The following is a 113,589-nucleotide window of genomic DNA, read 5'->3' as shown; positions in this document are numbered from 1 at the left end:
CGCCTCGACACCCGTTGCCCAGCGCAACGAAGCTTCGAACGAACGGTCGACCTCGTTGGGGCCGTCGAAGTCCGACCGCCCCTCGGCGGTCACGGGGTCCAGCCCGATCGTGGCTTGGACGGCCTGCAGCCAGTAGCTGGCCGCGTCGAAGAAGATGCCGCCGCCGAGCTCCGGCCGGTCGCGATAGCCATCTGGCGGTGGTACTGCGAATCTCACCTGTGTGGTGGCCTTGAGTAACGCGCCATAGTTTTCGTCTTGGATGAAGTCGTGAACCAGTTGCTGCCACGGGTGATCCGCGGTCGCGACGGCCTCGAAGATCTTCACATCCGCGGCGGCGAAGGCGAGTTCGGCGACCTCGTCCGCGGTCAGGCACAGCGGCTTCTCGACGATCACGTGCTTGCCGGCGACCGCGGCGCGGACCGCCCAGCGGTGGTGGGCGGAGTTGTGCAGGGAGATGTAGACGGCGTCGATCGCCGGATCGGCCAGCAGCGCCGAGTAGCTCTCGTGCACGACCGGGATCTCGTGTCTGTTGGCGTACTCCTTGGCGCGGACGGGATCGCTCGCGGCGACAGCTCTGATGCGGGCGCCCTGCTGGAGCAGGGTGCGTTCGGCGATTCCGGTGGCTCCGATCAAGCCGATCTCAAGCGGCATCGGTCATCCCTCGCGATCTCGAGCCGGGTTCAGGCGGCATCGGTCATCCCTCGTGGTGTCAGGCCGGCCGAGATCATCTCGGTCAGCAGGCGTTGCCGCCAGCGGTGGATCTCACCGGCGGCGCAGAAGATGGCGACGTGCACGCGTCCGCCGGGTGCCGCCAGGGTGCTCCCGTTGAGCACCGTGACGCCCGGCCGCGCGCCGCCGTCGTACCGGATGTTGCCGAAGGCATGGAGTAGGTCTTCGACGGTCTGGCCGGGGGCGAGATTGAGTTCGACCTGCCAGAGGTGGCCGGTGAGGCCGTGTTCCCCTGCCTGCCGATCGAGGCGGATCGCCAGCAGGCCAAGCGACTGCCTTGCGTTGATCTCGAGGACGGGGATCACGGTGCCGTCGTCGAGCAGCATCGAGTCGATGCCGACCGGGCCCCAATAGCCTGCCTCGGTGAGGGCCGGTACGACCTCGGCCACTGCTTCGGCGTACCAGCCCTGGTCGATGAGTGACTGGGTGGCGGGGCTGGAACCGAAGTGGCGGAAGCCGCGATTCGTCATCTGCTGGATGCCGAGGAACTCCCAGCTGCCGTCCTGGTCGAGGTGGAGGTGGCCGGAGAAGTCGTCCTGCTTGCGGAACTTCTCCTGCACGACGAGCTCGACTCGCCGGCCGTTGTCGACCTGCTTGCGGAGTACGCGCTCGATCGCCTTGAGGACGCCGGGGGAGGGGACTTCGAGGAGCGCGCGGCCGGAGACGCCGTACGGATCCTTGATTAAAGCCTTGAACTTAAGCGTGATCACAACCTCGACCAGCTCGTCGACGCTCCGGACGAGCCGCCCGGCGCCGGGCAAGCCGAGCCGCCGCACCAACTCGTTGGACCAAGTCTTGGAGTTGACCCGGGCAACCACGTCCGGCGCCGGAAGCGATTGCTCTGCCAACGTCCAGGTCTCCGGCAGTACGGCATACGGCACGATCCGGGCGCCGCGGATCCGGTTCATGATCGCCTGGTCGGCCAGCACATGCCGTTCGATCGGCCCGGACCCAGGATCCCCGAGGGCGAGATGCTCGAACGCCTGGGACGAAGATGCTGGGGTCGAAGGTGTCGCTGTCGAATCTGCCCGGGTCGAGGGCGTCAGTATCGAAGGTGTCGCTGTCGAATGTGCCGGGGCGAGGTTGTCCGCGACGCGGCCGCCGAAGGCGGTGGCCAGTCCGTCGAGGACGGCTGCCGCCATCGGCCGGCGGGTGATCAGCAGGTCTCCCGGATCGCAGAAACCGGCGAGCAGTTCGTCCATCGCGTCGACGGCGGGATCGCTCCCGCCGCCCAGCGCGGGCAGGACGGCGAGGTCTGCCGGACGCCACCAGGACTCGGCATCAAACGTCCCCAACCGCACAACCCGCCCCCGGCCGCCCCCACCCGCGCTGCCACGCGCGTTTGCGCCCGCGCCTGTGCTCACGCCCTCGCCGAGTTGGTGTCGGGCGGGTTCGGCTTCGGCTGGTCTGTTCATGCTTTTGGTCATTGCACCGGGGCCGCCAGGCGGGCGACGAAGGTGCTGAACTGGCGGACCGAGCGCAGGTCGTCGAGTTGGAGGTTGGGGTAGTCCAATTCCAGGTCGAACTCGTCCTCGATCGCCAGCAGGAAGGTGATGGTCTGCAGGGAGTCGAGGCCGTACTGCTCGACCAGGTCCGCCTCCGGACCGATCGCCTCGGCGGTGACGCCGTTGTCCAGCACCTTGGCCAGGACTCGCTTGACGCGTTCTTCGATCTCCACCTCAGACTCCGTTCAGGTAAAGGAGGATGCACTTCGAGCAGACCGGCATCATTCCGTTCTCGGACATGATCCGGCGGACCTCCTTGAAGGACTGGCTCTGCCACAACTCACCGACCGGTTGGTCGTACAGGTTGCCGACCACGAACTCCGGGAAGAACTTGCAGGAGCTGACCGCGCCGTCGGCGTGCACCTCCATCCGGTTCGACACCGCGAGGCACTTGCTGCGGTGCTGGGCCGGCCGCGACGTACCGAGGATGAAGTCGTCGACCTCGTCGTCCTCGAGCTGCGGCTGGTAGCGCAGCCGGACGTTCCACGCCCGGGAGGCGAGCCGGGTCATCGACTCCTTCAGCGCGGGGAGTTCCTCGGCCGGAAGCTGGTAGGTGTAGCTGTGCCACGTCGGCTTCTTGGTGTCCGTGCTCGGCTTCAGCCAGGCGAAGGACTTCTCGTACAGCCGGTCCATCGACTCGGCGACCTCAGGGCTGATGTACCAGGGGAACTGGAAGTAGACGGTGTTCACGCCGAGCTCTTCGGCCCATTCCATGAACTCGTACATCTTGTGCACGGTGACGTGGCTGACCATGCAGGACAGCGACAGCTCGCCGTTCCACTCGCCCTTGCGCTTGAGATCCAGCATCAGCTGGATGTTCTCCATCGTGCGCTTGAACGTGCCGCGGCCGCGCAACGCCTCGTGGTCCTCGCCGAGACCGTCCAGGCTGACCAGCAGGTTCAGGTTCTCGCCGATCTTCAGCAGGTCGTCGAGCTTGCGCTTGAAGAGCAGGCCGTTGGTGCACATGTTCACGGTTCGCGGATACTTCACGAGTAAGTCCGCGACCTGGTCGAACTTGGTGTGCATCAAGGGTTCGCCGCCCCAGAGGAAGAGCTTGGAGCGGACCGGCGCCGTAGTACGCAGGACGTCCTCGACCACCGAGAGGTCGAGCTCGGTCTTCTGCTTCTGGGCGCTGAAGTCGCGGAAGAAGCCTTGTTCGTTCCATTGGTAGCAGTGCGTGCAGCGCAGGTTGCAGCGGTACGTCAGTTGCAGGCTGACCTCCTGCGGCAACGGCGCGGCATAGCTCGGGTCCAGCAGCAGGTTCTTGCGGGCCTTGGACCGCATGGACACGGTGTGCTTGATGTCCGCGAATTCCTTGGTGTTCAGGGTTCGCGTCGTAGTGGGGCGCATACGATCTCCCTCGGGCTTGGCTGGTCCTAGATCTGGTTGGCGCTGCCGATCGACAGCACGCTGGCTCCGGCGATCACACCTCCTGTCGCGAGGACGAGGACGAGTCCGGTGGACGTTCCGAGCTGACCACCCAGTACGCCGGCCGCGAGGCCGCCCGTGATCGCACCGAGCGGAACCGTGGATGACGTGACGGTGCGGGCGGTCGCGTGCACGGTGCTCTGAAGGGCGACCGGGGTCACGTCTTGGCGGACGCTGGTGGTGAGCACGTTCCAGACCGGCGACCAGATCGACGCGCAGATCCGGATCACGACCAGGACGATGACGGGCGCGAACAACAGGCAGAGTGGGATCGCCAGCCAGAACGCGCCTTCCAGGCCGGTCAGGAGCAGGGTCCGGTGGAGGCCGAGCTTGGCAACCAAACGGTTGGCCGCAAACGCGCCGAGTAAGCCGCCGATCGAGCCGGCGGCGATCAGCAGACCGCCTTGCAGGCTGGACAGTCCGAGCACCCGGTAGGCGAACAGCAGCAGGACCGCGTCGACCATCCCGGTCCCGAAACTGCGGACGGCCGCACCGATGACCAAGGGTTTCAACACCGGATGATCCAAGACGAAGCGCAACCCGCCAACGATCCGCCGGACCATCGGCTCAGGGGAAGCGGCGAGGGCGGGCCGGACATTGTTGTGGTCGCCTTGGGCGGTTCCGGCGAGGGACGGCGGGGCGAGCGGGGGCGGCTCGATTGTTCGGATGCGGGTCCTGGCGAAGGCTGATGCCAGGAAGGGGAGGGCGCTGAGGAGCAGGCCGTAGTACGGGCCGGTGGTTTTCAGGGCCAGGCCGGCTAGGGCGGGGCCGATGAGTTTGGAGAGGCTGTCGGAGCTTTGGAGGTTGGCGTTGGCGGCTACCAGGCCGCCTGGTGGGACTACGACCGGGAGGTAGGACTGGCCGGCGATGTCGACGAAGACGGTGGCGATGCCGGCTGCGGCTACGACGATCAGGAGTTGGGGGATGGTGACCCAGCCGCCCAGGGCGGCCAGGGGGACGGTGGCGAAGACGGCGAAGCGCATCAGTTCGCCGGTGATCATCACCTTGCGGCGGGGGATGTGGACGAGCGCGGCGCCGGCCACCAGGCCAAGGGTCGGGTAGGCCAGCCAGCCGATCGCCGAGAGCACACCGACCTCGGCGCTGCTCGCGTTCAGGGTCAGGATGGCGATACTCGGCACGGCGAAACCGGTCAGCCGGTCGCCGACGAAACTCGCCGTCTGGCTCCGCCAGTACCAGTTGAAGTCCGTTCTGGGCAGAGCTGTTCCCACGGATGTACGCACCGCACCTCCGACTCCCCAGCGCCGATGTGTGCCTTGCAAACCCGCTTAGTTCAAGCTCTGAAATAAGCGGCTCGGCACAACCTAACCGGGTAAGTCGCGAGTCTCAAGCCCTCCGTCACATCCCGATCGCACACGGTCGCGAAGTCATACAACCCTTCACCTTCTGCGAAGCAGGGATGAGATGCAGTTGCGAAGCAGGGATCAGATGCAGTTGGGGCCAGAGATCGGGTGCTGCTGCGGATCAGAGATCTTCGGGTGATCCGATCGGCTTCTTGCGCTCCTGCTGCAGCTGGATCTCGATCTGCGATTCAGCCGCCGTCGGCAACCACATCTGCTCGAACGGACCCATCATCGAGGCGCCGATCCCGCGCCGGCGCGACCGTGCCGCGGCCCACGCGAGCAGCCCGAGAAAGCCGAACACCACGGCCAGGCTGACGAGCAGGATCCAGATACCGTCCATCGATCGCACCTCCACCAGAAGGACGACGGTAGGCAGGCGTTTGTTCCCCGGCCTAGACCGGTTTGGGTGCCGGCCTGTTCATCAAGGCAGACAGCCCGGCCGTATAGCCCTCCGGTGTCACGTCCCCGAGCAGCAGTCGTTGCAGCACGAATCCGGGGATCATCCCGAAGAGCACCTGGGCGATCAGCTCGGGATCGGCGTCCGGATCGACCGTGCCGTCCGCCTGTGCCCGTCGGGCGACAGCGGCGAAGTGTGACCGCAGCATCCGGTACTTCGAAGAGGCCGTCGCCATGATGGCGTCGTTGTGCAGCGCCTCGGCCCAGGCCTGGATGGCGACCCGGGTCAGGTCGTCGTGTGGCAGGTCGGCGATCTGGAGGATGTGGTCCAGGGTCGCCCGGAGGGCCGCTGCCGGCGTGAGCGGCGCCTCGGTCGCCAAGATGCCCTCGAAGAGCTCGTCGATCGTGCTCAGTGCGTCGTCCGCGATCGCGGCGACGATCTCGTCCTTGCTCCTGAAGTAGCCGTAGACCGCGCCGGCCGACAGGCCGGCCTCGCGGATCACGTCCGCCATCGTCGTCTTGTGGAAGCCCTGTTCGATGACGCACTTGCGCGCGGCCAGGATGATCTCGCGGCGGCGGTTCGCGCGATGTTCCTCGGTGACCTTGGGCATACCGCAGAACATAAAACGAATGCCCGTTCTTGACAACTTCGGCCTCCTGGCGTCAGGCTCGGAGTCGATAAAGAACGATCATTCGGTTTTCTGTCGCGAGGAGCTGACCAGAGATGTCCACGGACCAAGCCGCTGCCGAGGAGCGCCGCCGTCCCCCGGTCGCGGTCGTCGTCGTTCTGCTGACCGCAGTACTGACCGTCCTGCTGATCGCGTTCGCCTGGCCGGCCGCGCGCTCGGCGCCGCGTGACGTCCCGCTCGCCGTCGCCGGCCCGGCCCAGGCGGTTGCGCAGGTGCAGAGCAGTCTCGAGAAGGCGATGCCCGGTGGGTTCGAGATCACCGCGGTCTCCGACCGGGCCGCGGCGGTCAAGGCGATCGAGGACCGGGACGTGTACGGCGCGATCGTGCTCGACCCGCAGGCGCCCGAGGTCCTGACCGCCTCGGCAGGCGGCCCGGCGGTCTCGCAGATCCTGACTCAACTGTCGGGCAAACTCGCGGCCGAGAACCCAGGTGCGCAGGTGAAGGTGACGGACGTGGTTCCGCTGCCGGCGGACGACCCGCGAGGTGCAGGCTTGGCCGGGGGTGCATTGCCGCTGGTCCTCGGCGGCATCCTCGCCGCTGCCCTGCTGACCCAGTTGGTGAAGGGCGGCGCCCGCCGGATGGCCGGTGCGATCACGTTCGCGGTGACCGGTGCGCTGGCGCTTGCCGCGGTCCTGCAGTTCTGGTTCGGCTCGCTGGAGGGCAACTACTTCGCCAATGCGAGCGTGATCGGGCTGTCGATCGCTGCGATCTCCCTGACCCTGCTGGGGCTGGAGTGGTTGCTCGGAACCGTCGGCCTCGGTCTGGGGTCGGCCGTGATGATGCTGCTCGGCAACCCGCTGTCCGGGATGACCAGCGCGCCGGAGATGCTGCCAAGCGGCTGGGGCGCGCTCGGCCAACTGCTGCCGCCCGGAGCGGCCGGTACTGCGCTGCGCTCGGTCAGCTTCTTCGACGGCGCGGGCGCCGGCCGGCCCTTCCTGGTGCTGGGTTGCTGGATCGCGCTGGGGGTCGTGCTCTGTGGGCTGGGCGCGATGCGGAGTCGCGGCCGGAGCGTCGTACAGGCTCGTCCGGAGGCGTCGCCGGTTACCGTTTGACAGATGACGGCGCGGTGACCGGATCGTTACGACCCGGTCACCGCGCAACGGCGTCACGGCGAGGACAACGTTGTCTCTCAACCATTGACTTCACTGGTCTGGGACTCCTACGGTCACGGAAAGCCCAGGGGGTTTGAGCGGTGGTACCGGGATGACAACGATTGCCCGAAGGTGGACGTGATGGCCATGAAGAACGGTTTCAAGACTGCAGGTGTGCTTGCCGTCGGCGCGCTCTTGCTGGGGGTGTCGGCCTGTAGCCAGGGCTCGACCACCAAAACGCCGGACGCCGGCTCCGGCCAGAGCGCCGGCCCGGCGAACATCAAGATCGCCTACCAGCAGTGGGGCCCCGGCACGGTGATGAAGAACTTCCTCACCGGTGCGAAGGCCGAGTACGAGGCGGCCAACCCCGGCTCGAAGGTCGAGATCCTCCCCATCGTGGCGAGTGAGAACGACTACTACACGAAGCTCCAGTTGATGATGCGCTCGCCGAACACGGCGCCGGACATCGTCTACGAGGACACCTTCCTGATCAACTCCGACATCACCGCGGGGTACCTCAAGCCGCTCGACGACTACATCAAGGGCTGGGCGGACTGGAATCAGTTCGAGGAGACCGCCAAGGGTGCAGCGAAGGGCCAGGACGGCAAGACGTACGGCATTCCGGACGGCACGGACACCCGCGCACTCTGGTACAACAAGACGCTCTTCAAGCAGGCCGGACTGCCGGAGGACTGGCAGCCGAAGACCTGGGACGACGTCCTGACCACCGCGCGGACGCTGAAGCAGAAGCTCCCCGGTGTGACCCCGCTGAACGTCTACTCGGGCAAGCCGATGGGTGAAGCCTCGGCCATGCAGGGTTTCGAGATGCTGCTCTACGGCACCAAGGACCCGCTGTACAACTTCGACCAGCAGAAGTGGGTCGTCGGCAGCCAGGGCTTCAAGGACTCGCTGAACTTCATCAAGACCATCTTCACCGAGGGCCTGGCCCCGTCGCCGAAGCAGGCGCTCGACCCGAACATGGGCAGCAAGGTCGGCACCGAACTGCTCCCGGGCAACAAGCTGGCGATCGCGCTGGACGGTTCGTGGGTCTACAGCAACTGGCTGAAGACCGGCGCGAAGCCGTGGCCGCAGTGGACCGATGTGATGGGCCAGGCCGCGATGCCGACCCAGGACGGCAGCGGTAAGGGCAAGGTCAGCCTCTCCGGTGGCTGGACCTGGGCCATCCCGGCCAAGTCGAAGGCGCCGGACGCGGCCTGGAAGTTCATCCAGTCGCTGCAGACGCAGAAGAATGCGACCAAGTACGCCACCGACGGTGCGCAGATCGCGGTCCGCAAGGACGTCGCCTCCGACGCCGGCTACAAGTCCTCGTCGAAGAGCACCCAGTTCTTCACCGACCTGGTCTCGGTCACCGTCTACCGCCCGGCGCTGCCGGAGTACCCGAAGGTCTCGAACGAGATCATCACCGCGATGGAGGCCGTGATGACCGGCCAGTCGTCGCCCGAGGAAGCTGCAAAGAACTACGACGAGGCGGTCGAAGGCATTGTCGGCAAGGACAAGACGACTGCCGGCAACTAAGCGCAGTGTCTGACTCATAGGCTTCGAAAGGGATTCCCCTGTGACGACATCTGCTCCCGCCGTGCCCGCTCCGACCGGCAGCAAGCCTGCCGGCCGGAGCGGGCCGCCGCGCGGCGCCAAGGCCGTGAAGATGTTGCCGTTGGCACCGGCCATCGGGCTGATGCTGGTCTTCCTGGCCGGCCCGATCCTGTACTGCGTCTACGCCGCGTTCACCAACATGGCGTTGACCGGTACCGGGGCCGCGAACGTGAAGTTCATCGGTCTGGACAACTTCCGCAAGGCCTTCGGCAGCCACGCCTTCACCAACTCCATCTGGCTGACCCTGGTGTTCACGCTGATCTCCGCGATCATCGGCCAGAACACCCTCGGCCTCGGGCTGGCGCTGCTGATGCGCCGGTCCACCAAGATCGTCCGTAGCTTCGTCGGTACCGCCGTGATCGGCGCGTGGGTGCTGCCCGAAGTGGTCGCGGCCTACCTGCTCAGCGCGTTCTTCAACACCGACGGCACGCTGAACGTGATCCTGCACAGGGTCGGGCTGCCCGGCCAGGACTGGTTGTACGCGGCACCGATCATCGCCGTGTCGATCGCGAACATCTGGCGTGGTACGGCGTTCTCGATGCTGGTCTACTCAGCGGCGCTGAGCGAAGTACCGAAGGAGATCGAGGAGTCGGCCGAGATGGACGGCGCCTCGGGTCTCAAGCGGCTGATCTTCGTCACGCTGCCGATGATCAGCCGGGCGATCATGACCAACCTGATGCTGATCACGCTGCAGACGCTGAGCGTCTTCGGCCTGATCTTCGCCATGACGCGGGGTGGTCCCGGTACGAAGAGCCAGACCCTGCCGCTGTACATGTACGAACAGGCATTCAGCTTCTCGCAGATCGGTTACGGCACCGCGATCGCACTGGTGATGCTGGCGATCGGCGCGGTCTTCTCGCTGATCTACCTACGTGGACTGAATGCGGAGGCAGCATGATCGCCCGGGATCGGGTCAGCAAGCTGACTGCGAACCTCGTCCTGCTCGGCCTCGGCGTGCTGTTCATCCTGCCGTTGCTCTGGGTGCTGTTCGCCTCGGTCAACCGGACGGCGGGGCTGCGGGTCGAGCTGCCGACCAGCCCGACCTTCGACAACTTCAAGGCGGTGCTGAACGTCACCACGACGTACCGGCCGGTCCTGAACGGGCTGGTGCTGTGCGGTGGGTCGGCGCTGCTGACGATGGTCTGCTCGGTGCTGGCGGCCTATCCGCTGTCCCGCTTCAAGACCAAGTTCAACCGGCCGTTCCTGCTGACCGTGCTGTTCTGTACCGGGCTGCCGATCACCGCGGTGATGGTGCCGGTCTACGGGCTGTTCGTGCAGCTCAACCTGATCGACACGCTCGGCGGCACGATCATGTTCATGGCGACCTCGTCGCTGCCGTTCGCGATCTGGCTGACCAAGACGTTCATGGACGGCGTGCCGATCTCCCTGGAGGAAGCGGCCTGGGTGGACGGCGCGAGCAACATGCAGGCGCTCCGCCGGATCGTCCTGCCGCTGATGTGGCCGGGGATCGCGGTGGTCGGGATCTTCACCTTCATCGGCATGTGGGGAAACTTCTTCGTCCCCTTCATGCTGCTGCTGTCACCTGAACGCCTGCCGGCCTCGGTGAGCATCTTCACCTTCTTCGGCCAGTACGGCGAACCGAACTACGGCCAGCTGGCGGCGTACTCGCTCATCTACACCATGCCCGTCCTCCTGCTCTACCTACTCCTGAGCAGGAAACTGGGCGGCGCCTTCGCCCTCGGCGGCGCTATCAAGGGCTAGCCGGTACCAGCCAACGACTCGCAGATCTCCCACGCCGCCTGGCGGAGGAGGTCTGCGCTGTCGTTGTCCAGGCCCTTGATCGGGATGGAGATGCCGGCGGGGTCTTCGTGGAGGAGGGTGATCATGAAGACGCAGGCGGTCAGGTAGGAGCCGGCGAGAGCTGGGTGGGAGTCGTCGGGGGCGTGCAGTGGTGGCGTCGGGTGGGTCGCTTGGAAGTGTTGCCAGATCAGGCCGGCGGGGATGAGGGTCGCGCCGAGCTCTGCCGCGATGGTGGCGTAGGCCGTGGTGAGTGGTTCCTGCGGCTGGTTCTTGCGGGACCAGGTCATGTACAGGGCGGTCTCGGCGCCGGCGGCAGAGATCGCGGTGTGGAAGTCGCGGATGTTCTCGTGCATGCGGGTCGGGTTCTTGGCCGGGAGGGTGCTCTGTTCCTGGAGTACCACGGTGTCGTAGTTGCCCGTGGCAATCTCGGTGAGGGCATTTCCAGCGTTCAGGTGCTGGCGCAGGGAGGCGCCGCCGGCGGAGATCAGTCGGTGCTCGACGGTGATGCCGCGCTCGGCGGCCAGACTCGCGATCAGCCCGGGCAGGTTGTTCCGGGCCGTGAAGCTGTTACCGATGAACAGGATCCGCATTGGTTCAGGGTGCCACGTAGGGTGGCTCTATGCCGCTGAACTATCCGCTTGCTGAGCAGACGTTGGACAACGGTCTGCGGGTCGTTGTCAGTTCTGACCGGAACGTGCCGATCGTGTCGGTGAACCTCTGGTATGACGTGGGGTCGCGGCATGAGCCGCCGGGGCTGACCGGGTTCGCGCACCTGTTCGAGCACCTGATGTTCCAGGGGTCGCGCAACGTGGAGTCGGGGCAGCACTTCTCGCTGCTGGAGAGCGTCGGGGCGAGTCTCAACGCGAGCACCTTCTTCGACCGGACGAACTACTTCGAGTCGCTGCCCAGCGGCGGTCTCGACCTCGCGCTCTGGCTCGAGGCGGACCGGATGGGCTACCTGCTCGACTCGGTCAACCAGGAGAACCTCGACAACCAGCGCGACGTGGTGAAGGAGGAGAAGCGGCAGAGCTACGACAACCGGCCGTACGGCGACTCGTACGAGCGGCTCGTCCGGCTGCTGTTCCCCGAGGGCCACCCGTACGCGCACATGACGATCGGCTCGATGGCCGACCTGGACGCGGCCGCGGTCGAGGACGTGCACGCCTTCTTCCGCAAGTACTACGGCCCGAACAACGCCGTCCTGACCATCGTCGGCGACGTCTCCGAGGAGGACGCGTTCGACGCGGCCAAGCGGTACTTCGGGCACCTGCAGGCGATCCCGACGCCGCCGCCCGCACCGGACGGCACGGTCGGCCCGCTCGACGGCGTGTTCCGCGACGATGTCGTCGACGACGTCCCGTCCGACCTGATCACGATGATGTTCCGGCTGCCGGTCGACGGTACGCCGGAGCTCGACGCCGCGGCGCTCGCGCTCGACGTACTGGCCGGTGGACAGAGCGGCCGGCTCAACCGGCGACTCGTCCGGGACGAGCAGATCGCGCAGTCGGTCTCGGGTGGCGCGCTGCCGCTGATCGGTGGCGTCTCGTTCGGCACGCTGACCGGGATCGCCTCCGAGAGCGTCGACCTGCAGCAGGTCGAGGACGCGCTCGTCGAGGAGATCGAGAAGCTCGCCAAGGACGGCGTCACCGCCGATGAGCTAGCGACCGTGCAGGCGCAGGCCGAGCGGGACTGGCTGGAGCAGCTCGCCACCTGTGGCGGCCGGGCCGACGAGATCTCGCACAACGCGCTGCTGTTCGGCGACCCGAACCGGATCAACACCAGGATCGACGAGATCCGCGCGGTGACGGCCGACGAGGTCCAGGCGGCGGCCAGCAAGTGGGTTCGCGCCGGTTCTCGCGCACAGATCACGTACCGGCGCCAGAAAGACGCCGAGGACCAGCAGACGAGCGGCCCAGCCGCCGACGCAGCAGACGCAGCAGGGGAGCAGGAATGAGCAGCCAGGCCTTGACCACACCGCCGGCAGTAGCACCGCCGCGGCCGTGGCGCTTCCCGGTCGCAACCAGTACTACGACCCGCTCCGGTACTCCGGTGCACGTGTTCGACCGCCCGGGGCAGTACGTCGCCACCGTGCGGGTGACCGTCGCCATGCCGCTGGCCATCGAGCCACGCGAGCTGGAGGGCGTCGCGACGATCATGTCGCGCACGCTCGACGAGGGCACCGAGCTCAAGTCGGCCAACGAGTTCGCCGCGGCGCTGGAGCGGCACGGCGCGGCGTACGGGGTGGATGTCAGCTCGGACGCGCTGCACGTCGAGATCTCGGTCCCGACCTCGCAGCTGGCGCCGGCCGTCAAGCTGCTGGCCGAGGCGATCACCCGGCCGGCCTTCAACCAGGCCGACGTCGGGCGGCACGTGACGATCCGGCTCGGCGAGATCAACCAGGAGCGCGCGAACGCGGGCTACCGTGCGCGCGAGGCGTTCGCGGCGAACCTGTTCGGTCCGTCGACGCGCAGGTCCCGCCCGACCGCCGGTACGCCGGACACGATCCGGCCGCTGACGAACGTCCAGGTGGCCGAGTTCTACCACGCGAACATCGGGCCGGCGCGGGCCGAGATCCTGTTCGCGGGTGACGCCACCGGGGTCGACGTGGCCGCGGTGATCGACGACGCGTTCGGCGACTGGACCGCCGACGCGGGTACTGCGATCGAGACGCCCGAGCCGCTCTACATCGCCGGTGACAAGCTGGTGCTTGTGGACCGGCCCGGCTCAGTTCAGAGCCAGTTGCTGATCGGCTGCCCGGGCCCGGACCGTCGTGAGGACATCTGGGGTGCGGCCGCGGTCGCCAACCACGTCGTCGGCGGCACCATCACCTCCCGCGTCGACACGGTGCTGCGCGAGGAGAAGGGCTACACCTACGGCACCCGTACCAGCTTCACCGCGCCGCGCAAGGGCGGCACCTTCAGCCTGGGCGGCGCCGTCCGTACCGAGGTGACCGGTGCGGCGATCGGTGACGCGCTGAAGATCCTGCTGGAGGCTCGCGACGGACTGACCGCGCGCGAGGTGCAGGAGGCACAGGACAGCCTGATCCGTACTGCGCCGCTGCGCTACGAGCAGGCCGACTCGGTCGCGCAGCAGGTCGGCAGCAACATCGCCGCCGGCGTACCGCTCGACTTCGCCGACACCTACCTCGCCCAGATCGCCGCGACCACCGCCGAGTCGGCGACCGAGGCCTACCGCCGGTACGTCGGAGCCAACGGGTTGCTGGTCGTTGTCGTCGGGGAGGCGAAGGAAGTCCGCTCCCAGCTCACCGGGCTGAAGATCGGCGACATCACCGAACTGAGCTGACCTCGCTGCCAGGGCAGGGGCTGAAACCGTTGCCCTGGCGGCGAATTTCGGCCTCGCGATCCCTCGTCGCCGGGTCTCCGCGCCGAGCTGATCCGGTCAGGTCAGTCGCTTGCTTGGCGATCCTGACAACGTCGGCCTCTCGCCGAACCCCGCCGGACCCGGTTAGCGTGTGCCGGGTCAGTCACTTCAGGGAGGGGATCCGCTCGTGAGAGACGTCCGCAGATCGTTGTATGCGGCCACTGGTGCCATGGCGCTACTGGCCGGTGCACTGGCAGTTCCGGCCACCGCCGGCGCCGGTACGACCGCGGTTGCCGGGGGCACCACGGAGTACTTGGTGCTGCTGGAGGCCGGGGCCAACCACGCCCAGGCGCTCGCCGCGGTACAGGCGGCCGGGGGGTCGCTGGTCAAGGAGAACACGAACCTGGGCACGATGACGGTGCAGGCCGCCGCGACCGGGTTCGTCAACAGGGTGGCCGCGTCGCCGGCCATCGAGGGCGCGGCGCACAGCCGGCCGATCGGTCAGTTGCCGCAGGCAAGGCCGAGCCTGGTCGAGCAGGAGCACCTGGGTGCCGTTGCCAAGGGCAAGAGCGTGGCGGGCAAGAAGGCGGCCAAGAACAAGACCGCCGACCCGCTCGACGCGCAGCTGTGGGGTCTGAAGATGATCCGCGCGGATCTGTCGCACGCCAAGCACCCCGGCAAGAAGGCCGTCAAGGTCGGCATCCTGGACTCCGGGATCGACGCCCGCAACCCCGACCTCGCGCCGAACTTCGACTGGAAGCTGTCCCGCAACTTCGTCACGGACATTCCGGAGATCGACGGCCCGTGTGAGTTCGCTGGTTGTGTCGACCCGGTCGGCTGGGATGACAGTGGGCACGGCACGCACGTGGCCGGCACCGTCGGTGCCGCGCTCAACGGCGTCGGTGTCTCCGGTGTCGCGCCGGGCGTGAGCCTGGTGGAGATCCGCGGTGGCCAGGACGGTGGCTTCCTCTTCCTCGGGCCGGTGGTGGATGCTCTCACCTACGCCGGTGACGTCGGGCTGGACGTGGTCAACATGTCCTTCTACGTCGACCCGTGGCTCTACAACTGCACGGCCAACCCGGCCGACAGCCCGGAGGCGCAGGCTGAGCAGCGCGTCATCATCAACACGATGTCCCGGGCGCTCAACTACGCGCACAAGAAGGGCGTGACGCTGGTCGGATCGCTCGGCAACAACCACGAGGACCTCGGCAAGCCGCGCACCGACATCTCCAGCCCGGACTTCGGCGACGTCGCGCCGTACCCGCGGCCGATCGACAACGCGACCTGCATCGACCTGCCGGTCGAGGGCCCGCACGTGATCGGCGTCTCCGCGCTCGGCCCGTCGAGCAAGAAGGCGGACTACTCCAACTACGGCACCGAGCAGATCGACGTGGCGGCACCGGGTGGCTGGTTCCGTGACGGCTTCGGTACGCCGCAGTACCGGACGAACGAGAACCTGATTCTGTCGACGTACCCCATCAACGTCCTGCAGGCCGATGGCCTGGTCGACGCCGCGGGTGCGATCACCGAGGCCGGCGTGGCCGGCGGAGTACAGAAGCAGTGCCCGGCAGGGGTCACGGACATCACCAAGTGTGGTTACTACAACTGGCTGCAGGGGACGTCGATGGCGTCACCGCACGTGACCGGGGTGGCCGCGCTGATCGTCAGCGAGTACGGCAAGAAGGGGTCGCACAACTCGTTCGGGCTGGCGCCGGACAAGGTGCGCAAGGTCCTGCTGGACAGCGCGCAGCAGCGTGTCTGCCCGACGCCTCGCCTGCAGACGTACGTGAACGAGGGTCGTTCCACCGAGTTCGACGCGCTCTGTGAGGGGCCGCGAAGCTTCAACGGGTTCTACGGCAAGGGCATCGTCGATGCCTACGCGGCGGTCACCCGGTACTGAACAGGTAGCTGAACAAACTGCGGGCCCGGCACATCGTGTGCCGGGCCCGCGGTTGTTCTGGAGCTTCTACCTGGGGACGATCAGGCAGGTGGTGCCGTGGTCACCCCGGGACCAGCCGTCCTCGGCCGGGTGCAGGAAGAAGACGACCGACGGCTTGTCGGCCTGCTGGTTCAAGGCATTGAACCGATCGGTGCAGCCCTTCTCCGCAGCAGCCTGTACCGCCGCGAGGCCGGGCCAGTTGCCGGCCGGGAGGTCGAAGACGGCGAACACCTTGCCACCGTTGGGCTGGTCGCACGGCTGGACCTTGATGTCCTTGACCTCCCCCGCCTGCAGGCTGGTCACGCAGTCGCCGACCCGGAGCTTGTCCGGGCGGGTGTTGACCGTCGTGGTCACCTGACCGGAGGCGTCCCGGGCGGGCTCGCCGGCATTGTTGGCGGCAAGGATGTAGACGACCAACCACAGCGCGGACAACACCAGACCGGCGATGGCCAGGCCTCTGCCGCGCTGATTCTGCTTGGGGATCTGGACGAGCGCGATGATGGACAAGACGACGCTGACCGGGACGATCGAGATCAGGCCGAAGATGAACCCGAGCACGGCGAGAACGCTCACCTTGCCCTTCGGCGGCAACTGGTTCCCACCCGGATAGGGATAGAAACCCTGCCCGGGCGGCGGCGGATAACCGCCCTGCCCAGGCGGTGGGTACGCACCCTGGCCAGGCGGCGGGTAACCACCCTGGCCAGGCGGTGGGTAGTGGCCGGGCGGCGGCGGGTAGCCGCCTTGCGGGGGAGCTCCACCGGCCGGTGGGTACCCCGGTGGTACGCCTTGGCCGGGCGCGGGCGGGGGATACCCGCCTTGTCCGGCGGGCGGGTATCCGGGCGCAGGCTGGCCCGGGCCCGGATAGCCGCCGCCGGCGGGCGGCGGCTGTTCCGGGTTCTGGTCGGGGGGTGTCGGCTCCATGGACGGAATGTAGACCCGGCCAGGAGCAAACGACCGTAGGTCAGCCCGAGATGTAGTTGGAAAGTTGCTCGCGCTCGAACTCGAGCTCGCCGATCCGGGTCTTGACGACGTCGCCGATGCTGACGATGCCGGTCAGTGCGCCGTCGACGACGACCGGGACGTGCCTGATCCGGCGGTCCGTCATCAGCCGCATCAGGTTGTCGACGAGGTCGTCGGGTCCGCAGGTGTGCACCTGCTCGGTCATGATCGCGCTGACCCGGACCTCGCCCGCGTCCGGCGTACCGTTCAGCAGCCGGACGACGTCGCGTTCGGAGACGATACCGGCCAGCGTGCTGCCGTCCGCGCTGACGACGAGCGCGCCGACGTTGTGCTCGGCCAGTAGCGCCAGGAGCTCGGTGACGGTGGCTTCTGGGGAGATGGTGACGACCTGGTTGCTGCCTTTACCGCGCAGTACGTCGTTGATCTTCACGGAGCCTCCTGGTGGTGGAGAAGAGTCCAATACCCAAAGGTAGCGAATGAAACCAGTGAACGGCAGGTCTGGCAGAATGCGGATGGTGACCGTAGCCTGTCCCGCCCGCTGCCGCCGCGGCTCCTCCTCGTCACGTCCGGTGACGGATTGAGCTGGCGCGAGGACCTCGCAGTACTGCGGCACCGCGACGTCCGGATCTTCGTCAGCGCCCGCTTCGTCTCGGTGCTGGGCTCCTCGATCGCCCCGATCGCGCTCGTTTTCGCGGTCCTGGACGTCTCCGACGCCGCGAGTGCCGTCGGCATCGTGGTGGCCGCCCGGAGCATCCCGAACGTCGTCTTCCTGCTGATCGGCGGCGTCATCTCCGACCGGCTGCCGCGCAAGCTGGTGATCATCGTCGCGAACACGGTCAGTGGCCTGACCCAGGCGCTCGCGGCGGTACTGGTGCTGTCCGGCCACGCGGAGATCTGGCAACTGGCCGCGATCGAGGCGGTGAACGGCATCGCCTCGGCGTTCGTGCTGCCGGCCATGGTCGGCATCCTGCCGTCGATCCTGGACCGCGACGAGTTGCCGCAGGCCAATGCGGTGTCCGGGTTCGCCCGGTCGATCGCGATGATCGGGGGCGGTGCCGTGGCCGGTGTGATCGTCGGCTTCGCCGGGCCCGGGATCGGGCTGGCCGTCGACGCGGTGACCTTCCTCCTGGGCGCGTTCCTGCTCACCCTGCTGAGGCTGCCGCCGATCGAGCGCTCGACCACGTCGGTGCTGCACGACCTGCGGGTGGGCTGGACCGAGTTCGCCTCCCGGCAGTGGGTCTGGACCGTGGTGGCGGCGTTCATGCTGCTCAACCTGATCTTCTCCGCGTGCTACCAGATCCTCGGCCCGGTGATCGCCGACGACACCTTCGGGCGGATCGGCTGGGGATTGGTGAGCGCGAGCTTCGGCGGCGGGCTGATCGTCGGCGGCATCGTGATGATCCGGCTCAAGCCGCGGTACCCGGTCCGGATCGGGATGTTCGGCATGTTGTCGATCGTGCCGATGTACCTGTGCCTCGCGCTGGCGCCGTACACGGCCGCGGTCGCCGGGGTCGCGTTCGTGGTCGGGATCGGGTTCGAGCTGTTCGGGATCGGCTGGGAGACCGCGCTCGGGCAGCACATCCCACTCGACAAGCTGTCGCGGGTCTCGTCGTACGACATGCTCGGGTCGTTCATCGCCGGGCCGATCGGCCAGCTGGCGGTCGGCTACCTGGCCGCCGTGACGAGTGTGAAGCTGGTCGAGCTGTACGGCGCCGGCGTGCACCTGGTGATCGTGGCGCTCACGTTGCTGGTGCCGTCGGTCTGGCGGCTGCAACGCGTCCAGACCGACTCGGTCAAGGCTTGACGGCCAGCGCGGTGGCGATCAGCCGGGACCAGTCGCTGAGGTCGTCGACGGGCTTGTCCGGGCGCCACTCGATCGACGCCACGATGCCCGGCTCGAGCACGGTCAGCCCGTCGCCGAACAGCCCGAGGATCTCCTCGTTGGTCCGCCACCGGCCGCGGCCGAGCGAGCCTTGCAGCACCGCTTGCATCTCGGCGCTGCGCGGGTCGTTCTCGCTGCGGAAGTGGCTGATGAAGAAGTAGCTGCCGGACGGCACCCGGTCGTACCAGAACTGCACGATGGCGGCCGGGTCCTCGTCGTCGTTGAGGTGGTGCAGCACCGCGCTGAGGATGACCGCGACGGGTTTGCCGAAGTCGATCATCGCCCTGGTCTCGGGGCTGTCGTAGATCGACTTGGGATCGCGCAGATCGGCCTGGAAGACCGCGGTGTTCTCGTTCTCGGCGAGCAGCGCGCGGCCGTGCGCGAGCACCACCGGGTCGTTGTCGACGTAGACGACCTTGGTCTCCGGCGCGTGCCGCTGGGCGACCTGGTGCACGTTGTCCGCCGTCGGCAATCCGCTGCCGAGGTCGAGGAACTGCCGCACCTTGGTGGTCCGGACGATCTCCCGGACCGCCCGGATCAGCGCGCCACGGTTGTCGAAGGCAATCGCCTGCGACCCCGGCAGGCCGGTGATGAACTTGTCCCCGAGGGCCCGGTCGACGGCGAAGTTGTCCTTGCCGCCGAGCAGGTAGTCGTAGGTCCGGGCGATACTCGGCTTGGTCGTGTCGACGCCGGGAATCACGACGCCCTCGCCGCCCTTGCCGCCTACTTCACCCATCGCAGCCTGCCCTTCCGGTACGCCTGGTCCGAACGCCACTACTTTAGGCGATCACCGGTACCACCGCCCGCTCCGGCTTGGCTGATCGCCGCTCGCTGAAGCGCGTGCGAGCTAGGCGAGGCGGCGGAGTACTTCGTCGTGGAGGCGGCCGTTGGTGGCTACGGCGTTGGGGCCGGTGGGGCCGGGAGTGCCGTCGACGGAGGTGAACTTGCCGCCGGCCTCGTCGACGATGATGGCCAGCGCGGCCATGTCGTACAGGTTGAGTTCGGGCTCGGCCGCGATGTCGACAGCGCCTTCGGCGACCAGCATGTACGACCAGAAGTCGCCGTACGCGCGGGTGCGCCAGGTCGACTCCATCAGGTCGGCGAACTGGTCCTTCTTGCCGAGCTTCTCCCAGCCCTTCAGCGAGGAGTACGACAACGAGGCGTCCTCGATCGTGGCGACGTCGCTGACCCGGCACGGCTGGGCGGACATCAGCGCGCGACCGGTCCACGCGCCGTCGCCGTACGACGCCCACCAGCGGCGGCCGAGAGCGGGCGCGGAGACGACGCCGACGACGACCTGGTCCTCGATCATCAGGCTGATCAGGGTGGCCCAGACGGGGACGCCGCGGATGTAGTTCTTGGTGCCGTCGATCGGGTCGACCACCCAGCGGCGCACGCCCCAGCCGGTGGTGCCCTCCTCCTCGCCGACGAACGCGTCCCGCGGCCGGGCCCGGGACAGCGTCTTGCGCATCACGTCCTCGACCTTGCGGTCGGACTCGCTCACCGGGGTGAGATCCGGCTTGGTCGCGACGTGCAGGTCGAGCGCCTTGTAGCGGTCCATCGTGGTGGAGTCGGCGTCATCCGCCAGGATGTGGGCGAGCCGCAAGTCGTCGGTGTGCGAGGGCATGACCGGAAGGCTAGCCTGCCGCCTGACCACTCAACAGGTGCGCCCGTACCGCGGGCTGGGCTGGGCCGGGCCGAAGGTTGCGAGTCGGTCTCGGCTCGGGTTGAACCATCCGGGGTGATTGAACGTGACACTAGTGTTCAGAAGACAACGACTGCTGGAGGCGTCATGTTCGAGCGCTTCGGGGATCTTCCGCTTCACGTCCTGGTGATCCACCTGACGGTACTGCTGCTGCCGGTCGCCGCGCTGACCGCGATCGTCTACGCGCTGGTGCCCAAGTGGCGCTGGCTGCTGCGCTGGCCGACGCTGCTGCTCGGGATCGGGTCGCTCGTCTGCGCGTTCGTGGCCAAGGAGAGCGGTGAGGCGTTCGTTGCCGCGGTCCCGCAACTGCAGCCACTGGTCAAGGTCCACCAGGACCGGGGCGACGTGCTGTTCTGGATCGTGCTGATCTTCGCGCTGGCCGCCGTGGCGGCCTTCCTGCTGCTCGCCGGGCCGTCCGCGCTGGCCAGCGGAAAGGGCGCCAAGGCAACCAAGAGCCGCCCGCTGGAGCTGCTGACCAGCGCGGCGATCGTGGTCATCGGCGTCCTGGTCATCATCCAGACCATCCGCACCGGCGACGCCGGCGCCAAGGCGGTCTGGGACGGCCAGCTCCCGCCCAAGTAGCTCGCACGCCGAACCCCGGGACGCGTCCCGGACCGCCATCACACACCAACTCTGCTCACGCACGCTGTGCTCCGCCTGGAGACGCTCGGTTCAGCGGCTCCGGAGGAGGTTGGTGTGTGGTGGCGGTCCGGCTAGGTGGTCTCCAGGTCGCGGCCTTCGCGGCTCGCCAGGAGGCGGCGGAAGGAGGCGACCCGTTCGGGGTCGATGCGGCCCGCCTCGACCGCCTCGTCGAGGGCGCAGTTGGGCTCGGTCTCGGAGTGCGTGCAGCCGCGCGGGCAGTCGCGCGTCTCCTCGGCCAGGTCGCCGAACGCGTGGATCAGCTGATCCGGCTGCACGTGCGCCAGCCCGAACGACCGGATCCCAGGCGTGTCCACGATCCAGCCGCCGTCGGGCAGCCGGAGCAGCAGCGCGCTCGTCGACGTGTGCCGCCCGCGACCGGTGTTGTCGTTCACCACGCCGATCGCGCGGTTGGTACCGGGCACGAGAGCGTTGACCAGCGTCGACTTGCCGACGCCCGAGTGGCCGACCATCATGCTCGTCCGGTCGCGCAACTGCTCGGCCAGCTCGCTGAGATCGCCGTTGTGCTGGGTGGCGACGGACTCGACGCCGAGCGGCCGGTAGATCGAGAGCAGCGGATCGGGGTCGGCCAGGTCGGTCTTGGTCAGGCAGAGCAGCGGTCGCATGCCCGCGTCGTACGCCGCGACCAGGAAGCGGTCGATCAGTCTCGTCCGCGGCTCCGGATTGGCCACCGAGACGACGATGACGAGCTGGTCGGCGTTGGCGACCAGCGGCCGCTCGACCGGGTCGTCGTCATCGGCGGAGCGGCGCAGCAGCGTCTTGCGGGGGAGCACCTCGACGATCCGGGCCAGCGTGTCCTTGTCGCCGGTGGCGTCGCCGTCGAGCTTGACCAGGTCGCCGACGATGACGCCCTTGCGGCCGAGCTGGCGCGCCTTCATCGCCGTCACCACGCGATCCGATTCGCCCACCCAGCAGGTGTAGCGGCCGCGGTCGCGGGTGATCACGAAGCCGATGACGGCGTTGTCGTACGTCGGCCGGTCCTTGGTCCGCGGCCGGGTGTGGCGCTTGGGACGGTCGTACTTGGCTTCCTCGTCGTACTTCGACATCAGCTCACCAGCGCCGACCAGAGTTGCGGAAACTCGGGCAGGGTTTTGGCCGTCGTTGCGATGTTCTCGATCTCCAGACCGGCCACGGCAAGGCCTAGTACGGCGGCGGCATGCGCCATCCGGTGATCGTGGTAGGTGCCGAAAAGCCCACCATGCAAGGGTTTCGGGCGAATCTCCAGCCCGTCGGGGGTCTGGTTGACGTCGCCGCCGAGCGCGTTGAGCTCGGTCTCGAGCGCGGCCAGCCGGTCCGTCTCGTGGTTGCGAAGGTGTGCGATGCCGCGCAGGTACGACGGTCCGTCGGCGAGCGCGGCGACAGCGGCGAGCACCGGCGACAGCTCGCCCACCTCGCTCAGGTCGAGGTCGACGCCCTGGATCCGGCCGGCGCCGCGGACGGTCAGCTCGCCATCGGTGAGCGTGACCTCGGCGCCGAAGCGGGTGAAGATGTCGGGGAGCTGGCCGCCGGGCTGGGTGGTGTGAGCCGGCCAGCCGGTCACGGTCACCTCGCCACCGGTGACGATCGCGGCGGCCAGGAACGGCGCCGCGTTGGACAGGTCGGGCTCGATCGCGGTGTCGAGGGCGCGGATGGGGCCGGGAGCAACGATCCAGCGATTGGGTTGGCTGTCGTCGACCTGGACACCACGCTCGCGCAGCATCGCGACGGACATGTCGAGATGCGGCTGCGACGGTACGGGTTTGCCGTCATGCAGGATATCGACGCCCTCGTCGTACCGGGCTCCGGCCAGCAGCAGGGCCGAGACGAACTGGCTCGACCCGGACGCGTCCAGAGTCACCTTGCCGCCGCGGACCGCGCCGGTGCCGCTCACGGCGTACGGCATGCGGCCGGTGCCGTGGTCCTCGATCTGTACGCCGAGGGCACGCAGTGCGCCGAGGATGACGTCCATCGGGCGCTCGCGGGCGTACAGGTCGCCGTCGAACGCGATCTCGCCGTCGGCCAGCGCGGCCACCGGCGGAACGAAGCGCATCACGGTGCCGGCCAGCCCGCAGTCGACGCTCGCCGGGCCTTTGAGCGAGCCCGGGGAGACGGTGACTAGGCCGTCCTGCTCGGTGATGGCGACGCCGAGGGAGACGAGAGCGGTACGCATCAGCCCGGTGTCGCGGGCAATGAGCAACCCCGACAGCGTGGACGGACCGTCGGCGATCGCGGCGAGCACGAGCGCCCGGTTGCTGATCGACTTCGACCCGGGAACGGTCACCCGCCCACTCACCGCACCCTCAGCCAACGGTGCCGGCCAGCGCTGCTGCCCTTCCATCCCGTTCCCAGCCATCTCACTCCCAGCTCTACGGATGATTCCGCCCCGAGCCTAGTGCCCCGAGTCCGAAGATCCCGAAGTGACGATCCGGGCTGCGCCGGGCGGTCAGCCGAAGGGGAGTTCGGCTCTTGCCAGGCTTGCTGCGTGTTTTGCCTCGCGTTTGGCGGTTCGGGCGAACTGCTTCGTCTCCCGCTTGGCGAGCCTCGCGCCGCGCTTGGTCTCGCGTTTGGCTGCCTTGGCGCCGTGGCTGGCCCGCCAGGCGACGCCGGGCTTGCCCTCGGTGTCGACCGCGGCGAGCAGCAGGCCGCCCATGATGCCCAGGTTCTTCATGAACTGGACCTTCTGAGCTGCCTTGGCAGCCTTGTCGGTCTCCTGCCAGAACGAGTGCCCGGCCAGCGTCGTCGGCACCAGCGATCCGGCCAGCAGTACGGCGCCGAGCCGCCGTCCCTTGCCGGTCGCGAGCGCAAGCCCACCGAGCAGTTGGGCAGCGCCGTTGAGGCGGACGAGGTTCGCAGTACTCTCCGGGATCCGGTCGCCGAGTTGCTGTGGCGCCACTTTCTGGATCAGCGGGATGAAGCGATCGGCGACCGGCTGAGCCTTCGCTACGTGCGGCTCGGGGTCCCGGATCGCTTTCAGGCCCTGGACGACGAAAATGGTGGACAGCAACGGCCTGGCCAGTGCGCGCACGACAGTCATGACTCCTTCTTACCTGGTCGGACAATCCTGGTGAGGCACCAGGTGCCCCGCGCGTCTTGTACCCACTCTTGAATCAGGCGGCGGCGATAGCAGGTCAGGGGCTCAGATCGGGCCGCCGTCCGTGGTCAGCGGGTAGTGGCAGGCGACGGCGTGGGGTCCGTCCCGCAGGACCAGGCCCGGCTCCTCGCGGGCACACAGGTCCGTGGCCAGGGGACAGCGGGTGCGGAAACGGCAGCCGCTGGGCGGGTCGATAGCCGAGGCGATCTCGCCCACGAGCCCCGCCTCCGGCGTCTCGTTCCGCCGGCCCGGGTCGGGGACAGGGACGGAGGCGATCAGGCCCGCGGTGTAGGGATGCCGGGGCGCTGCGTAGACCTCGGCGCTGGGACCCAGCTCGACCAGCTTGCCCAGGTACATCACGCCGATGCGGTCCGACATGTACCTGAGCAGGGACAGGTCGTGCGAGATGACCACGTAGGTGAGGGAGTAGGCCGCCTGCAGGGAACGCATCAGGTTGAGGATCTGCGCCTGGATGGAGACGTCGAGCGCGGAGACCGGTTCGTCGGCGACGACCACCTTCGGTCGCAGAACGAGGGCGCGGGCCATCGCGATCCGCTGCCGCTGACCGCCGGAGAACTCGTAGGCACGTCGCGTGGCCGCGGTCCGCGGTAGACCGACGGCGTCGATCAGCTCCATCACCTTTGCCCGCCGTTCGCTGCGGCTGCCGATGTGCTGGGCGGCCAGCGGCTCGGCGATCAGGTCGGCGACGTTCATCCGCGGGTCGAGGGCGGCCGCGGAGTCCTGGAACATCAGCTGCAGGTCGCCGCCGCGCCTGCGTTGGGCCGAGGGGGTGAGGCGGCTGATGTCGCGGCCGTCGAACAGTACTGCGCCGCTGGTGGGCGTCTCGAGACCGACGAGCATCCGGCCGACCGTCGTCTTGCCCGATCCTGACTCGCCGACAATGCCGAGCGTTTCGCCCTCGATCACGTCGAGGCTGACGTTCGAGACCGCGTGCAGCACCCGGCGCGGCTTGAACGGTGCCGGGTTCTTGATCCGGTACTGCTTCTCGATCGAGTCGAGCGTCACCAGGGTCCGTCCCGTACCGCCGCGCGGGCCGAGGTCCAGTTCGGTGTAGAGATGCTCCTCCTCGGCGTCGCTGATGTCGGTCGGCCGCGGGTGGAAGCACGAGTGGGTGTGGCCGGGGGCCACTTCTACCGACGAGGGGTTCTCGGTTCGGCAGTCCTGGCCGGCGAAACGACAGCGAGGTGCGAAGCGGCACATCGGTGGCAGGTCGATCAACTGCGGAGGAAGACCGGGGATCGAGGCCAGCGCACGACTGGCATCCAGCTCCATGGTCGGCATCGACTCGAACAGCGCCTGCGTGTACCGGTGGCTCGGCGCGGCGAACAGCTCGGCCGTCGGTGCCTCCTCGACGATGCGACCGCCGTACATGACCGCCACCTTGTCGGCGTGACCGGCGATCACGCCCAGGTCATGGGTGACCAGGATGATGCCCATCCCCAGGCGAGCCTTCAGGTCGTCCAGCAGTTCGAGGATCTGGGCCTGGATCGAGACGTCGAGTGCGGTGGTCGGCTCATCCGCGATCAGCAACCGCGGTTCGCACAGCAGCGCGATGGCGATCATCGCGCGCTGCCGCATACCGCCTGACAGCTGGTGCGGATAGTCCCGGAGGCGCTCTTTCGGCCGCGGCATCCGGACCAGCGAGAGGACTTCCTCGGCGCGGCGGTTGGCCTCGGCGACGGACGTACCCGGTCGGTGGATGCGGTACGCCTCACGCAGCTGGCTGCCGATCGTCCGGGTCGGATTCAGCGACGTCATCGGATCCTGGAAGACGGCGGCGATGTCGTTGCCGCGCAGCTTCCGGAGCTCGGCCGGGGTCATCGCCGTCAGCTCGTGCCCGTCGAACTCGATGGAGCCGCCGACGACGGACCCGCCGGGCGGCAGCAACTGCAGCACCGACATCCCGGTCATCGTCTTGCCTGATCCTGACTCGCCCACGAGGCCGACGGTTTCGCCGGCCCGCACGGAGAAGGTGACGCCGTCGACCGGCCGCACCACGCCGTTCGGAGTGCGGATCTCGACCTGCAGGTCGCGAATGCTCAGCACCGTCTCGCCGTACTGCGTACTCGGCGCCGCGATGGCAGGGGAAGTGGTGCTCATGTCGTCTCCTCGGAGGCCAAGGTGGTAACGATGGTCGGGCCGGGAGCGGTCCTGGGCAGGCTGGTCCGGAGCCCGCCGAGAGCCCGGAATCTCGTCCACCCCCGTCCGCTCGAGTCGATCAGTGTCATCACCCAGTCGCCGGCGAAGTTGGCGACCAGGATGGTGAGGGTGATCGCGATCCCGGAGAAGGTGGACAGCCACCAGGCCGTCGACAGACTCGTCGCGCCGGCCGCCAGATCGCTGCCCCAGTCAGGGTTCGGCAGTTGCACCCCGAGGCCGAGGAAGCTCAGCGTGGTCGCCGTCAGGACGGCCCAGCCGACGGCGCTGCTTGCCATCACGACCACCTCGGTGACCAGGTTGGGCAACAGGTGCCGGACGGCGGTCCGCGGGCCGGTGGAGCCGAACATCCTGGCGGCCTGGACGTACTCGATCGAGCGCAGCCTCCGGACCGACGCCTCCACGATCCGGGCGAACCCGGGCGTGTAGGCGACGCCCAGCGCGAGAATGATGCTCTTCACCCCGGCGCCGAGGGTGGCGATCAGGATGAGCGCGATCAGCAGCACCGGAAGGGCGAGCAGCACGTCGACGATCCGCATCACGACGAGGCTGACGGTCCGTGGTGCCATCCCGCCGACCAGGCCGATCGCGACACCGGCGAGCATCGCGAGCAGGACGCCGCCCAGGCTGGCTGCCAGCACCGGCCGGGCGCCGTAGATCACCCGGCTGAAGATGTCGCGGCCGAGCTGGTCGGTGCCGAAGAGGTGAGGGCCGCCCGGCGGGGCCATCGGGCTGTCACCGTTGTCCAGTGGGCTGGTGTGTGCGAACAGCCCGGGATGGACGAGCAGCACCAGGAAGGCAAGCAGGATGATCACCATCAGCACCGATGTCACGATCCGGCCGTAGCGGCTCCGGGCGATCATGCCGAGGCCATGTTCAGCTGGGTGCGGGGGTCGATCGCCCCGACGACGAGGTCGACGACCAGGTTGATGACGATGTAGCTGAGGCCGATCAGCACGATCGCTCCTTGGACGACGGGGATGTTCTTCGTGGTGATCGACGTGGCCAGGAAGCTGCCCACCCCGGCGCGACCGAAGATCACCTCGGTCACGGCGGCTCCGGTGAGGATGTTGCCGAACTGCAGGCCGATCATCGTGACGGCCGGTGTCGAGGAGTTCCGGAAGACGTGCGCCAGCAGGACGCGCAGTTCCGAACACCCCCGGCCCCGGGCCGACTTCACGTAGTCACTGCGGTACTCCTCGATCACCCGCCCGCGGATCAGCCGGGTGAGGATCGCGGCGTAACCCCAGCCGAGCGAGATGGCAGGCAGGATCAGACCGCTGGCGGTGCCGTTGTCGATCGCCGGCAGCCAGTTGAGGTGGAAGGCGAAGCCGAGGACGAGTAGCAGGGCCAGGAAGAAGTACGGGATCGCGACGCCGACGAAGGAGACGAAGCGGGCGATCGTGTCCAGCCACGAGTTGGGCCGGACCCCGGCCACGAGCCCGAGCGGTACGCCGACCAGGACGGCCACGAGCATCGCCGTACCGGTCAGGGCGAGCGTGCTCGGTGCGCGGGAGACGAGCTCGTAACCGACCGAGTTGTGGGTGACGTAGGACGTTCCCAGGTCGCCGTGCAGCAGTTGCCCGAAGAAGTCCAGGTACTGCTGCCACAGCGGCTGGGTCAGACCGAGCTGGTTGCGGAGCTCATCGATCTGCTCCGGGGTCGCGTTCGAGCCGAACAGCATGGCCTGCGCCGGATCACCCGGGACCAGGTGGATCAGCAGGAACGCGACGATCGTGACGCCGACGATCACGGGGATCGAGGCGAGCAGACGGCGGAGGACAAAGGTCATGGACAATTTTGTAGCCCGCCATTGTCACATCCAGATTTCCCCTCTCGGTGTACACCGGCTTACAGACCTGTTTCAGCCGGATCACGGCCAGCCGGGTGGCCGCCGGTTTGGCGGATTTCTTCAGCGGCCTCCCCGCGACGGCCGATAAATTCAGTACACCGGGTCGAGGCCGGCCGGATGCTCGAGGGTGTCCTCCCAGATGTTGATCGGGACGACCCCGATGGCGCGCCCGTGGTGGTCCAGCAATCGCCCCATCCGCTTCACCGTCCGCAGCACGACGAGCCGGTCGACGATGCGGACCTGGGGGAGCCGGTTCGCGATCGCCAGCTCCAGTCGATGCACCTCCTCGACGGTGTGCAGCCAGGCACAGAGCAACATGCTCGGCGCGGACGACACCGTGGTGCACAGTCGCACCTGGCGGATCTGCGAGATCGTCCGAGCCGTCGCCGGCAGCCCGTCGACGGGCGCGTCGGCCCACAGGTAGACCTGCACCGGTGAGCCCGAGAGCTCGGCTGCCACGTCGGTGCGGGGGACGAGCATGCCGCCGCCCAGCAGCTTGCCGACATGCCGCCGCACGGTGGTCGGGCTGAGGTCCGCGTCTGCCGCGAGTTCGGCGTACGAGGCTCGTCCGTTGACCGTCAGCAGACCGGCCAGCCGCTGCACGTCCGGAGTCATGATGACGGCCTCGTCGGGCCGGACCGGCTCAGGTTTGGAGCGCAGCCGCTCCAGCACCCGGAGGGTGTCGTCGGGAAGGTCCATCAGGCGCCACGCGGATCCCTCCGTGTAGATCTTGGTGGCGATCCGCGCTCTGGTCCTGAGCACGCTCTCCATGCTGCCCAGGTGGTCCAGCAGATAGTGCGACAGCGTGATCAGGTTCGCGGCGGCGATGGTGAGCAGGATGTCCGCGGTGCCGGTGGTGATCTCCACCGTCAGGACGATCTCGTGCCTGGCCAGCTCGGCCGCCACTTCCTTGCGTTTGCCCGGCTGGCAGTCGACCTCGACGTACGCGACGCACTGCTCGGTGTTGCGGCTCATGCCCGGAGCCGCGGTCACCCAGGCGACGCCGGTCGCGCTGATGCGTTCCCAGCGGCGCGCGGCCGTGACGCCGCTGACTCCGAGGGCCTCGCCGATCTCGGTCCACGGCGCCCGCGGGCCGACCTGGAGGGCTCCGATGAGCTCCCGGTCGTCACTGGTGAGATTGGTGGATTCCTTCATAAAGCGGCCTGTTCTGAATGAAATCAAGCACGAAACCAACATGTAACAGATGTGATCTTAGCTTGAGGGCAACTCCAGCGAGCAAGGGAAAATGCATGACGATCAGCGGCACACTTCGTTCGGACGTCGCGGAGCTGGGCCCGGAGATGACTGAACTCCGGCACCGGCTGCACCGCGGTCCGGAGATCGGGCTGCAGCTGCCCAGGACCCAGGAGACGCTGCTAGGGGCGCTCGGGGACCTCGGGCTGGAGATCACCCTCGGCAAGAGCGTCACTTCCATCACCGGGGTACTCCGCGGCGGTCGCAGTACCGGCACCGCCGTACTGCTTCGCGCCGATATGGACGCGTTGCCGGTGCAGGAGCGCAGCGGCGAGCCGTTCAGCAGCGAGATCGCCGGTGCGATGCATGCCTGCGGTCATGACCTGCACATGGCGATGCTCGTCGGCGCCGCGCGGCTGCTCGCCGAGCGGCGAAACGAGCTCGCCGGCGACATCGTCTTCATGTTCCAGCCCGGCGAAGAGGGCTTCGACGGTGCCGGTGCCATGATCAAGGAGGGCGTGCTGACCGCTGCCGGCCCTCAGGCGAGTGCCGCCTACGGCATGCACGTCCGCTCGGGCAAGACGCCGAACGGTGTCTTCACCACCCGCGGTAACACGATGATGTCGTCGAGCAGCAAGCTGAAGGTGACGGTCCAGGGCCGGGGCGGCCACGGCTCGTCGCCACACCTCGGCCGTGACCCGATCTCGGCGGCCGCCGAGATGATCACCTCACTGCAGACGATGGTGACCCGGCGGTTCGACATCTTCGACCCGGTCGTGATCACGGTCGGCGCTGTCGCCGCCGGCAGCGCCAGCAACGTCATTCCGGACACCGCTGACTTCCAGGCCACCGTCCGGACCTTCTCCGCCGCGAACGGTGAAGCGGTCGGTCCGCTCGCGACGGCGGTCTGCCAGGGCATCGCCCTGGCGCATGGGCTGGAGGTCGAGGTGGAGTACATCCGGGAGTACCCGGCGACCGTCAACGACCCCTTCCACGCGGGGTTCGTCGCGGACGTGGTGTCCGACGTGTTTGGCCAGGACCAGTTCCTGCCGATGGAGTTCCCCGAGTCGGGCTCGGAGGACTTCTCCCGCGTACTGCAGGCCGTCCCGGGCAGCTACCTGATGCTCGGCGCCTCGGTGGCGGACGATTTCGCGAACGCGCCCAGCAACCACAGCCCGCTGGCGCGGTTCGACGATCAAGTGATGACTCGGGGCGCACTGCTCCATGCCGAGCTGGCCATCCGGTCACTCGAGCGACTGGGGGCGCAGACAGAAGAACCAGAAAGCAGAAGGAGTCCATCGTGAGCCTCGAACCCACCATTTCACCCGCCTTACGCTCGGAGCTTTACAGCCGCCGGAGCCTGCTGAAAGCCGGCGCGGCCGGCCTGCTCGCGCTCGGCGGCGGCTCGGTGCTCGCGGCCTGCTCGGACAACGCGTCCGGCTCGGGCGCAGGTAGCAAGACGAGCACCTTGACGGTCGGGGTCTACCAGGAGCCGGACTCGCTCGACCCCGGGGCCACCGGCCTGGCGATGGTCGCGATGATGATCACGCACATCTACGACCCGTTGTTCTGGTGGCTGCCGGACGCCTCGGGCAAGAACGTGATGCACCCGGGACTGGCCAAGAGCTACGAGGTGTCGAAGGACGCCACGACGTACACGTTCAAGCTGCGCGACGACGTCGACTTCCACGACGGCACGCACTTCGACGCGAACGCGGTCAAGGCGACGTTCGACCACATCGTCGACCCGGCGACCAAGTCCCGCTCGGCCAAGGGCGGGCTCGGCCCGTACCAGGAAACCGTGGTCGTCGACCAGTACACGGCGAAGGTGGTCTTCTCCCAGCCCAACGCGGCCTTCGAACACGAGATGACCAACATCACCTACGGGATGCAGTCACCCGCGGCGCTGACGAAGTACGGCACCGACATCGCCGCCCACCCGACCGGCACGGGTCCGTTCAAGTTCGTGGACTACGTCAACCAGGACCATGTCGGCCTGGCGAAGAACCCTGCCTACAAGTGGGGTCCGGCCCCCTTCGGTCCGGCCGGTCCGGCCAAGCTGGAGAAACTGAGCTTCAAGATCCTGCTTGACACCAACGCCCGCTACAACGCGTTGCGCGGTGGGCAGGTGCAGATGGCGATGAGCCTCGACCCCGACACGATCGCGACCGTCAAGAAGACGGCGCAGTTCAAGCACTACGACATGCCGTCGACCGGGCATCCGTACGGCTACCCGATCAACGTCGACAAGGGCCCGACGAACGACCTCAGGGTCCGCCAGGCCATCCTCTACGCGGTCGACCAGAAGAAGCTCAACGAGAGCGTACTGCGGGGCGCCTTCACGCCGGCCTACAACATCCTCACCCCCAGCACCCCTGGCTACGTCAAGGCCAACGACACCATGTACGCGTACAACCCGGCCAAGGCGAAGAGCCTGCTGGACGAGGCCGGCTGGATCGCCGGCCCGGACGGCACCCGGAGCAAGGGTGGCCAGAAGCTCACCCTGGACATCCTGATCCAGAGCGCGAACGGGTTCGACCTGCCCACGCAGTACGTCGTGAACGCGCTCAAGGAGGTCGGCTTCAGCTCGACCACCAAGTCGCAGCCGTTCACCACGGCGGCCGCGTCGTACAACCAGGGCGTGCAGAACCTGTCGGCGATCTTCTACTACGACGTCGACCCGTACCTGCTCAACAACCTGGCCACCAGCGGCCAGGTCAAGTCCGGCTTCAACTGGGCCCACTACAAGAACCCGGAGATCGACGCAGCCATCCCCAAGGCGAACTCGATCGTCGACGGCACCGCGCGGACCGCTGCCTACGAGAAGATCACCACCACGCTGATGGACGACGCGATCTTCCTGCCGCTGTGGAACGTCAGCGGCGTGTACTCCGGCGCCGCCAACCTCGCCGACGTGCACTTCGGCCCGACCGGGTACTCCTACTACCACGCGGCGTCGTTCCAGTGATCGAAGTCGGCGGCAAGCAGGTTCTGACCGAGCTCGATGAGCTGGTCGATCCGGCCCGGGCCGCGCTGGTGATCATCGACATGCAGCGGGATTTCGTCGAGCCGGGGTTCGCGTTCGACCGGCAGGGCGTGGACCTGTCGATGTATCCCGCGGTACGTCCCCGGATCGCCGCGTTGCTGGCTGCGGCTCGTACCGCCGGAGTCCTGGTCGTCCATGTACAGATGACGACCTTGCCCGGTGGAATGAGCGAGTCGCCCGCACAGCTACGGTTCAATTTGCGCCTGCGGAGGCAGGACAGCATCACCAGTGGGCGGTTCCGCTTCACCGAGCAGGGCGATGCCGGGCGTGAGTTCGTCGACGAGCTCGTGCCGCGCGATGGCGAGCTCGTCGTACCCAAGTGGCGCTCGAGCGGCTTCTGGGGCACGAGCCTCGATCTGCTGTTGCGAAGCAACGGCATCGAGACGGTCGTCGTCAGCGGCTGCACGACGGAAGGCTGTGTCGAGTCGACTGCCCGCGACGCACTGTTCAACGACTACTACGTGGTGATCGTCGAGGACTGTGTCGCCAGCGACGACCGCGCCCAGCACGAGGCGTCGCTGCTGCTGATGCGGCACCGCTTCGAGGTCGCGTGCTCGACCGACGTCATCCCCGAATGGGAAGTTGCTGTACGCAATAGAAAGGTGAGTGCGTGAGCTCCGATCTGATCCTGAGGAACGGCATCGCCTTGATGGGCGAGGAACTCCGCGAGAAGCCGTTCGGTTCGCTGGTGGTGCGACAGGGCGTCATCACGGAGGTGACAGCCGAGCAGGTGCCTGCTGACGGCACCCCCGAGGTGGAGCTGCGCGGCGCGTTCGTGCTGCCGGGGCTGATCGACTGCCATGTCCACTTCGACCTGGCCGCTCACGCGGCGCCGTTCCTGCACTGGGACCGCGCGCCGTTCGTGCGCTCGATCACCTGCTTCCACAATGGCCTGCTGGCCTTGCGGGCAGGGATCACCTCGGTGCGCGATCTCGGCTCGGTCGACCGGATGACGCTGGACTACGCCGGGCAGGTGAACTCGGGTGAGCTGCTGGGGCCGCGCGTCGTCGCGGCGGGCCGGCCGATCACGATGACCGGCGGGCACTGTGCGGACTACGGACGGATCGCCAACGGCGCCGACGACGTGCGGCTGGCCGTCCGCGAACAGCTCGCGGCGGGGGCCGGCGTGGTGAAGCTGATGGCGACCGGCGGGATCTCGTCGCCCGGTAACCCGGGACTGCCACAGCTCGGGATCTCCGAGCTCGCGGCCGGGATCGAGGAAGCTCACAAGGCAGGCGTCCTGGTCGCCGCCCACGCCCACGCGCCGCAGGGCATCACCAACGCGATCGCGGCCGGCGTCGACACGATCGAGCACGCCGCCTTCGCGGAAGACGACAACTACAAGCAGATGATCGATGCGGGTGTGACGCTGGTACCGACGGTCACCGCGCTGAACCCGATCGCACCTGGCCTCGGCATCCCGGCGGCGACTGTCGAGAAGAGCTTGAAGGCGCGGGAGACCTACCGGGCCAACACGGCCAAGGCGATCGCCGCGGGGGTGCGGATCGCGGCAGGCACGGATGCGGGCACTGCCTTCAACCCGATCGGCGGCCTGCTCGACGAGCTGATGATGTACGTCGACCGCGGCATGACCGCAACCGAGGCGCTGCGGGCGGCCACGGTCACCGCCGGGACCTTGGTACGGCGAGCCGGCGAGGACGCCCCGGTCGGCGTACTGGCCGTCGGAGCGCGCGCCGATCTGCTGGTGGCCGAGCGCGATCCGCGAAAGGGCCTCGAGGTACTTCGTCGCCCGGTCGGCGTCGTGGTCGGAGGCCGGTCGGTCGACCTCGGCTGGGTCGAGCGCACGCTGGCCGAAGTCACTCCGGTGCTGGTGGAGCCCCCGGCGTGACCGGCAGCATTGACGCAGTACAAGGGCTTGGACGGGATCGATGAGGGAGGACTGCAGATGATCTTCGACATGCACATGCACATCGAGGAGAGCACGGCGCTCGGCTGGCAGATGTCCGCGGCGGACTGTATCCGCGCGATGGACGAGGCAGGTGTCGAACGGTCGGCGGTGATGACGCTGACGGACCTGCCGGGCCTGAACCCCCAGGGCCTCGAGCTGATCGCCGAGGCGTGCGAGCACTACCCCGACCGGCTCTACGGCTTCCTCCGGTTGAACCCGGCGCACCTGGAAACCTCGAAGCAACTGCTGAAACAGGCCATCACCGAGCTCGGCTTCAAAGGACTCAAGCTGCACCCGGTATCGACCCTGCAGCACCCAGGTGGGGTGGCGACCATCGAGCTGATCCGGCTGGCCGGTGAACTCGGCGTGCCGACGCTGTTCCACTGTGGCGACGAGCCACTGAGTACTCCGCTGTCGATCGCCCAGGCCGCGGCCGCGTGTCCCGACGCGACCATCATCCTCGGCCATATGGGCGGCTACTTCCACGTCGACGAGGCGCTCGACGTCGCCGAGCGGTTCCCGAACATCATCCTGGAGACCTCTGCGATGCCCTACCCGGACAAGATCCGGACCGCGGTCGAGCGGGTCGGCGCCGAGCGCGTCGTCTTCGGCAGCGATGGTCCGGTGAGCTCGCCCAACCTGGAGAAGCAGAAGGTGGTCATCGCCGGGCTCGGCGAGGAAGCGGCCGGCCTGGTGCTGGGCGGCAACGCCGAGACGCTGCTGGGGCTGGCGGCATGACGAACATCGATGGGCTGCTGTTCCTCGGAGTCTCTCACTTCGGCTATCAACTCGACGCCGCGGACGCGCTGACAGGGATGGACGCGGTCGGCACGGACGTCGCCATCGCGGCACCCATGCATCCGCACCGCAGCGGCTTCACCGCAGCCAACGACGCGCTCGCCGAAGCCGCGAGCAAGTCGGACGGCCGGCTGATCCCGCTCTGCCGGGTCGATCCCTGGGAGGGCGAGGCCGCGATCGCCGAGCTGCGGCGCGCGGTGGGCGAGGGGGCGCGAGGCCTCTTCCTGCATCCTTCGGAGGAGCGCTTCCGGATCAACGACGACGTTCTCGTCCGGCCGATCGTCGAGTGCGCAGCCGAGCTGGCCGTACCGGTGATGGTTGCCGCCGGCTACCACCTGTTCGCCGAACCGTTGCAGCTGGGAGCGGCGGCGGAGTGGACCCCGGACAACACGTTCGTGCTGACCAACGGTGGTCAGTTCAACATCTCCGGGATGTCCCAGTTCGATGCGCAGCTGGCGTTGGGTAACGCCAACGTTCACGTGCACACCAGCGGCATGTACCGCGAGGACTTCCTGGAGGGCGTGGTGGCGAAATTCGGGCCGGAGCGGCTGCTGTTCGCTACCGCCGCACCACTGTTCACGATGGAGTACGAACGCCTGCGGGTCGAGCTGGCGCATTTCACCGACGCGGAGGCCGAGCTCATCCTCGGCGGCAACACAGCCCGCATCTTCGGCGTCGGCTCCGGCGTCGGCTCCGGTGTCGGCTCTAGCGAGGTGATCGTGTGACCACGGAACCAGTCCGGACCACCGGCGTACCGATCGCCTCGTTGGACGGCATGACCGCCCTGGTGACCGGAGCCGCCAGCGGGATCGGCGCCGCCATCGCCCTCGCGTACGCCGAAGCCGGCGCGCGGCTGTGTCTCGTCGACCGCACCGGTGGACCGGCGCTGGACACAGTGCGGAAGCGGTGCGCCGAATTCGTCAGTGAGGTGGTGACCGTGCAGGCCGACGTGTCCAGCGAGTCTGACGTCGAGCGGATGTTCGGTGAGGCGCGCGATGCTTTGGGCGCCGTGGATGTCGTGGTGAACAACGCGGGCATCCTCACCGAGTCGCCCGTGCTGGAGATGCCGACGGCGATGTTCGACGAGATGATCTCGGTCAACCTGCGTAGCGTCTTCCTCTGCTCGCGGGCCGCGCTGCCGCCGATGCTCGAAGCGGGCTTCGGCCGCATCATCAACATCGCGTCGCAGGTCGGTCAGCGCGGTGGGGCCGGGCTGGCCCACTATGCCGCCGCCAAGGCCGGTGTTATCGGTTTCACGCGTTCCCTGGCACGTGAGGTCGGTGGCACCGGAATCACCGCCAACTGCATCGCACCCGGACCGATCAACACCCCGCTCGGTGGCGCGCTGTCGGACGAGTGGACGCGGACCCTGATGGCCGAGCTGCCGTTGAAGCGATCGGGCGAGCCCTTCGAGGTCGCCCCGACGGCCGTGCTGCTGGCCAGCGAACCCGGCGGCAACCTCTACACCGGTCAGACCCTCGGCCCGAACAGCGGACACGTGATGCTGTGAAGGTTCTGCTCGTTACAGGAGCGGCCAGCGGCATCGGCCGGGCGACCGCTCTCCGCGCAGCAGCGGCCGGCTACGCGGTCGCGGTCGGCACGTTCAAAGGCGATCCGTACGACGTCGAGCCGGTGGTGGACGAGATCATCGCCGCCGGATGCCGAGCCATCTCGGTGCAGGCCGACGTCCGCAGTACCGAGGAGATGTCTGCCGCTGTGCAGGCGACGGTGGCGGAGTTCGGTCGGCTGGATGCGGTAGTGGCCAATGCCGGCGTGCTGAAGTTGGCGCCGCTCGAAGTTCTGACGGACGAGGACTGGTACCGCATTCTCGATATCGATCTGACCGGTGTGATGCGGACGGTCCGGGCCGCGGTTCGCGCGCTTCCAGCCGATGGAGCTGTAGTGGTTGTGTCCAGCATCGCCGGGGCGGCAGTCGGGTGGTCCGGCCATACGCCGTACACGTCCGCCAAGGCCGGTCTGATCGGGTTTGTCCGGAGCGCGGCGCTCGAGCTGGGGCCGCGCAGGGTCCGGATCAACGCGGTGCTGCCTGGCGTGATCGAATCGCCACAGTCCCTGGACCCGGTGAACTCGGGCGGTCCGGGCGGCCTCGAGCGCTCGGCTCCGACGATTCCTCTTGGCCGGGTCGGTCAGCCGGCCGATGTCGCCGACGCGATCCTCTTCCTGCTCTCCGACTCGGCCCGCTACGTGACCGGCCAGGCCTTGACTGTCGACGGCGGTCTGACAGCCGCCTGGCCGACCTGAAGCGGTGACAACAGGTCAGAGGCTCAGATCGCGCAGCCGTCAGGCCCGCAGGCGGCGTCGTCGGTGGTACCGGGAGTGGTGATCAGGGTCACGGCCGGCTTGTCGGCGGCCGCCCGCCGGATCGCCTCCTCGAAGACCTCGACCGGCTGGGCGCCGCTCACGCCGTACTTCTGGTCGATCACGAAGAAGGGCACCCCGTTCGCGCCGTACGCGAGCGCCTGGGCCTGGTCGGCCGCGACGTCATCCGCGTACGTCGTACCGGCGAGCACCTCGGTCACCTGGTCCTCCGGCAGGCCGGTCTCGACCGCCAGTCTGGTCAGGGTCGCGTGGTCGCCGACCGGGAGTCCATCGGTGAAATAAGCCTTGAGATAACGCTCCTTGAGCCGGTCCTGGGTGTCAGCCGGTACTTGGCCGGCCTCGGCGAGCTCGAGCGCGAGGTGCAGGACGCGATGCGCGTCCAGGGTGTTCGCCGATTTGGCGTCCTCGAGGTGGAACTCCAGCCCGGCCGCCGCCGCGCTCGTTGTCACGTGCGCGTTCGCCTGCTCGCCCCACTCGCGGCCCCGGCCGTACTTCTCACCGAGCCGCAGGGCCAGGTCGCGCGGGTCGTCGTTCGTGGACGACGGGTCGAGCTGGAAGCTGTGCCAGACGATCTCGGCCGGTTCGCCGGTCGCGGTCAGGGCCTGCTCCAGATGCCGCTTGCCGATGTAGCAGAACGGGCAGACGACGTCGGACCAGATATCAATACGCATAAAGATGAAGAACTGTCAGTGACGCCGCTGTATTCCCAAGAACGCGCAGCCCCGAGGTTCCGGGACTGCGCGTCTTGGGCTGGAGGATGGTCAGTTGGTGGTGGCGGCCTTCTCGATCAGCTTGGTGACCGGGGTCGGCTCGGAGATCATCACCAGGTGTGAGGCGCCCTGGACCTTGACGATCTTGGCTCCGGCGCGCTGCGCCATCCACAGCTCACCGGCCGGGGCGATCGCACGGTCCTTGGTCGGCACGATCGCGTACTTCGGCAGATCGGCCGGCGCCGAGGTGGCGATCGTCTCGGTGAAGGCCGCGGCCGCGATCGGGCGCTGGGAGGCGCCGAGCAGCGACTGCTCGCGGTACGGCAGGTCGTCGGCGAAGACGGTCCGGAACGACTCGGGCTTCATCGCCAGGTCGACGCCACCGGCGTACGAGATGACGTTGGTGGTGTCGGGGCCGATCTCGCTGCCCGGGAACTTGGCGTTGAGCGCGCCGACCGTCTCACCGGCCTGCGGGATGAAGGCTGCGACGTACACGAGCGCCTTGATGTCCGGGGTGGAGGCGAGCTCGGTGATGATCGCGCCGCCGTAGGAGTGGCCGACCAGGACCTTCGGGCCGGGGATGCCGGCCAGTACGCCGGTCAGGTAGCTGGAGTCGCTGCCGGGGCCGCGCAGCGGGTTGGCCGGGACGACGACCTTGTAGCCGTCGTGCTGCAGCTTCTTGGTGACCTCGTTCCAGCTGCCGCCGTCGGCGAAGGCGCCGTGGACGAGGACGATGGTCGGCTTGGGCTGACTGGGGTGCTTGTCGGTGGTGGCAGTTGCGGCGGTGGCTCCGGTGGCCAGCAGGGCGGCGCTGGCGGCGATGACGAGGACGCGGCGAAGGGGATTCATTGCTCTATCTCCTGGTTGTTTTAAGGCTTGGTTTCAGGCTTGCGGACAAGGGGTGGTTCAGAGGTTGGTTCGAGGCTTGGTTCGAAGCGATGTTCGAGGCTTGGTTCGAGGCCTTGTTCGAGGTGATGTTCGAGGCTTGGTTCAGAGCGCGGAGGCGATGAAGTCGGCGACGGCCTTCGGCTGGGAGACCGAGACGGCATGCGAGGCGTCGACCTCGATCGTGGTGCCGCCGGCCCGCTTCGCCATCGAGCGTTCGCCGTCGGGGTGGATGGCCTGGTCGCCGGTCGCGATCAGGAAGTGGGTCGGCAGGCGCTTCCAGCTCGCGGTGCCGGCCGGCTCACCGAACGCGGCGGCGGCGACTGGGCGCTGCGAGCGGGCCATTACGGCGGCCGGGGCGTCCGGTACGTCGGCGGCGAACAGCTTGTGGAAGGAGTCGGTGGCGATGGTCAGCCAGACCTCGTCGCCGCCGTCGGTGGTCGGCAGGACGTGCGGGGCCAGGCCGGAACCGAAGTCGGTGGCCGGGAAGCTCTCGTTCAGGCCGCCCAGGGTCTCGCCCTCGTCCGGCGCGAAGGCCGCGATGTAGACCAGGCCGGTGACGTTGTCGGCCTCGTTGGCGGCGGCGGTGATCACGGCGCCGCCGTACGAGTGGCCGACCAGGACGACCGGGCCGTCGATCTCGCGGACCTGGGCGGCGAGCCGGCTGCCGTCGCGGGCGGCGCCGCTCAGCTCGTTGGCCGGGGCCAGGGTGGGGATGCCGCGGGCGGTGAGGTCGGCGACGACCTCGTTCCAGCTGGACGCGTCGGCGAACGCGCCGTGGACCAGGACGACGGTGGTGGCTTTCTCGCTCATCTTTTGTTCCTCGTTCTCTTCCGGTGGGATTTCCAGCACCGCAATAGAACCTCGCGGGGATGAACCCGCGAATCGACCGAACAGCGGAAGTCGAGTGAGTGCCTGGCCGGGGTCAGCTCAGCCGGTGCACCCAAATCTCATGCGTTTGGGGGAGAGGTGAACCGTTCGAGCACCAGCCGGGTCAGTTGCACCCGCGAATTCACCCCGAGCTTGCCGAAAGCCGCCCGCAGGTGGGTACCGACCGTGCTGGCCGACAAGACCAGCTCATCGGCCGCCGACCGGTTCGTATGCCCCTCAGCCACCAGCAACGCCACCCGCCGCTCCATCGGCGTCAACGCCTCCCACCCCGACACCGGCCGGGTCTGCACCGCAGCCCATCTGCGCCGCCGTACCCCTGCGGCTTGAAGCACAGCCTGAACCTTCGCTGCCGGCGCGGTTGCCCCCAGCTCGGTGAATCGCTGGAGCGCACGCTCCAGCGCGGCCACCCCCACAGCTCGCTCCCCGTGCGCCAACTCAGCCCTACCGAACAGCTCCTCGGCCATAGCCGGCAGCAAACCCCGGGGCGATCCCTGCAGCCCATCTACAACCTCCGCCAGCCGCGCCCGCGACGCTGCCGCGCCGGTATCGCCGTGCTCGCCGTCGTCGCCGGAGGGGGATGGTGGGGTGGTGGCTTTGGGGTTGGGGGGTGTGGGGTAGTGGGTGAGGGTGATCCACTCTGCTACGAGTGTGGCGGTGGATTGGAAGGTGAGGGTGGGGGTGGCTGTTGCTTGGGCTGCTAGGAGGTCTGCTGCTTGGGTGGCGATCTTTGGGTCTGGGGTGGCTGTGGCTGCCTGGATGAGGAGGGCGTGGCGCTCGGGGTAGTCGAGAGGGGTGTCCAGGAGACGGGCGGCTGCTGAGGTGTCGCCGTCGGCCAGTGCGAGCAGGGCGTGGATCTGGGTGTCGGCGGCTGCTTGGCCGCGAGCCTCGGAGAGGCGGCCCTGGAGGAGAGCTACCAGGGCGAGTACCTGGCGGGCGATGGGCTCTGAGGAGACGTCGTGGACTTCGCCGCTCCACCGGATGCAGGTGTGGGCTGCGTCGGCGGCACCGGAGAGGTTGCCGGTGGCAAGTTCCAGTTGCGCGCGTAGTGCGGACAGCTGCGGCGCCAGCCAGGAGTCGCTGGCGCCGAGGAGTTCCTTCAGGCGGTCGAGCGCGCGCACGAGGTCGTCGGCCTGTGCCTGGCAGAAGAGCTCGGCGATCTCGATGTGGATCGCCGGGTGGCTCCCGACCTGCTCACCGGCGGCCACTCGCGCCTGGCGATAGAGGTCGCGCGCATCGGCGTACCGGCCGGCCCGCTGTGCTTGCTCGGCGGCGGCCAGGTGCTGGATCCCGGCCGCGACCGGGTCGCTGGACTCGAACGGTTCCTCGAGCCGGGCGAGCACCCGATAGGACCTGAGTCGCTCCGCCAGTGGCGCCGACGCCCCCGGTACTTCGAGTTCGCTCTGACCCAGTCGACCAGTAGCCCAGCGATGCGGGAGCAGTCGGAGCATGAGCGACGCCCGCAGGTCGGGCGATACCGGTCCGCTGTAGAGCGCCGTACCGCCCAGCAGGTCGGCAGCGAACGCCTCGGCCTCCGCGAACTGCCTGGTGATGAGCAGGATCGCCACTACGTCATCGCCGACCTCTAGCCGGAACTCGTCGTCGACCAGCGTCAGCTCGAACGTCTGCCGGATCACGTTGAGCGCAGTGATCGACATAGTGGCCAGCAGCTCCTGGGCCGCCTTCCGGAGGGTGTTGATGGCTCCGACGTCACCAGTAGCGGCCGTGGCCAGGATGTGCGGTGCAGCGGCCGACGCACCCTGCCCACTGGCCAGCAGCTGATCCGCTATAGCCCTGTGGAGCGCCCGCTGCGCCGATGGCGGTACCTCGGCGAGTACTGCGGCCCGCAGCAGCTCATGCCGGAAGCCGAGCGTAGAACGCCCATCAGCCAGCAACCCAGCGCGGATAGCCTCCTCCAGCGGCCCGGACAGCTTGGCGATCGGCTCGCCCATCAGGACGGCGACATCCTCCAGCTGGAACTCACTACCGAAGACAGCCGCAGTACGCAGCAGCGCCTGGCACAGCTCCGTAGTACTGCTGACTCGCCGCCGCACCCCTTCCACCAGCCCGTCCGGCAGGTCCGCAAGGTAGAGCCCGGCCACCAGCTGCTCAGCCAGGAACGGAACCCCCTGTACTCCGCCCAGCCGCACAGTCAGCGACGGATCAACAGGAGTGCCGAGTCGGTCAGCCGCCAACTCCAGGACGGCCTCAGTGCTCAGTGGAGCCAGCTGGATCGCATGGACCGGTACCTGGCCTCGTACAGCGTCAATGAGCTGGTCGAACAACGCACCTGGCGCAGGGCGGGTCGCGAGCAACCACATCACCTTCGCCCGGCTCAGTCTCGCGATGACGATCCGGAGTACGAAGTTGGTCAGTGGGTCGGCCCACTGGGCGTCGTCGAGGACGACCAAGGCCGGTGCGCCGTCCAGCCGACGGCCGATCAGGTCCGCGAGCCGCTCACCCAGCCATAGCGGCTGCCCGTTGAGTGCGGCGAGCTCCAGGAAGTGGTCAGTGCTGATCAGCGGCTCAGTCCCGGTCCGGAGTGCAGGAGCCAATGAAGCGAGTGGGCTGAGCTCATCTGTCTGGTGAGCCGCTGCCTGCGCGACGAGCAGCCCACGGCGCTCCGCCTGCTCCACGAGGCCCCGCACGAGCGCCGACTTGCCGATACCCGGCTCACCCGTCACCACGGTCAGTGAGGCCTTGCCACTCTCCGCCGCGCGCATTGCCTCCAGCAGTTGGCCCAGCTCAGCTGAGCGTCCCCGCAGCGGTCCCATGCGCAATTTCTACCACTGCGGACCAGCTACCCAGGCGTACTGCGGCCAGCTACCCAGGCGTACTGCGGCCAGCTACCCGCGTACTAGCGGTTAGCTACACCGCCGTACTGCGAGCAGAGCGTAGGCGCGGGCGCAGTGGAGGACCTCGGCGAGCAACACGTGCTCGTCGGTCGCGTGGGCATAGCGGACGTCGCCTGGACCGTACTGCAGCGTGGGGATGCCCGCAGCGGCGTACTGGCGCAGGTCAGAGCCATACGGCCCACCCTTCACCTCCGGTACTTCGGTAGCTCCCGCGGCCGTTGCTGCCTGCAACATGTCGTCGAGCAGCGGGTCGCCCTCCGGTAGCAGCCCGGACGTGAACACCCCGCCGGGCCAGCTGACCTTGACCGGGTGGTCGCGCAACCACTCGTCGCCCGAGCAGGCTGAAGCGATCGCCTGCTCGAACGCCTGCCGAGCCTCGGCCACCGGCTCGCCCAGCCGTACGCCATACCGGCCCTCGGCGATGAGCAGGTCGGGGACGGTACTGGCCCAGTCGCCGGCCTGGATCGTGCCGACCGAGAGCGGGTTGGCGAGGTCGAGGTGCTTGAGCAGCGGGTGCGGGTCGCGGTTGCGCTCGATCTCCAGCGCGACGAGCGACTGCTGGATCACGGCGAACTTCTCGATCGCACTGACGCCGCGAGTACGGGTCGAGCCGTGCGTCGCGAGACCGGGGATCTCCAGGCGGAAGGTGAGCGATCCCGCGTTCGCCGGGATGACGCCGCCGGCGGTCGGCTCGGCGATCACGCAGGCCTCGCCGGTGTGGCCGCGCTTGAGCGTCCCGAACGCGCCCAGCCCGCCGTCCTCCTCGCCGACCACGGTGTGCACGGCGAGTGGCTTGGTCAACGTGATGCCGGTGGCGGCGATCGCGGCTACGGCGCCGATGATCGCCGCCAGACCGCCCTTCATGTCGCAGGTCCCGCGACCCCACATGATGCCGTCGCCGACGCGCGCCGAGAACGGGTTGCCGCCCGGCCAGAGCGCGATGTCGCCGACGGGCACGACATCCACGTGTCCGTTGAAGATTAGCCCCGGTGTGCCGCCGCTCTGGAGCACACCAACGCAGCCCCACGCCTCTTCCCGGTCGACCTCCATTCCGGGGAAGTCGGAGTCTGCGGTGATCGACGGCAGATCCAGCTGCCAGTGATCGACCGCCATCCCGAGCTCACCGAGACGCTCCGCGCACCAGGTCTGGATCTCGCTCTCGGCCGAGGTCCCGTCGACGCTGGGTATCCGTACCAGGGTCTGCAGATCGGTGACGATCTGCTGGTCGTCGACCGCCGCCAGGACGGCTTGCTCGATCTCGGAGGTCATCCTTCGGTCTCCCGATATTTCGGCCGGCGGCGCGGGCCGAAGTCGCCGGGGCCAGGCCCGGCTGAACCATACACACGTGTACAGGCCTTCGGTACCACCGATCACCCGTCAACCGAACTACCCGATCGGTGGGCGAACTGCACCCGATCAGCCGACAGGAACGCACCGTGACCACTGTCACTCTTCGTGATGTCGGTCCGGCCCTGGATCGGAGCGAAATCGCACTTCGGATCCCCTCACGGGGAGAGGAGAACCACAATGCGTAACAAGAAGAAGATCCTCGTCGCGGCCGCCGCGGTAGTCGTCATCGGCGCCGGCTCGGCCTTCGCCTACTGGAGCACCGGCGGGTCCGGCTCCGGCACGGGTAGCACCTCCGCCGGCGCGAGCGACCTCACCGTCGAGCAGACGACCGTGTTCAATGCCTTCTACCCGGGCGGCGCGGCGCAGGTCATCAACGGCAAGGTCACGAACAACGCCGCCAGCAGCGCGTACGTCAACACCGTCACGGCGAGCATCTCGAGCGTGACCCAGGCGGTGGGCGCTGGTGGCACCTGCGACGCCAGCGACTACACGCTGGTCCCGTCGACCACGCCCGTGGCGAGCGACATCGCCCCAGGCGGATTCCATACCTTCACCGGCGCGACGTTGAAGTTCAACAACAAGACCACCAACCAGGACGGCTGCAAGGGCGCGACGGTCAACCTCGCCTACGTCAGCAACTAGTTCGACCCACGCGTTCACGGGACCGGGCGTGGAGGGATCGCCCGGTCCCGTGAACGCGGCAGCACGTCGTCCTCCCACGTGTCATGGCAACCGAAAGGAGTAGGTGCAGATGTCGCCCAGGCGAGTGTTTTCCGCCGTTCGGTCTGCCAATGCCGCCACGAAACTCTTGCTCGCCGGGCTGTTGTTGCTGCTGAGCGCGGCCGGTATGGCGTACGCGGCGCAGCCCGCCAAGCCCGGTATCACCCTCGGGATCTCACCCGCCAGCCAGTCCATCACGCGCGGCAAGGCCGCCACGTACACCGTGGCGATCACCTCGACCGGCGGGTTCACCGGCAAGGTGACACTGACCGCGAGCGGCTTGCCCAGCGGAGCGTCGGCGGCCTTCAGTTCGTCTTCGGTCACGCTGACCCCGGGCGGTACAGGCACGTCGACACTGACCGTCAACACCACGTCGAGTACGCCGATCGCGTCGAGAACGATCACGGTCAAGGGCGTCAGCGGCACGGTGAACGGTACGGTTTCCGCTGGCCTGACGGTGAATCTGCCCTTATCGAGCTCCTTGACGATGAGTACGACGCCGGCTTCCGTGACGATGGCGGCGGGCTCTACCGCCGTGTACAGCGTGCAGCTGGCCCGCACCAACTTCCCCGGCGCAGTCACGTTCGCAGTACTGGGAGGCCTTCCCTCCGGGGCGACGGCTACCTTCACGCCGAACCCGGCAGCCGGGAACACCTCCACACTGCAGATCAGCACACCCGCCACCGCGGGCAACGGCAGCTTCACCTTGTTTCTCGTGAGCTACGGCAAGAACCTGAGTGGCAGCACGCAGTTCGCGTACTCGAGTGTCAATCTTGTCGTCACCGCGAGTGGCAAGCCCTTCACCATTTCAGGGAATCTCTCCGACGCTCTGGCGCCTGGCATCTCCCGTCCGCTGAACCTCACGCTGACGAACCCGAACAAGAAGCCGCTGTCGGTCACCAACCTGACGGTGACAGTGCAGACGGTGACCCGGACGGCGTACGCGATCGCCCACAACCAGCCGTGTACAGCGGCCGACTACCCGGTCGTGCAATACAGCGGCACTTATCCGCTGACAGTGCCGGCCAACGGCAGTACTTCGTTGGCCAGCCTTGGCGTCAGCACGTCCGCCCGGCCGAAGGTGTCGATGCTCAACACTGCGCTGAACCAGGACGGCTGCAAGGGCGCCACCCTCAAGCTTGCCTACTCCGGCTCAGGTCAGGGGAGCTGAACTCATGATCCGCAGACGCTTGCTTCTCCTGCTCGGTGTCATCGTCGCTCTGCTGACGGCGACTGGAGTGGCCCTCGCCTTCTGGACCACCTCCGGCACCGGTACAGGCAGCGCGATGACAGGCACGCTGGCCTCGCCGACCAACGCTGCTGGCGTAGCAACACCCGGTAGCGGAACAGTGGCCGTCAGCTGGACCGCTTCGGCCGAGGCGACCGGGTACTACGTCACCCGGATCCGCAATAGCGACAGCTCGTCAGCTGCTGCGTGCGGTACGTCTTCCGCGCTCACTGCGGCCGGTACGTCGTGTAGCGACCTCGCTGTGGCGGACGGGCTCTACCACTACACAGTCACCGCCGTACTCGCCAGCTGGACGGCTACCAGCGCCTCGAGCGCGAACGTCACCGTCAACAGCACCAGGCCCGCCGTCACGGTCAACCAGACAGCGGGCCAGGCCGATCCGACCAAGAACGCGCCGATCAACTTCACCGCCGTCTTCGACACCGTCGTCACTGACTTCACCAGCGCCGACGTCACCGTCGCACCCGGTACTGCGACAGCGGTCGTCACCGGCAGCGGTACGACGTACAACATCGCAGTCAGCGGGATGACCGTTACCGGCACCGTGAGCGCGTCGATCGCAGCGAACACCGCGCACAACGCAGCAGGCGCAGGCAATACCGCCTCCACCAGCACCGACAACACAGTCACGTACGACGTAACCGCGCCAACAGCCGCCGCGCCGGGTGCCACTGCCGCCGTCACCTTCGGCACCACCCCACTCTTCGTCAACAACGAGGTAGTAACCCTCACAGACGCGGCGACCGACACCGGCACAGGTGTCGCCTCCGTCAGCTACTACTACTGCACCGGAGCCACCGGCACCTGTACCAGCGCGACCTGGACCGGCATCGGGACTTCCACGGTCTCAGCGACCAACTTCCCGGTCTCCACCTCCGCGCTCGCGGCAGACGGCCCTTACCGAGTCGTCGCAGTAGCCACCGACGCTGCCGGCAACACCACCACAAGCGCAGCCACCGCCATCACCGTGGACATCACCCCACCAACCGTCACCCGCCCGACCGTGAACGGACACTCCTGATGACCACCTTCAGAACTCCGGGGCACTGGCTGACTTGGCTGATCGCCGCCCTCGTCACATCGCTGGTTGGAATCACCATCGGCATCGCCAACGGCACCGCCGCCTTCGCCGCCGACAATGTCAGCGGTGTCACCTTCGCGGGGTCGACGCTTGTAGGCAAGGCACCAGCTAGCTGGACCGTCGGATTCACGACCAGCAACGGGAATGGCGCGCTCGCTGCAGGCGGGACCATCACCGCCAAGTTTGATTCGGCCTTCACCGTCACCGGCGGCCTGAGCGTAGCGCTGAGTTCCGCCTTCGGCGGCTGCTCGGCGACGACGGCGAGCGGGTCTTCTTCAGGTGCGGTCACGATAGTTCTGGCGGGCGCTCCATGTGGACTGGCGAAGAGCACCTCCGCAACGCTGACGATCGCAGGGATCATCAATCCAACCCCGGGCCCCTACGCGAACACCACCTTCAGCGTTGCCACGTCCAGCGACGCTCCCGCCATCTCGCCGTCCGCGGGGGTGACCATAGTCGCGAGTACAGCCACGAAGTTGGCGTTCACCCAGCAGCCGGTGGGCGCGAGTCCCGGTATTGCGTTCACTACCCAGCCAAAGGTCACCGTGCAAGATGCCTTCGGTAACACCGTCACCACTGACAGCTCGGTGGTGACCCTGTCCATCACCTCAGGCACACCGAGCACCGGCGGCCCAGGGGTCTTCACCTGCGGTACGCCTACCAGGTCCGCTGGGGTGACTACCTTCTCCGGATGCCAGATCAGCACCTCTGGCATTGCATACAAGCTGCATGCCGTCGACGGGACCTTGGCCGCGGCAGACAGTGCGGCGTTCGACGTCACTGGGCTCGCCAGCGAGCTTGTCTATGTTCAGGGGCCGTCGTCTGTGGCTGCTGGTGCGGCTATTTCGCCGGCGATCACGGTTCAACTCCAGGACTCGATTGGTAACGCCGTTGCTACTTCGGGGGTCAGCGTCACGCTCGCCGTGTCTGCCGGAGTGATTGACGGCGGGGCTTCGGCGACGACCGACGGTGCGGGGCGGGCCACCTTCAGTAGTGTTGTCATCAATACCGCCGCGGTGGGGCTCACCATGACGGCGTCTGCGAGCGGGCTGACGGCTGCGCCGGCGTCGGCAGCCTTCAACGTGACCGTTGCCGTGAGCAACGGGGCTGCGCTTACCGACACTGTGAACGACGGCAGCGGGTCTGGTGTGAAGACGGTTTCGTATTACTACTGCGCGGGCTACATCGGCAGCTGCACGAGCGCTAACTGGACGCCGATCGGTTCCTCGATCACAGCAGCAGGGAACTATCCCGTGACCTGGAGCGGTCAGCCCACCACCAACGGCGCGTACCGGCTGGTGGTTGTCGGTACCGACAATGTGAACAACATCAGCCAGGCGAGTGCCTCGATCCCCGTCACAGTGACCAACTAGCTGTTCCTCCGCCGCGAGGAGGAACAGCTAGTCGGCTGCTATGGCGTCAAGCGGTGCAGGTCGCGGGGGAACAAGGTGACCTCGCGGACGTTCTCGGCGCCCGTCAGCCTTGCCACGAACCGTTCCAGCCCGATCGCGAAACCGCCGTGCGGCGGCATCCCGTGCTTGAACGTCTGCAGATACGACCTGTACGCCGGTGCGTCTGCCGACTCGCCACGGGCCTCGAGCGCCGCCACGTAGTCGCTGTAGCGGTGCAGTCGCTGGCCGCCCGTGACGAGCTCAACCCCCTTGAAAAGAAGGTCGAACGAGTTGGACCAGCGCGGGTCCGACGGCTGCGGATGCGTGTAGAACGGCCGCTTCCGCATCGGGTACCCCTCGACCGCGACGAACTCGCTGCCGTGTTCACGCAACGCCCACTCGCCGATCGCACGCTCGTCGGCGGGCGCGAGGTCGGGCTCGTCCGGGTTCGCGCCGGCCAGCTTCAGCGCCTCGCTGAAGTGCAGGACGGGAACCTCCGCGGGGATCCCGGGCAACTCGACGCCGAGCCGTGCGAGCGCAGTACCGGCTCTTTCGCCGACTGCTTCGAGCATGTCGGCGATGACGTTGCGCAGGAGGGCGAGGACGTCGCGGTGGTCCTGGATGAAGCCCAGCTCGGCGTCAAGCGAGACGTACTCGGCCAGGTGCCGGACCGTGTCGTGCGGCTCGGCGCGGAAGACCGGGCCGACCTCGTAGACGCGCTCGAAGACGCCGACCATCGTCTGCTTGTAGAACTGCGGCGACTGGGCCAGGTACGCCGGGCCGCCGAAGTAGTCCAGGGCGAAGACGTTCGCGCCGGACTCGGTCGCCGTACCGACGATCTTCGGGGTCTGGATCTCGGTGAACCCCTGCCCGTCGAGCGAGCTGCGATACCCGTGCAACGCCGCCGCCGCGACCTCCCAGCCGGCCTTCACCGCCGGGTGCCTGAGCGCGATCGGGGCGTTGTCCAGTACTACCGGGAGCCCGGCGCCGACCGTCGGTCGCCACAACTCGATCGGCGGCGTCTGAGCCGGCTCGGTCAGCGGCTCGATGACGGGGTCGACGAGCTCGGCGCCACCGGGTGCCTGCGGGTTGGCGGCGACCGTACCGGTCACCTGGACGACGGTCTCCTCACCTAGTTCGTCCAGCTGGGCTTGGGTTTCGGGCGCCTTGACGACGATCTGGCTCAGGCCGGAGCGGTCCCGCAGGACGAGGAAACTGACGGCCGCCAGCCGTCGTCTTCGATGGACCCAGCCGGCCACCGTGACGGTCTGGCCTACTGCCGAGGGGATCTCTTGGTTGAGAATGCGCATCGCTGTACTTCACCTCCGTTGGTCATCTCGAACCCCGGAGGTGTGGGCGAAGGGGATCTCGCGGTGCCACCACACCTTCACCGGATCGCTTGGCGGCGACCCGGCCTCTTGCGTCTCATCCGCTCAGGAGTGTCTTCACGACCGCCCCCTGCATCGCCTTCCCAGCTACCGGCGACTCTCTCTTGCAAGGGATGAAGGCCGCTACTCGGTTCCATCACCACGAACGTCTCCAGCGTAGTTCGCCGATAGAGCAGCTTGCAAAACCATTTCCGGTACTACGTTCGCTCCGCCCCCCGCCCCCCGCCGGCCGGCTGACGGTTCGGCGCGGGTGGATCCGGGGTGCTGACGGAAGGTGACTCTGGATCGCGTCGCCGGGCTGCGTAATGGTCCTAGTCGCGGCGATGCGTATCAAGAGCGCTCCGCGTCCCTTCGGGATCGAAACAAGTTTCGACTCTTGACACGCACCACCACGACCAGGGAAAGGCGCAGCTATCCCGGAGCCGCTGACAAGACTGACCACGATGAATGGATCACCGCCATCCCAAGGCCAGCCACCATCCGCCCCCTACCGCAAGGCCGACACCATCCGGGGCCGGGATCGCTAGGCAAGCCGTCATCCGGGGCCGGGATCCGCGACGCCAGCCCGGCCCGGCTCGGTGTCGCGGGCTAGGTGGAAACTTTTCGTCGCTATCTGCAAGTTTCTTACCACCCAGACGCCACCACCATGAGCAAGGATCCGGGGAGGCAAATACCCCCTGAATCGGGGTACAACCCACCCCGGATGTGGACAGAACCCTCCCCAAACCTTAACCACTGTCAGCTCAAGCTCGCCGCCCGCCGATAGCGGGCTTTCGTACCGCTGGCGTGATGCTGCACGCCAGCCGTACAAAAACCCGCTAGCCGACAATACCGTTGCTATCAGCAACTAAATTCACGCCCGGCGCCCCCCGAATCCCCTCGTGCCCTAGAAACCGGCTGGCCGGGCCGACAGCTCCCCGTGAACCGGTCGACTTTGCCCCGGGACTCGACCGACCCAACCCCAATGTGGCCCCTGGCTCAGACCGCGAACCACACCAGCCTTGGGACAGCGCCCCGCGCCCACACCGACCCCTCAGGCCGAGCGACCGCATCTGCGGTGCCTTGGGCGACGGCCGGGCTGCGCTGTCGTACTGGGGTTAGCGTTTGCCCTTGCCTGGGGGGATGGTGACTGCGTCGGTGTCGTGGCGGCCGGGGGTGGTTGCTGTGACCGTGATGGTGTTGGCGGCGCCGGTGCCGGGCCAGGCGGACCACTCGGTGTTGAGGGGGCGCTGGTAGTTCTGGGTTGTGCAGGTTGCCCGGCGTACGTCGGTCGAGCGGGAGCAGGTCCAGCCACGGTCGAAGTAGGAGAGGAGGACGATGTTGCGCCCCCAGGAGATCTCCAGGGTGACTCGGCCGCTGGTGCCGCCGATGGTCAGGAAGCGGTTGTAGACGAAGGGGTTGGGGTCGTGCTGCGGGTCCGGGGTGACGATCCGGAGCAGCGACTCGTCCAGCTGCGGGCCCGGGAGCGTCTCGGCGTCCGTGTCGTACAGCAGGCCGGCCGTTGCCGACACCGTGTACGTCCGTGCGGCGGATCCACCCACCGGTACTGCGAATTTGCCGTACAGCGGAGCAGGTCGCGCCGGGTTGGTCGCGGTGCACTTGTGGGCGGACGGCGTGCACTTCCAGCCGGCCGGGCTCCCGGCGATCGGCCAGGACAGCGCGGAGCCGTACTGGATCTTCACTGTGACGCTGGTCCGGCTGCCGGGTGCGATCACGATCGTGCGGAAGTACGCCTCGGGATCGGCCTTGCCCACCACGAGCTTCAGCAGGCTCTCGTCGAGGCGTGGCTGCGGCACGGGCGGCGGGGCGTCCAGGGTCGCGGAGTCGTCGTCGTACAGGCGGCCGCTCTTCGCTGACACGGTGAACGTGCGCTGCGCGGCGGTACCACCGGTCGGCTCGGTGAATGCCACGGGCAACGTCGCCGGCGCAGCAGGGTTGGTGGCGGTGCAGGTGCCGCTCGCCTTGACGCACGTCCAGCCGGCCGGGTTGCCGCTCACTGGCCATTGCAGCGCCGAGCCGTACTTGATCCCGATCACGACCGGCTTCGTGTTCTGCGCCGGCACCTTGATCGTGATCAGCCACTTCGCGCTCGCCGACTCGATCGCGACGCCGTTAGCCGCCGACACGGTCTCGCCTGGCGCCCGCCCACCCGATGCCCCGCCGCCTTGCGGGGCGCTGATGGTCACCAAACCCTCGTCGAAGATCGGGGTGGTCGGCTCCGGCGGCGTGGGCACCGGGCTGGTGGGTGCCGTGGTCGGCGCGGTGGTCGGAGCCGTCGTCGGCTGAGTGGGCTCAGCGGGGTCGGTCGGATCGGGTTTGGTCGGTGGGACCACCGGGGGCTTCACCGACGGCGGTTTGACGCTCGGCGGCTTGACCGGAGGCGGCTGCACCGGGGGCTGGGTCGGCTGCTGCACCGGCGGCTTGCTGATGGCTGCCGGGGGAGTGTCGTTGCCGGTGAGCGCCATCGCGGCGAGCACCGCGGCGACCGCGACCACCACGACGGTGCCCGCGCCGACCGCGGTACGGGTGCTGTTCTCCGTGACCTTCTGCCAACCGGTGGCCAGGAAGCCGGCAATACCGACCTTGACCCCGGAGGCGGCGGCCAGGTAGCCCAGGCCCGCAGTACCGAGCAGTGCAGGTGCGAGCAGCGCCGGTAGTGCGCTGTTGACCTCGACGAGCTCCAGGTAGACCGCCGTGCACTTGGCACAGTCGTCCAGGTGCTCGCGGACGTTCTTGTTCTCCCGCTTGGTGAGGCCGCCGCGCACGTAGGCGCCCAGACGCTCGGTGGTCCAGCGGCAGCGGTCACCGGCGACGTCTGCCAGGTGCTGCTGGAGATAGGCCTGCCGTAGGCCTTCGCGGGCCCGGTAGGCGAGTGCGGAGACGCCGTTGGCAGTCAGGCCGAGCAGTGGGGCGATAGTGGCGGGCTTCTCGCCCTCCACCTCGGTGTGCCAGAGCACGGCCTGCCAGCGCTCGGGCAGCGAGGCGAAGGCCTTGGCGGCCGCGCCACTCTCGAACCCGGTCACGGTCGGGTCGTCGAAACCTTGCGGCTCCCGCTCGTACGCCGCGATGTCGTCGGTGGTCTGGACTTTGCGGCCCGAGCGGATCCGGTCGACGTGCACGCGCCGGACGGTGGTCAGCAGATACGCGCGGAAGGAGATGTCCGGGCCGCCGCCGTTGCGCAGCGCGTCGAGCACCTTGGCGAAGGCGTCGCTGGCCAGGTCGTCGGCGTCGTTGGCCGGTACCAGCTGGCGGGCCATCCGCTCGGCGGCCTGGTGATGGCGGGCGAAAAGCTCGCCGTACGCCTCGAGGTCGCCGGTGCGTACGCGCGAGATCAGCTCCGCGTCGCTCGGCCCTTCCGGCGTCTCCATCCGTACTCCCCCTGGGTTTGTCACGACATCGTCACCGGCTGTCACTTGGTTGCCGGGATCAAGGCTCCCATGAGGGACGGATCGGCGCACCTATTCATGACGACGGGGACAGCTGTGAGGTTACGCGAAAAAAGATCCTGAAATCCGCGTCATGAACCAGCTCCGGCGGTGTCTCACCTCCAGTACGACGCTTCCGGCCACCCGGTCGGGAGACGAAGGGGCCACCCGAGGAGGGGACATGTCGCTGTTCGCGGATATCCGCCGACGGCTCGACCTACGTCCCAGCCGGTCCCTGAACCTGGCGGGGTCGCTCGCCCGGGATCGGCCGGAAGCGTCGTCAACGGGGCAACCGTGCGGAAGGAGGGAGCCGCACGGCACGGCTGGCATCGACCGCAGCGCTTATCTCGCAATTGCTGAAGCTCTGCAAGACGGTGCCGATGTTGTGCCCGCGAGTGACGAGGTCGGACGCCGATTGGCCGAAGACGGAGTCTCGTTGCTCGAGGCACTGGATGGGCTGGGTGCGCTGTACCGCGCGATCGCCGGGGGCGAGCCGGCTTTCGACGCGGTGCGCGCACTCAGTTCCAGCTGGGCCGAGGCGTCACTCATCTATCTGCACTCGCTGTCGTGCGAGGACCCGCTGACCGGGCTGTCCAGCCTGGCGCACCTGCGGTCCCGGCTCGGCGAGATCTACCGGGAGGCCGAACTCCGTGGAACATCCGTACCGGCGACCCACGCACTGGTCGTGGTCGAGCCGCTCTACCCGGCCGGGATCACGCCCGTCGAGCGCGAACTCCGCCTCATCGACGTCGCGGAATGCCTCCGGATCGTGTTCGCGGGCGGTGACGTACTGGGCCGCCTCGGCGCACGCCGCGCGGCGGCGCTCGTCGACCGCGACCCGAACCTGCCGGACCAGGTCGAGACGGTACGAGCCCTGATCACCCAATGGCGCCTCGACACCGACGAGCCACAACTGGCCCGCGTCTGGATCGAAGGCCTCCCCGCGGCCGAGCAATGGGCCGGCCGCGTCCTGGACGAACTGGCAAGACCCGCGTAGGACTTGCGCCCGGCCGCCTACAGGGGGACGACCGGACGCAGCAAACCGGTGGCGGATCGCCTATCACGGGGTAGGCGATCCGTCGCCGCTGTCCTTTGCAGCAAGTGGCAATTCGCTATCTCTGCCGGCTCCTTTGCTGGAAGGCTCCGTGACGCATGAGTCCGTCCATCACGCGTCAGGAGAAGCTGAATGCAGGGTTGGTTAGGTAGAAGAATCACAGTGCTGGCAGCCACCGGAGTAGCGCTGGCCGCAGCGACTGTTCCGTTGTCCGCGGGTGCGGCCTCAACTGCACCGACCGGACCGCTGGCCGCCGAGATGGCGCAGTTGCTGAAGTTGCAGCCCGGCGGCATCCAGGTCAGCGACAATGCCCTGGCCTGGGAGAAGACCGGCACCGTCGTCGTCTGGCCGAGCCCGGGCGAATCCGTCGCCCCTGCCGGCCTGGGAAACAACGTGCGGGCCGACGCCGCCCGGCGCGCGGGCGTCGCGGCAGAGTCCAGCCGCAGCATCCAAGCCGTCCACGGCTGCCCGTCCGGCATCACCGTCAAGGACTACTACTGCTTCTACACCGACTCCAACTGGGGCGGTCGAAGGCTTCAGTTCACCGGTGCCACTGTGAGGGGCAATGCGGGCAACTGGGGATTCGACAACCAGACGTCGAGCTGGGTGAACACTGATACCGACGTCACGGTCTACGCCTATGACTCACCTGACTCCCACCTGTGGACCGAGCCCGAAAAATCCGTCAACTCGCTGGTCAGTAGTGGATCCAACGACCGGATGTCGCAGTGGCAGACGCAGTAAGTCAGCTCCGCGGGAAATACAGCCGATAACTGACGACCGACGGGACGCGGACCTCTAGCTGACCGGCGTCCTCGGTCAGAACGTCTTCACCGGCCAGCAAGGTCGCTGTCGTAGGGCTGAACATCAGGAGTTGGCGTTGAGGGAGGCCGGTCAGGGTGCTGTCTACTGCGAAGCACTCGGCCGGCCTTCCTGCGCGGTCCGTGAGTTGGCCGAGGGCGATGACGTCTGGGCGGGCGGCGAGCAGTTGGAGCAGGGCGGCGCGGACTTCGGGGCTGGGTTGGGTCTCGCGGTAGAGGTCCTCGATCGCGATCATCAGTTCGCCGGTGCCGAGCTTGTCGATCGGGTGGCCGGCTTTCAGGGCGGCCAGGAGCGGCGCGGCTTGGGACGGTAGCGGCAGGTTCGGGAACATCGGGGTGTAGCCGCCTGGCTGCCAGGTCTCATCGCGGACTGTCTTACCCTGCTTGCCTCGCGAGCCGTCGGCCTTCCAGGCTGATTCGTACTCGGCGCTGGGGTAGTACGGCTTACCGAGCTGCGTCGAGATGTGCCCGGAGCGATCCGCGTTCCAGCTGAGTTCGGTGATCTCCGGTACGACCGCCGAGTGGACCGTCTTGCCGTCGACACGGGTGGACAGGGACCACGACTCGGTGCGGACGACATGCGGACCGGAGCCGTCACCGGCCAGCGAGCGGTCCTTCTGAGCCGCGTCGGCGAGGCGGGACAGCGCGGGGCCGGCCGGTTGTCCAGCCCCGAGGACGTTGCCGAGCATCGGCGGTGTCGCGGCCATCGCCGGTGTCTTCGCGCCGAACGGATCGCTGACCATGAGACCGATGGCGCCGGCGGTCACGGCCGCGACGGTCACCAGGACGGCTCGGCGGCCTACCGATCGGTGACTGGGTGGTACGGCGACGGTCGGTTCGTCCAGGATCCGCGCGAGGTCGTCGTCCGCACGCTGGTCCAGCGGGCCGTCCGGCAGCCCGGCGGCGGGATCGGCGTGGCGAAGTACGGCGAGGTTGTCCTTCAAGGTCATCGTTCGTCTCCCTGGACGCTTCTGAGGGCCGGTAGCACCGGGCGGCGGGCGGTTCGCGAGCCGCGGGCGGTGAGGGCGCTGTCGAGCCTGCGGCGGGCGCGGTGGAGGCGCACGGATGCCGTGGCCGCCGAGCAGTCGAGCGCCGTACCGAGGTCTTTGCCGTTGAGGCCTTCCCAGGCGTGCAGCATCAGGACCTGGCGGTCGGGCTCGCTGAGCGTGTGGAGCGCCTGCAGCACCTCGTCGAGGACGGATGACCACTCCGCCTGCTCGGCGAGATCGGTTTGGTGAGCAGTCATGGAGTAGCCGCCGAGGGTGCGGTAGGCCTCTGCGGCGTGCTCGTCCCGGCGGCGATCGTTGGCGATGACATTGCCGGCGACCTTGTACAACCACGGCAGCGCGCGCCCGGGCGGCAGCGTGCCGCGCCGGCGCCAGGCGATGGTGAAGGTCTCCGCGACGACGTCACGCGCGCGCTCCTGGTCGGGTGTGCGCCGGACGGCGAACCGCAACAGGGACCAGTAGTGGTCCCGGTAGAGGTCCTCGAACGCCGTTCGGTCGACCTCGGTCATCTGCTCCACACCTTCATATGTCTCGACCGGCGATTCGCTTACACCCCAGAGTTCACCATCTTCACGGGCCTGGCCGGCAGTACCGGAATCTGTCGGCGTCGGTGGCTAGGGTGAGTCCTATGTGTGGGAGATACGCATCGAGCCGTGACCCTGCCGATCTCGTGGTCGAGTTCGAGATCGACGCGGGGAATGTGAAGGAGTCCGTGCAGGGGTTGCCGGACAACTACAACGTGGCGCCCACCGATGAGGTGATTGCCGTGGTCGAGCGGAAGAACCGGGAAGTGCCGGATGAGGTGGTCCGGAAGCTGACGACGGTGAAGTGGGGGCTGGTGCCGTCGTGGGCCAAGGACACTTCGATCGGTAGCCGGTTGATCAATGCCCGGATGGAGACCGTGGCGGAGAAGCCTGCGTTCAAGAAGGCGTTCGCCGTCCGCCGCTGCATCTTGCCGGCCGACGGGTACTACGAGTGGTACACGGCCGAGGAGAAGGTCAACGGCAAGGCGGTCAAGCAGCCGTACTTCATCCGGCCGGCCGATGGCGGCGTGCTGGCGATGGCGGGGCTGTACGAGATCTGGCGCAACAAAGCAGTCGCCGATCCGGACAAGGACGAGGCCTGGCTCTGGACCTGCACGGTCCTCACCACCACGGCCACCGACGACCTCGGCCGCATCCACGACCGGATGCCGCTGCTGGTCGAGCCCGACCGGTACGACGCGTGGCTCAACCCGTTGTCCTCGGATCCCGACGAGCTGCTGGAGCTCCTCGTGCCCGCAGCCCCCGGCCGCTTGGAGGCCTACGCCGTCTCCAAAGCCGTCAGCTCCGTCAAGAACAACGGCCCCCACCTGGTCGACCCCCTCCCGCCAGACGGCACCGACCCGATCGACAAGCCGGAGGAGCCAGAGGAGATCACCCTCTTCTGACCACCAGCTTCCCGGACGGACGGCGACCCCGCAGTACGGACCCAGTACGGACCCGCAGTACGAGCTGGCGCGTGGCGGGTGCTGGGAATGACAGGATGGGGGTGTGACCGATGAACGGATTGTGGCTACTCCGCATGGTGAGGCTCGGATCGTGGCGCATCGGGCTCGGCGGCCGGTGGCGACGCTGGCGCTCGGTCACGGGGCCGGCGGGGGAATCGAGGCCGGGGATCTGGCCGCGCTGGCCGCTCGGTTGCCCAAGCAGGACATGAACGTGTTCTTGATCGAGCAGCCCTGGCGGCGGGCCGGGAAGAAGCTGGCGCCGGCGCCGAAGGTGCTCGACGAGGCCTGGATCGCGATCATCGGGCAGCTGCGGATCCGTACGCCCCTGGTGCTCGGGGGACGCAGTGCGGGCGCGCGCGTCGCCTGCCGCACGGCGGCCGGGCTGGGCGCGTCCGGAGTACTGGCGCTGTCTTTCCCGCTGCATCCGCCGGGCAAGCCCGACAAGTCGCGGGTCGACGAGTTGCAGAGCTCGCGGCTGCCGACGTTCGTAGTACAGGGGGAGCGGGACCCGTTCGGTACGCCGGAGGAGTTCCCGCCGCTGACCGAGATGGCCGTGGTGCCCGACGGCGACCACTCGTTCAAGGTCCCCAAGCGCGCCGAGCTCACCCAGGACGAGAGTTTCGACCTGCTGGTCGAAGCTGTGTTCGAATGGGTGACCCGGGAGATCTCCGGCTGAAGTTCGCTCGGAGGGCCGGGAATGACCCGGTCCAGGGCCTTGTTGTGAGGAGTATGACGGCGACGAGTCTGGCTCCTGCGCGGAAGACTGTGAAGACCCCGGTATTCTCGATCACGATGCCGACTCCCACGACCACCGAGACACCCGAGCAGCGGACCGAGCGCTTCGAGCGCGAGGCGCTGCCTTTCCTCGACCAGATGTACGCGGCCGCGATGCGGATGACGCGTAACCCGGCCGACGCCGAAGACCTGGTTCAGGACACCTTCGCGAAGGCGTACAGCTCCTTCCACCAGTTCACGCCCGGTACCAACCTGAAGGCGTGGCTGTACCGGATCCTGACGAACACCTTCATCAACGGTTACCGCAAGCGGCAGCGTCAGCCCACACAGTCGCCGACCGAGGAGATCGAGGACTGGCAGCTGACCGCTGCCGAGTCGCACACTCCCGGTGGACTGAAGTCGGCCGAGGCGGTGGCGCTGGAGCACCTGCCCGACTCCGACGTGAAGTCCGCCCTGCAGTCGATCCCGGAGGATTTCCGGCTCGCCGTGTATCTGGCCGACGTCGAGGGGTTTGCCTACAAGGAGATCGCCGACATCATGGGGACGCCGGTCGGAACCGTGATGTCGCGGTTGCACCGTGGCCGGCGCCAGCTGCGCGAGCTGCTGGCCGACTACGCCCGGGAGCGGGGCCTGATCCCCGCGTCAGACGATGCGCCGGCGGACGGTTCCGTGGCGGCGGCCGAGGAGAAGAAATCATGAGCTGCGGCGAGGACCACGACGTGGACTGCAGCGAGATCCTGGAACGGGTCTACGTGTTCATCGACAATGAACTCGAAGGCGCGAGCACCGAGGAGATCCAGCAGCACCTGGAAGAGTGCGCACCGTGCCTCGACCAGTACGACATCGAGCGCTGCGTGAAGAAGCTCGTCCACCGCTCCTGCGGCGACGACCACGCGCCCGACGCGCTCCGTCAGAAGATCCTGCTGAGGCTGACCCAGATCAGGATCGAGACGACGACCACCACGATCGTGGAGTAACTCCCCGAGGCCCGGCCGGACAGGTGTCCACTGGGCCTCGCTCCATTTCTGGGCCCGCTCAGGCCTTCAGATGGTGCTCGGCGAGCAGTTCCAGCGCCGCAGCCTGGTCGTTGGGGAAGACCGCGTGCAAGACGGTGACGGCCTGCCGCCAGGCAACTGCGGCGGCGGCGACGTCACCGGTCGAGGCCCGGATCTTGCCCAGCTCGATCAGCAGTTGTCCTTCGCGCTGCTGATTGCCGTAGGCACGGGCCAACTGGAGCCCGGCCTCGGCCCGCTCGGCGGCCGCCGGATGGTCGCCGAGGGCCAGATAGTTGGTCGCCAGGCCCAGCAGGGACTCGGCCTGGGCATTGCCGTCCTCGAGTCGGGCGAAGATGTCGAAGCTCTTGAGTAGCGTGTCGGTCGCCGCTGCGTGGAGTCCCGCCTCCAGGTAGGCCTGGCCGACGATCTGGTGGCGCCTGGCCAGGGAGCGAAGGTTGCCGGACTTCTCCGCCAGCAGCAGGCTGAGGTCGAACGACTCCCGGGCCAGGTCGTGGTCGCGTCGCCGGCTGTGCAGCCGGCCCAGGGCCAGGTGGCTGATCCCGACGACGCTGTGGTCGCTGATCTTCAGGCTGATGGCCAGTGCTTCCTGCGCGAACGCGAGTGCGTCCTCCGGCTGGCCCATCAGCTCCAGGGTGTAGCTCAGCGACGTACAGCAGCGGGCCTGGCCGGCCAGATCCGGGATCGCCTGGAACATCGTCAGACTCGCGCGGAAGTGGGCGATCGAAGGGGTCAGATCACCCCGCTCCACATCGGGAATCCCGAGGTCGTGCTCGAGCCAGGCGGTGAGCCGGTGGTAGCCGAGGTCGCCGGCGATCGCCCGGCCGATCCGGCCGATCGTCCGCATCTCGGTCCACCGGGACCTGGCCTCGGCATAGCCGAACAGCGCGAGCGCGAGCTCAGGGACGTAACCCCGCAGGACGGCCGACTCGCTCGCCTGCTGGACGAGACCGAGGATGTTGGCCCGCTCCCGGTCGAGCCAGATCAACGCGGCCGGCGTATCAGCCAGCTCCGGCAGCGGGCGGGCAGCAGGGCTGGCCAGGCGGAGCCTGCGGCTGTCGGGATGAGTGAGTTGCTGAGTACGCCAGGCCACTCCGGTGTAGTGCTGCACCACGCGGCCCAATGCGTCGCCCCGGGCACCTTCGGACAGAGTCTGCTCGGCCCGCTCGCGGGCAAAGGTGCGGATCAGGTCGTGCATCTTGTACCGGCCGGGCAACGCCGACGAGAGCAGGTTGAGGTCGACCAGGCGCTCCAGGATCTGCTCGGCCGCGTTCTCGGAGACGTCGAGCAGATGTGCGGCGGTGAGCGCGCTCAGATCCGATCCGTCGGGCAGACCGACCAGCGGCAGCGCGGCGGCGGCCTGACGATCGAGCTTCTGGTTGCTGTTGGCAAGGAACTCCGCGGTACCGGCGATGTTCGCGCGGACCCCCGACTCGCCGGTGCCGAACTCGTCCAGCCGGCGGTGCTCGTCGTGCAGCTGCGTCATCATGTGCTCGATCGGCCAGCTCGGCCGGGCCGCGAGCCGGGCACCGATCAGCCGGACCGCCAACGGCAGCCGGCCGGTCAGCTGGGCGATGGACCGGGCCGCGTCCTGCTCGGCGGCGACCCGGTCGCGACCGGCGATCTTGGCCAGCAGCTCGACCGAATCGTCCTCGGACAACGGCGCCAGCGCGATCTGCCGGAAGCCCGGCAAGGTGGTCAGAGCCCGCCGGCTCGTCGCGATCACGGCCGAACCGGGGACCCCCGGCAGCAACGGCAGCACCTGGGCCGCGCCGTTGGCGTTGTCGAGCACGATCAGTACGCGCTGGCCGGCCAGCCGCGACCGGTAGAGGCCGGCCAGCTCATTGATGCCCAAGGGCACCGTCCGGTCGTCGTCGAGGCCGAGCGAACGGATCAGTTGACTGAGCGCCTCGGCGGGGTCGAGCGGAGTACCGGGGCCGTAGCCGCGCAGGTCGAGGTACAGCTGGCCATCAGGGAAGTCATCGCCGACGAGGTGGGCGACATGCACCGCCAGGGCGGTCTTGCCGACACCGCCCATCCCGGTCACCGCGGCCAGCTGGACCGTCTCCGGCAGCTGCTCGGCCGGCCGGAAGACCTTCACCAGGTCGGCCACCTCGGCAGCACGTCCAGCGAAGTCCGACAGCGTGGGCGGAAGCTGCCGAGGCAGAACACGAACCGGCTCCGGCCGTGGCGGGGCAGTCTCGGCGGCCGGCCGCCGCTGGATCTTGGCAGCGTGCAGCAACTGTTCGGCGGCGTCGGCCCCGAGCTCAAGAGCCCCAGCCAACGCCTCAATCGTGTCAACCCGGGGCCGCCGCCGCGTCCCCCGCTCCAACAGACTGATGGCCTGCTCACTCAACCCAGCCTTCTCAGCCAGCCCCGCCTGAGTAAGCCCAGCCTCAACCCGGTATTTCCGCAACAACGCCGCCAAGCTGGCCATGATCAGCCCGCTGACCCACTCTTCGGAACAGCCAGCTGCTCTCGGCGAAGGTCCTCGGCCGCGGCGGTGACACCTTCTGCTTCGAAGATCTCGATCGCCTGCAACCGGGTCGTGCGGGCGGCAGCGGGCTTGGCGGTCGCGTCCTGGATAGCGGCCAGGCTGGCGAGCAATTGAGCCCGGCGGTAGTTGTCGCTGTCGTTGTGGAGCTCGACCAGCCGCAGGCCTTCCCGTACGTTCCGCTCCGCCTCAGGGTAGTTACCGCGGGCGAGTTCGACCTGGCCGAGATGCTGACGTGCCTCGGCCGAGCCGACCGGATCGTCGATGCGGGCGTAGATGCCAAGCGCAGCGTTGAGATGATCGATACCGGACTCGTAGGAGCCTGCTGCCAGATAGCTGACAGCTGCGAGCCTGTGACGGCGTGCCAGCAAACGGTCGCTGTCGGCTAGCTCGAGACTGGCCTGGAAAGAGGCCGACGCCTCAACCGTGCGCCCGACTCGGTTGTAGAGGACTCCGAGCACCAGTTGGCTGGTGCCGAGTGCGCCGAGTTCGCCCGCTTCTCGAGCCAGTTTCAGGCCGCGCTCACCCCACTCGATTGCTTCGTCAAGGTGATCGAGGCGCTCGCAGACGTGGCTCAACGACGAGAAGCAACGTGCCAGCCCAGCGAGGTGCTGGGCGTCCTCGAAATGGCTCAGCGCGCGCAGCAACCGAGCGTATCCCTGCTCCAGATGCGCAAGTTCGATCTCCGGGATCGCGCGATCGTGCTCCAACCAGCCCCATGTCACCAAGTCGTCTTCCGGGCGGCCCGAGGCCAGCGCGAGATCCAGGACGGTGCGCATCCGCTGGAAGTATGCACGGATCTCGAGATAGCCGAACAGTCCAAGCGCAAGAGATGGGCCATATCGGCGCGCCAACCCCGGTACCGTCGAAGCCATTTTGTAGAGGGCAATGATCGAGTCGTACTCGGCATCGAACCAGGCTGGCCCCTCGGTCAGATCGGCGAAGACCGGCACGCCGGTGAGGTCGAGCTCGTCGATTGGTTGCCGCGGGCTCCAAGGATGGGTGACTCGTTGTGCCTGCCAGGCGGCCGCGACGTAGAACTTCAGACCTCGCTCGATGGCTGAGGTGCGCTCGATGTCGCGCTCGTCGGACGAGAGGCGCTCCTGGGCATAGGCCCGCAACAGGTCATGCATCTGATAGCGCAGCGGGCCGATCGAATCGAGCAGATGCAGATCGACGAGGCGTTCGAGAAGTCCCTCCGTGGTCCCTACCTCTTGCTCCAGCAACCGGGCGACCAACTGCACCGAGATCTCCGGACCACCCGCGAGGCTCAACAGATCGAACGCGGTGGCGGCAGCACGATCCTCCGCGCGGGGACTGGCGGTGAGCTCGTTCAGCGAGGAGGCGAAGGTCGCCCGGACGCCGGAGTGGTCGAGCCCGAGCTCGTCCAGGCTCCGTCGCTCGTCCTGCAACTGGTCGACGACATGCTGGAGCAGCCATTGGGGGCGCATGGTCAACCGCGCGCCGATCAGCCGCAACGCGAGGGGCAGACCACCGGCGAGCTCGGACAGCTCCCGGGCGGCGGCCTCTTCGGAGTTCACCCGCTGCTCGCTGGCGACACTGGCCAGCAATCGCAAGGACTCAGAAGAGGTGAATGTCGCCAGCCGGACAATCAGGCTTCCCGGCAATGTCGCCAGGAACCGTCTGCTCGTGATGATCGTGGCTGACCCGCTGCTACCGGGCAGCAGCGGAGTCACCTGATCCACGGAACTGGCGTCATCGAGCAGGATCAGCATCCGCCGCCCGGCCATCCGGGATCGGTACAGCCTTGCCATCTCGTCTGCATCGTCCGGAATCGCCTCCTGCCGCACACCGAGTGAGCGGAGCAGCTGTCCCAGTGCCTCGGCACCGGTCAGCGCGGCGCCCGGATCGTGCCCGCGGAGGGAGACATAGAGCTGACCATCGGGGAAACGGTCTGCACTGAGATGGCCGGCGTGAACGGCGAGTGCAGTCTTTCCAACGCCGCCCATCCCGGTGATGACAAGGGCGACACTCGCGCTCCCGGAACGGCCAAGTGCCTTGAGCACCTTGTCCAATTCGTCTTCTCGGGCAGTGAAGTCGGCAACGGTCTGGGGGAGTTCCCACGGGATCGGCAGAGAGCGGATCGCAGGCTGTAGGGGGGATGGTGCCCGGACCGAGGCGAGGAGCTCTTGTTCGGCGTCGTCGTTGAGCTTCAGGGCCGTGCTGAGTGCATGGATCGTCTCGGGGCGGGGGCGACGCCTGGTGCCGCGCTCCAGCAGGCTGACTGCCTGCTCGCTGAGTCCTGCGAGTTCTGCCAGGGCGGCCTGAGTATGGCCGGCTGCAAGCCGGTGGCTGCGCAGCAGTTCGCTGAACGCCACAGCCATGCCAACCACCTCCCCGTCGCCGACCCCACGAACGTTAGCGAACCGCCCGCTCGCTAACTGTAGGGAAGATCGCCGACAGTGTGCCCATGGTTATCCACAGTTGAGATCGCCGTGGCCGCTGATCGGAAGGTATTGCCACCGTTCATAACAATCGGTACAGGTTTGGTGACAAAAGCATTCCGGTCGAATAGCGGGGAGTGTTCATGGTGGAACACTGAGTATACGAAACCAGTGTGACCATTGGTCTTGTTGTGACATGTGACCAAACTGCAAAGACCCCGGTTTTCACCGGGGTCCTCGCTGTCCGTAGTCGCCTGACTCAGGCGTTGGGACGCTTGCCGTGGTTGGCGGCCTTCTTCTTACGTGCGCGACGCTTGCGGCCGGTCTTGCCCATTTGAAAGCCTCCTTGTAACAACTGCAAAGAGTCACAGTCTCTCATACCATGTCGGTGCGCTCGCCACAGTGCAGCGGGTCACGGTCTGGCTTACAGTGTTTCGGCGCAGTCCTGAAGAGCAAAATTATGTCTAGTCAGCGATGTGCTGTCTGCCCCCCTGTGCCTGTCAGCCGACAGGCGCAAGACCGCGACCGCTGATCGGAGGTGACCTATCATGAGTGGCGACTTCTGGGACTGGTGAACCAACGCTCAGAGCAGAGGCAGGGGGTCGGGTCATGAGACGACACGCGCTGCGCGCGTTCGTCTCGGTCGCGACGATCCTGGCCTTGTTGGTCCTCGGCCTCGCCTTCTGGCATGTCGAGAGCTTCTGGACACTACTGGCGCTGTGTTTCCTCATGCTCGTCGGAGGATTGCTGCGGTTCTCCGTCGGGCCGACTTACCTGGCGTCATTGGACTCGGTGGTCCTGATGACGGTCTACGTGATCGCTGGGCCATGGGCTGCGGTGATCGCGGCAGCAGTGGCGTACCTTCCTCAAGTTCGCCGCCGGATGCCCCTGATTCGGCGGATCTTCAACGGCACTCAGCGTATTTTCGCGGCGGCCGCGGGCGGTGTTGCCTACACTCTCGCGGCAGGCCCGGTCGGCGACAGCGCCCTGGATCACGAGGCGCGAGCGATCCTCGCGACGATGGCGGCGACCGTCGCCCAGTACGTGGCCAACGCCGCCCTGGTCTGCCTGGTGATCTGGATCGAGGGCAAGGCCAGCCCGCTGGCGTTCCTCCGGCAGGTGGTCATCCCGACCTTCCTGCCGATGGCCGGATACGGCTTCCTCGGTCTGCTGCTCGCTGTGGTCTGGCTGGGGGGTCTTGGCCCGGTGGCGGGCTTACTGGTCCTCGGCCCACTTCTGGTCGCCCGCTGGGCGTTGTCGCAGTACGAGGTGGAGAAGACTGCCCAGGCGGCGACCATGCGCGCGTTCATCCAGGTCATCGAGACGAAGGACCTCTACACCCGTGGTCACTCCGAGCGGGTCAGTGAAGGTGTGGGCATGCTCGGCCGGTTCCTGCGGCTGAGCGAGGACCGGCAGAGTGCCCTGGAGCACGCCGGCCTACTGCACGACGTCGGCAAGGTCGGCGTCCCGACCAGCATCATCCAGAAGCCGGGGCGCCTGGACGACTCCGAGATGGACGCGATCCGGCTCCACCCCGCGCGGGGCGTCGAGTTGATCGGCAACATCCCGTTCCTGGAGGAAGTGAAGTCGGCGGTCCTGCATCACCACGAGAAGTACGACGGCACCGGCTATCCGGCCGGCCTGAGTGGAACGAACATCCCGTACTTCGCCCGGATCATCGGCATCGTCGACGCCTTCGACTGCCTGACCTCGACCCGGTCGTACCGGCCGGCCCGTAGCGTTCCCGAGACGCTGGCGATCCTCGAGCAGGACCGGTACTCGCACTTCGACCCACAGCTGGTCGACGCCTTCGTGAAGGTGATCGCCACGGAGGGCTGGAAGGCCGCGGAGGCAGAGCAGTTGCCACCGGATGCCAGCGTTCAGGCCAGCATCGACCACGACGACCTCAGCCTCGGCAGCAGCGGCGGCGCCTCGGGCTCAGCCGCGGGACCGTCCTGATGGCACCGGCGGACAGCGACAGCATGGAGCTTCGCAAGCTCGGCAGCGGTGTCGTCATCGTGCTGGCCGGGGTGGGACTAGGCGGCGCCGCGTTTGTGATGGTCGCCCGCCACGGCGTCACCGAATGGCCCTTCGTGCTGGCCTTCGGGTTCTTGATCGCGATCGGCGAGATGGTGCAGTTCAAGGTCGATCGCAGTCGCAACCGGGCTCCGATCGCCACCAGTGCAGCGCTCGGTTACGCGATGCTGCGGGGACCTTCGGTCGGCCCGTCACCCGAGGTCGCGCAGATCATCGCGGTGACTTTCATAGCCACCATGGCGGGCGTCGCCCCGCGAGCGATCGCAGGACTGCGCTGGGATCTGGTGGTGTCCTGCCGCAGGGTCCTCTCGGTGGCCTGTGCGGCGGTGGTCTTCAACGCGGTGATCCCCGCCGACCTGTCCTGGAACGGCTCCTGGCGGCACGCGCTGCCGTTGACCCTGGCGATGCTGCTCGGCGTCCTGACCGCCGGTGTCGTTGACGCTCTGGTCGGCGCTGGGCAGACGACCGAGAACGACAACAAACCGTTCCCCGCCTCCTTGCGCGACGAGCTCAAGGTGATGGGGCAGATCGGGATGGCAATGGCGCTTGGTGGTGTCCTCCTTGCTGCCGGGACCTCGTTGCTGGGGTTGTGGGCGCCGCCGTTGGTGGTGGTGCCGTTGTTGTTGACTCAGTTTGCGTTTCGGCGGTTCGCGTCGGCTCAGAGGACGTACAGGACGACTGTTCGGTCGATGGCTCGGAGTACGGAGATCGCGGGGTTCAGCAGTCCGGGGCAGAATGCGCGGACCGCGAGTCTGGCGGTGGCGATCGGGAATGATCTTGGGTTGACACCCGCCCGGATGGAGGCGCTCGAGTATGCCGCCTTGTTGTCCGGGGTCGGGCAGTTGGCGTTGGCGGATCCGAGTCCGGGTGGGGCCTCGTTGCTGCGGAGCCGGGAGGAGCGGCAGCAGGCGGCGGAGATCGGCGCCTCGATCATCGAGCGGTCCGGGGTGCTCGATCACGTCGCGGAGATCGTCCGGCACTCCAACGACCCGTACCGGCGCGGGCGGGCGAACAACTCCGACATCCCGGTCGAGAGCGGGATCGTCAACGTGGCGCTGGCCTACGAGCAACTCGTCGGGGAGGGCAACGGCCAGACGCCCGGCAAGGCGATGGAGAACATCGGCCTGGGCATCGGCGCCGAGTACGACCCGGTCGTCGTGGAGTCACTTCGCCGGGTGGTCGGCCGGGGGTTTCGCTTCTAGGTCTGACCAGCTCGGCGGCCGGTTGACCGGGATGTGGCCGGTGCCTCCCATTCCGGCGTACAGGAGCAGGCCGGCGCCGGCGGCGATCAGGACGTCGCCAGGGCTGACAGCCTGACCGAGGCCGGGCAGAGCGACCGGTACTACGTCCCCGAGCCAGGGCAGCCGGGTGGAGGCGTTGACGAGCTCGTGGCGCGGGTCCTCGGCGAAGCCTTCGATACCGGCCTGGGCGAGTGTTGCCAGCGAGACGGGCATTGCGCCGTTCAGGGCGACCACCACGGCGTTGCAGGCGAACCCGGCGGCCAGCAGGGCCACCCCGGGTCGCCGGAGGTTGAGGCGGAGGAAGACGCCGATACAGGCCGCTGAGCCGATCAGGCCGACGGGATAGGCGATACCGCCGGTGAGAGAGCCCAGGACCTGCCCTGTGGCCGCTGCGGCGAGCCAGTGCAGGCCGGAGAGCGTGTTGTCGGCCAGTTCCGTCAGGTGCCCGCCTGTCAGCAGTGCCGCCCCCGCGGCGAGCAGCATGACGAGCAGAACCAGCAACATCCTGGTGATTCTGCCCGCCATGGCCCGTCAAATCGGCGTATCCGACTCCTTAGCGTGTCGGAGTCACCACTTTCTGTACTGCGTACTACGCCTTGGCAGGTGCCACGCCACCCTCGCCGAGCGGATCCGGCAGGTCCTTCACGCCAGGGTCGCCCGCGTCTGCGAGGTAATCGGTCGGGTGGGTGGAGTCGACCCCCTCGGCCACCTTGAACGCCCGCAGGACGAGGGTGAGGACGACCGTGACGATCAGGTTGATCGCGACCGCGGTGAGCCCGATGTAGACCTGCTTCTCGGTGAACGGGAGGTTCGCCAGCGAACCACCGAAGTGCTTCTTGGTCGCCGGGTTGATCACGTTGTACGCCGAGATCGTGCCGAACACCATCGCCACCGCCCAGCCGGTCAGCAGCGCCCAGCGGTGGAACCAGCGGGTGAACAGGCCGACCACGATCGCCGGGAAGGTCTGCAGGATCCAGATCCCGCCGAGCAGTTGCAGGTTGAGCGAGATGGTCTTGTCCATCCCCAGCACGAAGATCAGCGCGCCGAACTTCACCAGCAGCGAGGCGAGCTTGGAGACCTTGGCCTCCTGGGCCGGGGTGGCGTCCTTCTTCAGGAAGTCGCGGTAGATGTTGCGGGTGAACAGGTTCGCCGCCGCGATCGACATGATCGCCGCCGGTACCAGCGCACCGACCGCGATCGCCGCGAAGGCGATGCCGGCGAACCAGGCCGGGAATTCCTGGTCGAACAGCCGGGGAATCGCCAGTTGCGGGTTCGCCAGTCCGTCCAGGCCGTTGATGTTGACCTTCGCGGTGATCGCCATGAATCCGAGCAGCGCGAGCAATCCGAGCAGCAGCGAATAGGCCGGCAGGATCGCCGCGTTCCGGCGGACCACGTTCCTGTTCTTGGTCGACAGAACGGCCGTCACGGAATGCGGGTACATGAACAGGGCCATCGCCGAACCGAGCGCCAGGGTCCAATACGCGGAGTACCCGGCTTCGCCCGGGATGAATGCGCCGGTCGGCTTTCCGGTGGTCGGGTTGGGGGTCGCCATTTTCGCCTTGGCGGCGTCGAAGATGGTGTCCCAGCCGCCGAGCACGTGCGGCAGGTAGAAGATCGCGACGCCGATCACCAGGTAGATCAGGCCGTCCTTGACGAACGCGATCATGGCCGGCGCGCGCAGACCCGACGAGTAGGTGTAGGCCGCGAGCACGGCGAACGCGATCAGCAGCGGCAGGTCCTTGGCCAGCGTGTTGCTGCCGCCGAGGCCCATCGTCTCGAAGACCGCCTGCATGCCGACCAGCTGCAGCGCGATGTACGGCATCGTCGCCAGGATGCCGGTGACCGCCACCGCGAGCGACAGGCCGCGACTGCCGTAGCGGCCGCCGACGAAGTCCGCCGGGGTCACGTAGCCGTTGCGATGCGCGACCGACCACAGGCGGGACATGAAGATGAAGATGATCGGGTAAACGACAATCGTGTACGGCACCGCGAAGAAGCCGCTGACCGCGCCGGTCGCATACATCGCGGCCGGGACGGCGACGAAGGTGTACGCCGTGTAGAGGTCGCCGCCGAGCAGGAACCAGGTGATGAAGGTGCCGAAGCCACGGCCGCCCAGACCCCACTCGTCCAGGCTGTCCAGCTCGCCGGTCCGGCGCCAGCGCGCGGCCATGAAGCCCATCACGGTGACCGCGACGAAGATGACGACGACGATGGTCAGCTGGACCCAGTTGACCTCGGTGTTCACCGGTTGCCCTCCTTCTTGCTGGACCCGGCGTCGAGGCCGGCCGCGGCCCGTCGTCTGCGCTCCTCGCGCATCACCAGCTGGTACGAGATGCTCACCGTGATCGCCGAGACGAAGACCCAGAGCAGCTGGTACCAGTAGAAGAACGGGAATCCCCACAGCCGGGGTTCGTCCTTGGCGTAAGTGGAGACTAGAAGCGGTACGACCACGCTGACCGCCAGCAATATGCCGGCGATCCAGTACGCGGGTCTGACCGCGGCAAGCTTGGACACAGCAACCTCCTCGGGACACAGGCGCGCGGTGAAGGTTACCGCTCGCTGACGCACAGCGACTAGACCTTCAGGGCGGGTTATGGATACGGATGCGGCTTGGAACCTCCGGCGGGTCTTGTTGTCCGTGTTGTTCCTGGTGATCGTTGCCCTGCCGCTGTATCCCGAGCTGTACGGTCTGGACGAAGTCACGCCGTTCACGCAGCTGGTCGCGTTCCGGCCGCAGTTCCTCGTCCTCGTCCTCGTACTGGGCCTGGCGATGCTGCTGCGCTGGAACTGGCGGATCGCGGCCGGGCTGGTGATCCTGCTGGCACTGACCGGCGGCGCGTTGCTGGCCCCGCGCAACCTGTCCGGCCCGACCCCGCCGCCGGCCGGCAGCCGGGCGCTGACCGTGATGGTGGCCAACGTGCTGGGCGGGGGAGCCGACGCCGGCGAGGTGGCGAAGCTGATCAACGCGTACCGGCCGGACATCGTGTCGTTGCCCGAGGCCCGGGTCGACGTACGGCAGGAGATCGAGGACCACCTCAACGGCCTGAACTACTACGGCTACACCCAGCAGGCCAACGCGGAGGTCGAGAGCGCCACCAGCGTGCTGGTCGCGGAGAGCCTCGGCAACGTCCAGTTCGACTCGGAGAAGCTGGACACCGGCAAGGTCAGCTCAGAACAACCCGGTACTTCGAAGCCCGGCGCCGGTGAGCCCGGAGCCCAGACGATCGGCCCGGTCCAGCAGACCACGACCCAGTTCGGCCACATCATCATCACGGGCGGCAACCTCGGCAAACTCCGCCTGATCGCCTACCACGGCTACCCGCCGCTGCCGGGAGACGTGACGATCTGGAAGCAGGACCTGCAGGTGGTCAAGGACTGGTGCTCCGCAGGTTCGATGACCGTCGTGGCGGGCGACTTCAACGCCACCACCGACCATGCCGACTTCCGCTCCGCCCTCGGCAAGAACTGCAAGAGCGTGGGCCCGTCGGTGGGTGAGGGCTTCCAGGGCACTTGGCCGGCCAATCGCCCAGCCCTCTTTCGCACCCAGATCGACCAAGTGGTCATCTCCGACGACATCGTGCCAGGCAAATTCAAGACCTACGACCTCGAAGGCTCCGACCACCGAGCCGTAATCACAACCATCGCCGTACCGAAGAGCTAAACCCCACGCAGCCACCTTGTGCTCGACCTGAGCATTCAGCCGCTGCCGAAACACTCAGGTGGTGCACAAGGTCGCCCTATCGGCGTGGGAGCTGGCGACGCGGACGGCGGAGCAGGCGTGGGGAGTGCCTAGCTGCTGGAGGCAGCCGGCCGGTAGATGTAGGGCTGGGAGCCTCGGACTGCTTCCGTCAGCAACAACAGCATGTCGGCGCGGGCTTCGATCGGGCGGCCGAACAGGTCGTCGTCGCCTGGGATCGGGAAGCCCTTGACGCCGATCGCCAATTGGCTGAGCAGGACGTGCAGGACGCCGCGGGCGTTGAAGACGTTCGGGGTCGGCCACTCGGGCAGCGTCTCGTGCATCAGTGGTTGCTGGGCCGCGGTCGCCGCTACCGGCTTCAGCCAGCGCTCCAGCTCGTCGCTGGTCAGCATGTTGCGGTGCAGGATCGTCATCACCGCGTGGGCGACCCGGTCATGCTCCTCGTGCACCCACCGGTACTGCGTCTCCTTCACGATCCGGTCGGCCAGTACGTCGAGCAGTGCGCGCAGTACGCCGGCATCGCAGTGCCGCGACCGGGCCAGTGCGCCGATCGCGTCGGCGCCGTGCGCAACGGCATGGGCCCAGCCGCAGTCGGCGACGTACCCGCGCAGGTCGCGTTCGCGCAGCAGCCAGGTGGCCAGCCGGTCGCCCCAGCGCATCACCACCTCGTCGTGGACGAGGAACTCGGCGTTGTCGCGGTGGATCACCTCCGCGAGCGTCAGCGCGGTGAAGGAACGCCGGAACACCGAGTCGGTGCCGTCCTCGCCGAGCCCGTAGGCGAGCCCGGCGCAGAGACCGTCACCGAAACCGGGCAGCAGATCGTCGTACACCCCGCGCTCGAGCCAGGTCGCCAGCGTCGGGTAGGCCAGCGCGTCCCGCACCTGCGGGTTGGTACTTGCCAGACCGCGGACGAGCTCCTCGGTGAGGTCGGTCAGCGCACGGTCGCGGGGTACCGCGTAGTCCGCGGCCATCACGTCCTGCCAGTACGTCGACTCCACCAATGCATCCTTTCACTTGAACCTGCTCAATCAACACCCATCCACCGCCTCCTGTCGAGCCTCCCCAGGCCGGACAGCGGCAACCACCCCGTACCCAGCTAGGCTCGGGCCCGTGCCGTCCTTGACCGATGTGGCGCGGAACCACACGACGCTGGACCAGGCGGACCTGGACCGGCTGCAGTTGCTGGTGTCCGACTGGCAGATGCTCGCCGACCTGTCCTTCGCGGACCTGGTGCTCTGGCTGCCCGACACCGAGGGGCTCGGCTTCTGGGCCGGTGCCCAGATGCGGCCGACCACCGGCCCGACGGCGTACCTGGACGACATCGTCGGCAGTTTCGTCCCGCGCGACCGCCGCCCGCTGCTCGACCAGGCCTACGACTCCGGCCGGATCTGCCGCGAGGGCGACCCCGAGTGGCGCGACGACGTACCCGTCCGGGTCGAGACCATCCCGGTACGCCGGGGCGCGCGGGTGATCGCCGTGATCGCCCGCAACACCAACCTCTTGGGCGTCCGGACGCCGAGCCGGCTGGAGATCGCCTACCTGCAGAGCGCGACCGACCTGGCCCGGATGATCACCGACGGCATCTTCCCGTACGGCGGGGAGCGGCTGCTCTCCACGACGCCACGGGTCGGAGACGGGTGTATCCGGGTCGATCGTCACGGCATGGTGACGTTCGCGAGCCCGAACGCGTTGTCCGCGTACCGCCGGCTGGGACTCGTCACGGATCTGGTCGGCAGCCGGCTGAAGGACATCACCGCCGAGCTGATCCACAGCGGCCGGAAGGTGGACGACCTGCTCGCGTCGGTGCTCACCGGCCGGGCCGCCAAGGAGATCGAGATCGAGAACTCCGACGCGACGCTGTTCCTGCGGGCGATCCCGCTGCGCGCCGACGGCGAGCACGTGGGCGCGCTGATCCTGCTCCGCGACGTGACGGAGCTGCGGAGCCGGGAGCGGGAGCTGGTCACCAAGGAGGCGACCATCCGGGAGATTCATCATCGCGTCAAGAACAACTTGCAGACCGTCGCCGCGTTACTGCGGATGCAGGGAAGGCGCATCACTGTGCCGGAAGCGCAGGCTGCGCTGGCCGAAGCTGTCCGCAGAGTGGGATCGATCGCGATCGTCCACGAGACGCTGTCAGAGTCCATCGACGAGCACGTCGACTTCGACGACGTCGCCGACCGGGTGGCCGCGATGGTCGCCGACGTGTCGACGGTCTCCACCGAGGTGACGATCAGGCGGACCGGCAGTTTCGGCGTCCTGGACTCCGAGGTCGCGACGCCGCTGGCGATGGTACTGACCGAGCTGATGCAGAACTCCGTCGAGCACGCGTTCAGTTCGCGGTCGACAGAGCCTGACTGGGTCGGTGGGGTGGGGGAGGAATCAGCTACAGCCACCGGCAGCATCGAACTGGCCGCCCTACGGTCGGTGGGGCGGCTGCGTGTGGTGGTCACCGATGACGGCAAGGGGCTTCCGGCGAACTTCGACTCCGAGACGTCCGGCAACCTGGGGCTGTCGATCGTCCGCACGCTGGTGATCGGGGAACTCGACGGAGTGCTCGAATTCCACCCACGCACCGACGGCCCGGGCACCACGGTCGTCCTCGACTTTCCGGTCAAGGAGTAGGTCGTTATCTCTGAACAGCCGTGGGTCCTAGTCCACAGTTCTTCAGGTACAACGCGCTTTTTCCGCAGTACTACCAGGGAAATCGACTGCGTAGAATTCGAAAGGCCCCGCGGATCCCGCGGGGCCTGCGTCGAAAATCGTGTCAGGCGGTGCGGATGCGAGCGCGGGCGTTGCGGCGCTTCAGAGCGCGTCGCTCGTCCTCACTCAGACCGCCCCAGACACCGTGGTCCTGGCCGGCTTCCAGTGCCCAGGACAGGCACTGCTCTCGCACGTCGCAACGACGGCACACCTGCTTGGCCTCCTCGATCTGCATGATCGCGGGCCCGGTGTTACCGATGGGGAAAAATAGTTCCGGGTCCTCATCGAGGCAAATGGCCCGGTGGCGCCAATCCATGGCGGATCCCATCTCTCTCAGTAGTTTGTGACGCTGACGGCCTGGTCTGTGCCCAAGTCAGCGACCCTGTACTCGCACGGGGGTGGTGCGGAGCGTTGTGAACGTTTTCACGAACGACTCCATGTTCCCAATCTAGAGTGATCGAAACAAGGGTTCTGGAGTTGTCGATCCGATCACAACACTCTCTTAACACTACGAACCGGTGCACAACGGTTTACCTCGTCCGGAAACCGGACGGGGGAACCTTGGTGCGATCACCCGTTCACTGCAAGTAACCGATCAAACAGCCCTGGGGTTACGCAAAACCTTGATCCCTGTGGGGCTGAGGTTCTGGCCACCCTTGAGCCCCCGGGGGAAGAGGGGTGTCGTCCCGGATGCTCTCCAGCCGGACTCTTACTGCGCCGAGTCCAGCACTACGCTGGAGCACGTGCCGACTGAAACCACGCCGTCCACCGCCCCGCGCCCGCTCAAGCTAGCCGCGGCCGTGGTCGCAACGGAAGGGCTTGTGCTCGCCGTTCTGGGAATTGTCGAAGCAATAACGATCGACGCCGACCGGCTGGTTCTCGGTGTGACGACCGCCGGCTTCCTGCTTCTGTACGGCGCGGCGCTGGTTTTCGTGGCCCGCGGGCTCTACCGGACGGCCACCTGGAGCCGGGGCCCGGCCGTGTTCGCCCAGCTCATCCAGCTGGGCGTCGCGTGGAGCTTCTGGGGTGGCAGCACCAGCGTCGTCTCGGTGCTGCTCGCGCTCGCGGCGGTAGGCGTCCTGGTCGCCGTCTTCCAGAAGGCGTCGATGGCCGCCCTCCTCGACGACCCGACGAACGACAACCCCGTCCTCTAGTACTGCACCTGTTGGCCGTGACGGGCCGGCGCCAAAGCCGGCTAGGTAACTCTCCTCGGCCCAGCGACTGCCGGTCGCCGGAAGCCCGGGCCAACTTTGTGCACCACCCGAGCGAATCTCCCGCCTCAGAACGCTCACGCCGTGCACAAGGTGGCCGTCTGGGATGGAGGGGGCGGCTGCAGCGGGTGGGCGGTGGGTCCGGGAGGGGTGGGTGGCGGGTTTCCTAGGGGGTACGTCGTATGAGGGGGTGCGGCTGCTCCTGGCGGCCGGACGCTCCCCCCAACCGGCTTGGGTCAGCTGGGGAGGGTTGTCGTCGGACCTGGGGCGGACTTTCGCCCAGTACAGGGGTAAAGCCACCTCAACCGGGGCGACGGGGTTACCAGCCAGCCGCGCGAGCTACTCCTTGAGCAGGCCCGCCCGGAGTTCGGTGAGGGTGCGGGCCAGCAGCCGGGAGACGTGCATCTGGGAGATGCCGATCTCGTCGGCGATCTGCGACTGGGTCATCCCACGGAAGAACCGGAGCGTCAGGATCCGCTTCTCGCGGGTGTCCAGCTGGGCCAGGAGCGGTTTGAGCGACTCGCGGTACTCGACGCTCTCCAGCGCCTCGTCCTCGCCGCCGAGGCCGTCCAGGACCGTCGTGGCGTCAGCCTCGTTCTGATCCGGCGCGTCCAGGGACAGCGTGTTGTAGGCGTTCGCGGACTCCAGGCCCTCGATGATCAGGTCGGCCGGCAGTCCCAGCCGCTCGGACAGCTCCCCGACCGTCGGGGCGCGACCCTGCTCCTGGGTCAGCTCGGCGGTGGCCGCGGTCAGCGAGAGCCGCAGCTCCTGGAGCCGGCGGGGCACCCGGATCGCCCAGCCCTTGTCCCGGAAGTACCGCTTGATCTCGCCGAGGATCGTCGGCGTCGCGTAGGTCGAGAACTCCACCCCGCGCTCGACGTCGAACCGGTCGACCGCCTTGATCAGGCCGATCGTGGCCACCTGGACCAGGTCGTCATACGGCTCACCGCGGTTGCGGAAGCGCCGGGCCAGGTGCTCCACCAGCGGCATGTGCAGCGAGACCAGGCCGTCACGCGCCGAGGTGTGCGCGGCCTCGCCGGGGCTCGAGGCGCCCATCGCGGCGAAGAAGGTGGCGGTCCGGGTGCGTAGGTCGGGTTCCTGGGGTTCGCTGCCCAGGATTCGATCCTCGGTCACGCCTTCTCCGACGCGGTCGACGAGGCCGACACCGTGATGGTCAGCCGCCCGTCGATGGTCTCGGCCGCGGCGGACTCCACCAGTGCGGTCAGTACGGTCCAGCCGAACGAGGTGGTGTCCGGCATCCAGCCGTTCGGCACGGTGGCCGTCGTGCTGACCGTCAGTTGCGGCGGGGCGATCTCGAAGACCAGGTCCAGGACGCCGTCGGAGGCCTGCGGGAGCAGCAGGGCGCACGCCTCGTCCACCGCGATCCGCAGATCGTCGATCGCGTCCACGGTGAAGTCGTTGCGCGCCGCCAGGTTGCCGACCACCGACCGGGGGACGGCGATGTAGGCGCTGTCCGCGGGAATGCTGAGGCGAACCTCGGCGGGTCGTCCATTGCTGCTCACAGTGCTTTGCCTCCCAGGCAGGCTGAACCGATGGGCACCCGACCCACCGCGTACATCTTCCACTCTGTAGCCCGGGTCTGCACCCCGAACGGCACCCGGCGTCCGGTACTTCGGCCGCCGGGTGCCCGGTACTACGCCCTACGGGTGCTCGTGCTCCGACCGCAGCCGGCTCAGGAAGGCCTTCGTGCGCTGGTGCTGTGGATTGCCGATCACCTCGGCGGGGGAGCCGGCCTCGACCACCACCCCGTCGTCCATGAACACGACCGTGTCGGCGACCTCGCGGGCGAACGACATCTCGTGCGTCACCACGATCATCGTCATCCCGTCGTTCGCGAGCTCGCGCATCACGGTCAGCACCTCGCCGACCAGCTCCGGGTCGAGCGCCGAGGTCGGCTCGTCGAACAGCATCAGCTTGGGCTGCATCGCCAGCGCCCGGGCGATCGCGACCCGTTGCTGCTGACCACCCGACAACTGCGCCGGGTACGCCGCGGAGCGGTCGGCGAGCCCGACCCGCTCGAGCAACTCCGCCGCCCGGGCGCGGGCCGCCTTCTTCGACTCGCCCTTGACCTGGACCGGCGCCTCGGCGACGTTCTCGATCGCCGTCATGTGCGGGAACAGGTTGAACCGCTGGAAGACCATCCCGATCTCGCGCCGCTGGGCCGCGATCTGCTGGTTCTTCAGCCGGTACAGCTTGCCGTCGCGCTCGGCGTACCCCATCAGGTCGCCGTCGACCCAGATCCGGCCGCCGTCGATCGTCTCGAGCTGGTTGATACAGCGCAGGAAGGTGGTCTTGCCCGAGCCGGACGGGCCGAGCAGGCAGACCACCCGCCCCTCGCCGACATCGAGGTCGATGCCCTTCAGGACCTCGTTGTTATGAAAGGACTTGGTCACGTTGACCGCGTGGACCAGAGCTTCGGTCATCAGGCGCCTCCCGCCCCGGCCGGCCGGGCTGCCCGCGGGGCCTTGGTCCCGAACCCCTTGCCGAAGTGCCGCTCGAGGAAGTACTGCCCGACCATCAGCACGCTGGTGGCGGCCAGGTAGTACAGCGTCGCGGCGACGGCGACCGGGAATGTCTTGTAGTAAAGGCTTCCGATCGACTGCAGCTGGTAGAACAGCTCGGTCGTGACCGGTACTGCGATCAGCAGTGAAGTGTCCTTGAGCATGGCGATCGTCTCGTTGCCGGTCGGCGGCACGATCACCCGCATCGCCTGCGGCAGCACGACCCGGCGCATCGCCTTGCCGCGGCTCATCCCGAGCGCCTCGGCCGCCTCCAGCTGACCCTTGTCGACGCTCATGATGCCGGCCCGGGCGATCTCGGCCATGTAGGCAGCCTCGGACAGCCCGAGGCCCAGGACGCCGGCCACGACGCCGGTGAAGACCTGGTTGGCGTCCAGCGTCAGGAACCGCCAGTCACCCGACATCCCCAGCCACTCGATGATCTTCCAGTCGAACGGGAAGCCGAACGACAGCCCGTCCTGGAACAGGATGCCGAGCGTCGCCATCGTGAACAGCAAGATGTACCGCGGCACGCTGCGGAAGAACCAGGTGAACAGCCAGGCGACCCCGGACAGGATCGGGTTGTCCGACAGCCGCATGACGGCCAGCACCACGCCGCCGCCGACGCCGACCACCATGCTCAGGACGGTGACCAGCAAAGTGCCCTTGACCAGGCCCTCGATCACGGGCGACTGGTTCATCGCCTGGAAGACGAAGTCCCAGTCGAACTCCTTGTTCGTCACCACGAGGTGCACGAACATCGCGAGCAGCACGGCCAGGACGGCGATGGCGACCCAGCGGCCGGGATGCCGGACCGCGACGGCCTCGATCGCGCCCGGCCGGTCCGCTGCCTCGATGGCGGGTGGTTCGGCCGGACGCGAGTCGTCGGTACCGGACGTCATCTCAGGGGTTCACGGCGAAGTCGGTGATGGCGCCCGACTCGTTGCCCCAGGTGCTCAGGGCTGCCTTGTAGGTGCCGTCGGCATCGATCGCCTTGAGGGCCTTGGCCAGTGCGGCCGCGAAATCGGTCTGGGCCTTCGGTACGACGTAACCGTAGGGCGCGGCGTCGTAGATCTCGCCGAGCGCCTCGATCTTGCCCGCCGACTGCTTGGCGGCGTACAGCACGACGGGGGAGTCGGCCAGCATCGCGTCGGCCTTGCCGGTGGCGACGTCGGCAGTGGCGGCGTCCTGCTTCTCGCGGATGACGAGTTTGATCGCCGGCTTGCCGGCCGTCTTGCACGCCGCCTGCTTGACCGGGAGGTCGTCCTCGAGCTGGGTGGTGCCCTTCTGGACGGCGATCGTCTTGCCGCACGCGTCGGCCGGGTCGACCTTCTTCGGGTTGCCCGCGGCGGTGGCCCACTGGGTGCCGGCGCTGAAGTAGCTGACCATGTTGACCTGCGCCTTGCGCTTGTCGTTGATCGTGAACGACGAGATCCCCAGGTCGTACTTGCCGCTCTGCACGCCGGTGATGATGGTGTCGAAGCCGGCCGGCTGCCAGTCGACGGTGACGCCGAACTTCTTGGCGACGGCGCCGAACACGTCGACGTCCATACCGGCGACGGTCTTGCCGCCCTGGAGGAACTCGTTCGGCGGGTAGGTCGCGTCCACGCCGACGGTGATCTTGCCGGCCGTCTTGATCTTGGCCGGCAGCGCCGCGGCCAGCTCCGGGTCGGCGGATCCGCCGGTGGTCGGCTGACTGGACGACGTACCGGTCGACGGCGAGGTGGTACTCCCCGACAGGCTGTCCGAACCGCATCCGCTCGCGGACAGAACCAGGACCCCGCACACGGCAAGGGTCGTACGCAGTGCTGACATCTCTAGGCCCTCCAAGGCTGCTTTTTCCGCATCTTGGCACAGCCCCCGACTTTCTGCGCACTGACCCGGACCGAATGGAGACCTGATCGTAGTGATGAGCACAGACACCTGTGCGCGGTCGCCACGTAGTGTCGGCGACCGCGCACAGGTAGTGATCCTTTAGGTTGCTTGGGGCAACGGTCAGCTCGGCTCGACGTGGGTGGGGTCGAGCACCCGGCGCAGGAAGGTGCGGGTGCGCTCCTGCTGCGGGTTGCCGATCACCTCGGCCGGCGGGCCCTGCTCGACGATCACGCCGCCGTCCATGAAGACCACCCGGTCGGCGACCTCGCGGGCGAAGGCCATCTCATGGGTGACGACGAGCATCGTCATCCCGTCCAGGGCGAGCTTGCGCATCACCGTCAGGACATCGCCGACGAGCTCGGGGTCGAGCGCCGAGGTGGGCTCGTCGAACAGCATCAGCGCCGGATCCATCGAGAGCGCCCGGGCGATCGCGACTCGTTGTTGCTGGCCACCCGACAGTTGCATCGGGTAGGCGTCGACCTTGTCGTTCAGGCCGACGCGGTCCAGGTTGTCCCGCGCGATCTGCTCGGCCGTGGCCGCGTTGCGCCGCAGTACCGTCGTCTGCGCCACTGTGCAGTTGGTCAGGACGGACAGGTGCGGGAACAGGTTGAACTGCTGGAACACCATCCCGATCCGGGCCCGGGCGGCGTCCAGGTGGCAGTCCGGGTCGGTGATGTCCTCACCGCTGACGAGCACCTGACCCTGCTCCGGTACCTCGAGCAGGTTGACGCAGCGCAGCAGCGTCGACTTGCCCGAACCGGACGGGCCGATCACGCAGACGACCTCGCCCTCCTCGACGGTGAAGTCGATACCGCGCAGCACGTGGTTGCTGCCGAACGACTTGTGCAGGTTCTTGATTTCGACCAGTGCGCTCATCAGTTCGCCCTCGCAGCCTTGGCCTCCAGCCAGCGGACCAGCAGGCCCAGTGGCAGGGTGATGATCAGATAGCAGAAGCCCGCGGTGACCAGCGGCGTCAGGTTCGACGCCGTGTTGGCCAGGTCGCGGCCGAAGCCGGTCAGCTCGTAGTCGGCCGCCGTGGTGCCGATGATGAAGACCAGCGACGAGTCCTTGACCAGCAGGATCAGGTCGTTGCCCAGCGGCGGCAGGACGATCCGGAACGCCTGCGGCAGGACGATCTTGCGGGTCGCCAGGCCCGACGGCATCCCGAGCGAACGAGCGGCCTCGACCTGGCCCCGCGGTACGGCCTGGATCCCGGCCCGGATCACCTCGGCCATGTAGGCCGCGGCGACGATGCCGAGTGCCAGCCAGACCGTGCCGTACGGGTCGAACGGGATGACCAGGTTCTCGAACGCGAGCGGCAGCAGGCTGAACGCGACGAACACGATGATCGCCGGCAGACCGCGGAAGAACTCGATGTAGGCGGTGGCCAGCCAGCGGTACGGCGCCACCTGGCTGAGCCGCATCAGGGCCAGCAGGGTCCCGCCGAGCAGGCCGATCACGAACGCGCCGGCCGTGTACTCGAGCGTCTTCACGAAGGCGCCGGGCAGTCCGGAGGTGAACGACTGCTCGATGAACTTCGGGCTGAAGAAGACGTCGACGATCTGGCCCCAGTCGGCCGTGAAGGCCGCGACCACGACGATGACGATCAGGACGGCGTACTGGATCCCGCGGGACCGCCTGGCTCGCCGGCGCGGACTCAGGCCCCGGCGCGGCTCAGGAACGGTGTCGGTGTCGGTGTCGGTGGAGGTCACTTCTTCGGCTCAACCCCGAACCACTTCTTGAAGATCTCGTTGTAGCTGCCGTCGGTCTTGGCCTTGGCGAGCAGTTCGTTGAACTTCGCGATCAGCTTGGTGCCGCTGGGGTCGTCCTTCTTGGCCGCGAAGCCGTACTGCTCGCCGGTGTTGAACTCGGCGGTCACCTCGGTGTCCGGGTTGTCCTTGACGAAGGAGAAGAGCGCGCCGTTGTCGTTGACCCCGGCGTCGACCCGGCCGGACTTCACGTTGTTGGTCTGCAGCGCGAGGTCGTTGAACACGACCACCTCGAAGCCGATCGTCTTGGAGGCGGCGGTGACGTAGTCCTTGCCGGTGGTGTCGGCCTGGACGCCGACCTTCTTGCCCTTCAGGTCCTCGAGCGTCTTGTACGGGGCGCCCTTCTTGACCAGCAGGACCTGGGTGGCGTCCATGTAGGGGTCGGTGATCCCGATCGCGGCCTTGCGGGAGGCGTTGATGGTCATCGCGCCCATGCCCATGTCGCACTTCTTGGCCTGGTACGCGGCGCCGGAGGTGACCTGGGCCCACTCGATGCTGACCACTTCCTGCTCCAGGCCGAGGTCCTTGGCGACCAGGTCGAGCAGATCGACGTCGAAGCCGATCACCTTGGTGCCGTCCTTGTACTCGAACGGCTTGTAGGACAGGTGCGTGCAGACGGTCAGCTTGCCGGGCTGGACCAGCGTGATGCCGGCCGCCTTGGCCTTGTCTTCGCTGCCGCCGCCACCGCCGGAGTCGTCGCCACCGCAGGCGGCCAGGGACAGTGCGAGTACCGCGGCCGAGGTGGCTGCCACCAGGCGGCGGCGCGTGCGGAGAGTGGGGACGATATTCATCGCGAGTACTCCTCGTGCCGGTTGTCGAAGCCGGCCCGGACGATCCCCGGACCGGATCTTCAGAATCCTGGCACAGCAGGCAGTCACCTGAGGGGTGCTCGGCACCGACGAGACTCGATCGTCACCGGACGGTTCTGGTGTGGGGTCCCTCACAGATAGGACCAGTGACTCGTGTGGTTTACTCGTAACGACGGGTGACCCCCTGGCAACGGCGCCGTTCGACGCACCCTCATCGAACGCCCAAACCGCACATTCTGCCTACTTCTGCCTGTACTTCCGAAGTGAAGGGTCCCTTTCATGGTCGCCGAACCATTCCCGTCCGTTGCCGCTGTGCCCGCCGCCGATCCGTACGCCGGTGACCCGGTCTTCGAGCTGCACCTCGGCGGCAAGATCGAGGTGACCTCCTCGGTCCACGTGAGCAACGCCGACGAACTGTCCCGCGCCTACACCCCCGGCGTCGCCCGGGTCTGTACCGCCATCGCGGAGGACCCGTCGCTGGTCCGCAAGTACACCTGGAAGTCCAACGTGGTCGCGGTCGTCACCGACGGCACCGCGGTGCTCGGACTCGGCAACATCGGGCCGGCCGCGTCGTTGCCGGTGATGGAGGGCAAGGCCCTGCTGTTCAAGGAGTTCGGCGGCGTCGACTCGGTGCCGATCGCGCTCGACTGCACCGACGTGGACGAGTTCGTCGAGACGGTTGTCCGGCTGGCACCGACCTTCGGTGGCATCAACCTGGAGGACATCTCCGCCCCGCGCTGCTTCGAGATCGAGCGCCGGCTGAAGGAACGCCTCGACATCCCCGTCTTCCACGACGACCAGCACGGTACGGCGGTCGTCGTACTGGCCGCGTTGCGCAACGCGCTGCGGCTGACGGGCAAGTCTATGGAGGACATCCGCGTGGTGATCTCCGGTGCGGGTGCCGCCGGGGTCGCGTGTGCGCGGATCCTGCTGCAGGCGGGCGTCGGCGACCTGGCCGTCGTGGACAGCAAGGGTGTTCTGCACGAGGATCGCGCCGACCTGAACCCGGTCAAGCTCTCGCTCGCCAAGGACACCAACACTGGCGGGATCTCCGGCCGGCTGGTCGATGCACTCGACGGCGCGGACGTCTTCCTGGGCGTCTCGGGCGGCACGGTGCCCGAGGAGGCCATCGCGCGGATGGCCCCGGGCGCGATCATCTTCGCCCTCGCCAACCCGAACCCCGAGGTCCACCCCGACATCGCCCACCGCCACGCCGCGGTGGTCGCAACGGGTCGCTCGGACTTCCCCAACCAGATCAACAACGTGCTGGCCTTCCCCGGCATCTTCCGGGGCGCCTTCGACGTCAACGCCAGCCGGATCACCGAAGGCATGAAACTGGCCGCCGCCGAAGCACTGGCCAACCTGATCCCCGAGGACGAGTTGCGCGCGGACTACGTCATCCCGTCGCCATTCGACCCCCGAGTGGCCCCCGCAGTAGCCGCCGCTGTCGCCGATGCGGCCCAGCGCGACGGTGTCGCCCGAGGCTGACCGGCCCGCCCCTCGGCGCCGGTCGAGCGCGCCGAGGGACGGATCGGGTGCGGAGGCCTGGTCAGCAGTTCTCGGTGATCTGGTTGGACTCCCGGAACCAGGGATCCCCGCCGGCGGTCCGCCCGGAGATGTAGGTGCGATACGTATAGGTGCCGGTTCCGCTGCAGTTGTAGTAGAGCCGCTTGAGCTCACCCGGCTGGAGGTAGCCGGTCCAAGAGCTCAGGTCGCTCCAACCGAACCATCGGTGCCACTGCAGGGTGACGGTCACGTAGTACACGCCACCGCTGCAGTTGAAGAGGCCGGCAACGCCTCGGATCTCGTTGCCGAACCGGGAGGTGGTGGCCCCGGCGTTGTCCGGTACGCAAGCCATCGGCCCGATTGCGGAGTTCTCGATCACTGCGGCCCTTGGGGTGGCCGGCTCGACGGTGGCGGCCTGAGCCGGCACCGTCAGGGTTGCCAGTGCGATGGCGGCTGCGGCGATGAGCTTGCCGCGTCGCCAGTGAATGAATTTCGGCATCCTGGTCTCCTCAGCTGTTCGATCGTGGTCCAGGCTCCTGGTACTTCGTGGTCGACCCGATCGAGTGTGCGACAGAGTCGCGGTAGAAAGCTTTCTATTCGAGACTGCTCTAAGTGGTGGACCGACGACTGCCTGAGGTGAGGGACATGCTTGCTGCTTACGCTGCCAGGTTTGCTGCCGACGATCCGATCTCCGCGTTGGAGGTGGGGGAGCGGCCGGAGCCGGTGCCGGCTGACGGGTGGGTGACCGTTGACGTCAAGGCGACTGCGCTCAACCATCACGACCTGTGGTCGTTGAAGGGGGTCGGGCTGCCGGAAGCCAACCTGCCGATGATTCTGGGGTGTGACGCGGCGGGGATCGACCCGGACGGCAATGAGGTCGTCGTGCATGCGGTCATCTCGGATCCGGAGTGGAAGGGCGACGAGACGCTCGACCCCAAGCGGTCGCTGCTGAGTGAGCGCTACCAGGGCACCTTGGCCGAGAAGATCGCGGTACCGGCGCGCAACGTCGTACCGAAGCCTGCTGGGTTGAGTTTCGAAGAGGCGGCTTGTCTGCCGACCGCGTGGCTGACGGCGTACCGGATGTTGTTCACGCAGTCCGACCTGAAGCCGGGCGACACCGTGCTGGTCCAGGGGGCGGGCGGTGGGGTCGCGTCATCGCTGATCACGCTCGCGCGGGCTGCCGGTCTTCGGGTCTGGGCGACCAGTCGCGATGAGGGCAAGCGGGCCAAGGCGGTCGAGATCGGGGCGCATGAGGCATTCGAGTCCGGGGCGCGGTTGCCTGAGCGGGTGGATGCGGTGATGGAGACCGTCGGGCAGGCGACCTGGTCGCACTCGATGAAGTCGCTCAAGCAGGGCGGCACGCTGGTGATCTCCGGCGCGACCAGCGGGCAGGCGCCGAAGTCGGCCGAGCTCAACCGGATCTTCTTCCTGCAGCTGCGCGTGCAGGGCTCGACGATGGGCACCCGGACTGAGCTGGCCGAGCTGGTGCAGTTCATGGCGAACGCCGGGATCCGGCCGCACATCGACAGCACCTTCGCGCTCGCCGACGCGCGCGAGGGGTTCGCGAAGCTGAATGCGGGTGACGTCTTCGGCAAGATCGTCTTCACTGTCTGAGTGGAGATCGAGATTCGCCGCGCTTCGGTCGCGGACGCGGAGGCCGGCGCCTGGTGTCACCTGACGTGCTGGCAGGAGGCGTACGCCGGAATCGTCGACCCGGAGCGGCTGGCCGAGAAGACGAACGACATCGGCCTGCGGATCGAGCGCTGGACGAGCGCGCTCGAGTCCGGCGTACTGCGCTGGATCGCGATCAACCCGGATCCGTCGGCTGCGGTCCGGGACCGGGTGGTCGGGTACTCCTCGCCCGGGCCGGCTCGCGATGAGGATGCGCCCACGCCGCTGGAGCTGTACGCGATCTACGTGCGCGAGAAGTGGTGGGGGAGCGGGCTCGGGTACCGGCTGCTGGACATGGCGATCGGTCGGGAAGCGGCCAGCCTGTGGCTGCTGGCGGACAACGAACGAGCGAAGGCCTTCTATCGCCGCCAGGGCTTCACCGAGGACGGCTCGCGGGTCGACGAGCCGTACTTCGGCGTACCGGAGATCAGGATGGTCCGTCCCGCTCAGTGACCCCGGGGTTGCCTCGCTTCGATACACGATCTATGTTACATAGAGAGTGTTGTATCAAGCGGGAGGTGCTCCATGCACGGCACGGACGAGACCGCACGGCGACTGCTCGACTCTTCGGCCCGGCTGTCCCGCGATCCGGAGACGGAGATCGACTGGGAGGCCCCGCTCGGCGACGGCTACGGCCTGAGCCCGGAGTGGAGCACGCTTTATGGCACTGCTTATTGGGAAGAGCTGAACGAAGCCCAGCGGCGGGAGCTGACCCGGCACGAGGCGGCGTCGGTCGCCTCCACCGGGATCTGGTTCGAGCTCATCCTTCAGCAGTTGATCCTCCGTGATGTTTATAGCCTGAATCCGGCCAGTGCGGAGTTCCAGTGGTCGCTGACCGAGATCGCCGACGAGTGCCGGCACTCGATCATGTTCGCCCGGCTGACGGGTCGGCTGGTCGACGTGGAGTACCGGCCGCGGGCGCTCGCCCGGGAGCTCGGGCGAGCGTTCAAGACGTTGGCCAGGGGCGAGACCGCGTACGCCGCGATCCTGGTCGCCGAGGAGGTGCTCGATGTGATGCAGCGCGACTGGATGCGTGATCGGCGGGTCGCCCCGATGGTCCGGACGGTGAACCACATCCACGTCGTCGAGGAGTCCCGGCACATGGTGTTCGCCCGGGAGGAGACGAGGCAACGGCTGGTCGGTGCCGGCGGTGCCCGCCGCTGGACGAGCGCCTTGCTGATCGCGGTGGTCGCCGACGTGATCCTGACCAGCATGGTGACTCGCGCCGTCTATGCGAACGCGGGACTCGACGCGGACCGCGCTGTCCGCGAGGCACGGGCCAATGAGCATCACCGCGCGTTGCTCCGGTCCAGCTGCGCCAACCTGATGGACTTCCTCGGCGAGGTGGGGCTGCTCACTCCGGCGGCGACGCGGGTGTATCGGCGTACCGGGCTGCGCTGATGACCTACGTGATCGCCGGGGACTGCTGCTCGGACGCGAGTTGCGTCGCGGTCTGCCCGATGAACAGCATCCATCCGTCGCCTGGTGCGGGTGGTTTCGGTACTACGGACGGTCTGTTCATCGATCCGCGGACCTGCATCGACTGTGGCGCGTGCGCCGATGTCTGCCCGGTCGACGCGGCCAAACCCGCCGACCAGGCGACGCCGGTCGAGGTGGAACTGAATCGCTCGTACTTCGCTGAGCGGCCGGCGCTGAATGCGCTCGATCTGGACACCTGGGAGGCACCGACCTTCCTACCCTGGACCGGCGGGCCTCGGCGGGTCGCGGTCGTCGGGGCCGGGCCGGCGGGGATGTACGCGGCGCGCGAGTTGCTGCTTCGCAGTACGGCTGAGGTGACTGTGTACGACCGGCTGCCGGTGGTGGGTGGGCTGGCGCGCTTCGGGGTGGCGCCGGATCATCCGATGACCAAGCAGATCGTCGAGACCTTCACCCGGGTCCTCGAGCATCCCCGGGTCCAGTGGCGACCGGGCACCGAGGCGGTCGTGGAGGAGCTGGAGAATCGGTACGACGCGGTGGTACACGCGGTCGGGTCGTACCAGAGCCGGCGACTCGGGATTCCCGGGGAAGACGGTGCCGGCAGTTGCTCGGCCGCCGACATGGTTGCCTGGTACAACGGCCGCCCAGGCGTCACCAGCTTGCCGGTGGCGTTGACCGGCCCGCGCGCGGTGATCGTCGGCAACGGCAACGTGGCCCTCGACCTGGCCCGCCTTCTAATCAGCGACGACCGCCGCCTGGCCGGTCTCGATCTCCCACCGGTAGTCCGCGCCGCCCTGCAAGACAGCGGAATCACCGAAGTAGTAATCCTCGGCCGCCGCGGCCCCGAGTCGGCGGCGTACTCCGCCTCGGCACTCCGCGACCTCCTCGCCCTCGACGGAGTCGAGGTGGTCGTCGACGAGAACACCCTCGACCACAGTCCGGCGCTCCGCGCCGAACCGCGGTCGAGGGAGGGGCAAGGCACTGGGGTCTCGCAGTCGGTTGAGGAGCGTGGGGCTGAGGAGTTGCTGCGTGGGGTTTGCCGGGGGCGGGTGGAGTTGGGGGCTTTGCCGCGGCCGGGGCGGCGGATTGTTTTGTGCTTCAGCACGACGCCTGTCGCGTGGGATGCGGCGGCCGGGCTTACCACCGACCGTGGGGTCGTCCCGGCGGGCAACCTCTTCGCGGCGATCGGGTTTGTGGGGCAGGCCGTGCCTGGGTTGCCGTTCGATGAGCGGCGGGGGATCGTGCCGAACGATCGTGGGGCGGTGATCGGGCGGCCCGGGCATTACGTGACCGGGTGGATCAAGCGCGGGGCGCAGGGTGGCATCGGGGCCAACAGGGCTTGTGCTGAGGAGACCGTGCGGAGCTTGCTCGCAGCGGCGCCGAGCCCGGTGCTGACAGCGGCACGGATGTGACATAGACCCGGCCTGACGTTTCATCCCTGAAACATTGCCGTCGCACCGGGGCAACGAGGCTGGCGCACGCTGGTCGTACCGCGGGAAACCCCCACGGGTTCGATCCGCCCGATCGATGAATGCGAGCAGGAGTGCCCATGAGGCCGACCTTGACGGTGATCGCCGACCCCGCCGACCGCTGGATGATGCGTGCTGCGTGCATCGGCCAGGCGCCGGCGTACGACGAGACCGCGAGCGCCTGGGAGCAGCGCAAGGCGCAGGCGATCTGCTTGACCTCGTGCCCGGTGGTCGAAGAGTGCCGTGAGTGGGCCCGCCGGACCAAGTTCACCGGTACCGCCGCCGGCGAGAAGTTCCTCTCAGGTCGCCGCCGCGGCCGCCCCGGCCCGCAGGAGCGCCGCCGCCCGACCCCAATGGTCGAGGAGCAGCAGGCCAGCTGACCAACTCGCTTACGTCCGAAGAAGCGGAGGGACGTCCTCGACACTTCTTCGGACGTTAGCTTCAGACTCCGATCAGTTCCCGTTCCGCTGCAACCTTCGGGGTGCGGCGGAACGGTGACGTCAGGGTGGCTACGACGTACTGGCGGTTGTAGATGATCGCTGCGATCGCCAGCACCAGGTAGATGCTCGAGAGCACATAGCGGCCAGTCTGACCCGGTACTGCGAACTGCACCGCGAACAACCCGAGTAGCGTCCAAGCAGCCCACCGCGGGAAGCGCAGGCTCAGCAGGACGGCCAGGCCCAGCACCGTCTGGGTCGCGGTCAGCAGGAACTCCTCGACCTGCCGCCCGTCCAGCTGCAGCGCCGCAGGGCCGCCACCGATGCCGTAGGCGATCGGGAGGCTACCGATCAGCAGCGTCCACTGGTTCACCTTCGCGGAGATGAGCAGGCCTAGAGCGGCTGCCCCCTTGCCGCGCCAGGCGAACAGGATCGCCACGATGAACTCCGGCGCCTCGGACGCCAGCGGAGCCAACCACTGCACGAGCAGGAACTGGTCGATGCCCAGCGCGCGTCCACCCTCGACCAGTGAGTTCGCGAACGGCTCTGCCGACAGCAGGATCACCCCGGCCGACACCACGAACATCGAGATCACCGTGGTCCGCCGCTGCACCTTGCCGAGCCCGCCGATTCGGGCGGCCGGGCCGACCAGGTCCGGCTCGTCGTTGTGGTCGGCCGCAGCCGCGCGCCAGAGGTAGTACGCGAAGAAGGCCAGTAGGGCGATGCCGAGGAGCAGGTGGATCTGCCCGGTCAGCGGGATGATGAAGGCGACGATGCTGGCAACGGCCAGGAAGCCCAGCTCGCGGCGGTAGCCCGATTCGAGCACCAGAGCCTTGACCGTCCGGCCGCTGCGCTTGCTGGCGACGTACAGGCTGATCAGCACGACGCTCGACCAGCCGAGGCCGAGCAGTAGCCGGTTGGAGCCGGTCATGTTCGCGGCCGCGTAGGCGACGTACTCCGGCTTGCTGCCGGCCGTGTGGGCGAAGTACAGATCCACCGCGTACTCCGGGAGGACCGCGATGACCGCGAGCAGTGCGATCGCCAGGCCGCCCGAGATGTCGACCTCGGCCGCTTCGGCCGCCCAGGCCAGCACGAACGACGCGGCGACTACGGCGAGGCCGAAGACGACGATGGCCAGCGGGGGCGCCGGATGCACTCCGGAGGCCCGCAGTACGAGGGCCGGAACAGCCACGAGAAGCAGCAGCAGGACGGGGCGAATCGCTCTGATCACCTGATCAAGGGTGCCACCATTTCGATACTTGCGCAATTGCGCAAGTATGAGACCGTACTCACCCACGGCCTGCCGCGTTCCAAGGGACCTTCCGAGCGGTCACAATGACTGCGCAATGACAACACCCCCGGAACCGACGCGAGCCCAACTCGACTCCGCCGCCAGCACGTTCGCGATGCTCTCGGCGCCCGTCAGGCTGCACCTGGTCTCACTGGCGGCGCAGGGGGAGTACGACGTCGGCACGCTGGCCGAGCGCGTGGGTGTGAGCATCGCCACCGCCAGCCAGCACCTCGGCAAGCTCCGGCTGGCCGGCATCATCACGGCCCGGCGGGAGGGCCGCCGGCACATCTACACCGTCGACGACCCGCACGTCCTGAACATGGTCGACCAGATCTTCGAGCACATCGCCCCCGACGGATCCCTCGCCCCCGACCCGCCCCTGCGCCGCCGCCCGCCTCATACGGACTAGCCGGTTCAGCATCTCCTGCTCACCTGGGCAACCCGGGCCGGGCCTTAAGGGCACAGCGCGATGGCCGCCGGGTCAGGTTCGGCCCGAGTAGGTGCTTCGGGCACCTAAGTTGAGCGTGGCTGAGCCAGCTCGTGAGGATCTGGCTGTTCGTCCGATCGGGGCAGCCGACCAGGGGAGGGCTCATCTCATGAAAAAAGCACGGCTGGCGGGAATCGTGGCCGCGGTAGGGCTGATCGGTGCGGGAACGGCTGCTTACGCGGCCGTTCCGGACGAGGGTGGCGAGATCCACGGCTGCTACAACAAGGGCGGCCTGCTGCAGGACAAGGGCAACCTGCGGGTGTCGGACGACGGGCGCTGCCGGTCCAACGAGCTCCCGGTGACCTGGAGTCAGACGGGTCCGCAAGGCCCGGTGGGACCTGTCGGGCCGGTTGGGCCTGTTGGGGCGACAGGCGCCACGGGTGAGACCGGTGCTCAGGGCCCGGCCGGCCAGACTGGCCCGCAAGGCGCCCAGGGAGCGAAGGGTGACGATGGTTTCAGCGGCGCCTACCAGGCCGGTGGGACCGTTGAGCTCCACAATCACACGGAGACGAAGGTGGCTTCGGTCTATCTGCCGGCCGGCTCGTACGCGCTGTTCGGCAAGGCGGAGCTGCAGAACTTGGACGGCGACAACCAGAACGGGTACTGCAAGCTGAGCACGGGCGACGTGACCCCGGTGCGGCTCGGCTGGAGCATCACCTCTCCCCGGATCCCGGTCAGTGTTCAGGATGTGCTCACCCTGAACGAGCCGGGCACTGCCACGCTGTACTGCTCGACCTACGACGGCTGGGCGAGGTACGGCAAGCTCACGGCCCTCAAGGTCGGCGACGTCTTCACCCAGTGAGGTGATGCGAGGGCCGTCGTTCAGGCGGCGGCCCCTGCATCCTGTGCTGTCTCAGGAGGTACTGCGCTCGGCCGCGATGCGCTCAGGGTCGGTCAGGTTCGCTTCCAGCGCCCGTGATGTGGCGTAGGTAGCGTTCTGGGGTGTCGAGGTAGGCGCGCCAGCTCTGGACGAGTTCCAGGTCGTTCCAGGACGACTCGCGGATGCCCCAGTCGCCGACTTCGAGGATCGTGGCGCCGGGAAGGGCCGCGATGACGGGGGAGTGGGTGGCGCAAAGGACCTGGGAGCCGGACTTCGCCAGCTGGTCGAGTACGCCGACGACGGCGAGGCTGGACGAGAACGACAGGGCGGACTCGGGTTCGTCCAGGCAGTAGAAGCCGCGGCGGTTGAAGCGGTCACCGATCAGGCTGAGAAAGCTCTCGCCGTGGCTCATTCGGTGGAACGGCAGGTCCTCGGGGCCGCTGGGCCGCGGGTTGTCCTCCAAGTACGTGTAGAAGCCGTGCATTGTCTCCGCGCGCAGGAAGAAGCCAGCGCGTGGGGCGCCGGCTCCCCGGGTCAGCTGGAGATCGTCGGACAGCGATGACTCGGTCGCCCGGGTGGTCAGCCGAGCCCCGGTGGAGCCGCCCTCGGGTGAAAGACCGAACGCGACGGCGATCGCCTCGACCAGGGTGGACTTGCCCGCGCCGTTCTCGCCGACCAGGAAGGTCACGCCAGGGCCCAGGTCGAGCCCGTCCGTCAGCAGTTGCCGCACCGCCGGGATCGTGTGCGGCCAGGCCCGCGAAACGCTGATGCCCTCCGCCGCGGCAACCCGTCGTACGGGGTGATTGGCGAAGGGCATCTGCCCAAACTAAATCAAAAGGGGTCTAGTCGTCCTCGTCGTCCAGCCTGGCGAGCCAGGTGGCGAAGCGTTCGATCGGGGTCTCGAAGTCGGGGTTCAGGTCGACGAACTCGCGCAGCCGCTCGGCGACCCAGGCCAACGGGACTTCTTCCTCGCCCCGCCGGCCCTCGAGCTCCTCGATCCCTCTGTCGGTGAAGTACACGTCAGCTGAAGGCCTGCTTCATCAGCGTCGCGTTCTCGGCGACGTGCACGCTGTGCGAGCCGACCGACGTGGCGGACATGGCCGGCCGCGACACCCGGTAGAACGGCTTGCCGCCCAGGTGCTCGGTCAGGTTCAGTGCCATGAACGGCCACGGGCCCTGGTTCGCCGGCTCGTCCTGCACCCAGCGGATCTCCTGCAGGTTCGGGTACTTCGCCAGCTCGGCCTTGATCTCCTCGGCCGGGAGGGGATAGAGCTGCTCGATCCGCAGTACGGCGGTGCTGATCTTGTCCGGCTCGGCCTTCTTGCGCTCGGCGAGCAGGTCGTAGATGATCCGGCCCGAGGACAGGATCACCCGCTCGACGGTGGCCGGGTTCTGCTCGGCCTCGGGGTCGTTCACGACCGGGCGGAACGTACCGCTGGTCAGCTCCTCCGGCTGCGAGACCGCTGCCTTCAACCGGAGCAACTGCTTCGGCGTGAAGACGATCAGCGGGTTGTGCTCCTCCTGCAGCGTGTGCCGCCGCAGCAGGTGGAAGTACGACGCCGGCGTCGACGGCTGGGCCACCGTCATCGCGTTCTCGGCGCACAGTGCCATGAAGCGCTCGATCCGGGCGGACGAGTGGTCCGGGCCCTGACCCTCGTAACCGTGCGGCAGCAGCAGCACGACACCCGACTTCTGGCCCCACTTCGCCTCACCGGCCGAGATGTACTCGTCGATGATCGACTGGGCGCCGTTCACGAAGTCGCCGAACTGCGCCTCCCAGAGCACCAGCGCGTCCGGCCGGGCCACGGAGTACCCGTACTCGAAGCCGAGCGCGGCGTACTCGCTGAGCAGTGAGTCGTAGACGTAGAAGTTCGCCTGCTTCTCGTCCAGGTTCTGCAGTGGGACGTAGTCCTGGCCGTTCACCCGGTCGATGATCGCGGCGAACCGCTGGACGAACGTGCCCCGCCGGCTGTCCTGGCCCGCGAGCCGGACCGGGCGACCGGCCAGCAGCAGCGAACCGAAGGCGGTGATCTCCGCCGAGGCCCAGTCGACCGGGCCCTGCGTGATCGCGGCGGCCCGGCGCTGCAGCTGCGGCATCACCTTCGGGTGCGCGGTGAAGCCCTCCGGCAGCGTCGTGTACGCGTCGGCGATCTTCTTCAGCACCTCCGGCGTCGTCGCAGTCGCGTCCGGGCCTTCCGGCTTGTCCGGGTAGACCGGGACGGTCACGTACGGCGCCGGGGTGTCCGGCTGGCTCTTCGCCTCCCGTACTTCGATGAACACCCGCTCGAGCCGCTGCTGGAAGTCGCGCATCGCCTGCTCGGCCTCTTCGACCGTGATGTCGCCACGGCCGATCAGGGCCTCGGTGTACAGCTTGCGGACGGACCGCTTCTGCTCGATCAGGTCGTACATCAGCGGCTGGGTGAAGCTCGGGTCGTCGCCCTCGTTGTGACCGCGGCGGCGGTAGCAGACCAGGTCGATGACGACGTCCTTGTTGAACGCCTGGCGGTACTCGAAGGCCAGGTCCGCGACCCGGATGCAGGCCTCGGGGTCGTCGCCGTTCACGTGGAAGATCGGCGCCTGGACCATCCGCGCGACGTCGGTGCAGTACATCGACGAGCGCGACGAGGCCGGCGAGGTGGTGAAACCGACCTGGTTGTTGACGATCACGTGGATCGTGCCGCCGGTCCGGTACCCGCGCAGCTGCGACAGGTTCAGCGTCTCGGCCACGACGCCCTGGCCCGCGAAGGCCGCGTCACCGTGGACCAGCACCGGCAGTACCGGGAAGGCCGCGCCCAGGTCGAGGATGTCCTGCTTGGCGCGGACGATGCCCTCGAGGACCGGGTCGACGGTCTCCAGGTGGGACGGGTTCGCCGCCACCGACACCTTGATCTTGTCGCCGAACTCGGAGACGAACTCGCCCTCGGCGCCCAGGTGGTACTTGACGTCACCCGAGCCCTGCACGGTCCGCGGGTCGATGTTGCCGTCGAACTCGCGGAAGATCTGCCCGTACGACTTGCCGACGATGTTGGCGAGCACGTTCAGCCGGCCGCGGTGCGCCATCCCGATGGTGACCTCGTCGAGGCCGGCGCCGGCCGCCTCCTCGCACAACTCGTCGAGCAGCGGGATGGTGGTCTCGCCACCCTCGAGCGAGAACCGCTTCTGGCCGACGTACTTGGTCTGCAGGAAGGTCTCGAACGCCTCGGCCTCGTTCAGCTTGGCCAGGATCCGCAACTGCTCCTCGCGCGGCGGCTTGGTGTGCGGCCGCTCGACCCGCTCCTGGATCCACTTGCGCTGCCCGGGGTCCTGGATGTGCATGTACTCGATACCGGTGGTCCGGCAGTACGAGTCGCGCAGGATGCCGAGGATGTCGCGCAGCTTCAGGAACCGGCGGTCGGTCTGCGCGCCGAAGGAGCCGGTGGCGAACTCGCGGTCCAGGTCCCACAGGGTCAGCCCGTGGGTGGCGACGTCCAGGTCGGGGTGGCTGCGCTGCTTGTACTCCAGCGGGTCCGTGTCGGCCATGATGTGGCCGCGCACCCGGTAGGCGTGGATCATCTCGAGGATGCGCGCCTGCTTGCTGATGTCCTCCTCGTGGCTGTGCGGGAGGTCGGAGGCCCAGCGGATCGGCTCGTAGGGGATCCGCAGCGAGTGGAAGATCTCGTCGTAGAAGCCCTCGTCACCGAGCAGCAGCCGGTGCAGCCGGCGCAGGAACTCACCCGACTGGGCGCCCTGGATGATCCGGTGGTCGTACGTCGAGGTCAGCGTCATCACCTTGCTGACCGCGAGCTTGGCCATCGTTTCCTCGGCCGCGCCCTGGTACTCCGTCGGGTAGTCCATCGCGCCGACGCCGATGATGCAGCCCTGGCCGCTCATCAGCCGCGGCACCGAGTGCTGGGTGCCGATCGTGCCGGGGTTGGTCAGGCTGATGGTGGTGCCCTGGAAGTCGGGCAGCGCGAGCTTGTTGTCGCGGGCCCGCCGGACGACGTCCTCGTAGGCCATCCAGAACTGGGCGAACGTCATCGACTCGGTCGCCTTGATCGACGGGACCAGCAGCTGCCGGGTGCCGTCGGGCTTCGACATGTCGATCGCCAGGCCGAGGTTGATGTGCTCGGGCTGGACCAGGGTCGGCTTGCCCTCGGTCTCGTCGTACGACGCGTTCATCTCGGGCAGCGTCTTGAGCGCTTTCACCAGGGCCCAGCCGACCAGGTGGGTGAAGGAGATCTTGCCGCCGCGCGCACGGCGCAGGTGGTTGTTGATGACGATCCGGTTGTCGATCAGCAGCTTGACCGGCACCTGCCGCACGCTGGTCGCGGTCGGGACCGTGAGGCTGAGCTCCATGTTCTGCGCGGTCCGCGCGGGTGCGCCGCGCAGGATCCTCCGCTCCGCGTCCGCAGTGGTCGCGGGCGCGGGCTTGGGCTGCGCGCTGGTCGGCTGGTTCACCGTGCCTCCGGTCGGGGCGCCGCCTCCGGCGGGCGCTGCCTTCTGTGTGGATGCTGCCTTTTGTGAGGATGAAGGTGTCTGGGGCTGTTGCGCCTGCTGAACCGCGGCAGGCTGCCGGCCGGCTGCAGGCTGAGCGGGAGTCACTGCCGCAACCGGATCCGGTGCGGCGAGCGAAGGAGCCGCGGCCGCGGCCTGGGCGGCCGCGGCCTGGGCGGCCGGGTGGCTGGAGGCGGGGGCGGCGGGCGCAGTACCGCGGCTCGGAGCCTCTGGGGTCTTGTTGTCTGACACCGCGTCGGGTCGGGGAGCGTCGGCCGGGCTGGACGTCACCGGCTTCGCATCACCCGGACTGTTCCCCTTGAAGCTGGCTGACTCGAAGTAGGCACTCCAGGCCGGGTCCACCGACTTAGGGTCCTCGAGGTAGCTCTCGTACATCTCGTCGACCAGCCATTCGTTCGCACCGAAGGCTGCAAGGGGGTCAGGTTCTGATGGCTCGGTGGCCACTTGGCAGTTCGCCTCTTCCGATCGGGATACCACGGTTATGACTACAGAAGTTATGGGGGACTTCCCGAGCCAAGGTTAATAGCTGCCGCAACAGTTCCGCAGCCCGGGATCACCGGACCAGTCGATCGAGTGGTTGGCGCCCGCGCAGTTGATCGATCGAGGGCTGGAACACTGCCGTGGCAGGTGTTCCAGCGATCGGCCGGACGGACGGCGCCGCCGGGAACTGGACTGACGCCGGGGGAACTGCCGTACGCGTTGCAGGGGTGGGTTTCCAGCGGGGATTCCGGTCTACCGATGACAGGTCCGTGCGCTCGGTTGGCCACTGTATGCAGCGGGATCCTCGCGGGCCGTGATGGGTACTGCCGGAGGCGAATGTGGTCAAGGTCACGCAGCGGATCAGTCCAGTTCTCACCGATTGGCCAGGCGGCGGACCAATTTGAGCCCGGACCAGGTGGCATCGATCGCACAGACCTTCACATCCACTACCCCGAGCGGCAGAGCCAGCTCGCGGACGCCGTTCTCGTCCAGATCGGTCGGTACGCCGGACGCCCGCTTCGGCCACGCGACCCAGATCATCCCGGCGGGGGTGGTTTTCGCCAGTAGTACCGGCAGTCTGGCGGCCAGCCGGGCGCGATCGGGGCAGAAGACGAGGAGTACGCCGTACTGCGCCCGCCCCGGCCGGGTGAGCGTTCTGGCGCCGTCGGGCAACCCCTCGATCGCGAACCCGGGCGGGGCATGGTCGAGCACCACGGTGTGCTCGGGCCTGATCCCGAGCTTCGCGGCAAGCGGCTTCGCGGAGTACCCCTCGGCCATGGCGCCGATCATCCGCCGCGGACGCCGCCGTGCCAACCACCGGATGTGGGCGCCGCGGACCGTACCGGGCGGCATACTGACCAGATGGCGTTGACGGATGAGGCGATCGTCAAGATCAAGGACATGATCACCTCGGGGGAGTTGGGGCCGGGCGACCGGTTGCCCAAGGAGGCGGACCTCGCCGCCCGGTTGGGGTTGTCGCGGAACTCGCTGCGCGAGGCCGTGAAAGCGCTCACCCTGGTCAACGTGCTCGACGTGCGGCACGGCGACGGCACGTATGTGACCTCGCTCGACTCGGCGCACCTGCTCGACGCGCTCAGCTTCATGGTCGACCTGCACCAGGACGATTCGGTGCTGCAGTTCTTCGAGGTACGCCGGTTGCTGGAGCCCGGCGTCGCCGCGCTGGCCGCGGTCCGGATCAGCCGCGAGCAACTGGCTGACTTGAGGTTGCTGACCAGCGACCTGACCGCCGACGCCGCCGTCGACGACCTCGTCGCGAACGACCTCCGGTTCCACCGGGGCATCGCCGAGGCCAGCGGCAACGCGGTCGTCTGCTCGTTGCTCGACGGCATCTCCGGCGCCACCCAGCGAGCCCGGATCTGGCGCGGCGTCACCCAGGCGGGCGCCGTCGAACGCACCCTGGCCGAGCACGCCGCGATCCTCGACGCCATCGAAGCCGGCGACACCGAGGCGGCCCGGGCCTGGATGACCGCCCACATCGCCGGCGTCGAAACCTGGCTCCGCAAGGCCCGGTGAGTCCCGCCGAAAAACGGCGGGGCGGGCGGGGCGGGTGGGGGCTGGTGCTTTGTGCGACGGGGGGAAATTGGGTTGAAGCGCCGGGGGCTGGCTTCTACGCTGGGTGGTGTCACATTGCCGGCGTCAGGGGCTTGGGTTGTCGAACTGAGATCTCTCTTCAGTAGCGGTTGATCGCCACCAGTCGGTGGGCGGTCTCGTTCGAGGTCTCGGAGTAACCCCTGATGTCTTTCTCTTTGACGTGTAACGACCTCTTTTTCGCCTGGCCGGACGGCGACGTGCAGTTCGACGGGCTGACCTTCGTGGCGGGACCCGTGCGGTCCGGGCTGGTCGGGCGCAACGGCGCCGGCAAGTCCACCCTGCTGCGGCTGATCGCCGGACACCTCACTCCGCAACGCGGGGCGATCCGGGTCAGCGGCGAGCTCGGCTACCTGCCGCAGGACCTCACTCTCGACACCACCCTGCGCGTCGACCAGGCGCTCGGCATCGCCGGGATCCGCACCGCGATCACCGCGATCGAGGCCGGCGACGCGTCCGAGGCGAACTTCGCGATCATCGGCGACGGCTGGGACGTGGAGGAGCGGGCCGAGGCGATGCTCGGCAAGCTCGGCCTCGGCGCGATCACCCTCGACCGCAGCGTCGGCGAACTGTCCGGCGGCGAGACGATCCTGCTCGGCCTGGCCGCCGAACTGCTCAAGCGCCCCGACGTCCTGCTGCTCGACGAACCGACCAACAACCTCGACCTGCACGCCCGCAAGCACCTGTACGACGCGGTCGACGCGTTCCGGGGCGCGCTGGTGATCGTCAGCCACGATCGCGAGCTGCTCGACCGGGTCGACCAGATCGGCGATCTGCGCAAGGGGGAGGTGACCTGGTACGGCGGCAACCTGACGGCGTACGAGGAAGCCGTCGCGCTCGAGCAGGAAGCGGCCGAGCGGATGCTCCGGTCGGCCGAATCCGATCTGAAGAAGCAGAAACGCGAGCTGATCGAGGCGCGGATGAAGATGGACCGCCGGCGGGCGGCCGGGCAGCGCGCGTTCGAGCAGGGCGGCATCCCGAAGATCGTCGCCGGCAACCTGAAACGCAACGCGCAGGTGTCGGCGGGCAAGCACCTCGGCATGCACAGCGATCGCCTCGACGCGGCGCAGGACGCGCTCGCCGACGCGGAGGAGAAGGTCCACGACGACGACAAGATCCGCGTCGACCTGCCGAAGACCACGGTTCCTGCCGGGCGGATCGTGCTTCGCCTGGAGGACTACGCACTACGGACCGGACTGCACGCCGACCTCGAGATCCGGGGACCTGAACGGATAGCTCTGACCGGCCCGAACGGTGCAGGCAAAAGCACCCTGCTCCATGCGCTCACCGCGGACGAGCTGCCCCTGGTGCCGTGGCGACTGCTCCCGCAACGACTCGACCTGCTCCAGGATTCCTTGTCCGTGGTGGAAAACCTGGCCCTCCTGGCCCCCACCGTGGAAAACCAGGACCGCCGCTCCCGCCTGGCCCGCTTCCTCTTCCGGGGCCGGGCCGCCGACCAACCCGTCAGCACCTTGTCGGGCGGCGAACGCTTCCGGGCCACCCTGGCCGCGTTGCTCCTGGCCGAACCCCCACCCCAGCTACTGATGCTCGACGAACCCACCAACAACCTCGACCTCGCCAGCGTCGCCCAACTCCAAGACGCCCTGGCCTCCTACAACGGCGCGCTGCTGATCGCCAGCCACGACCTCCCGTTCCTCCGAGAGATCGGCATCACCCGCTGGCTCCACCTCGACCACAACGAACTAACCGAGATCGAACCGCTCTAACGGCTCAGCGGGGGAGTTCGGCGGCGAGCGTCGTCTGCTCGGCGCTGAACTCCTCGAAGCGGTCGACTTCCACGAATCCAAGCCGCTTCAGCAGCCGTAGCGAGGCTTGTTCGCCGACTGGGTCACGGCGACAACCTTCTCGTCCGGTACTACGCCCGCCACCCACCGCAGTACGGCGGTCACCGCCTCGTGGGCCGGCATCGGCGGCACCTTCGACGACGTCGCCAAACTGACCGTCTACGTCGTCGACTACACCCCCGACAAACTGGCCCTCTTCGGCGAAGGCGCAGCCCGAGCGGCCGCCAAGCTCGGCGTCACCCCCGTACCTCCAGGCACACTCATCGGCGTCGCCGCCCTCGACGTTCCCGCCCGCCTGGTCGAGATCGAGGCGACCGCGGTCCTGGACTGACTAGCCGCTGAATCTAGGCGAGGGGGGCGGACCGCCGTCACACATCAAGGTGTCGCGGGCCGGGGCTGCTGAGCGTGGCGGGGCGCCACGCCACGCGGCGACTCAGGTTTGGTGTGTGGTGGCGGTCCGGGCCGCGCCGGGCTAGGTGGGAGTGGGTGCGTCTGCTCGGAGCAGGCCGGCGGACTTGAGGTCCGCCCAAACCCCAGCCGGTACTTCGGTGCGCGCCAGTGCTGCGTTGGCGTGGACCTCTGACGCGTTGCGGCAGCCGACTGCGATGCCGGCGACCGCAGGGTGCGCCAACGGGAACTTGAGGGCAACCGCGGGGAGCGTCACGCCGTGGGCGTCGCAGACGTCGGCGAGCTTGTTGGCCTTTTCGACCAGGGCGGCCGGGGCCGGTGCGTAGTTGAAGGTGGCGTCGGCCGCCGGTCGGGGCTGGGAGAGGAGACCCGAGTTGAAGACGCCTACGGCAACCACCTGGACGTCGTTCTCCAGGCAGGCGGGCAGGACATCGTCGAGGCCGTCGGGGTCGAGGAGGGTGTAGCGGCCGGCGAGCATGATGGCGTCGATGTCCACCTCGCGGACGAAGCGGGTGAGCATCGCGGCTTGGTTCATGCCGGAGCCGATCGCGCCGATCACGCCCTGGTCGCGAAGCTCGATCAAGGTCGGGAACGCCGTCGCCACGGCCTCTTCGTAGTGGTCGTCCGGGTCGTGGACGAAGACGACGTCGAGCCGGTCGACGGCGAGCCGCCGCAGCGAGTCCTCGATGCTCTGCAGGACGCCGTCACGGCTGAAGTCCCACCTCCGCCGGCGGTTCGAGACCACCGCGAAGCCTTCGCCATCGGGCTCGGGGGTGTCGGCCTCGTAGATGATCCGTCCGACCTTCGAGGACAGCACGTACTCCGACCGCGGCTTGCCCGCCAGGCCTGCGCCGAGACGTTCCTCGGCCAGACCGAGTCCGTAGTGCGGCGCCGTGTCGAAGTAGCGCCAGCCCTCATCCCAAGCGGCCTGGACAGTTGCGACTGCCTCCGCGTCGGCGACGGGGGAGAAGAGCCCGGCGAGTGGAGCGCCACCGAGGCCGATCCGGTTGTCCTCCGCGAACAGCTTCATGGCCTCGCCGCCGGGAGCCGGAGGTTTTGCATGCCGCCGTCGACGGCGAGCGCAGTACCGGTGGTTGAACCGGCCAATGGGCTGGCGAGGTAGGCGATCGCCGCGGCGACCTCGTCGGCCGAGACCAAGCGGCCCATCGGCTGCCGGGCTTCCAAGGAGGCGCGCTCGGCGGCCGGGTCGGTGGCGACGTCGAGGAGTCGGCCGACCCACGGCGTGTCCGCAGTACCGGGGTTGACGCAGTTGACGCGGATTCCTTCGCGCACGTGATCGGCTGCCATCGCCATGGTCAGCGCCAGTACTGCGCCCTTGCTCGCGCTGTACAACGCCCGGTTCGGGAGTCCCGCTGTCGCCGCGATGGAGCAAGTGTTGACGATCGCCGCGGCCGAGGAGCGCCGCAGGTAGGGCAGCGTGGCGCGGGTGACCCTGGCGATTCCGACCACGTTCACGTCGAAGACGCGGTGCCACTCCTCGTCGTCGTTGCCCGCGACCGTCCCCTGCGCGCCGATACCGGCGTTGTTCACCAGGATGTCGATGCCGCCGAGCTGCAGGGCCGCGGCCGACACCGCGTCACGGACTGAGCTGTCGTCGCTCACGTCGGCGGCGATCCCGGTCAGCGGCGCGGGGACGTCCGGCTTCAGGTCGAAGACGACCACCTGGGCGCCGCGGGCCGCGAGCAGCAAGGCCGCGGCCAGTCCGATCCCTGAGGCTCCTCCGGTCACCACGGCCTTCAGGCCGGCGAAATCCGTCACTTCTCGCTCTCCTTTGTGAGCTCAGCCTTTGTGAGCTCGGCCTTTGTCGGCCCAGCCTTCGTCGGCCCAGCCTTCGTCGGCCCAGCCTTCGTCGACTCAGCCTTGGTCAGCTCGGTCCAGATCTTGCCAGCCGGGTAGCGGTAGTCGAACAGCGTCTTCGCGTCCATCTCGGCGCTGAACCCCGGCCGGAGTGGAGCGACATAGTTTCCGTCTTTGATCACGACTGGTTCCAAGAAGTGTTCGTGCAGATGGTCGACGAACTCGATCACCCGGTTCTCGGTACTACCGCTGACCGCGACCAGGTCGAACATCGACAGGTGCTGGACCAGCTCGCACAGTCCTACCCCACCGGCGTGCGGGCACACCGGTACGCCGAACTTCGCCGCCAGCAGCAGGATCGCGATGTTCTCGTTCACGCCGGCGACCCGGGCCGAGTCGATCTGCACGAACGACAGCGACTCGGCCTGCAGGAGTTGTTTGAAGACCACCCGGTTCTGGACGTGCTCGCCGGTCGCGATCCGGACCGGCGCGACGGCGCGGGCGATGGTGGCGTGCCCGAGGATGTCGTCCGGGCTGGTCGGCTCCTCGACCCACCACACGTCGTACGGCTTCAGCGCCTCGATCCAGGTGATCGCGTCGCCGACGTCCCAGCGCTGGTTCGCATCGATCGCGATCCGGATGTCGGGGCCGACCGCCTCGCGCGCCAGGCGCATCCGGCGGATGTCGTCTCCCAGGTCCGCGCCGACCTTGAGTTTGATCTGGGTGAAGCCCTCGGCGACGGCCTCGTGGCACAGCCGGACCAGCTTGACATCGTCGTACCCGAGCCAGCCGGGCGTCGTCGTGTACGCCGGGTAGCCCTGCTCCCGCAGCAGCTCCTCGCGCTCGGCGCGACCCGGCTGGGCGGCGTGCAGGATCTCCAGCGCCTCGTCGCGGGTGAGCGCGTCGGTGAGGTAGCGGAAGTCGACCAGGTCGACGATCTGCTCCGGGGTCAGATCGGCGAGCAACTTCCACAGCGGTACGCCGGCGCGCTTGGCGGCCAGGTCCCAGACGGCGTTGACGACCGCGCCGATCGCCATGTGCATGACGCCCTTCTCCGGGCCGAGCCAGCGCAGCTGCGAGTCGTGAACCAAGGTCTTCCAGAAAGCACCGAGGTCGGCCAGCGTCGCGTCCACGTCGAGGCCGACGACGTGGTCGCGCAGCGCCTCGATCGCCGCGGTCTGGACGTCGTTGCCCCGGCCGATGGTGAAGGCGAACCCGTGTCCCTCGAGCCCGTCACCCGCGTCGGTCCGCAGGATCAGGTACGCCGCGGAGTAGTCCGGGTCGGCGTTCATCGCGTCGGAGCCGTCCAGGTCCAGCGACGTGGGGAAGCGGACGTCGTACGTCTCGACCTCGGTGAAGCGCGGCATGCAGAGACCCGTTTCTGGCGGCGAGCTGAGTTGATGCGTAGATCCTATAGGATATGTGGCTCGAAGTGCACGGCTTTCATGATTTAATTCATGGCTTGAAGTAAGTCGCGCCGAGAATCCCCTCCATCGGTACCGCCGCAGGTGCGGTGGATAGAGTCGGGGCGTGGCTGACGACGGAGTACTTGGTGACGGGGTACTTGACCGCGGGGTACCTGACCAGGGCGTGCTCGACCACGGGGTGCTTGACCACGGGACACTTGACGACGGCGTACTAGACGACGGCGTACTAGACGACGGCGTACTAGACGACGGGGTACTTGACCGCGGAGTACTGCGGTTGGGTGGGCGGAGCTTCGGGCCCGGGGAGTTCGCGGTGATGGCGATCGTGAACCGGACGCCCGACTCGTTCTTCGACGGCGGAGCCACCTATGCGACGCAGGCGGCGCTCGACGCGATCGACCGGGCCGTCGCGGATGGTGCCGACGTGGTCGATGTCGGCGGGGTCAAGGCTGGGTACGGCGAACACGTCAGTGAGAGCGAGGAGCTTCGCCGGACGGTCGACTTCGTGGCCGAGGTCCGCTCGCGGCATCAGGACTTAGTCATAAGTGTTGATACCTACCGCAGTGGCGTCGCCCGACGCGTCGGCGAGGCTGGCGCCAACCTCATCAACGACACCTGGTCGGGCTCGGACCCCGAGCTCGCCGGAGCCGCCGCCGAGGTCGGCGCAGGACTCGTCTGCAGCCACGTCGGCGGCCTCGCGCCGCGCACCGACCCGCACCGGATGGCGTACGAAGACGTGGTCGCCGACGTCATCCGTACGACGACCGCTCTGGCCGAACGAGCCGTCGCGGCCGGGGTGCGTCGGGACGCGATCGTGATCGACCCGACCCACGACTTCGGCAAGAACACCTGGCACTCGCTGGAGGTGACCCGCCGGGTCGACGAGCTGGCGGCGACCGGCTGGCCCGTCCTTGTTGCCATGTCCAACAAAGACTTCTTAGGTGAAAGCCTTGATCTACCGTCTGGAAAAAGGGGCCCGGCGACGATGGCCGCGGTCAGCGTCGCCGCCTGGTTGGGCGCGCGGGTGTTCCGGGTGCATGACGTGGCCGCGGTCCGCCAGGCGCTCGATCTGATCGCGATCCTGCAGCGGACGAAACAACCTGCCTACACCCGAAGGAGTCTGGTGTGATGCGTCGCTGGTCTGCCGATGGCAACGAGCTGACCGGCGAGGAGCTGATCGCCGCGTACGCCGTACCGGATCGGTCCGCGCGCCGGCTCCGGGCCAACTTCGTCACGAGTATCGACGGCGCGGTGACGCTCGACGGGCTGTCCGGCGGGTTGTCGAGCAAGGACGACCAGAACCTGCTCGGCCTGCTGCGGATGCTCGCGGACGTAGTACTGGTCGGCGCCGGGACGCTCAGAGCCGAGCAGTACAACGGATTGCGGCTGGGCAAGGATCGGCGGGTTTGGCGCGCGGAGCAGGGCTGGCCGGAGAACCCGGTGCTCGCCGTCGTCTCTGCACGTCTTGATCTAAGTCCTGGCAGTTCGGTGTTCACCGAGGCGCCGGTGCGGCCGATCGTCATCACCTGCGAGTCGGCGCCGGCCCAGCAACGGAAGGCGCTGGCTGAGGTGGCCGACGTCCTGGCGTGTGGTGATGACGAGGTCGATCTGACCAAGGCTGTCGCTGAGTTGGCCGAGCGTGGGCTCTCGCAGATCTTGTGCGAAGGCGGTCCGCATCTGCTCGGCTCGCTGACCTCGGCGGACCTCGTCGACGAGATGTGCTTGACGGTGTCGCCGGTCCTGGCCGGCCCAGGCGCGCGCCGGATCACCGACGGGATCGCGTCGACCCAGGTCCACCATCTCGACCCGCTGCACGTGCTCAACGGCTCCGACGGGTACCTCTTCCTGCGGTACGGAAGGAGCTGAGGTGCCGGTCATCGCCGCCGCGGTCTGCCCGCACCCGCCCCTGCTGATCCCCGAGCTGGCTTCGGGCGCCGCCTTCGAACTAGACCCACTCCGCGCCGCCTGCTTCACCGCGATCGACCAACTGGCTAACGCGGACGCCTTGGTGATCATCGGCTCGGGCCCGGTCACCGGCACCCGCTACGACGCTTCCGCAACGGGTACCTTCGGCCCATACGGCGCCCCTGAGGTAACCGTCGGCCCAGACTCAGACTCAAGCTCAGGCTCCGGTACGCCGGTACTGCCGCTCTCGCTAGCAGTCGGCACCTGGCTGGTCGAGCAAAGCAAAGCAGCCGGTATGCCCCGGACCTCAATCACAGTGGCCGCCTCGGAAACCCCAGCCGGCTGCCTCGCGCTCGGCCAAGAGCTTGCCCATAGCAACGATCGCCTGGCCCTCCTGGTGATGGGCGACGGCTCAGCCCGCCGCAGCGACCACGCCCCGGTCCACCTGCACCCCCGCGCCGAACTCTTCGACAGCACAGTCGCCGCCGCCCTGGAACTGGCCGACACAGAAACCCTCGCCGCCCTGGACCCCGACCTCGCCACCCAACTCCACGCCGCCGGCCGAGCCCCCTGGCAAGTCCTCGCCGGCGCCGCCCCCGACCTCCAAGGCCAACTCGCCTACCACGCAGCCCCCTACGGAGTCGGCTACTTCGTCGCGAGCTGGGGACTTTAAGGGGGCTCCAATGCCGCCAAGGTTTCTGGATGGCGGTCGACTACAAGGTTACGCGGCAGGACAGCTCAGATGCCTTCGTCGTCGGCGCGCACCTCTGGCGCGTTCAGGTCAACGGCCGTAAGGACCGGACCCTCAATACCCTCGAACTGCAACACCTGGCCGGATCCTCCGCCCGAGTGCGGCTACCTCAGCCGCCGACCACCTTCTACGGATTATCCGCTGAGCTGCCGATCGACCCTTACCCCCGAGGCAAGGCCTACCTCGCCTCGATCTGACCGACGGTCACGGTTTCGAACGATCAACGCCAGACCCTAGGCAGATTCAGCACAGAGCGTTACGGTGGCACCCATCCCGAGGGGGGCTCGGGGATGAGGGGGAACCATGTCTCAGCAGTTTCCGGAGTCACAGAATCCGGACCAGCAGCCTTACGTCCAGCCGCAGGACGTCCAGCTGCCGCAGCAACCGCCGATGCCGCAGGCACCGACGCTTCCGGCACCCGGCAATCCGCAGTACGGGATCTACCCGGCGCAACAGCAACCGGCCTATCCACAGCCGTACGGCATCGGCTATCCGCAGCAGGTGGCACCCAAGAACCCGGGACTGGCGCTCGTAGCGTCCTTCTTCATCCCCGGCCTGGGCACCCTGATCAACGGCAATGTCGGCCTGGGCATCGCGATCTTCGCCGCGTACTGCGTCGCCTGGATCCTCTGCCTGGTTGTCATCGGCTTTGTCCTACTCCCCGCCGTCTGGGTCTGGGGAATGATCGACGCCTACCAGGGCGCCAAGAAATGGAACACCACCCACGGCATCGTCAGCTAGCAACTGACCCGCACCACTGCAACACCCACCACATCCCGAGGGGGGCTTCGGGGATCGGGGAACAGTCATGTCTCAGCAGTATCCGCAAGAGCCACAGCCGCCTCAGCAACCGTCGCAGTACCAGCAGCAACCACCGCAGTACCAGCAACCATCGCAGTACCAGCAACCGACGCCGTACGGGCAGCAGGTCGCACCGGTGCCGCCACCGAATCCGCACAAGACGCGCAACCTGGTTGCCGCCGGCTCGGTCGGAGCGATCATTCTCGTCGGCCTGATCGGCGGAGCCTTCAGTGACCAAGGCGGCGATCAGAATGCCGTGAAGGAGTCGAAGCCCGCCGTCGCCACGAGTGCACCGCCCAAAGACGACAGTTCGGCTCCTGCTCCGGTCGCCACCACAAAGGCACCGACGGCACCGGTGGCGTCGGCCCAGCCGGCCCCGGTGAAGACGACCCCGGTCAAGACGACTCCGGTGCCGCCCAAGCCGAAACCCAAGCCGGTCGTCTACCAGAAGCTGACGTCGCGGGAGTGGGCGAAGCTCGTCAAGAGCCCTGACGATCACGCGGGGGAGACGATCCTCGTCTACGGGGTCGTGACTCAGTTCGACGCGGCGACCGGTGCGGACGGATTCCTGGCGGACTCCGACTGGAGACGGCACAGCGAGTCCTACGAGTACGCCGAGAACACCGTCTTCCAGCAGGAGGCCGGAGCCGGAAACCTCGACGACGTGGTGGAGGGTGACTTCTTCACCGCGAAGATCAAAGTGCTGGGTTCGTACAGCTACGAGACCCAGATCGGCGGCAATACCACCGTGCCGAGCTTCGAGATCGTGTCGGTGTCAGTCACCGGTCACGAAGACTAGTTCGCAACGCTGACCACCGCCCACGGCATCGAATTCGCGAGCGCGCAACGGTTGGATCGGCGGGGTTGGAACTGTCGCTGGCCTTCTTCAGCTCAGGAAGGTGGTGATGTCCCGGTTGAAGTCCCGGCTGCGGGTTCAAGGTCAAGGCGTAGCAATCGGTACTTCCGGCCAGCGGGTCGCCGTGGCTGCTAGGTCAGGGTGGCCCGCTTCGGTCAGTTGGGTGGTCAGCTCGACGCGGGCGGCTCGTACTGCGTCGGCGGCTTGTTCGGCGGTGGGGTAGGGGCCTGACCAGTTGGAGACCGCGTCGCCGGCGTACCAGGCGTCTTGGGAAGGCCGGACGTGCGCGGCCGCGAGGCGGTCGGCGGGGAGTGCGTCGCCGCGCTCGGTTGCGAGCTGGATGACGGCGTCGACGGCGACCACCTCTGCCGAGAGGTCTGTCAGCGGGCGGAGGTGGATCGCGTCGGTGCGGACGAACTCGTAGCCTTCAGGGGCCTGCTGTGCGATCCAGTCGAAGGCTTCTCCGGCCAGAGCGGTCAGCTGCCGGGCGATGTCTTCGTCCGGGATGGTCTCCACGCCGCAGAGGCGCGGGTCGGTCGGGCGCAGCTCGCCCTGGCAGCGGCGCATCAGCATCTCCTCGGCAGTCGACTGCTGCCGCCCGAGGATCCGGGAGAGCCCGACGATGTCGAAGTTCAGCTCGTCGGGCGTGCGCTTGAGCCCCGGCTCGAACGGCTCGCCCTCGACCGTCCCGCGAGTGGTCCACGGCCCGACATGCCAACGCTCCAATGCCATGCCCCGACCCTACCCACGCGACAGTGGTGGAGGTCGGGGGAGCCCCAGTGGTAGTACCGGACCGTAGGCTGGCTATATGACTTACACCGCGAGACGCCTCGCGGACATGCTGGATGGGGAGGTGTCCTGGCTGTCCGTCCGTACTGCGTCGGCGGTACCCAGCCCAGACTGGATCTCCTGCGCCGAGTTGCTAAAGGACCAGCAGGCAGGCGGCGACCCGACGTACGGGTGGCGGAAGGCGCTACTGGACGACTACGGCCGCGAGTACGCGATCGAGCCGCCGCTGCAGGTAGCGGCCATGTTCGTGCTGATGTGGTACGTCTCCGTGCCGTCGATAGTCGCCGGACTCTCCACTGCGCTGACGGGGCTGTCACCCGACGTGTCACCCGAGTCCCTGGCCTTCCGCAAGCACCCCACGGCGCACTACCCGATGGAGGTCGCCCTGCTGTCGGAGCGACTGGTCCCCGTGGGTGAGGCAGCGCAGCAGGTCAACGAGCACACCCGGGCCTTCACGGACAGCTACAGCCCCGGCGTGAAGCTCAGCTCTCGCCAGAAGCGCGGTGCTGTCGACGATGAGCTCCGTGCGGCCTTCCGTCTCCCAGAGGAAGCACTGCAGGCTGCCGCAGCCGCCAGCGTCTTCCAGATAGACCTGGACCAGGAGATCCGTACCTCCTGCTGCTTCTTCTACGCGCTGCCCAACGTCAATCCCTGCGGCGGCTGCCCCCGCGTCAGAGTCTGAACACGTCAGGCACGGACCCCGAGCCGGTCACCAGCTCGGTCAGATAGCGCGCGACCAGCGGCACGAACTTGAATCCCTCCCCATGGAACCCGGCAGCCACGCTGATCGGCCCGCGCCGGTCGATGACGAAGTCCCCACGCTCGGTGTTGTCGTAGAGGCAGCTGATCGCCTCCGACCGCGTGACATCGAGCCCCGGGAACCACTCCCGGACGTACGCGATCAACGCGGCATCTCGCCCAGGCTCCACCTGGAAGTCCCGCTGGTCGAGCGAGATCACCGGCCCGGTCGCGTGCAGTCCGACCTTCACCCCGTGTCCCTCCTCGAACAGCCCGTACGCCGGTGTCGCCGCTCGCCGGTCCACGAAGATCGGCCACTCGGCTGCGGGATCCAGGGGAGCGAAGAACCGCGGCTGCTCCTGTGACGCCGAGATCGCCGGCACCTCCAACGCACCGGCCAGTACCTGCCCAGTCCACGGCCCAGCCGTCACCACCACCTGACCGGCCCGTACTACGCCCGCCGCCGTCTCCACCTCAACACCGTCGCCGACAACCCGTACTGCCGTCGCCGCACACTGCGCGCGGAACTCAACCCCCAGCGCGCGAGCCGACTCGCGGATTGCAGTCAACGCCTGCTCGGCCAACGCACGCCCCGACCCCGGCTGGTACAGGACTGCCCCGTCGAACCGCATCCCCGGCCAGCGCTCAGTGGCAGCCTCCGGCGTCAGTAGGTCGTACTGGACCCCATGCCGCTCGAGCAGCGCAGCAGACTCCCGCACCTGCTGCTCCCCGATCCCGTGATCGACCCCACCGACCAGGTCGAGCATCTGCACGCCGGTCTCGCTCTCCAGCTCGTGCCAGAGCTCGCGCGACCGTGCAGCCCGCAGTAGCTCCGCTTCGTCGTTGATAGCCAGCCGGAACAACCTGGTGCCGCCGTGCGACCCACCGCGATCGTGCCCGAGTTCGTACTGCTCCAGCACCAGCACCTCACGGCCCGCAGCCGCCAGGGCACGAGCTGCTGCCGACCCCATCGCGCCGGCGCCGATCACGACCACGTCGTAGGTCTGCATGCGTCCTTCCTACCCGTCCGCATACCGCCCACCGCGACCGGGGTTTCGCTCAAAGCGGAACGGAAGCCCGCAGCCGGTACCGCCGGACCGGCCAGGCCGACCGAAGCGCTACAAAGCGGGCCGCGGGTGCGCGCGCAATATTGTCGGTGGCCGCAGGCACGATGTCGATCATGAACTCGACACAGTGTTGGACGGCTCCCATCCCCGCCGTCACGTCATCGAGGGGTAACCCACAATCGGTTGTCCGCGCCCAGGGCCGCGGTTAGGTTCGCTGACGTGACCGCGTCCGGCGAGTTCCCGGCGACGACCCCGATCGGCTCCCGCGTGGAGGCAGAGGGTTACGTCGCGATGGTGTGTTTCAAGCACGGTCCTCCGCTGCTGCACGGCGTCGAGCTGGAGTGGACGGTGCATCACGCGGGTGATCCGCGCCGCCCGATCGATGCCGCACAACTCAGCCGGACCCTGGGCGTGCACGCGCCCCCGACCCTGGTCGCGGGCAGCCCGCAGCTGCCACTCGGCCGGGGTTCTCTGGTCACCGTCGAGCCGGGTGGCCAGGTGGAGATCTCTGGCCAGGCCTCGGCCTCGATGCCCAGGCTGATCGAGGACACCACGGCCGACGCCGCCGAGCTCACCCAGCTACTCGCCGCCGGAGGCCTCGAGCCCGGGCGGTACGGCCTCGACGCCTTCCGCCCACCCCGCCGAATCCTGACCGTCCCCCGGTACGCCGCAATGGAGCGCGCCTTCGCGCAGCTCGGCCCGCACGGCCCCCGGATGATGTGCAGCACGGCCGGCCTGCAGGTCTGCCTCGACGCAGGCGAAGCAGGCCAGACCGCCCTGCGCTGGCGAGCCCTGCACGACCTCGGCCCCGCCCTGGTCGCCCTCTTCGCCAACTCACGCCGCCGCGAAGGCAACGACACCGGCTGGGCCTCCGCCCGGACCGAGGCCACCTTCGGCACCTGCCCACCCTTCACCGAGCCACCCGTACTCGACGGCGACCCAGCAGAAGCCTGGGCCCGTACGGCGATGGAAGCGCCCGTGCTCTGCCTCCGCCGGGGAGACAACTGGGACGCACCCCCAGGGCTCACCTTCGGCGCCTGGGCCGACGGAGCACTGGACGGCGACAGGCCGACGTACGAGGACCTGGAGTATCACCTGTCGACGCTGTTCCCGCCGGTACGGCCGCGGGGCTACCTGGAGGTGCGGTATCTCGATGCGCAGGAGGGCGACGGCTGGATCGCGCCGACCCTGCTGCTGTCCGCACTGATGTCCGACCCAGCCGTCACTGACCAAGCACTGGCCGCCGCCGCGCCGGCCGCCGGTCGCTGGCTCGCTGCCGCAAGAGACGGTCTGGACGACAAACCCGTCCTCCAGGCCGCCCGCAACCTGGTCGAGCTGGCCACCACCAACTTCAGCCGTCTCGGAGTGGATCAGGACCTGATCACCGAGACCGGCGACCGACTGCACTGCATCGTCGACGACACCCAGAGAAGGCGAGCATCATGAACCACCAGTTGTCAGATCTGACCGCCGAGGGGCTGCGCTCCTTCGTCGCCGAGCAGCTCGAGCGCTCGCGCGGCCGGACCGTTCAACTGACCGACGCGGTCGACACCGACGACCTGGTCCGGCAGCACTCCAAGCTGATGTCCCCGCTGGTCTGGGACTACGCGCACATCGGCAACCAGGAAGAGCTCTGGCTGGTCCGCGACGTCGGCGGCCGCGAGCCGGTCCGGCAGGACGTCGACGAGCTGTACGACGCGTTCATGCACGCCCGCGCCGATCGCCCGTCGCTGCCGCTGCTCAGCCCGGCCGAGACCCGGCAGTACGTGGTGGAGGTCCGCGACAAGGTGCTCGACGTGCTCGACCACGTGAAGTTCGGCGGCGATCGCGAGCTCATCGACAACGGCTTCGCCTTCGGCATGATCGTGCAGCACGAGCAGCAACACGACGAGACGATGCTCGCCACACACCAGCTCCGCGCTGGTTCTCCGGTGCTCGACGCGCCCGCGCCGCCGCCCGGCCGACGGCTGGCGAAGCCCGAGGTGCTGGTGCCCGGTGGCGTCTTCGAGATGGGTACTTCGATCGAGCCGTGGGCGCTCGACAACGAGCGGCCCGCCCACTCGGTGCACGTCGCGCCATACGTGATCGACACGCTGCCGGTGAGCAACGGCGACTACCTGAGGTTCGTCACCGGCGGTGGGTATCAGGATCCGCAGTGGTGGTCCGACGCCGGCTGGGCGCAGGTGCAGAAGGCCTCGCTGGTCGCGCCGCGATTCTGGGAGATCGAGGACGGCAACTGGCTGCGGACGCGGTTCGGGCACCGCGAGTTGTTGCCGCTCGACGAGCCGGTGATGCACGTCTGTTTCTACGAGGCCGAGGCCTATGCCAAGTGGGCGGGCAAGCGGCTGCCGACCGAGGAGGAGTGGGAGTTCGCGGCGCGCTTCGACCCGGCGACCGGGCGGACGCGGCGCTTCCCGTGGGGTGACGAGAGTCCGGGCCCGCAGCATGCGAACCTCGGCCAGCGCCACCTGCGACCCGCGCCGGTCGGGGCGTATCCGGCAGGCGCCTCGCCGCTCGGCGTCGAGCAGCTGATCGGCGACGTCTGGGAGTGGACGAGCAGCGACTTCAAGCCGTACCCAGGGTTCCGCGCGTTCCCGTACGACGAGTACTCGCTGGTCTTCTTCGGCAACGACTACAAGATGCTGCGCGGTGGCTCGTTCGGCACCGACGAGATCGTCGCGCGCGGGACGTTCCGCAACTGGGACTACCCGATCCGGCGCCAGGTCTTCGCCGGTTTCCGCTGTGCTCGCGATCCCCGTCCGGAGGAGTTGGGCTGATGTGCCGGCACCTGGCCTACCTGGGGCCGCCGGTCTCGCTCGCTTCACTCGTCCTCGATCCGCCGCATTCGCTGTACCGGCAGAGCTGGGCTCCGGCGGACATGCGCGGCGGCGGCTCGGTCAACGCGGACGGCTTCGGCCTCGGCTGGTACGCCGATAGCGACCGCGCTGAGCCCGGCGACCGCGCTGCGCCCGGTCGTCCCGTGCGGTATCGGCGGAGTGTGCCGATCTGGGCCGACGAGTCGTTGCCAGGGCTGGCGGCATCCATCCAGGCCGGCGCGGTGCTCGCCGCAGTACGGAATGGGACTGTCGGTTCACCGCTGACGGAGACTGCGGTGGCGCCGTTCACCAGAGATCAATGGTTGTTCAGTCACAACGGGTTGATCAGCGGCTGGCCCGGCTCGGTGAGCAAACTCGCCGAGTCGCTACCCGTCACCGAACTGCTCACCCTCGATGCACCGATGGACTCCGCATTGCTGTGGGCCCTCATCCGGGACCGCC

General features: G+C 67.9%; 107 protein-coding genes and 1 pseudogene (2 of these 108 running past the window's edge). 53 read left to right on the top strand and 55 right to left on the bottom strand.

All coding sequences use genetic code 11. The features are described from left to right. The 7 genes from G3I17_RS19725 to G3I17_RS19695 form a co-directional block, all read right to left on the bottom strand. On the bottom strand, nt 1-651 hold the 5' portion of the coding sequence (locus tag G3I17_RS19725; protein ID WP_164598320.1) for a Gfo/Idh/MocA family oxidoreductase. The gene continues 297 nt to the left of window position 1, outside the view; 651 of the gene's 948 nt are visible here — the first part of the coding sequence; its start codon is at nt 649-651; its stop codon lies beyond the left edge, outside the window. Nucleotides 652-680: 29 nt separating this feature from the next. After that, nucleotides 681-2,024 carry a hypothetical protein gene (locus tag G3I17_RS19720; RefSeq protein WP_203590468.1) on the bottom strand — a complete coding sequence of 448 codons (1,344 nt, stop codon included), beginning with the start codon at nt 2,022-2,024 and terminating at the stop codon, nt 681-683. 128 nt (nt 2,025-2,152) lie between these two features. Then, nucleotides 2,153-2,407: an acyl carrier protein gene (locus G3I17_RS19715; RefSeq protein ID WP_164598316.1), complete on the bottom strand. Its 255-nt coding sequence runs from the start codon at nt 2,405-2,407 to the stop codon at nt 2,153-2,155. 1 nt (nt 2,408) lies between these two features. Then, entirely contained in the window at nt 2,409-3,584 is a 1,176-nt protein-coding gene (locus tag G3I17_RS19710; RefSeq protein WP_164598313.1) for a radical SAM protein, read from the bottom strand. A gap of 26 nt (nt 3,585-3,610) precedes the next feature. Beyond that, nucleotides 3,611-4,903 carry an MFS transporter gene (locus G3I17_RS19705; protein WP_164598311.1) on the bottom strand — a complete coding sequence of 431 codons (1,293 nt, stop codon included), beginning with the start codon at nt 4,901-4,903 and terminating at the stop codon, nt 3,611-3,613. 241 nt (nt 4,904-5,144) lie between these two features. Further along, nucleotides 5,145-5,363, bottom strand: coding sequence for a hypothetical protein (locus G3I17_RS19700; RefSeq protein WP_203590467.1), 219 nt, complete (start codon nt 5,361-5,363; stop codon nt 5,145-5,147). A 52-nt stretch (nt 5,364-5,415) separates the two neighbouring features. Then, nucleotides 5,416-6,030, bottom strand: coding sequence for a TetR/AcrR family transcriptional regulator (locus tag G3I17_RS19695; protein WP_164598307.1), 615 nt, complete (start codon nt 6,028-6,030; stop codon nt 5,416-5,418). A gap of 113 nt (nt 6,031-6,143) precedes the next feature. Between G3I17_RS19695 and G3I17_RS19690 the strand changes: the two genes are divergently transcribed. From G3I17_RS19690 to G3I17_RS19675, 4 genes are all read left to right on the top strand, one after another. Beyond that, the gene (locus G3I17_RS19690; protein WP_164598305.1) at nt 6,144-7,160 is read left to right on the top strand and encodes a hypothetical protein; all 1,017 of its coding nucleotides are present in this window, start codon (nt 6,144-6,146) and stop codon (nt 7,158-7,160) included. A 180-nt stretch (nt 7,161-7,340) separates the two neighbouring features. After that, complete coding sequence (locus tag G3I17_RS19685) at nt 7,341-8,735, top strand: extracellular solute-binding protein (RefSeq protein ID WP_239062699.1); 1,395 nt, start codon at nt 7,341-7,343, stop codon at nt 8,733-8,735. A 130-nt stretch (nt 8,736-8,865) separates the two neighbouring features. Next, a complete protein-coding gene (locus G3I17_RS19680) occupies nt 8,866-9,711 on the top strand; it encodes a sugar ABC transporter permease (protein ID WP_164598550.1) in 846 nt (281 codons plus the stop codon). After that, nucleotides 9,708-10,535: a carbohydrate ABC transporter permease gene (locus G3I17_RS19675; RefSeq protein ID WP_164598301.1), complete on the top strand. Its 828-nt coding sequence runs from the start codon at nt 9,708-9,710 to the stop codon at nt 10,533-10,535. Before G3I17_RS19680 ends, G3I17_RS19675 begins: the two co-directional genes overlap by 4 nt. On the opposite strand, the gene G3I17_RS19670 is transcribed toward G3I17_RS19675, so the two are convergent. Then, nucleotides 10,532-11,164, bottom strand: coding sequence for a hypothetical protein (locus tag G3I17_RS19670; RefSeq protein ID WP_164598299.1), 633 nt, complete (start codon nt 11,162-11,164; stop codon nt 10,532-10,534). The two genes, G3I17_RS19675 and G3I17_RS19670, sit on opposite strands and share 4 nt — an antisense overlap. A 29-nt stretch (nt 11,165-11,193) precedes the next feature. Between G3I17_RS19670 and G3I17_RS19665 the strand changes: the two genes are divergently transcribed. The 3 genes from G3I17_RS19665 to G3I17_RS19655 all read left to right on the top strand — a co-directional run bounded on the left by G3I17_RS19665 (nt 11,194) and on the right by G3I17_RS19655 (nt 15,795). After that, nucleotides 11,194-12,528 carry a pitrilysin family protein gene (locus tag G3I17_RS19665; RefSeq protein ID WP_164598298.1) on the top strand — a complete coding sequence of 445 codons (1,335 nt, stop codon included), beginning with the start codon at nt 11,194-11,196 and terminating at the stop codon, nt 12,526-12,528. Then, complete coding sequence (locus tag G3I17_RS19660; RefSeq protein WP_164598296.1) at nt 12,525-13,877, top strand: pitrilysin family protein; 1,353 nt, start codon at nt 12,525-12,527, stop codon at nt 13,875-13,877. The genes G3I17_RS19665 and G3I17_RS19660 overlap by 4 nt, the downstream gene beginning before the upstream one ends. 205 nt (nt 13,878-14,082) lie before the next feature. Then, nucleotides 14,083-15,795 (top strand): S8 family serine peptidase, encoded by a 1,713-nt coding sequence (locus tag G3I17_RS19655; protein ID WP_203590466.1) that lies wholly within the window; start codon nt 14,083-14,085, stop codon nt 15,793-15,795. Between the two features lie 66 nt (nt 15,796-15,861). On the opposite strand, the gene G3I17_RS19650 is transcribed toward G3I17_RS19655, so the two are convergent. Further along, nucleotides 15,862-16,755 (bottom strand): DUF4190 domain-containing protein, encoded by an 894-nt coding sequence (locus tag G3I17_RS19650; RefSeq protein WP_164598292.1) that lies wholly within the window; start codon nt 16,753-16,755, stop codon nt 15,862-15,864. Nucleotides 16,756-16,795: 40 nt separating this feature from the next. Further along, entirely contained in the window at nt 16,796-17,224 is a 429-nt protein-coding gene (locus G3I17_RS19645; protein WP_164598290.1) for a CBS domain-containing protein, read from the bottom strand. A gap of 147 nt (nt 17,225-17,371) precedes the next feature. Between G3I17_RS19645 and G3I17_RS19640 the strand changes: the two genes are divergently transcribed. Then, nucleotides 17,372-18,598 carry an MFS transporter gene (locus G3I17_RS19640; protein ID WP_164598288.1) on the top strand — a complete coding sequence of 409 codons (1,227 nt, stop codon included), beginning with the start codon at nt 17,372-17,374 and terminating at the stop codon, nt 18,596-18,598. Here G3I17_RS19640 and G3I17_RS19635 read toward each other — a convergent pair. Both G3I17_RS19635 and hisN read right to left on the bottom strand, forming a co-directional pair. After that, nucleotides 18,588-19,412: an SAM-dependent methyltransferase gene (locus tag G3I17_RS19635; protein ID WP_164598546.1), complete on the bottom strand. Its 825-nt coding sequence runs from the start codon at nt 19,410-19,412 to the stop codon at nt 18,588-18,590. The two genes, G3I17_RS19640 and G3I17_RS19635, sit on opposite strands and share 11 nt — an antisense overlap. 111 nt (nt 19,413-19,523) lie before the next feature. Beyond that, complete coding sequence (gene hisN, locus G3I17_RS19630) at nt 19,524-20,303, bottom strand: histidinol-phosphatase (RefSeq protein WP_164598286.1); 780 nt, start codon at nt 20,301-20,303, stop codon at nt 19,524-19,526. Nucleotides 20,304-20,468: 165 nt separating this feature from the next. Between hisN and G3I17_RS19625 the strand changes: the two genes are divergently transcribed. Then, on the top strand, nt 20,469-20,963 hold the full coding sequence (locus tag G3I17_RS19625; RefSeq protein ID WP_164598284.1) for a DUF2231 domain-containing protein: 495 nt from the start codon (nt 20,469-20,471) through the stop codon (nt 20,961-20,963). A 131-nt stretch (nt 20,964-21,094) separates the two neighbouring features. Here G3I17_RS19625 and rsgA read toward each other — a convergent pair whose 3' ends face one another. The 7 genes from rsgA to G3I17_RS19590 form a co-directional block, all read right to left on the bottom strand. Further along, nucleotides 21,095-22,087 carry a ribosome small subunit-dependent GTPase A gene (gene rsgA / locus G3I17_RS19620; protein ID WP_164598282.1) on the bottom strand — a complete coding sequence of 331 codons (993 nt, stop codon included), beginning with the start codon at nt 22,085-22,087 and terminating at the stop codon, nt 21,095-21,097. Further along, nucleotides 22,087-23,373, bottom strand: a complete 1,287-nt coding sequence (gene aroA / locus G3I17_RS19615; RefSeq protein WP_239062698.1) for a 3-phosphoshikimate 1-carboxyvinyltransferase — start codon at nt 23,371-23,373, stop codon at nt 22,087-22,089. Before aroA ends, rsgA begins: the two co-directional genes overlap by 1 nt. A 90-nt stretch (nt 23,374-23,463) precedes the next feature. Then, nucleotides 23,464-24,054 carry a DoxX family protein gene (locus G3I17_RS19610; protein ID WP_164598280.1) on the bottom strand — a complete coding sequence of 197 codons (591 nt, stop codon included), beginning with the start codon at nt 24,052-24,054 and terminating at the stop codon, nt 23,464-23,466. Between the two features lie 102 nt (nt 24,055-24,156). Beyond that, nucleotides 24,157-26,232 (bottom strand): ABC transporter ATP-binding protein, encoded by a 2,076-nt coding sequence (locus G3I17_RS19605; protein ID WP_164598278.1) that lies wholly within the window; start codon nt 26,230-26,232, stop codon nt 24,157-24,159. Continuing rightward, a complete protein-coding gene (locus G3I17_RS19600; RefSeq protein ID WP_164598276.1) occupies nt 26,229-27,152 on the bottom strand; it encodes an ABC transporter permease in 924 nt (307 codons plus the stop codon). Before G3I17_RS19600 ends, G3I17_RS19605 begins: the two co-directional genes overlap by 4 nt. Next, a complete protein-coding gene (locus tag G3I17_RS19595; RefSeq protein WP_164598275.1) occupies nt 27,149-28,081 on the bottom strand; it encodes an ABC transporter permease in 933 nt (310 codons plus the stop codon). Before G3I17_RS19595 ends, G3I17_RS19600 begins: the two co-directional genes overlap by 4 nt. Nucleotides 28,082-28,231: 150 nt before the next feature. Continuing rightward, a complete protein-coding gene (locus G3I17_RS19590) occupies nt 28,232-29,296 on the bottom strand; it encodes an Lrp/AsnC family transcriptional regulator (protein ID WP_164598273.1) in 1,065 nt (354 codons plus the stop codon). A 95-nt stretch (nt 29,297-29,391) separates the two neighbouring features. Between G3I17_RS19590 and G3I17_RS19585 the strand changes: the two genes are divergently transcribed. From G3I17_RS19585 to G3I17_RS19550, 8 genes are read left to right on the top strand one after another with little or no spacing between them, the layout of a single operon-like run. After that, nucleotides 29,392-30,639, top strand: coding sequence for a M20 family metallopeptidase (locus tag G3I17_RS19585; RefSeq protein ID WP_164598271.1), 1,248 nt, complete (start codon nt 29,392-29,394; stop codon nt 30,637-30,639). Continuing rightward, complete coding sequence (locus G3I17_RS19580) at nt 30,636-32,303, top strand: ABC transporter substrate-binding protein (RefSeq protein WP_164598269.1); 1,668 nt, start codon at nt 30,636-30,638, stop codon at nt 32,301-32,303. Before G3I17_RS19585 ends, G3I17_RS19580 begins: the two co-directional genes overlap by 4 nt. Beyond that, nucleotides 32,300-32,995 carry an isochorismatase family cysteine hydrolase gene (locus G3I17_RS19575; protein ID WP_164598267.1) on the top strand — a complete coding sequence of 232 codons (696 nt, stop codon included), beginning with the start codon at nt 32,300-32,302 and terminating at the stop codon, nt 32,993-32,995. The genes G3I17_RS19580 and G3I17_RS19575 overlap by 4 nt, the downstream gene beginning before the upstream one ends. Next, the gene (locus G3I17_RS19570; protein WP_164598266.1) at nt 32,992-34,230 is read left to right on the top strand and encodes an amidohydrolase family protein; all 1,239 of its coding nucleotides are present in this window, start codon (nt 32,992-32,994) and stop codon (nt 34,228-34,230) included. Before G3I17_RS19575 ends, G3I17_RS19570 begins: the two co-directional genes overlap by 4 nt. 57 nt (nt 34,231-34,287) lie before the next feature. Then, nucleotides 34,288-35,028, top strand: a complete 741-nt coding sequence (locus G3I17_RS19565; protein ID WP_164598264.1) for an amidohydrolase family protein — start codon at nt 34,288-34,290, stop codon at nt 35,026-35,028. Beyond that, complete coding sequence (locus G3I17_RS19560) at nt 35,025-35,813, top strand: amidohydrolase family protein (protein WP_164598262.1); 789 nt, start codon at nt 35,025-35,027, stop codon at nt 35,811-35,813. The genes G3I17_RS19565 and G3I17_RS19560 overlap by 4 nt, the downstream gene beginning before the upstream one ends. Next, entirely contained in the window at nt 35,810-36,598 is a 789-nt protein-coding gene (locus tag G3I17_RS19555; protein ID WP_203590464.1) for an SDR family oxidoreductase, read from the top strand. The genes G3I17_RS19560 and G3I17_RS19555 overlap by 4 nt, the downstream gene beginning before the upstream one ends. Next, nucleotides 36,595-37,350, top strand: coding sequence for an SDR family NAD(P)-dependent oxidoreductase (locus G3I17_RS19550; protein ID WP_164598260.1), 756 nt, complete (start codon nt 36,595-36,597; stop codon nt 37,348-37,350). Before G3I17_RS19555 ends, G3I17_RS19550 begins: the two co-directional genes overlap by 4 nt. Nucleotides 37,351-37,373: 23 nt before the next feature. Here the strand turns inward: G3I17_RS19550 and G3I17_RS19545 are convergent, their stop codons facing one another. The 5 genes from G3I17_RS19545 to G3I17_RS19525 form a co-directional block, all read right to left on the bottom strand. Continuing rightward, a complete protein-coding gene (locus G3I17_RS19545) occupies nt 37,374-38,099 on the bottom strand; it encodes a DsbA family oxidoreductase (protein WP_164598258.1) in 726 nt (241 codons plus the stop codon). A 90-nt stretch (nt 38,100-38,189) separates the two neighbouring features. After that, a complete protein-coding gene (locus G3I17_RS19540) occupies nt 38,190-38,987 on the bottom strand; it encodes an alpha/beta hydrolase (RefSeq protein WP_203590463.1) in 798 nt (265 codons plus the stop codon). Between the two features lie 141 nt (nt 38,988-39,128). Further along, the gene (locus tag G3I17_RS19535; RefSeq protein ID WP_164598256.1) at nt 39,129-39,836 is read right to left on the bottom strand and encodes an alpha/beta hydrolase; all 708 of its coding nucleotides are present in this window, start codon (nt 39,834-39,836) and stop codon (nt 39,129-39,131) included. A 137-nt stretch (nt 39,837-39,973) separates the two neighbouring features. Continuing rightward, nucleotides 39,974-42,685 (bottom strand): AAA family ATPase, encoded by a 2,712-nt coding sequence (locus G3I17_RS41685; RefSeq protein WP_164598254.1) that lies wholly within the window; start codon nt 42,683-42,685, stop codon nt 39,974-39,976. A gap of 90 nt (nt 42,686-42,775) precedes the next feature. Further along, on the bottom strand, nt 42,776-44,035 hold the full coding sequence (locus G3I17_RS19525; protein WP_164598252.1) for an ArgE/DapE family deacylase: 1,260 nt from the start codon (nt 44,033-44,035) through the stop codon (nt 42,776-42,778). A 258-nt stretch (nt 44,036-44,293) separates the two neighbouring features. On the opposite strand from G3I17_RS19525, the gene G3I17_RS19520 reads away from it, so the two are divergent. After that, nucleotides 44,294-44,758: a hypothetical protein gene (locus G3I17_RS19520; RefSeq protein ID WP_164598250.1), complete on the top strand. Its 465-nt coding sequence runs from the start codon at nt 44,294-44,296 to the stop codon at nt 44,756-44,758. An 81-nt stretch (nt 44,759-44,839) separates the two neighbouring features. Here G3I17_RS19520 and G3I17_RS39905 read toward each other — a convergent pair whose 3' ends face one another. Then, nucleotides 44,840-45,400 (bottom strand): hypothetical protein, encoded by a 561-nt coding sequence (locus G3I17_RS39905; RefSeq protein ID WP_203590462.1) that lies wholly within the window; start codon nt 45,398-45,400, stop codon nt 44,840-44,842. Here G3I17_RS39905 and G3I17_RS39900 point away from each other — a divergent pair. From G3I17_RS39900 to G3I17_RS19505, 3 genes are read left to right on the top strand one after another with little or no spacing between them, the layout of a single operon-like run. Next, nucleotides 45,372-46,007, top strand: coding sequence for a hypothetical protein (locus G3I17_RS39900; protein ID WP_203590461.1), 636 nt, complete (start codon nt 45,372-45,374; stop codon nt 46,005-46,007). The two genes, G3I17_RS39905 and G3I17_RS39900, sit on opposite strands and share 29 nt — an antisense overlap. A gap of 4 nt (nt 46,008-46,011) precedes the next feature. Beyond that, complete coding sequence (locus tag G3I17_RS19510) at nt 46,012-47,106, top strand: hypothetical protein (protein WP_164598246.1); 1,095 nt, start codon at nt 46,012-46,014, stop codon at nt 47,104-47,106. Further along, the gene (locus tag G3I17_RS19505) at nt 47,106-48,539 is read left to right on the top strand and encodes a hypothetical protein (RefSeq protein WP_164598244.1); all 1,434 of its coding nucleotides are present in this window, start codon (nt 47,106-47,108) and stop codon (nt 48,537-48,539) included. The genes G3I17_RS19510 and G3I17_RS19505 overlap by 1 nt, the downstream gene beginning before the upstream one ends. 38 nt (nt 48,540-48,577) lie before the next feature. Here the strand turns inward: G3I17_RS19505 and aspS are convergent, their stop codons facing one another. Further along, nucleotides 48,578-49,867, bottom strand: coding sequence for an aspartate--tRNA(Asn) ligase (aspS, locus tag G3I17_RS19500; protein ID WP_164598241.1), 1,290 nt, complete (start codon nt 49,865-49,867; stop codon nt 48,578-48,580). 1,175 nt (nt 49,868-51,042) lie between these two features. Continuing rightward, nucleotides 51,043-53,313, bottom strand: coding sequence for a sigma-70 family RNA polymerase sigma factor (locus G3I17_RS19495; RefSeq protein WP_164598239.1), 2,271 nt, complete (start codon nt 53,311-53,313; stop codon nt 51,043-51,045). 442 nt (nt 53,314-53,755) lie between these two features. Between G3I17_RS19495 and G3I17_RS19490 the strand changes: the two genes are divergently transcribed. Further along, nucleotides 53,756-54,367, top strand: a complete 612-nt coding sequence (locus G3I17_RS19490; protein WP_203590460.1) for a hypothetical protein — start codon at nt 53,756-53,758, stop codon at nt 54,365-54,367. Nucleotides 54,368-54,586: 219 nt separating this feature from the next. After that, nucleotides 54,587-55,168 carry a peptidase inhibitor family I36 protein gene (locus tag G3I17_RS19485; protein ID WP_164598235.1) on the top strand — a complete coding sequence of 194 codons (582 nt, stop codon included), beginning with the start codon at nt 54,587-54,589 and terminating at the stop codon, nt 55,166-55,168. 1 nt (nt 55,169) lies between these two features. On the opposite strand, the gene G3I17_RS19480 is transcribed toward G3I17_RS19485, so the two are convergent. Both G3I17_RS19480 and G3I17_RS19475 read right to left on the bottom strand, forming a co-directional pair. Further along, nucleotides 55,170-56,195, bottom strand: coding sequence for a CU044_5270 family protein (locus G3I17_RS19480; RefSeq protein WP_164598233.1), 1,026 nt, complete (start codon nt 56,193-56,195; stop codon nt 55,170-55,172). Next, nucleotides 56,192-56,761: a sigma-70 family RNA polymerase sigma factor gene (locus G3I17_RS19475; protein WP_164598231.1), complete on the bottom strand. Its 570-nt coding sequence runs from the start codon at nt 56,759-56,761 to the stop codon at nt 56,192-56,194. Before G3I17_RS19475 ends, G3I17_RS19480 begins: the two co-directional genes overlap by 4 nt. 119 nt (nt 56,762-56,880) lie before the next feature. On the opposite strand from G3I17_RS19475, the gene G3I17_RS19470 reads away from it, so the two are divergent. The 4 genes from G3I17_RS19470 to rsrA all read left to right on the top strand — a co-directional run bounded on the left by G3I17_RS19470 (nt 56,881) and on the right by rsrA (nt 59,453). After that, a complete protein-coding gene (locus G3I17_RS19470) occupies nt 56,881-57,681 on the top strand; it encodes an SOS response-associated peptidase (protein ID WP_164598229.1) in 801 nt (266 codons plus the stop codon). A 103-nt stretch (nt 57,682-57,784) separates the two neighbouring features. Continuing rightward, nucleotides 57,785-58,417, top strand: a complete 633-nt coding sequence (locus G3I17_RS19465; RefSeq protein WP_164598227.1) for an alpha/beta family hydrolase — start codon at nt 57,785-57,787, stop codon at nt 58,415-58,417. Between the two features lie 116 nt (nt 58,418-58,533). Then, on the top strand, nt 58,534-59,175 hold the full coding sequence (locus G3I17_RS19460) for a sigma-70 family RNA polymerase sigma factor (RefSeq protein WP_164598225.1): 642 nt from the start codon (nt 58,534-58,536) through the stop codon (nt 59,173-59,175). Next, nucleotides 59,172-59,453, top strand: coding sequence for a mycothiol system anti-sigma-R factor (rsrA, locus tag G3I17_RS19455; protein WP_164598223.1), 282 nt, complete (start codon nt 59,172-59,174; stop codon nt 59,451-59,453). The genes G3I17_RS19460 and rsrA overlap by 4 nt, the downstream gene beginning before the upstream one ends. A gap of 58 nt (nt 59,454-59,511) precedes the next feature. On the opposite strand, the gene G3I17_RS19450 is transcribed toward rsrA, so the two are convergent. Together G3I17_RS19450 and G3I17_RS19445 are read right to left on the bottom strand one after the other, a co-directional pair. Beyond that, nucleotides 59,512-61,926: a helix-turn-helix domain-containing protein gene (locus tag G3I17_RS19450; protein ID WP_164598221.1), complete on the bottom strand. Its 2,415-nt coding sequence runs from the start codon at nt 61,924-61,926 to the stop codon at nt 59,512-59,514. A 2-nt stretch (nt 61,927-61,928) separates the two neighbouring features. Next, nucleotides 61,929-64,328 (bottom strand): helix-turn-helix domain-containing protein, encoded by a 2,400-nt coding sequence (locus tag G3I17_RS19445; RefSeq protein WP_164598219.1) that lies wholly within the window; start codon nt 64,326-64,328, stop codon nt 61,929-61,931. Nucleotides 64,329-64,997: 669 nt separating this feature from the next. On the opposite strand from G3I17_RS19445, the gene G3I17_RS19440 reads away from it, so the two are divergent. Both G3I17_RS19440 and G3I17_RS19435 read left to right on the top strand, forming a co-directional pair. Then, nucleotides 64,998-66,347 (top strand): HD-GYP domain-containing protein, encoded by a 1,350-nt coding sequence (locus tag G3I17_RS19440; protein ID WP_164598217.1) that lies wholly within the window; start codon nt 64,998-65,000, stop codon nt 66,345-66,347. Then, nucleotides 66,347-67,627 carry an HD domain-containing phosphohydrolase gene (locus G3I17_RS19435; protein ID WP_203590459.1) on the top strand — a complete coding sequence of 427 codons (1,281 nt, stop codon included), beginning with the start codon at nt 66,347-66,349 and terminating at the stop codon, nt 67,625-67,627. The genes G3I17_RS19440 and G3I17_RS19435 overlap by 1 nt, the downstream gene beginning before the upstream one ends. On the opposite strand, the gene G3I17_RS19430 is transcribed toward G3I17_RS19435, so the two are convergent. From G3I17_RS19430 to G3I17_RS40855, 3 genes are all read right to left on the bottom strand, one after another. After that, nucleotides 67,589-68,170 carry a DUF5317 domain-containing protein gene (locus G3I17_RS19430; RefSeq protein WP_203590458.1) on the bottom strand — a complete coding sequence of 194 codons (582 nt, stop codon included), beginning with the start codon at nt 68,168-68,170 and terminating at the stop codon, nt 67,589-67,591. The genes G3I17_RS19435 and G3I17_RS19430 overlap by 39 nt on opposite strands. Nucleotides 68,171-68,255: 85 nt before the next feature. Next, nucleotides 68,256-69,911, bottom strand: a complete 1,656-nt coding sequence (locus G3I17_RS19425) for a sodium:solute symporter (RefSeq protein ID WP_164598213.1) — start codon at nt 69,909-69,911, stop codon at nt 68,256-68,258. Beyond that, a complete protein-coding gene (locus G3I17_RS40855) occupies nt 69,908-70,180 on the bottom strand; it encodes a DUF3311 domain-containing protein (protein WP_164598211.1) in 273 nt (90 codons plus the stop codon). The genes G3I17_RS19425 and G3I17_RS40855 overlap by 4 nt, the downstream gene beginning before the upstream one ends. A 79-nt stretch (nt 70,181-70,259) precedes the next feature. Between G3I17_RS40855 and G3I17_RS19415 the strand changes: the two genes are divergently transcribed. Then, nucleotides 70,260-71,327: an endonuclease/exonuclease/phosphatase family protein gene (locus G3I17_RS19415; RefSeq protein WP_164598209.1), complete on the top strand. Its 1,068-nt coding sequence runs from the start codon at nt 70,260-70,262 to the stop codon at nt 71,325-71,327. Between the two features lie 128 nt (nt 71,328-71,455). Here the strand turns inward: G3I17_RS19415 and G3I17_RS19410 are convergent, their stop codons facing one another. Next, nucleotides 71,456-72,361, bottom strand: coding sequence for a DUF2785 domain-containing protein (locus tag G3I17_RS19410; protein ID WP_164598208.1), 906 nt, complete (start codon nt 72,359-72,361; stop codon nt 71,456-71,458). A 112-nt stretch (nt 72,362-72,473) separates the two neighbouring features. On the opposite strand from G3I17_RS19410, the gene G3I17_RS19405 reads away from it, so the two are divergent. Next, nucleotides 72,474-73,985 (top strand): PAS domain-containing sensor histidine kinase, encoded by a 1,512-nt coding sequence (locus G3I17_RS19405; RefSeq protein ID WP_164598205.1) that lies wholly within the window; start codon nt 72,474-72,476, stop codon nt 73,983-73,985. 142 nt (nt 73,986-74,127) lie between these two features. Here G3I17_RS19405 and G3I17_RS19400 read toward each other — a convergent pair whose 3' ends face one another. Then, the gene (locus G3I17_RS19400) at nt 74,128-74,379 is read right to left on the bottom strand and encodes a WhiB family transcriptional regulator (RefSeq protein ID WP_164598202.1); all 252 of its coding nucleotides are present in this window, start codon (nt 74,377-74,379) and stop codon (nt 74,128-74,130) included. 427 nt (nt 74,380-74,806) lie between these two features. Here G3I17_RS19400 and G3I17_RS19395 point away from each other — a divergent pair, with 427 nt between their 5' ends. After that, nucleotides 74,807-75,217, top strand: coding sequence for a hypothetical protein (locus tag G3I17_RS19395; protein ID WP_164598200.1), 411 nt, complete (start codon nt 74,807-74,809; stop codon nt 75,215-75,217). 396 nt (nt 75,218-75,613) lie between these two features. On the opposite strand, the gene G3I17_RS19390 is transcribed toward G3I17_RS19395, so the two are convergent. From G3I17_RS19390 to G3I17_RS19355, 8 genes are all read right to left on the bottom strand, one after another. Then, on the bottom strand, nt 75,614-76,408 hold the full coding sequence (locus G3I17_RS19390; RefSeq protein WP_164598198.1) for an RNA polymerase sigma factor SigF: 795 nt from the start codon (nt 76,406-76,408) through the stop codon (nt 75,614-75,616). Beyond that, nucleotides 76,405-76,797 carry an anti-sigma regulatory factor gene (locus G3I17_RS19385; RefSeq protein WP_164598196.1) on the bottom strand — a complete coding sequence of 131 codons (393 nt, stop codon included), beginning with the start codon at nt 76,795-76,797 and terminating at the stop codon, nt 76,405-76,407. Before G3I17_RS19385 ends, G3I17_RS19390 begins: the two co-directional genes overlap by 4 nt. Nucleotides 76,798-76,935: 138 nt before the next feature. Continuing rightward, a complete protein-coding gene (locus G3I17_RS19380; protein WP_164598194.1) occupies nt 76,936-77,718 on the bottom strand; it encodes an amino acid ABC transporter ATP-binding protein in 783 nt (260 codons plus the stop codon). Beyond that, nucleotides 77,718-78,695 (bottom strand): amino acid ABC transporter permease, encoded by a 978-nt coding sequence (locus G3I17_RS19375; protein ID WP_164598192.1) that lies wholly within the window; start codon nt 78,693-78,695, stop codon nt 77,718-77,720. Before G3I17_RS19375 ends, G3I17_RS19380 begins: the two co-directional genes overlap by 1 nt. Before the next feature lies 1 nt (nt 78,696). Next, nucleotides 78,697-79,608 (bottom strand): ABC transporter substrate-binding protein, encoded by a 912-nt coding sequence (locus G3I17_RS19370; RefSeq protein ID WP_164598189.1) that lies wholly within the window; start codon nt 79,606-79,608, stop codon nt 78,697-78,699. A 180-nt stretch (nt 79,609-79,788) separates the two neighbouring features. Beyond that, on the bottom strand, nt 79,789-80,544 hold the full coding sequence (locus G3I17_RS19365) for an amino acid ABC transporter ATP-binding protein (protein WP_164598187.1): 756 nt from the start codon (nt 80,542-80,544) through the stop codon (nt 79,789-79,791). Beyond that, on the bottom strand, nt 80,544-81,380 hold the full coding sequence (locus tag G3I17_RS19360; protein ID WP_164598185.1) for an amino acid ABC transporter permease: 837 nt from the start codon (nt 81,378-81,380) through the stop codon (nt 80,544-80,546). Before G3I17_RS19360 ends, G3I17_RS19365 begins: the two co-directional genes overlap by 1 nt. Continuing rightward, complete coding sequence (locus G3I17_RS19355) at nt 81,377-82,228, bottom strand: ABC transporter substrate-binding protein (RefSeq protein WP_164598183.1); 852 nt, start codon at nt 82,226-82,228, stop codon at nt 81,377-81,379. Before G3I17_RS19355 ends, G3I17_RS19360 begins: the two co-directional genes overlap by 4 nt. Before the next feature lie 297 nt (nt 82,229-82,525). Here G3I17_RS19355 and G3I17_RS19350 point away from each other — a divergent pair, with 297 nt between their 5' ends. Then, complete coding sequence (locus tag G3I17_RS19350) at nt 82,526-83,734, top strand: NADP-dependent malic enzyme (RefSeq protein ID WP_203590455.1); 1,209 nt, start codon at nt 82,526-82,528, stop codon at nt 83,732-83,734. Nucleotides 83,735-83,795: 61 nt separating this feature from the next. Here G3I17_RS19350 and G3I17_RS19345 read toward each other — a convergent pair whose 3' ends face one another. Next, nucleotides 83,796-84,251: a hypothetical protein gene (locus G3I17_RS19345; RefSeq protein ID WP_164598181.1), complete on the bottom strand. Its 456-nt coding sequence runs from the start codon at nt 84,249-84,251 to the stop codon at nt 83,796-83,798. Between the two features lie 146 nt (nt 84,252-84,397). On the opposite strand from G3I17_RS19345, the gene G3I17_RS19340 reads away from it, so the two are divergent. From G3I17_RS19340 to G3I17_RS19320, 5 genes are all read left to right on the top strand, one after another. After that, complete coding sequence (locus tag G3I17_RS19340; protein ID WP_164598179.1) at nt 84,398-85,366, top strand: zinc-binding dehydrogenase; 969 nt, start codon at nt 84,398-84,400, stop codon at nt 85,364-85,366. Next, nucleotides 85,367-85,876, top strand: coding sequence for a GNAT family N-acetyltransferase (locus G3I17_RS19335; protein WP_164598177.1), 510 nt, complete (start codon nt 85,367-85,369; stop codon nt 85,874-85,876). Between the two features lie 72 nt (nt 85,877-85,948). Beyond that, on the top strand, nt 85,949-86,824 hold the full coding sequence (locus tag G3I17_RS19330) for a diiron oxygenase (RefSeq protein ID WP_164598175.1): 876 nt from the start codon (nt 85,949-85,951) through the stop codon (nt 86,822-86,824). Next, nucleotides 86,824-88,272 (top strand): FAD-dependent oxidoreductase, encoded by a 1,449-nt coding sequence (locus tag G3I17_RS19325; protein ID WP_164598173.1) that lies wholly within the window; start codon nt 86,824-86,826, stop codon nt 88,270-88,272. Before G3I17_RS19330 ends, G3I17_RS19325 begins: the two co-directional genes overlap by 1 nt. 137 nt (nt 88,273-88,409) lie before the next feature. After that, a complete protein-coding gene (locus G3I17_RS19320; RefSeq protein WP_164598171.1) occupies nt 88,410-88,709 on the top strand; it encodes a WhiB family transcriptional regulator in 300 nt (99 codons plus the stop codon). A 61-nt stretch (nt 88,710-88,770) separates the two neighbouring features. Here the strand turns inward: G3I17_RS19320 and G3I17_RS19315 are convergent, their stop codons facing one another. Beyond that, complete coding sequence (locus G3I17_RS19315; RefSeq protein WP_164598169.1) at nt 88,771-89,997, bottom strand: sodium:proton exchanger; 1,227 nt, start codon at nt 89,995-89,997, stop codon at nt 88,771-88,773. Nucleotides 89,998-90,112: 115 nt separating this feature from the next. On the opposite strand from G3I17_RS19315, the gene G3I17_RS19310 reads away from it, so the two are divergent. Then, entirely contained in the window at nt 90,113-90,466 is a 354-nt protein-coding gene (locus G3I17_RS19310) for a metalloregulator ArsR/SmtB family transcription factor (protein ID WP_164598167.1), read from the top strand. A 187-nt stretch (nt 90,467-90,653) separates the two neighbouring features. Then, the gene (locus tag G3I17_RS19305) at nt 90,654-91,346 is read left to right on the top strand and encodes a collagen-like protein (protein WP_164598165.1); all 693 of its coding nucleotides are present in this window, start codon (nt 90,654-90,656) and stop codon (nt 91,344-91,346) included. Between the two features lie 82 nt (nt 91,347-91,428). Here G3I17_RS19305 and G3I17_RS19300 read toward each other — a convergent pair whose 3' ends face one another. From G3I17_RS19300 to G3I17_RS19290, 4 genes are all read right to left on the bottom strand, one after another. Then, the gene (locus tag G3I17_RS19300) at nt 91,429-92,181 is read right to left on the bottom strand and encodes an AAA family ATPase (RefSeq protein ID WP_164598163.1); all 753 of its coding nucleotides are present in this window, start codon (nt 92,179-92,181) and stop codon (nt 91,429-91,431) included. A 25-nt stretch (nt 92,182-92,206) separates the two neighbouring features. Then, nucleotides 92,207-92,383, bottom strand: coding sequence for a DUF6104 family protein (locus G3I17_RS39890; protein WP_020389457.1), 177 nt, complete (start codon nt 92,381-92,383; stop codon nt 92,207-92,209). A gap of 1 nt (nt 92,384) precedes the next feature. After that, entirely contained in the window at nt 92,385-96,302 is a 3,918-nt protein-coding gene (locus tag G3I17_RS19295; RefSeq protein WP_343238352.1) for a multifunctional oxoglutarate decarboxylase/oxoglutarate dehydrogenase thiamine pyrophosphate-binding subunit/dihydrolipoyllysine-residue succinyltransferase subunit, read from the bottom strand. A gap of 408 nt (nt 96,303-96,710) precedes the next feature. Further along, nucleotides 96,711-97,115: a DUF3052 domain-containing protein gene (locus G3I17_RS19290; protein WP_239062695.1), complete on the bottom strand. Its 405-nt coding sequence runs from the start codon at nt 97,113-97,115 to the stop codon at nt 96,711-96,713. Nucleotides 97,116-97,199: 84 nt separating this feature from the next. Here G3I17_RS19290 and G3I17_RS19285 point away from each other — a divergent pair, with 84 nt between their 5' ends. The 3 genes and pseudogenes from G3I17_RS19285 to G3I17_RS19275 all read left to right on the top strand — a co-directional run. After that, nucleotides 97,200-97,871: a FadR/GntR family transcriptional regulator gene (locus G3I17_RS19285; protein ID WP_164598159.1), complete on the top strand. Its 672-nt coding sequence runs from the start codon at nt 97,200-97,202 to the stop codon at nt 97,869-97,871. A gap of 221 nt (nt 97,872-98,092) precedes the next feature. After that, nucleotides 98,093-99,673 (top strand): ATP-binding cassette domain-containing protein, encoded by a 1,581-nt coding sequence (locus G3I17_RS19280; RefSeq protein ID WP_164598157.1) that lies wholly within the window; start codon nt 98,093-98,095, stop codon nt 99,671-99,673. Nucleotides 99,674-99,860: 187 nt separating this feature from the next. Then, a pseudogene (locus tag G3I17_RS19275) lies at nt 99,861-100,082 on the top strand (RidA family protein); the annotation flags it as partial. 141 nt (nt 100,083-100,223) lie between these two features. Here G3I17_RS19275 and G3I17_RS19270 read toward each other — a convergent pair. Genes G3I17_RS19270 through G3I17_RS19260 form a run of 3 tightly spaced genes read right to left on the bottom strand, consistent with a single transcriptional unit; the run spans nt 100,224 to nt 103,344 of the window. Continuing rightward, the gene (locus tag G3I17_RS19270) at nt 100,224-101,189 is read right to left on the bottom strand and encodes an aldo/keto reductase (RefSeq protein WP_164598155.1); all 966 of its coding nucleotides are present in this window, start codon (nt 101,187-101,189) and stop codon (nt 100,224-100,226) included. Further along, on the bottom strand, nt 101,186-101,938 hold the full coding sequence (locus G3I17_RS19265) for an SDR family oxidoreductase (protein ID WP_164598153.1): 753 nt from the start codon (nt 101,936-101,938) through the stop codon (nt 101,186-101,188). Before G3I17_RS19265 ends, G3I17_RS19270 begins: the two co-directional genes overlap by 4 nt. Then, nucleotides 101,935-103,344, bottom strand: coding sequence for an L-fuconate dehydratase (locus G3I17_RS19260; protein ID WP_203590454.1), 1,410 nt, complete (start codon nt 103,342-103,344; stop codon nt 101,935-101,937). The genes G3I17_RS19265 and G3I17_RS19260 overlap by 4 nt, the downstream gene beginning before the upstream one ends. Before the next feature lie 376 nt (nt 103,345-103,720). On the opposite strand from G3I17_RS19260, the gene folP reads away from it, so the two are divergent. The 6 genes from folP (at nt 103,721) to G3I17_RS19230 (ending at nt 107,660) form a co-directional block, all read left to right on the top strand. Beyond that, nucleotides 103,721-104,533: a dihydropteroate synthase gene (folP, locus tag G3I17_RS19255; RefSeq protein WP_164598532.1), complete on the top strand. Its 813-nt coding sequence runs from the start codon at nt 103,721-103,723 to the stop codon at nt 104,531-104,533. Then, nucleotides 104,533-105,270, top strand: coding sequence for a pyrimidine reductase family protein (locus tag G3I17_RS19250; RefSeq protein WP_203590453.1), 738 nt, complete (start codon nt 104,533-104,535; stop codon nt 105,268-105,270). The genes folP and G3I17_RS19250 overlap by 1 nt, the downstream gene beginning before the upstream one ends. A 1-nt stretch (nt 105,271) precedes the next feature. Next, nucleotides 105,272-105,982 carry a class III extradiol dioxygenase subunit B-like domain-containing protein gene (locus G3I17_RS19245; protein ID WP_164598149.1) on the top strand — a complete coding sequence of 237 codons (711 nt, stop codon included), beginning with the start codon at nt 105,272-105,274 and terminating at the stop codon, nt 105,980-105,982. Between the two features lie 29 nt (nt 105,983-106,011). Further along, nucleotides 106,012-106,257: a hypothetical protein gene (locus tag G3I17_RS19240; protein WP_164598147.1), complete on the top strand. Its 246-nt coding sequence runs from the start codon at nt 106,012-106,014 to the stop codon at nt 106,255-106,257. A gap of 106 nt (nt 106,258-106,363) precedes the next feature. Beyond that, nucleotides 106,364-106,801, top strand: a complete 438-nt coding sequence (locus G3I17_RS39885) for a hypothetical protein (RefSeq protein ID WP_203590452.1) — start codon at nt 106,364-106,366, stop codon at nt 106,799-106,801. Nucleotides 106,802-106,868: 67 nt separating this feature from the next. Further along, nucleotides 106,869-107,660, top strand: coding sequence for a hypothetical protein (locus G3I17_RS19230; RefSeq protein WP_164598145.1), 792 nt, complete (start codon nt 106,869-106,871; stop codon nt 107,658-107,660). 141 nt (nt 107,661-107,801) lie between these two features. Here G3I17_RS19230 and G3I17_RS19225 read toward each other — a convergent pair whose 3' ends face one another. Further along, nucleotides 107,802-108,449, bottom strand: a complete 648-nt coding sequence (locus G3I17_RS19225; protein WP_164598143.1) for a hypothetical protein — start codon at nt 108,447-108,449, stop codon at nt 107,802-107,804. 76 nt (nt 108,450-108,525) lie between these two features. Here G3I17_RS19225 and G3I17_RS19220 point away from each other — a divergent pair, with 76 nt between their 5' ends. After that, nucleotides 108,526-109,188 (top strand): (2Fe-2S)-binding protein, encoded by a 663-nt coding sequence (locus tag G3I17_RS19220; RefSeq protein WP_164598141.1) that lies wholly within the window; start codon nt 108,526-108,528, stop codon nt 109,186-109,188. Here G3I17_RS19220 and G3I17_RS19215 read toward each other — a convergent pair. After that, nucleotides 109,178-110,254 carry an FAD-dependent oxidoreductase gene (locus tag G3I17_RS19215; protein ID WP_164598139.1) on the bottom strand — a complete coding sequence of 359 codons (1,077 nt, stop codon included), beginning with the start codon at nt 110,252-110,254 and terminating at the stop codon, nt 109,178-109,180. The two genes, G3I17_RS19220 and G3I17_RS19215, sit on opposite strands and share 11 nt — an antisense overlap. Nucleotides 110,255-110,530: 276 nt before the next feature. Between G3I17_RS19215 and G3I17_RS19210 the strand changes: the two genes are divergently transcribed. The 3 genes in view from G3I17_RS19210 to egtC are tightly spaced (each overlapping or abutting the next) and all read left to right on the top strand, a layout consistent with a single transcriptional unit that may run on beyond the window. Next, entirely contained in the window at nt 110,531-111,757 is a 1,227-nt protein-coding gene (locus G3I17_RS19210; protein WP_164598137.1) for a glutamate-cysteine ligase family protein, read from the top strand. Then, complete coding sequence (gene egtB, locus G3I17_RS19205; RefSeq protein ID WP_164598135.1) at nt 111,754-113,088, top strand: ergothioneine biosynthesis protein EgtB; 1,335 nt, start codon at nt 111,754-111,756, stop codon at nt 113,086-113,088. The genes G3I17_RS19210 and egtB overlap by 4 nt, the downstream gene beginning before the upstream one ends. Further along, nucleotides 113,088-113,589 carry the 5' portion of an ergothioneine biosynthesis protein EgtC gene (egtC, locus tag G3I17_RS19200; RefSeq protein ID WP_164598133.1) on the top strand. Its footprint extends 278 nt past the window's final position, so 502 of the gene's 780 nt are visible here — the first part of the coding sequence; the start codon lies at nt 113,088-113,090; the stop codon falls past the right edge of the window. Before egtB ends, egtC begins: the two co-directional genes overlap by 1 nt.

It is taken from the genome of Streptomyces sp. SID13031 (assembly GCF_010548305.1).
Lineage (GTDB): Bacteria > Actinomycetota > Actinomycetes > Propionibacteriales > Kribbellaceae > Kribbella.
Note: the sequence above shows the minus strand (reverse complement) of the source record. Positions and strands in the feature narration are given on the sequence as shown.

Bases quoted from the DNA above. Each gene is read 5' to 3' on its own strand.
- G3I17_RS19710 (WP_164598313.1), bottom strand. From the start codon at position 3,584: ATGCGCCCCACTACGACGCGAACCCTGAACACCAAGGAATTCGCGGAC.
- G3I17_RS19700 (WP_203590467.1), bottom strand. From the start codon at position 5,363: ATGGACGGTATCTGGATCCTGCTCGTCAGCCTGGCCGTGGTGTTCGGC.
- G3I17_RS19695 (WP_164598307.1), bottom strand. From the start codon at position 6,030: ATGCCCAAGGTCACCGAGGAACATCGCGCGAACCGCCGCCGCGAGATC.
- G3I17_RS19690 (WP_164598305.1), top strand. From the start codon at position 6,144: ATGTCCACGGACCAAGCCGCTGCCGAGGAGCGCCGCCGTCCCCCGGTC.
- G3I17_RS19685 (WP_239062699.1), top strand. From the start codon at position 7,341: ATGGCCATGAAGAACGGTTTCAAGACTGCAGGTGTGCTTGCCGTCGGC.
- G3I17_RS19680 (WP_164598550.1), top strand. From the start codon at position 8,866: ATGTTGCCGTTGGCACCGGCCATCGGGCTGATGCTGGTCTTCCTGGCC.
- G3I17_RS19675 (WP_164598301.1), top strand. From the start codon at position 9,708: ATGATCGCCCGGGATCGGGTCAGCAAGCTGACTGCGAACCTCGTCCTG.
- G3I17_RS19670 (WP_164598299.1), bottom strand. From the start codon at position 11,164: ATGCGGATCCTGTTCATCGGTAACAGCTTCACGGCCCGGAACAACCTG.
- G3I17_RS19665 (WP_164598298.1), top strand. From the start codon at position 11,194: ATGCCGCTGAACTATCCGCTTGCTGAGCAGACGTTGGACAACGGTCTG.
- G3I17_RS19660 (WP_164598296.1), top strand. From the start codon at position 12,525: ATGAGCAGCCAGGCCTTGACCACACCGCCGGCAGTAGCACCGCCGCGG.
- G3I17_RS19650 (WP_164598292.1), bottom strand. From the start codon at position 16,755: ATGGAGCCGACACCCCCCGACCAGAACCCGGAACAGCCGCCGCCCGCC.
- G3I17_RS19635 (WP_164598546.1), bottom strand. From the start codon at position 19,412: ATGGGTGAAGTAGGCGGCAAGGGCGGCGAGGGCGTCGTGATTCCCGGC.
- hisN (WP_164598286.1), bottom strand. From the start codon at position 20,303: ATGCCCTCGCACACCGACGACTTGCGGCTCGCCCACATCCTGGCGGAT.
- G3I17_RS19625 (WP_164598284.1), top strand. From the start codon at position 20,469: ATGTTCGAGCGCTTCGGGGATCTTCCGCTTCACGTCCTGGTGATCCAC.
- rsgA (WP_164598282.1), bottom strand. From the start codon at position 22,087: ATGTCGAAGTACGACGAGGAAGCCAAGTACGACCGTCCCAAGCGCCAC.
- aroA (WP_239062698.1), bottom strand. From the start codon at position 23,373: ATGGCTGGGAACGGGATGGAAGGGCAGCAGCGCTGGCCGGCACCGTTG.
- G3I17_RS19610 (WP_164598280.1), bottom strand. From the start codon at position 24,054: ATGACTGTCGTGCGCGCACTGGCCAGGCCGTTGCTGTCCACCATTTTC.
- G3I17_RS19605 (WP_164598278.1), bottom strand. From the start codon at position 26,232: ATGAGCACCACTTCCCCTGCCATCGCGGCGCCGAGTACGCAGTACGGC.
- G3I17_RS19600 (WP_164598276.1), bottom strand. From the start codon at position 27,152: ATGATCGCCCGGAGCCGCTACGGCCGGATCGTGACATCGGTGCTGATG.
- G3I17_RS19595 (WP_164598275.1), bottom strand. From the start codon at position 28,081: ATGACCTTTGTCCTCCGCCGTCTGCTCGCCTCGATCCCCGTGATCGTC.
- G3I17_RS19590 (WP_164598273.1), bottom strand. From the start codon at position 29,296: ATGAAGGAATCCACCAATCTCACCAGTGACGACCGGGAGCTCATCGGA.
- G3I17_RS19585 (WP_164598271.1), top strand. From the start codon at position 29,392: ATGACGATCAGCGGCACACTTCGTTCGGACGTCGCGGAGCTGGGCCCG.
- G3I17_RS19565 (WP_164598264.1), top strand. From the start codon at position 34,288: ATGATCTTCGACATGCACATGCACATCGAGGAGAGCACGGCGCTCGGC.
- G3I17_RS19560 (WP_164598262.1), top strand. From the start codon at position 35,025: ATGACGAACATCGATGGGCTGCTGTTCCTCGGAGTCTCTCACTTCGGC.
- G3I17_RS19545 (WP_164598258.1), bottom strand. From the start codon at position 38,099: ATGCGTATTGATATCTGGTCCGACGTCGTCTGCCCGTTCTGCTACATC.
- G3I17_RS19540 (WP_203590463.1), bottom strand. From the start codon at position 38,987: ATGAATCCCCTTCGCCGCGTCCTCGTCATCGCCGCCAGCGCCGCCCTG.
- G3I17_RS19535 (WP_164598256.1), bottom strand. From the start codon at position 39,836: ATGAGCGAGAAAGCCACCACCGTCGTCCTGGTCCACGGCGCGTTCGCC.
- G3I17_RS41685 (WP_164598254.1), bottom strand. From the start codon at position 42,685: ATGGGACCGCTGCGGGGACGCTCAGCTGAGCTGGGCCAACTGCTGGAG.
- G3I17_RS19525 (WP_164598252.1), bottom strand. From the start codon at position 44,035: ATGACCTCCGAGATCGAGCAAGCCGTCCTGGCGGCGGTCGACGACCAG.
- G3I17_RS19520 (WP_164598250.1), top strand. From the start codon at position 44,294: ATGCGTAACAAGAAGAAGATCCTCGTCGCGGCCGCCGCGGTAGTCGTC.
- G3I17_RS19510 (WP_164598246.1), top strand. From the start codon at position 46,012: ATGATCCGCAGACGCTTGCTTCTCCTGCTCGGTGTCATCGTCGCTCTG.
- G3I17_RS19505 (WP_164598244.1), top strand. From the start codon at position 47,106: ATGACCACCTTCAGAACTCCGGGGCACTGGCTGACTTGGCTGATCGCC.
- aspS (WP_164598241.1), bottom strand. From the start codon at position 49,867: ATGCGCATTCTCAACCAAGAGATCCCCTCGGCAGTAGGCCAGACCGTC.
- G3I17_RS19495 (WP_164598239.1), bottom strand. From the start codon at position 53,313: ATGGAGACGCCGGAAGGGCCGAGCGACGCGGAGCTGATCTCGCGCGTA.
- G3I17_RS19480 (WP_164598233.1), bottom strand. From the start codon at position 56,195: ATGACCTTGAAGGACAACCTCGCCGTACTTCGCCACGCCGATCCCGCC.
- G3I17_RS19475 (WP_164598231.1), bottom strand. From the start codon at position 56,761: ATGACCGAGGTCGACCGAACGGCGTTCGAGGACCTCTACCGGGACCAC.
- G3I17_RS19470 (WP_164598229.1), top strand. From the start codon at position 56,881: ATGTGTGGGAGATACGCATCGAGCCGTGACCCTGCCGATCTCGTGGTC.
- G3I17_RS19460 (WP_164598225.1), top strand. From the start codon at position 58,534: ATGCCGACTCCCACGACCACCGAGACACCCGAGCAGCGGACCGAGCGC.
- rsrA (WP_164598223.1), top strand. From the start codon at position 59,172: ATGAGCTGCGGCGAGGACCACGACGTGGACTGCAGCGAGATCCTGGAA.
- G3I17_RS19450 (WP_164598221.1), bottom strand. From the start codon at position 61,926: ATGGCCAGCTTGGCGGCGTTGTTGCGGAAATACCGGGTTGAGGCTGGG.
- G3I17_RS19445 (WP_164598219.1), bottom strand. From the start codon at position 64,328: ATGGCTGTGGCGTTCAGCGAACTGCTGCGCAGCCACCGGCTTGCAGCC.
- G3I17_RS19440 (WP_164598217.1), top strand. From the start codon at position 64,998: ATGAGACGACACGCGCTGCGCGCGTTCGTCTCGGTCGCGACGATCCTG.
- G3I17_RS19435 (WP_203590459.1), top strand. From the start codon at position 66,347: ATGGCACCGGCGGACAGCGACAGCATGGAGCTTCGCAAGCTCGGCAGC.
- G3I17_RS19430 (WP_203590458.1), bottom strand. From the start codon at position 68,170: ATGTTGCTGGTTCTGCTCGTCATGCTGCTCGCCGCGGGGGCGGCACTG.
- G3I17_RS19415 (WP_164598209.1), top strand. From the start codon at position 70,260: ATGGATACGGATGCGGCTTGGAACCTCCGGCGGGTCTTGTTGTCCGTG.
- G3I17_RS19400 (WP_164598202.1), bottom strand. From the start codon at position 74,379: ATGGATTGGCGCCACCGGGCCATTTGCCTCGATGAGGACCCGGAACTA.
- G3I17_RS19380 (WP_164598194.1), bottom strand. From the start codon at position 77,718: ATGACCGAAGCTCTGGTCCACGCGGTCAACGTGACCAAGTCCTTTCAT.
- G3I17_RS19375 (WP_164598192.1), bottom strand. From the start codon at position 78,695: ATGACGTCCGGTACCGACGACTCGCGTCCGGCCGAACCACCCGCCATC.
- G3I17_RS19370 (WP_164598189.1), bottom strand. From the start codon at position 79,608: ATGTCAGCACTGCGTACGACCCTTGCCGTGTGCGGGGTCCTGGTTCTG.
- G3I17_RS19365 (WP_164598187.1), bottom strand. From the start codon at position 80,544: ATGAGCGCACTGGTCGAAATCAAGAACCTGCACAAGTCGTTCGGCAGC.
- G3I17_RS19355 (WP_164598183.1), bottom strand. From the start codon at position 82,228: ATGAATATCGTCCCCACTCTCCGCACGCGCCGCCGCCTGGTGGCAGCC.
- G3I17_RS19350 (WP_203590455.1), top strand. From the start codon at position 82,526: ATGGTCGCCGAACCATTCCCGTCCGTTGCCGCTGTGCCCGCCGCCGAT.
- G3I17_RS19345 (WP_164598181.1), bottom strand. From the start codon at position 84,251: ATGCCGAAATTCATTCACTGGCGACGCGGCAAGCTCATCGCCGCAGCC.
- G3I17_RS19340 (WP_164598179.1), top strand. From the start codon at position 84,398: ATGCTTGCTGCTTACGCTGCCAGGTTTGCTGCCGACGATCCGATCTCC.
- G3I17_RS19330 (WP_164598175.1), top strand. From the start codon at position 85,949: ATGCACGGCACGGACGAGACCGCACGGCGACTGCTCGACTCTTCGGCC.
- G3I17_RS19325 (WP_164598173.1), top strand. From the start codon at position 86,824: ATGACCTACGTGATCGCCGGGGACTGCTGCTCGGACGCGAGTTGCGTC.
- G3I17_RS19320 (WP_164598171.1), top strand. From the start codon at position 88,410: ATGAGGCCGACCTTGACGGTGATCGCCGACCCCGCCGACCGCTGGATG.
- G3I17_RS19310 (WP_164598167.1), top strand. From the start codon at position 90,113: ATGACAACACCCCCGGAACCGACGCGAGCCCAACTCGACTCCGCCGCC.
- G3I17_RS19305 (WP_164598165.1), top strand. From the start codon at position 90,654: ATGAAAAAAGCACGGCTGGCGGGAATCGTGGCCGCGGTAGGGCTGATC.
- G3I17_RS19300 (WP_164598163.1), bottom strand. From the start codon at position 92,181: ATGCCCTTCGCCAATCACCCCGTACGACGGGTTGCCGCGGCGGAGGGC.
- G3I17_RS19290 (WP_239062695.1), bottom strand. From the start codon at position 97,115: ATGGCCGAGGGGTACTCCGCGAAGCCGCTTGCCGCGAAGCTCGGGATC.
- G3I17_RS19285 (WP_164598159.1), top strand. From the start codon at position 97,200: ATGGCGTTGACGGATGAGGCGATCGTCAAGATCAAGGACATGATCACC.
- G3I17_RS19280 (WP_164598157.1), top strand. From the start codon at position 98,093: ATGTCTTTCTCTTTGACGTGTAACGACCTCTTTTTCGCCTGGCCGGAC.
- G3I17_RS19270 (WP_164598155.1), bottom strand. From the start codon at position 101,189: ATGAAGCTGTTCGCGGAGGACAACCGGATCGGCCTCGGTGGCGCTCCA.
- G3I17_RS19260 (WP_203590454.1), bottom strand. From the start codon at position 103,344: ATGCCGCGCTTCACCGAGGTCGAGACGTACGACGTCCGCTTCCCCACG.
- folP (WP_164598532.1), top strand. From the start codon at position 103,721: ATGGCGATCGTGAACCGGACGCCCGACTCGTTCTTCGACGGCGGAGCC.
- G3I17_RS19250 (WP_203590453.1), top strand. From the start codon at position 104,533: ATGCGTCGCTGGTCTGCCGATGGCAACGAGCTGACCGGCGAGGAGCTG.
- G3I17_RS19240 (WP_164598147.1), top strand. From the start codon at position 106,012: ATGGCGGTCGACTACAAGGTTACGCGGCAGGACAGCTCAGATGCCTTC.
- G3I17_RS39885 (WP_203590452.1), top strand. From the start codon at position 106,364: ATGTCTCAGCAGTTTCCGGAGTCACAGAATCCGGACCAGCAGCCTTAC.
- G3I17_RS19230 (WP_164598145.1), top strand. From the start codon at position 106,869: ATGTCTCAGCAGTATCCGCAAGAGCCACAGCCGCCTCAGCAACCGTCG.
- G3I17_RS19225 (WP_164598143.1), bottom strand. From the start codon at position 108,449: ATGGCATTGGAGCGTTGGCATGTCGGGCCGTGGACCACTCGCGGGACG.
- G3I17_RS19220 (WP_164598141.1), top strand. From the start codon at position 108,526: ATGACTTACACCGCGAGACGCCTCGCGGACATGCTGGATGGGGAGGTG.
- G3I17_RS19215 (WP_164598139.1), bottom strand. From the start codon at position 110,254: ATGCAGACCTACGACGTGGTCGTGATCGGCGCCGGCGCGATGGGGTCG.
- egtB (WP_164598135.1), top strand. From the start codon at position 111,754: ATGAACCACCAGTTGTCAGATCTGACCGCCGAGGGGCTGCGCTCCTTC.